The 115,343-nt window shown below is 40.1% G+C and carries 75 protein-coding genes, 4 pseudogenes and 7 CRISPR repeat arrays (1 of these 86 cut by a window edge); of the genes and pseudogenes, 60 read left to right on the forward strand and 19 right to left on the reverse strand.

Annotation, left to right across the window (positions count from 1 at the left end):
• The 5 genes from ACWGXJ_RS26135 to ACWGXJ_RS26155 form a co-directional block, all read left to right on the forward strand.
• Window positions 1-373, forward strand: the final stretch of a protein-coding gene (locus ACWGXJ_RS26135; protein ID WP_452568101.1) for an ankyrin repeat domain-containing protein. 671 nt of this gene lie to the left of the window's left edge; 373 of the gene's 1,044 nt are visible here — the last part of the coding sequence; the start codon falls outside the window, past its left edge; its stop codon occupies window positions 371-373.
• A 364-nt stretch (window positions 374-737) separates the two neighbouring features.
• Window positions 738-1,844, forward strand: a complete 1,107-nt coding sequence (locus tag ACWGXJ_RS26140) for an SDR family oxidoreductase (protein ID WP_452568102.1) — start codon at window positions 738-740, stop codon at window positions 1,842-1,844.
• Window positions 1,845-2,092: 248 nt separating this feature from the next.
• Window positions 2,093-2,752: a hypothetical protein gene (locus ACWGXJ_RS26145; protein WP_254348817.1), complete on the forward strand. Its 660-nt coding sequence runs from the start codon at window positions 2,093-2,095 to the stop codon at window positions 2,750-2,752.
• 1,860 nt (window positions 2,753-4,612) lie between these two features.
• Window positions 4,613-4,846, forward strand: a complete 234-nt coding sequence (locus tag ACWGXJ_RS26150) for a hypothetical protein (RefSeq protein ID WP_452568103.1) — start codon at window positions 4,613-4,615, stop codon at window positions 4,844-4,846.
• Window positions 4,847-4,915: 69 nt separating this feature from the next.
• Window positions 4,916-5,593, forward strand: a complete 678-nt coding sequence (locus ACWGXJ_RS26155) for a hypothetical protein (protein WP_452568104.1) — start codon at window positions 4,916-4,918, stop codon at window positions 5,591-5,593.
• 921 nt (window positions 5,594-6,514) lie between these two features.
• On the opposite strand, the gene ACWGXJ_RS26160 is transcribed toward ACWGXJ_RS26155, so the two are convergent.
• The gene (locus ACWGXJ_RS26160; protein WP_452568105.1) at window positions 6,515-7,762 is read right to left on the reverse strand and encodes a hypothetical protein; all 1,248 of its coding nucleotides are present in this window, start codon (window positions 7,760-7,762) and stop codon (window positions 6,515-6,517) included.
• Between the two features lie 2,377 nt (window positions 7,763-10,139).
• Here ACWGXJ_RS26160 and ACWGXJ_RS26165 point away from each other — a divergent pair.
• The 5 genes from ACWGXJ_RS26165 (at window position 10,140) to ACWGXJ_RS26185 (ending at window position 12,401) form a co-directional block, all read left to right on the forward strand.
• Window positions 10,140-10,865 (forward strand): stalk domain-containing protein, encoded by a 726-nt coding sequence (locus tag ACWGXJ_RS26165; RefSeq protein WP_031463671.1) that lies wholly within the window; start codon window positions 10,140-10,142, stop codon window positions 10,863-10,865.
• Window positions 10,866-10,984: 119 nt separating this feature from the next.
• Window positions 10,985-11,206 (forward strand): hypothetical protein, encoded by a 222-nt coding sequence (locus tag ACWGXJ_RS26170; RefSeq protein ID WP_452568106.1) that lies wholly within the window; start codon window positions 10,985-10,987, stop codon window positions 11,204-11,206.
• A gap of 424 nt (window positions 11,207-11,630) precedes the next feature.
• Window positions 11,631-11,846, forward strand: coding sequence for a hypothetical protein (locus ACWGXJ_RS26175; RefSeq protein WP_452568107.1), 216 nt, complete (start codon window positions 11,631-11,633; stop codon window positions 11,844-11,846).
• A gap of 31 nt (window positions 11,847-11,877) precedes the next feature.
• Window positions 11,878-12,267 (forward strand): phage terminase small subunit-related protein, encoded by a 390-nt coding sequence (locus ACWGXJ_RS26180; protein ID WP_452568108.1) that lies wholly within the window; start codon window positions 11,878-11,880, stop codon window positions 12,265-12,267.
• Window positions 12,264-12,401, forward strand: a complete 138-nt coding sequence (locus ACWGXJ_RS26185; protein ID WP_452568109.1) for a hypothetical protein — start codon at window positions 12,264-12,266, stop codon at window positions 12,399-12,401. The genes ACWGXJ_RS26180 and ACWGXJ_RS26185 overlap by 4 nt, the downstream gene beginning before the upstream one ends.
• Before the next feature lie 1,198 nt (window positions 12,402-13,599).
• A CRISPR array of direct repeats spans window positions 13,600-14,302; the repeat unit is 32 nt; unit sequence ATTTCAATCCACGCACTCACATGGAGTGCGAC.
• A gap of 1,246 nt (window positions 14,303-15,548) precedes the next feature.
• On the opposite strand, the gene ACWGXJ_RS26190 is transcribed toward ACWGXJ_RS26185, so the two are convergent.
• Window positions 15,549-16,232 carry a hypothetical protein gene (locus ACWGXJ_RS26190; protein ID WP_452568110.1) on the reverse strand — a complete coding sequence of 228 codons (684 nt, stop codon included), beginning with the start codon at window positions 16,230-16,232 and terminating at the stop codon, window positions 15,549-15,551.
• 2 nt (window positions 16,233-16,234) lie between these two features.
• On the reverse strand, window positions 16,235-16,393 hold the full coding sequence (locus tag ACWGXJ_RS26195; protein WP_452568111.1) for a hypothetical protein: 159 nt from the start codon (window positions 16,391-16,393) through the stop codon (window positions 16,235-16,237).
• A gap of 319 nt (window positions 16,394-16,712) precedes the next feature.
• On the opposite strand from ACWGXJ_RS26195, the gene ACWGXJ_RS26200 reads away from it, so the two are divergent.
• From ACWGXJ_RS26200 to ACWGXJ_RS26225, 6 genes are all read left to right on the forward strand, one after another.
• Entirely contained in the window at window positions 16,713-17,225 is a 513-nt protein-coding gene (locus tag ACWGXJ_RS26200; RefSeq protein ID WP_452568112.1) for a hypothetical protein, read from the forward strand.
• Between the two features lie 741 nt (window positions 17,226-17,966).
• Window positions 17,967-18,434 (forward strand): peptidoglycan-binding domain-containing protein, encoded by a 468-nt coding sequence (locus ACWGXJ_RS26205; RefSeq protein WP_452568113.1) that lies wholly within the window; start codon window positions 17,967-17,969, stop codon window positions 18,432-18,434.
• Window positions 18,435-18,451: 17 nt separating this feature from the next.
• The gene (locus tag ACWGXJ_RS26210; protein ID WP_452568114.1) at window positions 18,452-19,081 is read left to right on the forward strand and encodes a DUF4367 domain-containing protein; all 630 of its coding nucleotides are present in this window, start codon (window positions 18,452-18,454) and stop codon (window positions 19,079-19,081) included.
• Window positions 19,082-19,187: 106 nt separating this feature from the next.
• Window positions 19,188-19,373, forward strand: coding sequence for a hypothetical protein (locus tag ACWGXJ_RS26215; RefSeq protein ID WP_452568115.1), 186 nt, complete (start codon window positions 19,188-19,190; stop codon window positions 19,371-19,373).
• Window positions 19,374-19,516: 143 nt separating this feature from the next.
• Entirely contained in the window at window positions 19,517-19,930 is a 414-nt protein-coding gene (locus tag ACWGXJ_RS26220) for a nuclear transport factor 2 family protein (RefSeq protein WP_452568116.1), read from the forward strand.
• A gap of 71 nt (window positions 19,931-20,001) precedes the next feature.
• On the forward strand, window positions 20,002-20,301 hold the full coding sequence (locus tag ACWGXJ_RS26225; protein ID WP_452568117.1) for a hypothetical protein: 300 nt from the start codon (window positions 20,002-20,004) through the stop codon (window positions 20,299-20,301).
• A 43-nt stretch (window positions 20,302-20,344) separates the two neighbouring features.
• Here ACWGXJ_RS26225 and ACWGXJ_RS26230 read toward each other — a convergent pair whose 3' ends face one another.
• From ACWGXJ_RS26230 to ACWGXJ_RS26240, 3 genes are all read right to left on the reverse strand, one after another.
• On the reverse strand, window positions 20,345-20,797 hold the full coding sequence (locus tag ACWGXJ_RS26230; protein ID WP_452568118.1) for a DUF5301 domain-containing protein: 453 nt from the start codon (window positions 20,795-20,797) through the stop codon (window positions 20,345-20,347).
• A 341-nt stretch (window positions 20,798-21,138) separates the two neighbouring features.
• Entirely contained in the window at window positions 21,139-21,360 is a 222-nt protein-coding gene (locus ACWGXJ_RS26235; protein ID WP_452568119.1) for a hypothetical protein, read from the reverse strand.
• 278 nt (window positions 21,361-21,638) lie between these two features.
• A complete protein-coding gene (locus ACWGXJ_RS26240) occupies window positions 21,639-21,860 on the reverse strand; it encodes a hypothetical protein (protein ID WP_452568120.1) in 222 nt (73 codons plus the stop codon).
• On the opposite strand from ACWGXJ_RS26240, the gene mobQ reads away from it, so the two are divergent.
• Both mobQ and ACWGXJ_RS26250 read left to right on the forward strand, forming a co-directional pair.
• Window positions 21,839-22,441 carry a MobQ family relaxase gene (mobQ, locus tag ACWGXJ_RS26245; RefSeq protein WP_452568121.1) on the forward strand — a complete coding sequence of 201 codons (603 nt, stop codon included), beginning with the start codon at window positions 21,839-21,841 and terminating at the stop codon, window positions 22,439-22,441. The genes ACWGXJ_RS26240 and mobQ overlap by 22 nt on opposite strands.
• A 98-nt stretch (window positions 22,442-22,539) precedes the next feature.
• Window positions 22,540-22,779 carry a hypothetical protein gene (locus ACWGXJ_RS26250; protein ID WP_452568122.1) on the forward strand — a complete coding sequence of 80 codons (240 nt, stop codon included), beginning with the start codon at window positions 22,540-22,542 and terminating at the stop codon, window positions 22,777-22,779.
• 319 nt (window positions 22,780-23,098) lie between these two features.
• Here ACWGXJ_RS26250 and ACWGXJ_RS26255 read toward each other — a convergent pair whose 3' ends face one another.
• Window positions 23,099-23,248 carry a hypothetical protein gene (locus ACWGXJ_RS26255; RefSeq protein ID WP_452568123.1) on the reverse strand — a complete coding sequence of 50 codons (150 nt, stop codon included), beginning with the start codon at window positions 23,246-23,248 and terminating at the stop codon, window positions 23,099-23,101.
• A 36-nt stretch (window positions 23,249-23,284) separates the two neighbouring features.
• On the opposite strand from ACWGXJ_RS26255, the gene ACWGXJ_RS26260 reads away from it, so the two are divergent.
• The 21 genes and pseudogenes from ACWGXJ_RS26260 to ACWGXJ_RS26360 all read left to right on the forward strand — a co-directional run bounded on the left by ACWGXJ_RS26260 (window position 23,285) and on the right by ACWGXJ_RS26360 (window position 86,529).
• Window positions 23,285-23,557 (forward strand): hypothetical protein, encoded by a 273-nt coding sequence (locus tag ACWGXJ_RS26260; protein ID WP_452568124.1) that lies wholly within the window; start codon window positions 23,285-23,287, stop codon window positions 23,555-23,557.
• Entirely contained in the window at window positions 23,554-23,781 is a 228-nt protein-coding gene (locus tag ACWGXJ_RS26265; protein ID WP_452568125.1) for a hypothetical protein, read from the forward strand. The genes ACWGXJ_RS26260 and ACWGXJ_RS26265 overlap by 4 nt, the downstream gene beginning before the upstream one ends.
• 651 nt (window positions 23,782-24,432) lie before the next feature.
• Window positions 24,433-24,798: a CRISPR direct-repeat array (repeat unit 32 nt).
• Window positions 24,799-25,260: 462 nt separating this feature from the next.
• Window positions 25,261-25,888: a CRISPR direct-repeat array (repeat unit 32 nt; unit sequence ATTTCAATCCACGCACTCACGTGGAGTGCGAC).
• Between the two features lie 466 nt (window positions 25,889-26,354).
• Window positions 26,355-26,718: direct repeats of the CRISPR family, unit length 32 nt.
• 187 nt (window positions 26,719-26,905) lie between these two features.
• A pseudogene (locus ACWGXJ_RS26270) lies at window positions 26,906-28,342 on the forward strand (MFS transporter).
• Between the two features lie 491 nt (window positions 28,343-28,833).
• Window positions 28,834-29,742, forward strand: a pseudogene (locus tag ACWGXJ_RS26275) (aminotransferase class III-fold pyridoxal phosphate-dependent enzyme); the annotation flags it as partial.
• A complete protein-coding gene (locus ACWGXJ_RS26280) occupies window positions 29,735-38,374 on the forward strand; it encodes an amino acid adenylation domain-containing protein (protein WP_452568126.1) in 8,640 nt (2,879 codons plus the stop codon). The pseudogene ACWGXJ_RS26275 and the gene ACWGXJ_RS26280, both read left to right, overlap by 8 nt.
• 42 nt (window positions 38,375-38,416) lie before the next feature.
• Window positions 38,417-55,735: a non-ribosomal peptide synthase/polyketide synthase gene (locus ACWGXJ_RS26285; protein WP_452568127.1), complete on the forward strand. Its 17,319-nt coding sequence runs from the start codon at window positions 38,417-38,419 to the stop codon at window positions 55,733-55,735.
• Window positions 55,736-55,764: 29 nt separating this feature from the next.
• Window positions 55,765-65,874 carry an amino acid adenylation domain-containing protein gene (locus ACWGXJ_RS26290; protein WP_452568128.1) on the forward strand — a complete coding sequence of 3,370 codons (10,110 nt, stop codon included), beginning with the start codon at window positions 55,765-55,767 and terminating at the stop codon, window positions 65,872-65,874.
• 23 nt (window positions 65,875-65,897) lie between these two features.
• A complete protein-coding gene (locus ACWGXJ_RS26295) occupies window positions 65,898-66,620 on the forward strand; it encodes a thioesterase II family protein (RefSeq protein WP_025721395.1) in 723 nt (240 codons plus the stop codon).
• A gap of 304 nt (window positions 66,621-66,924) precedes the next feature.
• Window positions 66,925-67,677 carry a carbohydrate-binding protein gene (locus ACWGXJ_RS26300; protein ID WP_452568129.1) on the forward strand — a complete coding sequence of 251 codons (753 nt, stop codon included), beginning with the start codon at window positions 66,925-66,927 and terminating at the stop codon, window positions 67,675-67,677.
• Between the two features lie 118 nt (window positions 67,678-67,795).
• Window positions 67,796-68,559 (forward strand): annotated as a pseudogene (locus tag ACWGXJ_RS26305) (IS5 family transposase).
• 165 nt (window positions 68,560-68,724) lie between these two features.
• The gene (locus ACWGXJ_RS26310) at window positions 68,725-68,907 is read left to right on the forward strand and encodes a hypothetical protein (protein WP_452568130.1); all 183 of its coding nucleotides are present in this window, start codon (window positions 68,725-68,727) and stop codon (window positions 68,905-68,907) included.
• Window positions 68,908-69,057: 150 nt separating this feature from the next.
• A complete protein-coding gene (locus ACWGXJ_RS26315) occupies window positions 69,058-70,185 on the forward strand; it encodes a hypothetical protein (RefSeq protein WP_452568131.1) in 1,128 nt (375 codons plus the stop codon).
• A 301-nt stretch (window positions 70,186-70,486) separates the two neighbouring features.
• Window positions 70,487-70,852, forward strand: coding sequence for a hypothetical protein (locus tag ACWGXJ_RS26320; protein ID WP_452568132.1), 366 nt, complete (start codon window positions 70,487-70,489; stop codon window positions 70,850-70,852).
• Between the two features lie 388 nt (window positions 70,853-71,240).
• Window positions 71,241-73,667, forward strand: coding sequence for an S-layer homology domain-containing protein (locus tag ACWGXJ_RS26325; protein ID WP_452568133.1), 2,427 nt, complete (start codon window positions 71,241-71,243; stop codon window positions 73,665-73,667).
• Window positions 73,668-74,831: 1,164 nt separating this feature from the next.
• The gene (locus tag ACWGXJ_RS26330; RefSeq protein ID WP_452568134.1) at window positions 74,832-75,830 is read left to right on the forward strand and encodes a hypothetical protein; all 999 of its coding nucleotides are present in this window, start codon (window positions 74,832-74,834) and stop codon (window positions 75,828-75,830) included.
• Between the two features lie 266 nt (window positions 75,831-76,096).
• Window positions 76,097-76,458: a CRISPR direct-repeat array (repeat unit 32 nt; unit sequence ATTTCAATCCACGCACTCACATGGAGTGCGAC).
• 786 nt (window positions 76,459-77,244) lie between these two features.
• On the forward strand, window positions 77,245-77,373 hold the full coding sequence (locus tag ACWGXJ_RS26335) for a hypothetical protein (protein ID WP_258297711.1): 129 nt from the start codon (window positions 77,245-77,247) through the stop codon (window positions 77,371-77,373).
• Window positions 77,374-77,625: 252 nt separating this feature from the next.
• Window positions 77,626-77,997 (forward strand): hypothetical protein, encoded by a 372-nt coding sequence (locus ACWGXJ_RS26340; RefSeq protein WP_452568135.1) that lies wholly within the window; start codon window positions 77,626-77,628, stop codon window positions 77,995-77,997.
• A gap of 56 nt (window positions 77,998-78,053) precedes the next feature.
• Window positions 78,054-78,323 (forward strand): TetR-like C-terminal domain-containing protein, encoded by a 270-nt coding sequence (locus tag ACWGXJ_RS26345; protein ID WP_452568136.1) that lies wholly within the window; start codon window positions 78,054-78,056, stop codon window positions 78,321-78,323.
• A gap of 288 nt (window positions 78,324-78,611) precedes the next feature.
• On the forward strand, window positions 78,612-79,151 hold the full coding sequence (locus tag ACWGXJ_RS26350; RefSeq protein WP_452568137.1) for a hypothetical protein: 540 nt from the start codon (window positions 78,612-78,614) through the stop codon (window positions 79,149-79,151).
• A gap of 738 nt (window positions 79,152-79,889) precedes the next feature.
• Window positions 79,890-80,321: direct repeats of the CRISPR family, unit length 32 nt; unit sequence ATTTCAATCCACGCACTCACATGGAGTGCGAC.
• Between the two features lie 1,379 nt (window positions 80,322-81,700).
• Window positions 81,701-82,272: a CRISPR direct-repeat array (repeat unit 32 nt).
• 1,545 nt (window positions 82,273-83,817) lie between these two features.
• Entirely contained in the window at window positions 83,818-84,456 is a 639-nt protein-coding gene (locus tag ACWGXJ_RS26355; protein ID WP_123797541.1) for a hypothetical protein, read from the forward strand.
• Between the two features lie 1,173 nt (window positions 84,457-85,629).
• The gene (locus ACWGXJ_RS26360) at window positions 85,630-86,529 is read left to right on the forward strand and encodes a copper amine oxidase N-terminal domain-containing protein (protein WP_235209160.1); all 900 of its coding nucleotides are present in this window, start codon (window positions 85,630-85,632) and stop codon (window positions 86,527-86,529) included.
• A gap of 512 nt (window positions 86,530-87,041) precedes the next feature.
• Here ACWGXJ_RS26360 and ACWGXJ_RS26365 read toward each other — a convergent pair.
• Entirely contained in the window at window positions 87,042-87,446 is a 405-nt protein-coding gene (locus ACWGXJ_RS26365) for a hypothetical protein (protein ID WP_452568138.1), read from the reverse strand.
• Window positions 87,447-87,480: 34 nt separating this feature from the next.
• Entirely contained in the window at window positions 87,481-87,924 is a 444-nt protein-coding gene (locus ACWGXJ_RS26370) for an AbrB/MazE/SpoVT family DNA-binding domain-containing protein (RefSeq protein ID WP_452568139.1), read from the reverse strand.
• Window positions 87,925-88,531: 607 nt separating this feature from the next.
• Between ACWGXJ_RS26370 and ACWGXJ_RS26375 the strand changes: the two are divergent.
• Both ACWGXJ_RS26375 and ACWGXJ_RS26380 read left to right on the forward strand, forming a co-directional pair.
• A pseudogene (locus ACWGXJ_RS26375) lies at window positions 88,532-89,910 on the forward strand (helix-turn-helix domain-containing protein).
• A 226-nt stretch (window positions 89,911-90,136) separates the two neighbouring features.
• Entirely contained in the window at window positions 90,137-90,301 is a 165-nt protein-coding gene (locus ACWGXJ_RS26380) for an aspartyl-phosphate phosphatase Spo0E family protein (RefSeq protein ID WP_080902372.1), read from the forward strand.
• 415 nt (window positions 90,302-90,716) lie between these two features.
• Here the strand turns inward: ACWGXJ_RS26380 and ACWGXJ_RS26385 are convergent, their stop codons facing one another.
• From ACWGXJ_RS26385 to ACWGXJ_RS26395, 3 genes are all read right to left on the reverse strand, one after another.
• Window positions 90,717-91,046 carry a DUF4181 domain-containing protein gene (locus ACWGXJ_RS26385; protein WP_452568181.1) on the reverse strand — a complete coding sequence of 110 codons (330 nt, stop codon included), beginning with the start codon at window positions 91,044-91,046 and terminating at the stop codon, window positions 90,717-90,719.
• Between the two features lie 183 nt (window positions 91,047-91,229).
• Complete coding sequence (locus ACWGXJ_RS26390) at window positions 91,230-91,403, reverse strand: hypothetical protein (protein WP_452568140.1); 174 nt, start codon at window positions 91,401-91,403, stop codon at window positions 91,230-91,232.
• Between the two features lie 654 nt (window positions 91,404-92,057).
• Window positions 92,058-92,330, reverse strand: coding sequence for a hypothetical protein (locus ACWGXJ_RS26395; RefSeq protein ID WP_452568141.1), 273 nt, complete (start codon window positions 92,328-92,330; stop codon window positions 92,058-92,060).
• Between the two features lie 226 nt (window positions 92,331-92,556).
• On the opposite strand from ACWGXJ_RS26395, the gene ACWGXJ_RS26400 reads away from it, so the two are divergent.
• The 5 genes from ACWGXJ_RS26400 (at window position 92,557) to ACWGXJ_RS26420 (ending at window position 97,826) form a co-directional block, all read left to right on the forward strand.
• The gene (locus ACWGXJ_RS26400; RefSeq protein WP_452568142.1) at window positions 92,557-93,447 is read left to right on the forward strand and encodes a copper amine oxidase N-terminal domain-containing protein; all 891 of its coding nucleotides are present in this window, start codon (window positions 92,557-92,559) and stop codon (window positions 93,445-93,447) included.
• A 122-nt stretch (window positions 93,448-93,569) separates the two neighbouring features.
• Window positions 93,570-94,451: a copper amine oxidase N-terminal domain-containing protein gene (locus ACWGXJ_RS26405; protein ID WP_452568143.1), complete on the forward strand. Its 882-nt coding sequence runs from the start codon at window positions 93,570-93,572 to the stop codon at window positions 94,449-94,451.
• A gap of 548 nt (window positions 94,452-94,999) precedes the next feature.
• A complete protein-coding gene (locus ACWGXJ_RS26410) occupies window positions 95,000-95,911 on the forward strand; it encodes a protein tolB (RefSeq protein WP_452568144.1) in 912 nt (303 codons plus the stop codon).
• Between the two features lie 189 nt (window positions 95,912-96,100).
• Complete coding sequence (locus ACWGXJ_RS26415; RefSeq protein WP_452568145.1) at window positions 96,101-96,982, forward strand: copper amine oxidase N-terminal domain-containing protein; 882 nt, start codon at window positions 96,101-96,103, stop codon at window positions 96,980-96,982.
• Window positions 96,983-97,463: 481 nt separating this feature from the next.
• A complete protein-coding gene (locus ACWGXJ_RS26420; protein ID WP_452568146.1) occupies window positions 97,464-97,826 on the forward strand; it encodes a hypothetical protein in 363 nt (120 codons plus the stop codon).
• On the opposite strand, the gene ACWGXJ_RS26425 is transcribed toward ACWGXJ_RS26420, so the two are convergent.
• The 3 genes from ACWGXJ_RS26425 to ACWGXJ_RS26435 form a co-directional block, all read right to left on the reverse strand.
• Window positions 97,755-98,108 (reverse strand): hypothetical protein, encoded by a 354-nt coding sequence (locus ACWGXJ_RS26425; protein WP_452568147.1) that lies wholly within the window; start codon window positions 98,106-98,108, stop codon window positions 97,755-97,757. The two genes, ACWGXJ_RS26420 and ACWGXJ_RS26425, sit on opposite strands and share 72 nt — an antisense overlap.
• Before the next feature lie 994 nt (window positions 98,109-99,102).
• Window positions 99,103-99,345 (reverse strand): hypothetical protein, encoded by a 243-nt coding sequence (locus ACWGXJ_RS26430; RefSeq protein ID WP_452568148.1) that lies wholly within the window; start codon window positions 99,343-99,345, stop codon window positions 99,103-99,105.
• An 812-nt stretch (window positions 99,346-100,157) separates the two neighbouring features.
• Window positions 100,158-100,583, reverse strand: a complete 426-nt coding sequence (locus ACWGXJ_RS26435; RefSeq protein ID WP_452568149.1) for a hypothetical protein — start codon at window positions 100,581-100,583, stop codon at window positions 100,158-100,160.
• Window positions 100,584-101,206: 623 nt separating this feature from the next.
• On the opposite strand from ACWGXJ_RS26435, the gene ACWGXJ_RS26440 reads away from it, so the two are divergent.
• From ACWGXJ_RS26440 to ACWGXJ_RS26455, 4 genes are all read left to right on the forward strand, one after another.
• Entirely contained in the window at window positions 101,207-102,121 is a 915-nt protein-coding gene (locus ACWGXJ_RS26440) for a copper amine oxidase N-terminal domain-containing protein (protein ID WP_452568150.1), read from the forward strand.
• A 278-nt stretch (window positions 102,122-102,399) separates the two neighbouring features.
• Window positions 102,400-102,627 (forward strand): ATP-binding cassette domain-containing protein, encoded by a 228-nt coding sequence (locus ACWGXJ_RS26445; protein ID WP_258297688.1) that lies wholly within the window; start codon window positions 102,400-102,402, stop codon window positions 102,625-102,627.
• 101 nt (window positions 102,628-102,728) lie between these two features.
• Entirely contained in the window at window positions 102,729-103,019 is a 291-nt protein-coding gene (locus tag ACWGXJ_RS26450; protein WP_452568151.1) for a DUF1648 domain-containing protein, read from the forward strand.
• Window positions 103,020-103,549: 530 nt separating this feature from the next.
• Window positions 103,550-104,008, forward strand: coding sequence for a hypothetical protein (locus tag ACWGXJ_RS26455; RefSeq protein WP_452568152.1), 459 nt, complete (start codon window positions 103,550-103,552; stop codon window positions 104,006-104,008).
• 128 nt (window positions 104,009-104,136) lie between these two features.
• On the opposite strand, the gene ACWGXJ_RS26460 is transcribed toward ACWGXJ_RS26455, so the two are convergent.
• Window positions 104,137-105,114, reverse strand: a complete 978-nt coding sequence (locus ACWGXJ_RS26460; protein ID WP_452568153.1) for a DnaA N-terminal domain-containing protein — start codon at window positions 105,112-105,114, stop codon at window positions 104,137-104,139.
• Window positions 105,115-105,661: 547 nt separating this feature from the next.
• On the opposite strand from ACWGXJ_RS26460, the gene ACWGXJ_RS26465 reads away from it, so the two are divergent.
• The 3 genes from ACWGXJ_RS26465 to ACWGXJ_RS26475 all read left to right on the forward strand — a co-directional run bounded on the left by ACWGXJ_RS26465 (window position 105,662) and on the right by ACWGXJ_RS26475 (window position 108,166).
• A complete protein-coding gene (locus ACWGXJ_RS26465; RefSeq protein WP_452568154.1) occupies window positions 105,662-106,909 on the forward strand; it encodes a toprim domain-containing protein in 1,248 nt (415 codons plus the stop codon).
• A 79-nt stretch (window positions 106,910-106,988) separates the two neighbouring features.
• Window positions 106,989-107,261, forward strand: a complete 273-nt coding sequence (locus ACWGXJ_RS26470; RefSeq protein WP_452568155.1) for a hypothetical protein — start codon at window positions 106,989-106,991, stop codon at window positions 107,259-107,261.
• 146 nt (window positions 107,262-107,407) lie between these two features.
• Entirely contained in the window at window positions 107,408-108,166 is a 759-nt protein-coding gene (locus tag ACWGXJ_RS26475; protein ID WP_452568156.1) for a hypothetical protein, read from the forward strand.
• 254 nt (window positions 108,167-108,420) lie between these two features.
• Here the strand turns inward: ACWGXJ_RS26475 and ACWGXJ_RS26480 are convergent, their stop codons facing one another.
• Window positions 108,421-108,900: a cell wall hydrolase gene (locus ACWGXJ_RS26480; RefSeq protein ID WP_452568157.1), complete on the reverse strand. Its 480-nt coding sequence runs from the start codon at window positions 108,898-108,900 to the stop codon at window positions 108,421-108,423.
• Between the two features lie 930 nt (window positions 108,901-109,830).
• Between ACWGXJ_RS26480 and ACWGXJ_RS26485 the strand changes: the two genes are divergently transcribed.
• The 3 genes from ACWGXJ_RS26485 to ACWGXJ_RS26495 all read left to right on the forward strand — a co-directional run bounded on the left by ACWGXJ_RS26485 (window position 109,831) and on the right by ACWGXJ_RS26495 (window position 111,365).
• Complete coding sequence (locus ACWGXJ_RS26485; RefSeq protein WP_044788241.1) at window positions 109,831-110,241, forward strand: PadR family transcriptional regulator; 411 nt, start codon at window positions 109,831-109,833, stop codon at window positions 110,239-110,241.
• A 29-nt stretch (window positions 110,242-110,270) separates the two neighbouring features.
• On the forward strand, window positions 110,271-110,894 hold the full coding sequence (locus ACWGXJ_RS26490) for a hypothetical protein (RefSeq protein WP_452568158.1): 624 nt from the start codon (window positions 110,271-110,273) through the stop codon (window positions 110,892-110,894).
• A gap of 108 nt (window positions 110,895-111,002) precedes the next feature.
• Window positions 111,003-111,365: a hypothetical protein gene (locus ACWGXJ_RS26495; protein ID WP_452568159.1), complete on the forward strand. Its 363-nt coding sequence runs from the start codon at window positions 111,003-111,005 to the stop codon at window positions 111,363-111,365.
• A 486-nt stretch (window positions 111,366-111,851) separates the two neighbouring features.
• Here ACWGXJ_RS26495 and ACWGXJ_RS26500 read toward each other — a convergent pair whose 3' ends face one another.
• Window positions 111,852-112,223 carry a type II toxin-antitoxin system PemK/MazF family toxin gene (locus ACWGXJ_RS26500; RefSeq protein ID WP_258297676.1) on the reverse strand — a complete coding sequence of 124 codons (372 nt, stop codon included), beginning with the start codon at window positions 112,221-112,223 and terminating at the stop codon, window positions 111,852-111,854.
• Window positions 112,224-112,360: 137 nt separating this feature from the next.
• Complete coding sequence (locus ACWGXJ_RS26505; protein ID WP_452568160.1) at window positions 112,361-113,167, reverse strand: class I SAM-dependent methyltransferase; 807 nt, start codon at window positions 113,165-113,167, stop codon at window positions 112,361-112,363.
• Window positions 113,168-113,642: 475 nt separating this feature from the next.
• Here ACWGXJ_RS26505 and ACWGXJ_RS26510 point away from each other — a divergent pair, with 475 nt between their 5' ends.
• The 4 genes from ACWGXJ_RS26510 to ACWGXJ_RS26525 all read left to right on the forward strand — a co-directional run bounded on the left by ACWGXJ_RS26510 (window position 113,643) and on the right by ACWGXJ_RS26525 (window position 115,008).
• Window positions 113,643-113,969: a hypothetical protein gene (locus tag ACWGXJ_RS26510; RefSeq protein ID WP_452568161.1), complete on the forward strand. Its 327-nt coding sequence runs from the start codon at window positions 113,643-113,645 to the stop codon at window positions 113,967-113,969.
• Window positions 113,960-114,106 carry a hypothetical protein gene (locus tag ACWGXJ_RS26515; RefSeq protein ID WP_452568162.1) on the forward strand — a complete coding sequence of 49 codons (147 nt, stop codon included), beginning with the start codon at window positions 113,960-113,962 and terminating at the stop codon, window positions 114,104-114,106. The genes ACWGXJ_RS26510 and ACWGXJ_RS26515 overlap by 10 nt, the downstream gene beginning before the upstream one ends.
• A 108-nt stretch (window positions 114,107-114,214) precedes the next feature.
• Window positions 114,215-114,496, forward strand: coding sequence for a hypothetical protein (locus ACWGXJ_RS26520; protein WP_452568163.1), 282 nt, complete (start codon window positions 114,215-114,217; stop codon window positions 114,494-114,496).
• A 2-nt stretch (window positions 114,497-114,498) separates the two neighbouring features.
• Window positions 114,499-115,008 (forward strand): hypothetical protein, encoded by a 510-nt coding sequence (locus tag ACWGXJ_RS26525; protein ID WP_452568164.1) that lies wholly within the window; start codon window positions 114,499-114,501, stop codon window positions 115,006-115,008.
• Window positions 115,009-115,343 lie beyond the last annotated feature (335 nt).

The following is a 115,343-nucleotide window of genomic DNA, read 5'->3' on the forward strand; positions in this document are numbered from 1 at the left end:
TCAAAAAGAGGTAGAAAAGAAGGGGTTCGGGATCGCTCTTCATTGTAAAGATGAAGCTCTGTTGAATGATATATTAGAGCTGGGCTGTGATGTGAATTGCGAAAAGAAACCGTTTCCCCCTTTACATAATTTTGCGGATTGTAATAACGTTTTGGGTATTCAATTCCTGTTGGATCATGGGGCTAATATTGAATGTAGGAACCAGTATAAACAATCAGCCTTGCATAGAGCTGTCAGTAAGGGAAATGCAGCAGCAGTAGAAGTCCTATTAAAATATGGGGCTGACATTAAGGCTAAAGATGATAATGGAAAAACACCTTTGGAATTGGCTTGGGCACGTGAAGACAAAACAACATTTAATATGATGGAATGATTAAGGAATTTCTTTGTTAGCAGATCTAGTATGAAGCCGACTTTATTAGGTCAGCTATACGTTTCATATCAATTTGCTACGATAAGTTAGAATTGAGCTTATATAAAATTGAGAACAAAAAAAGCCCCTAACCCTCAAGAAAACAAGAATTAAGGACCATCCTATTTTAATTTTAAAGGTGAGGAGGAGTTAGACCTCCATCTCCTTCTTGACGGGAAGGTATTTTCATTAAACTATCACCATACACAGAAAGGATTGAGACCTTCATTCTCCCGCGTGAAAGGCGGGCACTTTAATTAAGCTACTGTGTAAGAAAATTGTACCATATGTTATTATATGTGTAAATAATATTTAAGGTGATAAAATGAGAAAATATGAAAAATTAAACGATAATGGCAGACAGTATAGATGCTATGTTTGTAAAGAATCAAATATTGTATTTCATGAACACTATGTAAAGCTGTGCCAATCATGTGGCGAATACAATGAAAAAAAACGTCTAGCCAAGCATCATTTAGAATCTTACATCGCATTGATTACAGGTGGACGAACAAAAATAGGATATCATACTGCATTACGTCTATTACGAGACGGATCACGAGTCATTTTGACAACCCGTTTTCCGTATGATGCATTACAGCGTTATATCCAAGAGCCTGATTTTGAAAATTGGAAAGATCGCATCCATATCTACGAATTAGATTTTCGCCAAATTGAAAGGGTAGAAATGTTTGCCCGTTTCATAGATAAAGAGTTTCCCTACATAGACATCATTATAAATAATGCTGCTCAGACGGTAAGAATGTCGCAAGAGGAATATAAGGAATTAAAATTAAATGAAGTGGAACTCCAAAAACAAATAATGGACAACCAACGTCTACTTGCTAACAGCACGACTATCTCTTACTTTGATAAATCTACGAATGAAACAAAAGATATTCAAAATTTACAGCTTTTTAATCAAGAAATGGGAGTAGTAAGTCACAATCATTCGTTTCAAAATTCATGGACAGCTCAATCCCATCAAATTTCCATGGTTGAAATGCTCGAAGTTCAGCTAATCAACGTGACCGCTCCATTTTTGCTCAATACAAAGTTGAAGGATACTATGATGAGGAGTCCTAATCAAAATCGATTTATTGTTAATGTATCTGCGGCAGAAGGCCGATTTCAGATGAAAAGAAAAGGTGGATATCATGTCCACACCAACATGGCAAAAGCCTCGCTTAATATGATGACCCTAACCTTGTCTAAAGAGTATAAAAAGCATCGAATATTTGTAACTAGCGTAGATCCTGGCTGGGTATCAAATCAGTTTCCAGAACAGGTAAAGGGTAGTCGAGAGATAAATCTACCATTGGATTTTAATGATGCTGCAGCTAGAATTTGCGATCCAATCTATGAAGGAAAAGACGCAGAGAGACCACTCACGGGTGTATTTTTAAAGGATTATAAACAAGTGGATTGGTAAAAGGTATTCATATTATTATAAGAGGGTAGCCAGAGGCTCTCCCTGTATATCTATGTATAGAGGAGTTTAGATTGTTGTCAGGGTAAGCTAATACATATGGGGGATGGTCGATAATTGGCTGTTCCCTTTTTTCGTGCTGGCCATATAGCTACTACTTATAGGGAAAAGAAGGGATTACATTCAAATTAGTTGAATTAATCCTGATAAGACAAATCAACATGTTCAACAGCATGAAAAGGGGAGGCTATATGATCTGGAATATAAGACATCTTGTCGTACTTGTATTTGTCATTGTCATGTGGATGATTGTGGATCATTTACATATCAATAATGTGTTAGCTTTTATAATCATTTTTATCCTGATGTTTCTCGTACTATATGTTCCTATTCTTTTTACTGTATTATGGGATTCTAATTTGAAGAGAATAGAGAAGTTTTTAATGTCGCGTAAGAATAAACCAGAATACCATCTATTTTATGCTCTAGCCAATGAAACCGATGAAGAAGTAGAAGACTCAATTCGCCTATTGCTCCAAAAGTATAAAGGAATTCACAAACAAGCGTTATATAAAACCGTTTTTGCTTTCTATAAAAGAGAAATTTTGACGGTTAAAGAAGAAATCGAATTCATCAAACCACTGGCATATAAAAATTACTATCGAGCTATCGTGTGTATGGAAGAAGGAAATAATGCGGAAGCTCACAAAATCATTCACGAGATTCCAACACCTTGGATGAAAAACGCGCTTCTTTCCGAATTGGAGTTGAAATCAAATCATCATGCAGCAGCAACTGAACTGGCACAACAAGCCTTGCATCAATCCAAAGGTTTACAAAAGTATGTACTGTTCAAAACATATCAACGGAAATTCCCTGAGATGCAATCTGTAAATGGAACACAACTTTAAAAACGAACGTCTATGCACATTCGCATAGGCTTTTTTTCGTGATGGAAGTGAGCAGAATGAGTAAAAACAATAACATTCCCAAAAGAAATAAACCGAAGATACTGACAAAGTATGATCAATTTGTTGTGCCAAGACTAAGGGATATTCCCGTTTGGGTACGTGAAGGAGCAACAGATAAGGAGATAGCGAAACGACTAAATATTCATATTTAGACATTAGATGACTATAGAAGGAAACATCCCAAATTTGCTGAAGCATTAGAACGTCCGACTAAGTGGGAAACACATATCAAAGGAAAACGGAATATGGACTGGATCAGTGGATTGAACTGGATGACGTGGAGTACAAGAAATATCTGCAAAGCATTAAGCAAGCGATACTCACTATAACCGTAAGATGCCAGTATCAACGTGTTTGCAAAGTGGATGTATCAACAAGGCTATTTTAAGGAAGAGATACATATCGAAGTAGTTAAGAACAAGGTTGTTCGCCAACACAAAGGGTTAACGGAAAAAGGATTTATGGAAGCTACGGAATGAAATTCACCGGATGGGCAACTGGATGCATATCTGTATGATTGAATTGTTGCTGGGAACAGGGATACGGGTAAGCGAATTGGTTGGTATCAAGCTGAGTAATCAGTGAATGCAAAGGATTATTGAAGGTATTTGAAAAGTGAATTCCTCTCGTACTATTCCATTAAATAAGGAAGTAAGAAAAGCCATTACCCGATATCTTGAAGTCAGGGCACAAGTGGAATCAGGATATTTATGTATTGGGCAGCGAGGGTCATTGGAGCGAAATGCGATTAACCTGATTCTGAACAAATACGGGGATCAGATCAATATAAAGGTCTGTAAAGAGTTTGAAATTTTACGAGCGAAGCTTATTATTTTGAGGTTTATGTCAAAACTTAAATCTTTATTTGATCCAATCTTGTTAAGGAAATGGGCAGGATACTGCAGGAAAATGTTGAATCACTAATTATGTCTGCATATGCTTTTATAACTCTAAGGGGTGTATTAAACTAGAAACAAAAGGTTAGCATATCGAATATTTCCTGAACCATTAGGAACACTTTACCAGGATTGACTTATTGAGTAAATTTGACTTTGAAAATTTATTTAATTACTGTAAATATTGGATACTCCGATATCAAGACAGGGGTGGCAATTTTCAATAAATCATTATAGCTATCCAGTATTGTTTGAGATAAATGAAGGAAGTGGATGGTTTGATTGCAAAAGCCTTGAAGAATTTATTTTTGAAGTCGAAGCTCATATTGATTCGTTGCCTATTTAAGCTCCCTCGAAGTAGCAAAAGGGAACTATAGCAGAAATGTGTAAGGTGGAACTATGTGCGATCATATAAAGTATTCATTTGGATAAGTACATGTCCCAAATTTAATCGGAGGTTGTGGAGCAATTATTAACCTCTGTTTTGGGATTCACAAAAGGTAGTCACCTAACATTTCATAAAGAAGTCAATGGGGAGATTGTTAGAGTAACTGGTATTTTTACCAATCCAGATGGGAACTATGCTTTTGACACACTTGATATACTGAAGAAGAAGTAAATTTAATTGAAATTGATGTACCAATATACTCTGATGACATCTTAGAAATAATATTATCTAGCATTGCAACTTCGATTACGAAGAATTTTCGGGGGGGGGGGGAATTGACGACGACCATGGATTGAACTAACAGGTAATAGTTAAGGTTGTGGCAACCATACTAATCAAGACAACAACAGTTACAGAACTCATAATGCCTAAATTATTGGAACTTTTTTAGACAAGTAATCGTATGTATGATGATACATAAAGGAAAATTATAGGAATCTATGAGGGGAGATTTTATTGAAGAAGGGCTTAAAGTGGACGCTGTGTATCGTATTGCTGCTGGTTTTAGGTGGTATTGTTTTAAACTTTTATTTGAATTATTTCACATTCGCCTATGCCTTGATGGGGGTACTCTTGCTTGTATTCTCGGGTTGGGGAGCTGTGGCCAAATTAAATAACGACGTACATGAATATAAGGACCAGATGAGGAGAAATTCAAATATAGAAGACATTGAGCGATACACCAGATAGCGAGTTTATTTTTTTATATTATTAAATGTAAGCTAGAATTAAATAATCATATACATAAGGGGGAGAAGTATGGAGTTTCACAAGAAGAGATTGCTTATTATGGCTGGATGTATTGCTCTATCTGTAACGTTAACCAGTTGCGCAGAATCAACCAAAGAAAACAAAGACAGCGATGTTGTAGAGAAAATAAGCACGGTTGGATCAACTCCAGCGGACGAAGCTGCGACGGATACAGAAAGCGGTAAGGCTACTGAGCCAGTTAAAAATAAAGGCACCACTATAGAACCTCTGATCACCAAGACAGGAGGACTTGGGGATACGAAGGAGGCTATCGAACAGCTCCGCGGGGCAGATGAGAATGGGCAGGATGTCGGCATTAGTTCTTATCAGAACAATAGTTTTCTGGCTATCTATGCTCAAGATGAAGTTACTAAGAAAAACACGGCTTTGAATGTAATCCTGTCATTTGAAGCTACGGATACGCCAAGGCGCTCTGAAAAGGAAGCTATGCGTGAGGCTTCTTCTGTAATTCCAAGTGATGCTGTTAAGATCAAGGAGTATAAGATAGATGAGGGGCGAGAAGTTATCCAGTATGAGAGCAAGCTCCTTTCAGAACGGTTGAGGGGTTGGTACGATCTGGATGCAGCTAGCAATCCTAAATCTAAGTCTGGGGCCTTTATCGTCATCTTGAAGCACGATGAAGAGGGAATTTTCTCAGTCGTGGTTGGTGCTGGTAATAATCCGTAAATAAGGCCAACCTATAGTCTTAGGGAGTGTCAAAAGTCTATACGAAGCCACTCGAAGAGAGATTTGCAATAATTATAGAAAGACTATATTAAATGATAAAGCGTCCTCCTCTATTATGTTATCTTGGCTATGGGTTCTTAGCAAAAATGAGTTGGTTTGAGAACAAAAGCCCATTGGATCACTAGAAGTAGCTTCTAGTGATCCAATGGGCTTTTCTGTGCATTGGTAACGTTATTCTCTGTTCGTTTGAAAGAATTGTGTGTTCCTTATGGTATATAACCCTTCTGTTTGCCCCGGAAGGGGCTGCCTATTGGCACTTGATGTTGTTGCTGTTAAAAGAAAATAAAGTATTAGACCGGAAAAGTAAAGTCTTAGACTAACGATGCGTCATTAAGCTAACCGTAGCATAGTTAAACAGATGGAGTGCATTTGTGTCTATTTATGTCTTTAATAATAAGACGATAGCTGTCCAAAACGGTCATAGTCAACCCAAGCAGGTACCTATGAATAGACGCGCACACGGCGTTGTAGAGGGTATATTTCATTCCCCGCATTCATGTAGAGTACGACAAGATTTTTGTTTTTTTGATTTGTTGGACCCGAAAAATTCTAATACACGCACTCACATGGAGTGCGACAATGATGCTCATTCTGTTGCTATGACGGTTGGCCAATTTCAATCCACGCACTCATATAGAGTGCGACAGCAAAAAACTACGTATCCAAGAGCCTTTTATCTCTATTGTAGCGTACAACAGTAAATATGGTAACTAGATTATACTAAAATCAAAGTTCAGGTGTTGTTCACATTCAATGCGATTTCGACAAAATCTGAGGTGCGAATAGCTCGGGGAAATCATGTGAGCTTGGCATTCGCACCAGGTATAGCTGCTAATTCTTTTATATTTTACAAAAAACAATTTAGATCAAATACTCAATGGACAAGATTTTATTTTTGGTGTCCCAGGAAGTTTTTGCGCCCGGAAGTACCACTGGAATGTCACGGGCTTTGATGTAAGAAGCCCCTGCGAAGACTTTAAATTGCGATACGGCCCTGCCAGCTAGTGTGGGGAATTTTTTAGACGAATCGTAGCCCACTGGGAGCATGAGCAGCCTTCCAACAGAGGAAAGAGGCACATACATACTGCCATCGACTAGAAGTCCCTCTTCGGCTGACTTACCATTGACGATTACGGGAAACCTCGGAGCTTTCTGGCTTATGTCGGAGGAAGGGACGTATGTAACCGATACATTGAAATCAGGCTGGGCATACTTCTCCTTCTCTGTCCTTGAGCCAACCACCACCTCGTGTGATCCAACAAGAGAGCCCACAGTAGCAGTAAGGATAGCCTTTCCATAGCTGACACCACTGATGCTGCCATAAGCTTTTACGGCAACAACGTCAGGATTAGAGGATTCCCACTTCGCAAATTCAGTTACGTAAGTGGTATCTCCGTTGGCGAAAAGAGCTAATGCGTTCACTTCCATACCTTGGTTCTGTTCCATAGAGATAGCTTGACTGCTTGGCGGTAGTGTGCCCCGAACAATATCGATCTTTCTAGGAAGACCTACATAGATTTTAGCGCTTGTACTCGTATAATTTTTATAATCATTGCCGTCCTGATCCTGAAGTTCAGTATTTTCCATGCGGACAGTAATAGATGTATTTGAATCGCTCACAGTTTCTTTGGCGTTCAGGAACAGGTGTACAAATGGAACACCTGAATCTGATGACAGCCATTTGTCTTTCTTCCCAGATACATAGATGACAATTTCCTTCTTGTTATCGCTTGGATTAAGGTCAGTAGGATAAGGATTTTCGATCCGGTAATTTCCGTTATCATAGGGTCTGATGAGGGTGAAGCAGTCGTCTCGCCAAATATATTTACCTAGTGCATCGTCATAACGCAGAAGTCCATCTGTCGTAAACACATTTTCGTCGTAGCTAAGTGTGATTTTGGCTGCCTGAATGCCTTTTGTATCCGGAAGTGCAGCAGACGGAATTCCGACTTCAAGTGAGGCGCTCTGACCTGGAATCACGCTGGTTGAGCTGTTGCTCAGATCCACATATACTGTGTTCGGTTCTGATGCGACTACGGTTCCGACTGCGGACACTGTGCTCATCAGGATAAATAGCACTGCTATTATTGTTTTTTTGAGTGTTAACATCTTGCTGCCTCCAGAATAGAATTAAAAGCTTCAAAATAAATGAGCATCAGTATGATGCTAATGATATATATCGACAAAATGCTTGGCGAATTTACGATTAATTCTAAATGTATCTATTTTTACAGGCATGTTGATGACCAGTAAATGGTAGGAAAAGAGTCGTCAACCCGGTAAAATGTTTGTACCCGTACAAACCAACCGAAAGGTGGACGGTTTTCTTTAGGATTATTCGAAACAGACATGGACAAAGAACGCCATAGTCTTGTGGGAGTAAAGCTACTTGAAAAGAGATCCGCAATAATTATAGAAAGACTATATTAAATGATAAAGCGTCCTCCTCTGATATGTTATTTTGGCTATGGGTCCTTAGCGAAATCTATTGTTTTCCAGAAGCAGGGTTCTTTTGATCGGGGTGGAGAGTGCATAGCTAAATATGCAGATTTGAGTTGGAATGAGAACAAAAGCCCAATGGACTCGCTTCTGGTGGTCCATTGGGCTTTTCTGTGCATTGGTAACGTTATTCTCTGTTCGTTTGAAAGAATTGTGGGTTCCTTATGGTATATAATATTCTGCCAGCCAGTTGGGTGTTTACTTCTCTCTACAGCAATTTCAATCCATGCGCTTATGTAGAATGCGACTCCACCGCTGCTGTCGCCGCCGTAGGAGCCGCTCAATCCACGCACCACCTAGAGTGCGACATGGCAGATGTGGAAGTAACATATTTAGAGCAAGAAATATTTCAACCCACGTACTCACATGGAGTACGACGTAAAAATCGCATAAAAATTAAGCGGATAACAACGTTTCAATCGACGCACTCATACGGAGTGCGACCCGAATGGGTGAGCGGTATTAGCCAACAGTACGAATTTCAATCCACGCACTCACATGGAGTGCGACGCAAGATGATAACGTAGCCTTTTAAAAATTCGAAAGAATTTCAATCCACGCACTCAGATGGAGTGCGACTTGGCGTAATGGCTACCCTATTTATTGTTGTAGGATTTCAATCCACGCACCCACATGGAGTGCGACATAACGATTCTTGTGGTGTTAGACCTACTCGATTTCAATCCACGCACTCATATAGAGTGCGACTGTATGTGATTATGTAATGACAGACGTACACATAATTTCAATCCACGCACTCATATAGAGTGCGACGATACACCTCGTATTTGTTTACACCTCGGGTAGCGATTTCAATCCACGCACTCATATAGAGTGCGACAGCAAAAAACTACGTATCCAAGAGCCTTTATCTCTATTGTAGCGTACAACAGTATACATGATAACTAGATTATACTAAAATCACTGTTTAAAGTTCTGGTGTTGTTCACATTCAATGCGATTTCGACAAAAACTGAGGTGCGAATAACTCGGGGAATCATGTAAGCTTGGCATTCGCACCAGGTATAGCTGCTAATCTATAATCAAGAAAAAAACAGCTTACCGAGTGAATGCAGAAGGGACAATAAGATGTAATGCATGATAAGTATAAGTCTATAAAATCCAGCAATCCATCCAACGCAAAATAGTTGGGTATCCTATTGATAGGTTACCCTAAGGAAGCAAGCGAACGTCTTGATGTTTAATGGTGAGAAAGGAATAATTTATCTAATAGCTACAAGGAGGAGGCGATATTTCCTAATGCATCCCAGCATTAGAATATCGCCTCTCTACGTAACGCAATATAATATTTTTATTATTTTGGAGCTACAATATAAAAAAATAAGGGTTAAAACTATTGTAAGGATTTCAAAAAGCATCTAAGTAGACTAAACCGGGGGGAAGTAGCCTTGGCCCAGTACTAGCCTCGTAATAACGAAAAGCTGTGGACCAGAATTGATGAAGGTAAGCCGCATCATGAATCGGTACACTAATGTCATTTTTCCGGATGGAAGGATGCCTGTCTAGGGGAAAAAACATAGACAAAGTTATGCATATTTGGACAAAGAGGTTATCTTACATATGCATCCACTGGACACGAAGCGCAGAAACACCGGAAGTACGTTGAAACCAACTTGGATTATGACGATAGCGGATTCCCGATCATTGGCGAAGAAGGCGTAATCTATTATCCCAATGATGGTACTGCCTACATCAAAGTCAACAAAGCTAAAGGCCAGAGTATTGCGGTACCAAACGTACTCAAGCAGCTTGCTTATCAACTTAAGTAACACCTTTTCCCGATTTAGTCCGGGATATACGACACATACAGGATTATAGCGGTTCGATTCCGCTGTGCTGTCATTCGCCTACTGTGAAGGGTTATTAGAAAATGATGTTAAAATATTCCTGTACAGAGAGAGAGGGAAACCTATATTATGACTTTAAGACTAGGTCTAACTAACTATATAAGGGACGGGATATTTAGATGAAAGATAAATTAAAAGGACTTGTATTAGGACTTGTGGCTGGCTCATTAATGACTGGTGTTACAGCTTTTGCTGCTAGTGGATCAATGATTGAGGTCTTCTACAATGTCAAAGATATTAAGATTAATAATGTTTCAAAAATGCCAACTGATGACAGCAGACCATTCGTGTATAACGGGACAACTTATGTTCCTTTAGGTTTCATTTCAAATGCTCTTGGTCAAAGTGCGAAATGGGATGGAAAATCTAAAACTATTTATATTGGTGAAACAGGAGAAAGTAAAACGCTGTATTTAGAAAAAGATCTAAAACACATGAATAGCCAATACGGTGCGGGCGCTTATATAAATGCTGAATATAACAGTAGTGAAAAAGTTACTGATAATGTGGGAAATGAACATTCAAGCTATTTGCTTATGACATTAATCGCGTTATCTATTCAAGAAAATTCTTGGGGGTATGTGGAGTACCCCTTAAATGGAAAAATGAAAATGTTCAAAGCGAAACTCGGAGTAACAGAGAAATATAAAGATAATGGCGGTATTGCGAAAGTAACTATATCTGCTGATGGAAAGGAAATATACTCTAAAGAAGTCACTGCAGGTAATCTTCCAGAAGACTTAAATTTAGATGTTAGTAATGCACTAAAATTGCAAATTAAAATTCAGAGAGAAGGTTCTGATTCGGTTCAAGTGGGCTTATTTGATCCTATGTTGACGCAATAATAAATTATTGAACAAACCCACTGAAAAGTGGTTTTGTTTATATGTGACAGCTAAGTAGGATACACGGGTCTATTTGTCGTGGTAATGACTGTGACAAATTAAAAAGCTTATGTAAATCTATGATAGAAAATGATTATGATGAGGATCTAAGTAATTATTCATTTTTAAGGAATATTTCTTTTAAAAATGAAAATGGGGATGTTCTAAAACAAGTTTCATTGGGCGGAGGAAGTGTCCAAGAAAACATAACTGTTAATTTAACAGGGGTTCAAAAACTTGTCATTGAAATAACAGGGGACGGTTATGGCGTCGTAGATTTTATTAACCCTACTATTAAATAGCATGAACAATATCTTAAGCCACCCGATGCAGGTGGTTTTTTGTTACTCAAAGTTCACCAAATAATTGGTGATAAACGAACAGAAAGAGGGGGGGATATGAATCTAAGTTGGTTATCACGTTGAGCGATTTTTGATGGACTTGCAATTGTTTCGGTTATTTACAATGAATGGAGTCCTGCGGCTTACGAGGGGGTTAAAATATACGCATAATGGCACAGAGGAAATTATTAATTAAGGGAACTTTATGAATGATTGGATAGAAGTCCAGCAAGATACAAAGACTTTTGCAGATCAAGTGCAGTCGATAAATTTACTTATGATATGTTTAGAGATACGGGTCGCCAATAGGCGGCTTTTTTATTGAATTAATAACCAACTAATGAATTATTACTCTCCTGACGAAATAAAGAACAGGAGGGATAAAATGATGACTTGGACAGGAATATGGGACAATGCAGGCCCATTCATTATCGGAGCGATTACAGCGGTAGTGATTTATATTCTAGGTGAAATTTTGTGTACATTCATACCGAGGGGTCTAACAAGAGAATTATATAGGATTTTGTTAATAGTTGCGGTAGTGATCGGTACAGTAGCTGCGATTTATATTAGCAGTCGAATATGGTGGGGTATCAGTTAAGTCGAAGTCGCCAATAGGCGGCTTCTTTTGTATGTCAGGAAACTTTTCCTTAGCTTCAGATACATTATCAAAAGGGGTGAATAATAAGATTATGGGACGAAAGAGAGATCCGAAACGGGACGAAGCATTTGATTTATACAAAGCCAGTTCCGGCAATATACGTCTCACAGAAATAGCCTCTCAACTTAGTGTATCTGAAGGTACGGTAAGAGGATGGAAGGCAAAAGATAAGTGGGAGAGTTTAATTGCTGGAGAAGTGAAACATACGGAACATTCCGATGAAGGTGAAACTGATCAAAAAAAGGAACCTCCAAAGGAAGATGAAGATACAACATCATATCCTGACGATCTTTTTCTAAAAGCTGTCCAAATTGTAGCCGAGGCCAAACAAGCCTCGGTTTCTTTATTACAAGAAGGATGAGGATACGCTATAGCATAGCAATCAAACTGATTGATGAACTGGAGCGGTGCAGACTCATTGGTACATATGGAGATGATAAGCCGAGAGAGGTATATCTACCCCACTTACAGTTGATGCGCTCTCTAAAGAGCTAAAAGTTGCTGCTCCAGAAATACGGAACGTTCCAAAAAAGTCCGGAACGTTCTAATAATATGGAGCGTACCAAAACAAAGAAGAGCGTTCCAGTAATCGAACATTATCTCAACGGTGGGTGTTTATGGCATCCATGGAAGCAGAATACATCCTTTTGCTACAAGATCAGCTCATCCCAAACGGAAGTGTACTAAATCGTCACCTATCCTCCAAATCGCATAAAATATCCGTTCCTCCACTTATCGGACCTTTTGATTTCGGATAAAGCGGCCCTCTCCAATCGTACGACCAGGTGACGACTGCTCCATCATGGTCCACGCACTCACATAGAGTGCGACCTCATAAATGTATCCAAAGTAGCCGGCTTTATAATTTCAATCCACGCACTCACATGGAGTGCGACTGATATGATTGATTGGTTGTCTGATGCAAAACAATTTCAATCCACGCACCCACATGGAGTGCGACGGAGTAACCACCAATACAATACGCTCTGAGCGTTGATTTCAATCCACGCACTCACGTGGAGTGCGACGGAAACAAGCGCGGCGATCCTTGAGGGTCACGAATTTCAATCCACGCACTCACGTGGAGTGCGACGACGATACTCCCGATAAGCAACATCACTATTGAATCTATTTCAATCCACGCACTCACGTGGAGTGCGACGACTTATCCATAGGCTTTTGCTTTGTAACTTCCTATTTCAATCCACGCACTCACGTGGAGTGCGACAGCGAAAATATAGTAATTCATACCCTAATGATATCAATTTCTTACATTGTCGCAAAAACTAATGCCAAAAAGGCCTGGATCAACCCTTGATTTTTACTGAAGGTAACTGATTCAGTTGCTTTTCGACAAATTTCGAGGTGCGAAGGACCCGGGGTTTTTATGTAAGCTTCACATTCGCACCATAATAGAACATTCACATTATCTAACAGCGGGTGTTTATGGCATCCATGGAAGTGAAAATCATCTTTTTGCTGAAAGATCAGCTCATCCCACACGGAAGTGTACTAAACCGTCGATACCCTCCAAATCGCATAAAATATCGGTTCCTCCACTTATCGGACCTCTTTATTTCGGATAAAGCGGCGCTCTCCAATCGTACGACCAGGTGACGGCGTTCCATTATGGTCCACGCACTCATATAGAGTACGACTTAAGGAGTTGAAATATGGTTAATAGTAAAATCAAATTTCAATTCACGCACTCATATAGAGTACGACTAAAAAATAAATTTTCACAGGTTGGCCATTCAGGATATTTGAATCCACGCACTCACATGGAGTGCGACTAACACGGTGAGGGGAATGCGATAATGGGGAAGAATTTCAATCCACGCACTCACATGGAGTGCGACGCAGTATGCAAGGTTGGGTATAGATGCCCAGATCATTTCAATCCACGCACTCACATGGAGTGCGACATGAACTGAAAGCATATTTTTCGAAAGGGGATGAAATTTCAATCCACGCACTCACATGGAGTGCGACTTTGCTAGGCGAAAAGCACGACAACGTACGGACGATTTCAATCCACGCACTCACATGGAGTGCGACCAACACCGCTGCACTCGCTAAAGTTGATAGATACGAATTTCAATCCACGCACTCACATGGAGTGCGACTTACGATCTGCATACCCACTACGGTGTATCCCTGATGATTTCAATCCACGCACTCACATGGAGTGCGACAAGCAAAATCGAAGACTGCACGTATTCAGTATGAGATTTCAATCCACGCACTCACATGGAGTGCGACAAGAGCAACAGTGGAGCTGTCATGGACCGCTTGAAAATTTCAATCCACGCACTCACATGGAGTGCGACTACGTCAGGTAGAAGCTCAGATTACCAGTATGGAATTTCAATCCACGCACTCACATGGAGTGCGACAGCGAAAATGCAGTAATTCATACCCTAATGATATCAATTCCTTACATTATCGCAAAAACTGATGCCAAAAAGGCTTGGATCAACCATTGACTTTAACTGAGGGTAACTAATTTAGTTCCTTTTCGACAAATTTCGAGGTGCGAAAGACCCAGGGTTTTTATGTGAGCTTCACATTCGCACCAGAAATATCTATTAGTTTTACAAGATACTAAAACAGCGTGACATTAGCTTCTACACGTACAGATGCCGAATCTAAAAATGGAATGGGATAATAAAACCAAGACGTTTGCAGTTCCGTCTCCAAGAATTTCCCGTGCTCCTCTCAGTGAGCTATGCGTCAATCCATGTGCTCATACTGCGACAAAATAAAAAAGGAGCGACAGCCTGATGACAGCAATTATTTTAATCCACGCACTCACATAGAGTGCGACAGAAAAAAACAACGTATCCAAGGGACTTCTAATCTCCATTGTAGCGCACAACAGTAAGTATGGTAACTAGATTGTACTAAATTCTCTGATTAAACTTCACGTTTTGTACACATTTAGTGTGTACCAATCCATCACGCAAACGCTGTAAGGTGAGGAATGACACGGGCGAAGCAACCGGAAGGCTCTATATTTTCTTTTTGTGGTTATCTCCTAAGTTGTAGTGAGGAATGACACGGGCGAAGCAACCGGAAGGAGCGAAAATACAGTAATTCATACCCTAACGATATCAATTCCTCACATTATCGCAAAAACTGATGCCAAAAAGGCTTAGGTCAACCATTGACTTTAACTGAGGGTAACTGATCAGTTGCTTTTCGACAAATTTCGAGGTGCGAAAGACCCGGGTTTTTTATGTGAGCTTCACATTCGCACCAGAAATATCTATTAGTTTTACAAGATCCTAAACAGTGTGGAATTAGCTTCTACACGTACAGATGCCAAATCTAAAAATGGAATGGGACAATAAAACCAAGACGGATACAGTTCTGTCTCTAAGAATTTCCTGTGTTCCTCTCAGTGAGCTGTGCGTCAATCCATGTGGCTCATACTGCGACAAAACAAAAAAAGGAGCGACAGCCTGATGACAGAAATTATTTTAATCCACGCACTTACATAGAGTGCGACAGAAAAAAACAACGTATCCAAAGGTCTTCTAATCTACATTGTAGCGCACAACAGTATGTTATGAATTATTTTAGTAAGAAAAGCGCTCCCCGTTTTAATGAGGAACACCTTTTCAAAATACTGTATGATCTTTATCTCTTTATTTGGGGCTCTTCCAAACCGTTATTATCTACTCTGGATGGTTCAGCAGTAATTCCTTTTTGAAGTGTTGCCTCTACTTTGTCTTTACTGTTAGTAGACTTCTCACTTTCAGGTCCGGAGTTCGTCCAAGTTTCACCGCCTAAAGCATCTGATTGCCACCAATAAAAATCACGATATACTAAATCTGCTGTCAAATAGAATAATACTTCATTATCTTTACCATTGATAGTCAGATCGTATTGAGAAATACCACTGCTGTCTTTAGCGTCATTTAACGCCATTATCCATTGTTCAATTTTAGGAACCAGGCTATTGATCTCGGAGACATCCGCTGCAATCACAATCTTTGTCAGCTTTCCACCAATAACGCTATTTGTAATATCTACCGATTTTACATCCATACCGTTTCCTTGAAGTTCTCCATATACAGCTTCCAGGACCTTTACCGACTCCAGGGAACCTTGGATTTTTTTCGAAAAGTCTGGGATATGAGTAACATCATTAGAAACAGCATCATAAATCGTTTTTCCATTTGCACCTTTAATAGCTAAATCAATATTTTTGATTTCATTGATTCCGTTGACTCCACTCCGTACTTCATTTCGAACCGCGCGAATCGCTTTAATGTCATCAATTGTGGCTTTCCCAGAACTAGAAACTGATTTCGTTTCCACTTTTAAGTCCTCCTGTTGAGCACTAATGCTTGAAATCCTTGCTGAGAAAGCTTGGTTTGGATAAGCTCAGTAGGAATCTCGGCAGAAATGGAATTTATATAAAAAGCCCCACTAAAAATACCCAGTGCAGCCCCAACGATCAGCAACTTTTTATGTTTCATTACATTCAACTTCCTTTAAAATTATTGGTTAATAGACTTTGTAATTTAGTTTAGCAATATCCAGAGTCACTCCCCGGATTATTCCGGCGCATGCAGGCCGCAAGGAATCAGAAACATGAATAGCTTGGTCAGAACCCTTGCGAGGTTCAGTTCTGCAGTGTGCTATTCTAGAGGGAAAGCCTTTCAGTGAGAGGCCACGGCATCTAGAAGAGGATCTAAGCTAAGGGGATTGCCAATCCTTCTTGGAAAATTACAAAATGAACCTTATAATAGTATTATATGAAATAATTTTTGTAATTGAAAAAAGTAGGTTTATAATATGGGAAATAGTAGAATGACTCCTTTCTTCGCTGTCTTGCCTTTAGCTGCTGTATTATCGTTAACTGGTTGTACTTCTTCAGCTATCAGTAGTATAAATTCAGCTACTGTGGACCCAGCGCCAGTAGTTCAAGCTGCAAACACATCGACCGATGTGAATACACCAAAAGCGGGAGATCGAGTTATTAGTCCTTATGCCACTAAATCGGTGGTTAATAGAACTCTCCGCAACACAGAACTTACAGAAAATTTCGACATACCCGCAGGTTATGGCTATGTTAAAGTATGGATACGTAATGACGGTAAGCAGCCAATTAATTTTTCGGTAAACAAAGGCGCAGAAACAGGTAAACAAATGATGTCTGGGACTGTAGAACCTGGTCGCACTTATAGTGAAATTAGTTCAAACGCTTGGCCTGGTGCTAATAAGTATTATGTAGCTCTTACCTCGGGTAAAGCATACATGAAGGGCGATCTTTTCGTCCGTATAGGCAGTTCACGAGGAGAACTGTAATTAATCACGCTATTGTTATTTAAATGCAGTAAGGAGGTCGGCCATCGTGTCGGCCTTTTTGAGTTTCTTCTACAGTTTTGAATGTGGTGGCGGGAAAGAGTCGCTACAATGTAGAATGACACCTGCAGATGATAGTTGATAGCCTCAATGACTCCTGCAAGGGGATAGAGGGACATACTACTCAGTGGCATTGACCAGTGCGCGCAAGGGAAGGCCCGATTATGTATCCGCGAACAAGGATAAATCCTTGCATCCCTTAGGGCCACCCGTAACGCACAGCGGTAGATCGGTAGCGGTATGCAGGTCGGTTAAACGGTAGTCATTCCATGCGGGGGAGAGTGGCCCCCGCCCACATTATTCATGACACGTGCAGGCGGCAAGGCACCATTTAACCAGCGGAAACGTGAAACAGCCTGGTAGAACCCTTGCGCGGTTCAATTCCGCAGCGTGTCTCATAATAGGCTGGTAGGATTGTCCATATTTTTGTTTAAAAATTACAATAAGAAACTTATAATGTAATAGAATACAAACAAATGGGAAAAACATCTATTTAATTTATAATAGCTGTTTTTGAACATGCTTTATTAGTCACAAGTACATAAACCGTAGTCTTAAATAATCAGCTTGATTAATGAAGTCACTCTTGTCTCGGGAAGAAGGGATTTATTTCTATCTATTCAGAACAAAAAGCTAAATGAGACGGACTAAAAATCGTAGAATTTAAAAATGGAGGGAATTGCATTGAAAAGAAACCTGAAATCTGTAATGTCTCTAGCTGTTGCATCTGTGGCGTTAGTAGGTAGTCTCGGACTTGCAAGTATAGCAAGTGCCGCCATTGATTTTAGTGGTTTCCCTACTCTACGACAAGGTGACAGCGGGGGATACGTTAGAGCACTGCAAGCAAATTTATGGGCGTATGGACATCAGGGCAGCGTAGGAACAATTGATGGAAGTTTTGGCAGCGGTGTGAAATCAGAACTCGAATCTTTTCAAAGGGATAAAGGACTAACAGCAGATGGAGTAGCTGGCTCGGGAACTTGGAACAGAATGAATTATAATGTCACTGTTGAAGTACCAGGCAAATCTTTCTTCTTATCTACCCCTGATAGTTCGACTTATTGGGTGTTTTATAGTGGAAGTTCAGACTTGAGATATAGCGTTATGTACAAGAGCAACAATAAAACTGTTACTTCAGGTGCAGTATATTAATTTAGGAGGGGTTTAAATTGAAAAAACAATTAGTTGCGGTGGCTTTAGGTGGCGCACTCGTAATAGGTAGCGGTGCATTTGTATATAATTCTTATGCTGCTGAATCAGAAACGCCAACACCGATTCCTGTGGAGACGAAAGCAGAAGCAATAGATACTTCATCAGCACAAGCGCCAACTGAAACACCAGCAGAGACAGTGGTTGAAAGCTCTGGTGATATCGAGGGTCTTATAAACATATCTGATGTACCAGCAGAAGACATCCATATTCCTAATCTAGCACAGGGAGCCTCGCTTAAAACGGCAGCGGCTGACAAACACAGTTTGAAACCATTAAACACAACAGCTTTAAAAGGCGAGAATGGACTGGTCATTAGACAGTCATATCGTGGAACTGATGGTACTGAAATTATGGTCATTCAAACCGAATCCCAAATGGGCGAACAGGCTACTATTGATAGTTTGAAAGAATCGTATAAAGAAGAAAAGGTCGAGTCGACTAAAATCAACGACCATACTGCTATTTATGTTGACGGACAAGCTAGAAAAGTTGTTCATTTGATTACGAAAGATCACTTCTATACCGTTTCTTCTTCTAACGGAAACCTTGACGAATTGATGGGAATTGCAAAAAAAATTCAAGAGTAACAAGATAAGCTACAAAAAAAGCACAGGCATATTTGCTTGTGTTTTTTTGTTACATCTTACAAGTCATCCTCGCAGACTATCATTATCAGTTAAGGAGGGATCGTCCTTGTTTCATGATGTGGAGACAGGAAAAGTAAAGCGTCCTGTAAAAGGACAGTGTTTAATATGCAATAATCCGAATCCAGAAGTTCACACTACGCTTGGCGCTTCATTTTGCGGTGTGTGTTGGGAAATCATGAAGTCTGGTGATGATGATCAACTGGGTGAAAGAATTGCTGGGACGAGTGTTTGATGGAAATAAAGTGTTAGACCGTGAAAATATAGTTCTAGACTGGCAGCGGCGGCGTTAAGCCAACGGGCAGGATGGTAGATAAAATATGTTATTATTGGATTGTGCAAAGCTTATTCCGCCTATTCGAAGGGAGATTAGTAGAAATGCAAAGTGCTCAACAGGTGCTAACAAATTATTTTCAAGCATTAGGAAGCAAACAGATTGATAAAGTGATCGAATTGATTCATGATGAAGCGAAATTTATTATTCTTAAAAAAGAGCCTTCTAATAAAATTCCTTTATACGGCACATTTCATGGAAAAGAAGGTGTTAGAAATTATTTAAACTTATTAGAAGAAGCAGAACAAATAGAGAGTTTTGTCCTTCACAAACTCATCGGTAATCAGGAAGCAGCGTGTGCATGGGGGAATTTCCGCATCAAGGTCAATGTAACCGGGAAAGTGTTCGAGAGTGATTGGGCAATTATTTGCGAAGTAGAACAGGAGAAGATAAGGTTTTTTCAAATCTTCGAAGATACTGCCGCACTAGAAGAAGCTTTTGATTTAAGAGACTGTTGATATGTTAGTGCACCTACACATCACTATGCTGAATCCAAGTGGAAACCAGTTGTCAGGAGCACTGTCCGGGTTTGCAAGTGTTTTTGAGCCTTATATTTGCAGCTAGCACACCAGCCAGTTTAGCAGCAGGCGTTACGTCCCTCTTGCTGGGCATGGTCCCAAGTGAGAAAGATGCACTGGAGCATATGGTGAAAGATGGATACTGGGCACTTGGCTACCTAGAGGACTTCTTTTCTGACAGTCCGGATTACGACATGATTGAAGTAAAAGTACCATTTATCGAATATGAAACGGCTAATGTACGTTTCGTGACAGGTAATTGTGTAATTAAACGGGTTCATAAAAAAGGTGGACCATGGATCCAATATTAAAATAAAAGTAAAGTAAAGAAGCGCCACACGGCGCTTCTTTACTTTACTTAAAGATATCTCGAATTACTTTTAAGTCAAAGTCATTTGAAATTTCATAGGACAAGGACTTATTCTTTTTAGTAGGATACGCTTCATAATCGTGAACATCGATATACTTAGTATCATATAAGGTCATTCCGAATGTTCGTGTATTATCTACTTTAACTATGATCGTATAAAATTCATTATATCCTCGATTAGAACTGGAAGTTTGTTTCATTTCAATGTCGGACAAACTATTTATTACTTTATCAATCTCATCTTTGTCTGTAAGGGTTAATACTTTACCTTCCTCATGTTCTTTTATAATATTTATTGAGCTTATATTATCCTTGTTAATCTTTTTCCAAACTACTTCGTCTAATGATGTTTTTGCTGAATTTATTGTAAATATCCATACGCCTACTCCTAAAAGGATAATAATGGATGCTAAAATATAGTAGGTGCGTTTTTTCATATGAAATCTCCTTTTTATTAGCGTCTGCTTCTCTCAACCTTTCAAGGACAACCTTCGTATTAACTTCTCCCCTCACTGTATTTAGAATTATTATACAGTATTGTTTTGGAAATTTCATAAAATAAACATACTTCGCAAAAGAAGGCAATCTACCTTGGGAAAGATCATTTTTGGCCCAGTACCAGCGAAGCTGATATGGACCGTAAAGTAAGATACCAATCCAAATTTTTCATGCATCAATAAACATATGTATCAAAAGTACAATCGTATGTATCAGACTAAGAAGTTACATCATCACTATGTTCAGTCAGCCCACCAATCCTTTTTATTGTCTGCAGGAGCTACTTTTTTGCTGAGATTAATTTCGTGCGAATTTTTAAGGACTCTCGGATCATATTCCGCTCCACGATCTTAGCTGTCTCTTCCGGATCTCCAGAAAACCCTAAGTAATCAGAAACCGAAACCCCAAGCCTTTTTTCCATTTCAGCAAGAGCTTTCTCAAATGGATCAATTGTTTTAGACTGCTTGTTACGTAGTGGAAAAGGTATGATGTGCGCTGACATTTCTTTCAGTTCCTATGTTTTTTTGATAGGTTTTGCATTCACAAAATAAAATGATCATTAACACCGTTAAATATTAACGTACTAATTCATCACTTCGACCTAGATCCATCGGGCTGACGGCCGTCTGATCGTTGCTTGTCTTCAGCCAGCAACCGTTTAGCCTGGTCGCGTAATTCTCGGGCCAGGTACTCGGCTTCAGCCGTGGACGAAATTTCAAAACCTGTTTCGAAAATCGCGCCGATCTGAATGAGTCGCCGCGTCCGCGCTTTGCGTTCTTGTTAATTCAGTTCAGCTTTGATGCGCTGTTCCCGTGCTTTGAGTTGAGATATTTGCTTCGCACTGATACATTGCTTCGAAATGTGTGCGGCAGGACTTTCGCCCTGCACCCATCCGATCCCGCTGGGATCGGCAAGCGTAAAATGGCGATTCTCGCATTTTCGATTGGTCAAAACACTTTTACAGAAAGGAGCATTTGCCGATGGCAATCTACCATTACTCAACGCAGGTCGCTTCCCGGTCTGCCGGGAAATCGGCCGTAGCGATGGCAGCCTACCGCAGCGGTGACCAGCTGGAGGACGAACGTACCGGTGAACTGAAGTTCTACCGTCGTTCTACACCACCGGAAACCATCATTCTCGCGCCGGCAAATGCTCCAGAGTGGGTGCAGAATCGTAATCGTTTGTGGAACGAAGTGGAGAAGGCCGAGAAGCGCAAGGACGCGCAGCTCTGCCGCGAAATCAATGTCGCGCTGCCGCGTGAGCTGAGCGCTGACGATCAGCGTGAGCTGCTGCTGAATTATTGCCAAGAACAATTCGCGGATCGCGGCATGGTCGCGGACGTGGCGATTCACCGCGACAATCCGGAGAATCCGCACGCGCATATCATGCTGACCATGCGCCATATCGGGCCTGATGGCTTTGGCCAGAAGAACCGGGAATGGAATCCGTCCTTTGCCTTCGGCAAGGTGCAAAATGCGGAAAAGTACATAGACTGGCGCGCAGCTTGGGTCGATCATGCGAATCGTGCCCTGGAACGTGCCGGGGAAACCGACCGGATTGATCACCGCAGTACCGGATCATGATGGCCCGTGACGTGCTGTTGCAGACCAAAGATGCCCTGGAGAAAGTCGAGATCCAGCGCACCCAGGACGGCTACCCGGCATGGGCCGGGGGCAAGCATTTGTATTACCCGGAAGCCAAGCAGATCAACGAGGTCAACCATCTGGCCGGGCGTGTACTGCAACCGGACGAAATAGCTTCTCTTGCGCAGAAGGCTTCAGCTTCTGCATCGCATGATCCTGTACTCAAGGTGCTGGACAATGCGCTGAAGGCATTTGACGAAGCCAGCCGTAGAGCTGAACAGCATGAACAGCAGAAGGAATGGAGCCGCCGCAAGGAGCGGAAAGACCGGGAACGTTAGAGTTGACGACGACAACGGGGCGAATTGACCATACCTGATCGTATACCCAATAACATACCGGATAGTATCCCTATTCGTATGCTAATTCGTATACCCGTGGATTTCTGCTAAACCTAAGTAAATAAAGGGATAAGAAAAGGACTTGGGCGTATAGCGCCCTAAGTTTTTTTAAAGTTCCCACTTCTGGTTCCCACGAAAGGGGGGGCAGCATTTTTTCTATGAATGGCTCAACCATGCGGATTTTTTTAAAAGAGCCCTCTTCTTTTTCCTGGGAACCAGAAATGGAAACTAAAAAAACATGACAAAGGGATCAAATGTCTTAATTCTTGGCGAGCTTATCCAGGGTGCGTCTGTATTTATCTTTGCCCTTCTGTGCGATCCGCATCACCTGTTCGTTGCCGGCAGGCTGGATCTGGTCTTTAGGACAATGCTGCACGCTGGCTGTTTGATCTTTAGTTGAATATTTCATAGGGTGAACCTCCTTTAAGATAGGTATGTAAGAAAAATGCAGAATTACAACGAATCCCTGATGGATGGGGTTGGTTTAAATGCTCAGCGCGTACTGGTGGAGTACATGAAAATTGCTTTTGCAGACATAACGGACTACGTAGAATTCGGTCAAAAGGAAGAGGATGTTCTTGGCTTAGAAGGAGACCCCGTATTTGATCCTGACACTGTGTCTAAGAGTTGGGGTGCGGTTCAAATTGGTCGGCGGGGATTTTGTATTGAAGGAATTATTACACCGTTCAGCGAAAGAATTATCGAGGTGATCGCATGAATCATACATATAAAGTGTTAAAGTCTGATATAGAACTATTTGCAGCTGCATTAAGGCAAGCAAGAGTGTACGTTGTTCAGTCGTTGAGTGAGGATATAGTGTCGGTTGTAGACTATGGTGGCACTATAGAAAAGTTCTCGCCTGATTCGGTCAAGATTGCCGGAGCTTATTACATACGGAACCAGTTTGAATTTAGAGTAGATGTAAAAGATTCTGCTGGGTAAGGGGGGACTGACCCCCGTTTGTGAGACAGGGATCAAAACACCTTTCAAGTTTAAGCAGCCAGTCATCGGAAATACGATTATTCGATCATACAGCTTAATTCAAGTAGTGAAGAGGTTAAAAGTTGGCCAAACATCAGCGATAATTTAAATGTATATATGGGTTCACGATTAGAAACTGCAGCCCCCTTTACGATAGGCCTTCCAAGCAGCAAGTGATTTATGCCATAGGAACCCCTAATCCGTATTTAGTGATTCATGGGGATATGGTTTTTCGACGATACAATTCGATTTCTGAAGCAAGATTCTTTTGATCAGGCTAGAGAGTACATAGCTAAATATGAGATTTGAGTGGGTATGAGAAGAAAAGCCTAATGGACCACTAGAAGTCGCTTCTAGTGGTCCATTAGGCTTTTCTGTGCATTGGTAACGTTACTCTCTGTTCGTTTGAGTAAAAAAGAGAGTTGTGGGTTCCTTATGGTATGAACCCCTTCTGATTGCCGCAAGGGGCTGCTTATTGGTACTTAATGTTGTTGCTGTTATAAGACAATAAAGTATTAGACTAATGATGCGTCATTAAGCTAACCAGTAGCATAGTTAAACAGAGGGAATGCAACTGAAGCCATCTGTTTAGCAACTCTAATAGCTACCCAAATTTCAATCCACGCACTCACATGGAGTGCGACGCTATCCCGCTGCTTGATGGATGGCTGGAGCAAAAATTTCAATCCACGCACTCACATGGAGTGCGACAGCTTTCTTTATGTGGACGAATCTACTCATCGAGAATTTCAATCCACGCACTCACATGGAGTGCGACAAAAAGAGTTCCTGGACGCAGCGGACTGCCTTTATATTTCAATCCACGCACTCATATGGAGTGCGACTGCAGCCGTCACCGCATAGCGGCCGGAACGGAGTATTTCAATCCACGCACCCACATGGAGTGCGACGTGTAGGATATATGCCCAACTCTCCACCATCGGTATTTCAATCCACGCACCCACATGGAGTGCGACAGCGAAAATGCAGTAATTCATACCCTAATGATATTAATTCCTCACATGGTCACAAAAACTTATGTCAAAAAGGCTTGGATCAACCATTGACTTTTACTGAAAGTAACTGATTCAGTTGATTTTGGACAAATTTCGAGGTGCGAAGGACCCAAGGTTTTTATGTGAGCTTCACATTCGCACCATAATAGAACATTCACATTAAACGGCGGGTGTTTATGGCATCCATGGAAGTAAAAATCATTTTTTTGCTACAAGATCAGCTCACCCACACGGAAGTGTACTAAACCGTCGCCACCTTCCAAATCGTATAAAATATCCGTTCCTCCACTTATCGGACCTCTTTATTTCGAATAAAGCGGCGGTCTCCAATCGTACGACCAGGTAACGGCTGCTTCATCATGGTCCACGCACTCATATAGAGCGCGACGGAGCTGAAGCCCGAGGAACAGCTGCCTGAAGGCGTATTTCAATCCACGCACCCACATGGAGTGCGACTGAGTGTGCCTAAAGTAAGGGTGCAGGAGCATTTATTTCAATCCACGCACTCACGTGGAGTGCGACGCCGTATTCATCTTTCATTCTCAGACGGATATTTCAATCCACGCACTCACGTGGAGTGCGACACAGTTCCCCAACGTGTGTTTCCACGGATAAATCGATTTCAATCCACGCACTCACGTGGAGTGCGACGAAGAGGCAACATTGAACGTGGCAAATCATTTAAATTTCAATCCACGCACTCACGTGGAGTGCGACGAAGAGGCAACATTGAACGTGGCAAATCATTTAAATTTCAATCCACGCACTCACGTGGAGTGCGACTTATTCTTAATGCTTCAATTATCGCTAAACTGCATATTTCAATCCACGCACTCACGTGGAGTGCGACAGCCATAAGCGATTACTTGAGGCTTCTGGCTGAAATTTCAATCCACGCACTCACGTGGAGTGCGACTGGAACAACTGAAAAATAGCCCACCGATTGTAGTTATTTCAATCCACGCACTCACGTGGAGTGCGACACGTATTGGGTTCAAATGAAGTACGGCGATATTAGGATTTCAATCCACGCACTCACGTGGAGTGCGACAGCGAAAATATAGTAATTCATACCCTAATGATATCAATTTCTTACATTGTCGCAAAAACTAATGCCAAAAAGGCCTGGATCAACCCTTGATTTTTACTGAAGGCAACTGATTCAGTTGCTTTTCGACAAATTTCGAGGTGCGAAGGACCCGGGTTTTTTATGTGAGCTTCACATTCGCACCATAATAGAACATTCACATTATCTAACAGCGGGTGTTTATGGCATCCATGGAAGTAAAAATTATCTTTTTGCTACAAGATCAGCTCATCCCACACGGAAGTGTACTAAACCGTCGCCCATCCTCCAAATCACATAAAATATCCGTTCCTCTACTATCGGACCTCTTTATCTCGGATAAAGCGGCGCTCTCCAATCGTACGACCAAGTGACGGCTGCTCCATCATGGTCCACGCATTCATATAGAGGGCGACCGGGAATAGAATCTTCAAAAGAGGGACGAGCTTATTACTTCAACCCACGCACTCACATGGAGTGCGACATCAACATCTTGTGTATATCGGTCCAAGATTGATTTCAATCCACGCACTCACATGGAGTGCGACTTGCATTGTATTTCTGTATACTTCCGATAATTTTATTTCAATCCACGCACTCACATGGAGTGCGACTTTTTATACAACTGATCAGCAACATCGTACATAATTATTTCAATCCACACACTCATATAGAGTGCGACTTAGCTCCAATCCGTACTATGGCAACGGTGGCGTATTTCAATCCACACACTCATATAGAGTGCGACCAAAAAACTAAAACTCTAGGAGGCCATTATGTCGAAATTTCAATCCACACACTCATATAGAGTGCGACAGCAAAAAACTACGTATCCAAGAGCTTTTATCTCTATTGTAGCGTACAACAGGAAATCATTTCTGCCTTTGCTGAAGTTTGAACCCAAAGGAGATGTGCCCTTGGATTTATCAGGTTCCAGGGGTCGTTTTTTTATTTCAGGAGGTTGGTCTCTATGACCCAAAAGAGAAGTCCCAAGTCCGATAGGATGTACCCCTGGTATGTCTTATCTGTAACCAGTCTCGGAGCGTTCCTGGTTCTGGTCAATATCGGAACGCTTAATGTCGCATTGCCGGAATTAAGCCAGCAATTTCATGCGAATGCGGCTGCTTCCAGCTGGATTTTACTTTCCTATATGCTGGTAAACACTATCCTGATTTTAATCTTCGGACAAATTTCGGATATTTTCGGAAGAAGCCGAATGTATTTAATAGGAATGGCCATCTTTACCGTATCCAGTTTACTACTCGGTTATGCTTTTAATGTAGAGGTACTAATCCTTCTTCGGATCGTACAGGCTGCCGGAGGAGCGCTCGTAGTGACGAACACAACACCGCTGATTACCGATGCGTTTCCCCAATCGCAGCTGGGCACCGGTCTCGGTCTGAATTTATTGTCCGCTTCCGTCGCGCAGGTGCTTGGCCCGGTCGTCGGCGGCGTGGTCACGACCGCCTGAGGCTGGAGGTGGGTGTTCTGGTCTAATGTTCCCTTCGGGATCATTGCTCTCATCTGGGGGCTCTGGATTCTAAGGGTGAAGCCCCTAGCGCAGCTCCATAAAAAAGTGGACGGATATGGAGGCATCATGATCTTTGTCGCTTTAGCGGGTCTAATCATTGCTTTATCCAAGGGGGGAGAACTGGGCTGGGGAGACAAGCAGGTGATCGGAGGTTTTGCGATATTCGCCATATTTACTACTATATTTTTATGGCATGAGCATCGTTCAGCATCACCTCTACTAGATTTAAGCCTTTTTGAAAGCTGGACGTTCAGTATGGGGAACATCGCTACATTCTTTAATTCTTTTGCCCGTACGGCGGTTGCTCTGCTCTTCGCTCTCTATTACCAATTTGCCTTCCACCAAAACGCGCTTAATGCCGGTCTAAGGATCCTTCCAATTACGATAGGGATGTTGGTCATTTCTCCGATTGCTGGCATGTTGACTAAGAAGGCGGCCATTCGAGTTCTGGCCTCACTTGGAATTCTTATTTCTATAGCAGGACTACTACTACTCCTATTCGTGGTCGGTGGAAATTTCTCTTACGGGGTCACCGCTTGCGGCATGTTGTTAATCGGGGTCGGGACCGGTTTATTCCTTACCCCCAATACGACGGAGATCATGTCAAGCGTTCCGGAGCAAAGCCGCGGGGTGGCGAATGGACTGCGGTCCATGCTATATAACTTGGGTCAAGTGCTGAGTACGGCTCTTTCTTTAACCATCGTCGGCGCAGCGCTGCCAGCCCACCTGAAGAACGTGCTGTATTCCGGAAAGAACAATGTGATTTCTGCCGTTGATTTTGCTTTCGTCATTCACGGTTACCGCTGGGTCATCATCGCACTAATAGGGACTTCTCTACTCGCTCTTGCTGCCTCGTGGTTCCGTCCGCAACAGAAAAAAGCTTACGAAAGCTCTTCAGCGGCCTCTTGACTTTGACGCATTGATGCCGCGTCAATCCGTCCGATCCTCATCGATCGGTCCTGCGGCTGCCGCCATAACCCCAGCGCGTCCGGTAAGCCCAAACTTCTGGAGCTAGCGATATATATCCGGCGGGTAGTGGAGCGTTGACGATAATATTGCTTACCAACCTGTAACTAAAGAAGTTTTTATTAGAAGGATACCTTTTTACTTCTACAAACCCGATACACGCTCAAAAAATGTAGGTGGCTTCCTTGCTATAATACGTTGCTCTCATTTTAAGATTTCCAGCCTGATAAAAATTTCAAGTAAAGTAGAACTTATGACCTATTGGAATTATTTTCATATTACTGTATTATCACTGAGTGTAAACATGATCGATCAGGACTTTTTAAAAGAACACATAAAGGATAAATACGGATACGAAAGACTCATCACTTATTTCTCAAGACATGAAGTAATTGGGGAAGAAATTTTTCCGTATCTTGGTACTGCCATTCACTAAACGGACTGGTATATTTGCGTTTATGGGAGGATTTCACGGAATGTCGCTGGGGAGTCTGGCTGTTACCAGCAACATTCAGAAAAGATCTTCCTCCGGCATAGCATTATCCGATGTTACCTTTTTCCCATACTCCGAGAGTCCAATTGACTCATTCGATACTATTGAATACATGGAAGCCGTTCTAAACGACGGTCACTCGGGAATCGAAAAACCGGCGGCTATTATATTTGAAACCATTCAGGCGGAAGGCGGCGTAAATATAGCTTCACCCGAATGGATGCTCAGGCTGAGGGAACTTAGCGACAGACACGGTATTCTACTGATTTGCGATGACATTCAGGTTGGCTGCGGACGCACCGGACCGTTCTTTTCATTTGAACGTGCCGGGATGATCCCTGATATTGTACTGCTTTCCAAGTCAATCAGCGGGTATGGCCTTCCCATGTCTATTCTGCTGATGAAACCGGAACTTGATGTCTGGAAGCCTGGTGAGCATAACGGTACGTTCCGGGGAAACCAGCTTGCTTTCATTGGAGCTACAGCTGCGTTGGAATATTGGGAAATGAATAATTTGGAACAGTCTGTGAAATATAAGGAAGCATTTGTAAGAGAATATTTAACCAAGCAGATTTTGTCATTACATAAGGGCCTGACCATTCGGGGTGCAGGTTTGATTTGGGGTATTGATTTTTCCAATGTGGAGGATGAGCGAATCACGCAAAAAGTAGTAGAGGAATGTTACCAAAACGGTTTAATCATCGAAAGCGCAGGAAGAAAAGACAGTGTTATAAAACTTATGCCTCCGTTAACCATCGAGCTTGAACTTTTGCAGCAGGGTTGTTCAATTATCAGACAAGCTATTCAAGAGAATATAAATAAAGTATTGGAGGTCGAAAGTTATGGATAAAATCGCCATTATAGGAATAGGATGCCGTTTGCCAGGAGGAATAAGGGGGCCTGAGGAGTTCTGGGAAGCATTGACTGCGGGAAAAGATATGACTTCCGATTTACCCGAAGGCCGCTGGGATTTAGAAAAGTTTTATGATCCTGACAAATCAAAGCCAGGCAAGCATTACACCTGTCATGGTGGATTTTTAGATAAAATAGATGAGTTTGACCCTTTGTTTTTTGGTATTTCTCCAAGGGAAGCGGCCTTTCTTGATCCACAGCAAAGACTGATGCTGGAGACATCATGGGAAGCAATGGAAGATGGAGGCTTGGATCCGGCCAAGCTAGCAGGAACCAATACCGGTGTCTTTGTAGCGGGCTTCACCCTTGACTATCAAGCAATACAATTTAAAAACGAATCGGTTGAAAGTTTAGATACACATTCGGCAACGGGTATGATGATGACAATGTTGTCCAACAGGATTTCATATATATATGATTTCAGAGGTCCAAGTTTGTCTGTAGATACAGCGTGTTCGGGCTCTTTGGTTGCAACACACCTTGCATGCGGGAGTTTATTGAATAATGAATGTAATCTCGCAATAGCAGGCGGAGTAAGTGTTATAGCTACACCTGAGTATACCATAGCGGAAAGTAAGGGTGGTTTTTTATCTCCCGATGGACGGTGCAAAACTTTCGATTCCAGTGCAAACGGTTATGCAAGAGGAGAAGGAGCCGGCGTTGTGGTTTTAAAACGCCTGTCAGATGCTATCGAAGACGGAGATAGGATTTATGCCGTAATAAGTGGATCGGGTGTAAACCAGGACGGCCACACAGACGGGATTACTGTTCCAAACGGGCAGGCTCAGGAAAACTTAATGAAGGAGGTATACAAAAAGGCAGGAATATCACCTTCAGATATAACATATATTGAAGCTCACGGCACCGGCACTCCGGTTGGAGACCCTATTGAGGCTAATGCAATAGCACGAGTGGTTTCAACAGACAGGCCAAAAGATAAAAAGTGTATTGTCGGATCTGTTAAGACAAACATTGCCCACCTTGAGGCCGCTGCAGGAGTTGCCGCACTGATAAAAGCTTCACTAATCATAAAGCATAAGCAAATACCTCCACATCTGCACTTTAAGAATCCAAACCCTAAAATTCCCTTTGACGATTTATATATACGAATTCCTCAGACCCTGGAGCCTTTGCCGCAACCCGCATTGGTTGGCATAAATTCATTCGGTTTTGGAGGAACAAATGCCCATATCCTCTTGGAGGAAGCTACAGATCTCCAAAAAGAGGGTACTCCTGAAGTTAATGTAAATACCGGATGGCCATATATGATTCCCATATCTGCGCGCTCAGAAAAGGCGCTAAAAAACTATGCGCAAAAGTATGTTGATTTTATTAATGGAAGTGGAGAAAGTATTTCTTTATATGATATTGGAAGCATGATGAGCAAAAAGCGCACCCATCATGACTATAGACTAGCGGTTTCGGCATCTTCAAAGGAAGAACTTGCAGGAAACCTGGAAGCGTATATTAAAGGACAAGCACGCCAGGGGATGTCTGCGGGAAATGTTGAGGCAGGAAAGTACAATAAAGCTGTTTTTGTATATACAGGTATGGGGCCCATATGGTGGGCTATGGGCAGACAGCTCCTTGAAAAAGACCCTGTGTTTAGAAATATGATAGAAAAATGCGATAAACTTACACGTCAGTATGCTGGATGGTCTCTACTGGAGGAACTTCTCGCCGATGAGGAGAATTCACGTTTGGACCAGCCCCAGTTTGCTCAACCTGCCAATTTTGCTGTTCAGGTGGGTTTGACTGAAGTATGGAAATCCTTGGGTATTATACCCCATGCGGTGGTAGGACACAGTGTTGGAGAAGTGGCTTCTACATATGTTGCAGGAATTTACAGCCTTGAAGATGCCATGTTGGTAAGTATTCACAGAAGCCGTGCACAGCAAAAAGCAGTAAACAAGGGCACAATGCTGGCGGTAGGTTTACCAGAAAAAGAAGTTGTGGCCCTGCTGGATGAGAACATAAAAGGTGTTTCAATGGCAGCAATCAATAGCCCAAATTCGGTAACTTTGTCAGGTGATCCTGATGCCCTTGAGCAGATCCAAAAACAGTTGCAGGATAAGGGGGTTTTTGCGCGGCTTTTAAAGGTCAATGTAGCGTATCACAGTTACCAAATGGAACCATATGAGCAGGAGCTATTGGAGGCATTAAAAGGAATAAAGTCCCAGCCTGCCGGGATACCGATATATTCCACGGTTACAGGGAAAATGCTGACGGGTACAGAGTGTGATGGACATTACTGGTATAAAAATGTAAGAGAGCCGGTACGTTTTGAAGCAGCAATGTATGAAATGATTTCGTTGAATTATAACTTATTTATTGAGGTGGGCCCTCACCCTGTTTTAGCAGCTTCTATTTCTGATTGTCTGTCAGCTAAAAACGTTGAAGGTAAGAAGTTGTTCTCTATAAAAAGAAATGAAAACGAACAGGTTTCAATACTGGAGAACTTAGGGAATCTATATGCACTGGGATACCCTATAGATTGGAACAAGATTTACCGGTACCAAGGTGAGTTTGTAAGTCTCCCTCTTTATCCATGGCAATGGGATAAATACTGGATGGAAACGCAGGAATCAAGTGAATTTAGGCAGGGAAAAAATAAGCACAAGTTTTTAGGACGCCGTTTGAAAACTTCCAGCCCTATATGGGAGATTGAACTTAATACTACCTATATGACGTATCTTTCTGATCATAAAATACAAGGTATAGAAGTTTTCCCCGGAGCAGGGTATGTAGAGCTGGGAATGGCTTGTGCCAGAAGCTATTTTGGAGAGGGTTTTTATACAGTTGAAGATATAAAGTTTGAAAATGCTTTATTTTTAAATCAAGGAGTATCACCTGTGGTGCAGGTGGTTTTGGATCCAAAAACCGCAAAATTCGAGATTTCAAGCAGGATACCGGGACAAGATAAGACTTGGACATGCAATGCATCCGGCACAATAAGAAAACGGCAAAACATAAAGATCACTGCTAAAGATGAGTTGATTCAAATACTTGGCAATTGTACCAAAGAATACGGAAAAGAAGTATGTTATAAAACCTTCTATCAAATGGGTTTCCATTATGGTCCTTATTTCCAAGGTATAGACAAGATATGGAAAGGTGATAACGAAGCTCTTGGCAGGATCGAGATCCCTAAAATACTGGAGATTGATAGCTCTATCTACGGTCTTCACCCGGCGGTATTGGACGCCTGTTTCCAGGTTACCATTGCGGCAGTTGCACCACTTAATGAAGATGAAAATAACGAAGGCCAATCATTCCTACCTGTAGGAATAGACAGGGTGCAGCTTTATGGAAGGCCGGAGCCTGTCATGCTTTGTCATACGCAGATGGTAGATAGGAAAGATAATAATTTGAACGCCAACATCCGTCTATATAGTGAGGACGGAAATCTAATCGCCGAAATACTGGGCATAAGAACTAAGGAACTTGGAAATAGTGGAGGGTCTGATGCTGGAAGAGTTAAGGATTATCTTTATGAGATAAACTGGGAGCTTCTAAAAAGTGAAGAAGTTGATACCCGCACAGCTGCTGCTAACTCTGGAGCATGGCTTATTTTTGTGGATCATAAAGCAGCAGGAAAAGAACTGGCAAATCTCCTTGAAAAAAGGGGAGAAGAATGCTTTATGGTATATCCTGGTGAGAATTTTGGTTGGCAGTATGAAGAGCGTGAGATATATATAAACCCTCGAAGCATTGAGGATCTTAGAGCGTTGTTTGATGAATTCTCAAAAATTAAAACGAAGCTAACAGGTATTGTATATATGTGGAGCCTCAATATCCTTGAGATCCAGGAAGTTAGCAATACAGCTATAGAAAAAGCTTGTTTTGAAAACCTGTTTGTATTAAAACACCTGGTACAAGCAACCACAAATCTGGGATTAAATTTTAAGCTGTGGGTTATTACAAGAGGAGCCCAAATGATCAACAGGGCTACTCCAAATTCTGCATTCTTACAGTCGTTGGTATGGGGCCTTGGCACCGTCATAGGTTACCATGAGTTGCCTTCAAATTGGGGAGGCCTTGTAGACCTTGACATAGAGGCCAATGCGGGTGAAATGGAAATGCTGTTAAAAGAAGTCTTAGGTAATGGAGAGAACCAAATTGCTTTCCGTAATGGGAATAGACTTGCAGCAAGAATCGATAAACTGCGGATTGATATGCAGCATCAAGTACCCGTACATCTTCGCCCCGATGGAAGTTATGTTATTACAGGTGCTTTTGGTGGCATAGGTATGATTACAGCCCAGTGGATGGTTGCCAAGGGAGCAAGACATCTGGTACTGCTTGGACGCGGAGAATTTCCAAAACGTTCTGAATGGAACAATGTAGAGCCAGGCAGCAGCCTTGCAGAGAGGATTGAGTTTGTTCGTAAGCTGGAGTCCCAGGGGGCAACAGTATATATTGGATCAGTGGATGTAACTGATGAGGAAAAGCTTGCTGGATTTTTTAAAGATTTTGATAAGGAAGAAAGGCCTCCTATTCGAGGTGTTGTACATTCTGCTGGTATTACGGATGATCAATTTCTTGAGGTTAGTAAAGATGAGACTTTTTATAGGGTCCTTTCGCCTAAGGTAAATGGTGCATGGAACCTTCACCGTATGACAGAGGGACGGCCTATTGACTTCTTTATTTTATTTTCTTCAGTTGCTTCTGTATTTGGTTCACCAGGCCAGGGAGCATATGCAACTGGGAATGCCTTTTTGGACTCACTTGCACATTACCGTTTATCGAGAGGACTTCCTGCACTGAGTATCAATTGGGGACCATGGTCAGAGGTTGGAATGGCTGCAAGGTTTATGGAACGTGATCCGGAGTATTATATACAAAAATCCATAGAATCTGTAACGGTAGAAAAGGGAATTAGGGCTATGGAGCACCTTGTTGGAGAAGCTGTTGCACAGTCTGTGGTTCTACCTATACTCTCGTGGCAAACGTTTGGGGAAAAATGGTTCTCACCCATGAGTTCTCCACATGTGCTTAAAACTCTTTTGCAAGATGAGTCAGGACAACAAGAGAATATAAATAAATCAAAGGTGGATGTTGATATCCTGGAGGATATTATTTCATCTCCAATACAGAGCAGGCAGAATATCGTTGAAATGCATATTAAAACAATAGTAGCGAAGGTTTTGCGTTATAATCCTGAGGATCTAAGTACCAAACAACCACTAACTGTTTTTGGGATGGATTCATTAATGGCCACCGAAATAAAAAACAGGATGGAGGTTGCCTTTAAAACACCTGTTTCCATAGTAGAACTTCTTAAGGGTTCCAGCATATACGATCTTTCCGAGCAAATGATATCAAAGCTATACGAATCGGGAAAGATTTCAGAACAGGATTCCCTAAATATGGGTAAGGCTGAGCTTGAAAGAATACCTAAAGTTTCTGAAAAAGAGTACTATGAAACCTCATCTGCACAAAAGATGATGTATATCATTAATAATCTTGAGGGTAACAACATTGGGTATAACATACCTGTGGGAATTTTATTTGAAGGTGGGATTGAAAGGGTTGCCCTTGGGGGAGCATTAAAAACATTGATACAAAGGCATGAAGCATTTAGGACATCCTTTAAGATGATTGATGGGGAGCTTGTGCAAAGGATACAAGATGAAGTTGATTTTACTATAGAATATTTTGAGTCTGAGGAAGACGGAGTAGAGAAAATAATCGATGAATTTGTAAGACCGTTCGATTTAAGCAAAGCACCCTTAATAAGAGTAGGTCTTATAGAAATCCATGCTAGCAGGCAAATACTTTTGCTTGATGTACATCATATAGTCTCGGATGGAACTTCAATAATCAGGACTTTTGATGAAATAGTTTCTATATTAAGTGGTGAAAGCCTTCCGGCAATGGAGGTGCAATATAAGGATTTTGCCCAGTGGCAGAATGGCTTGTTTAGCACTGAGGTTTACAAAAAGCAGGAAGAATACTGGCTTAATAGGTTCAAGGGTGAAATTCCTATCCTTGATATGCCTACAGATTATCCTAGGCCTGTCCTTCAAAGCTTTGAAGGAAATAGGTTGCTATTTGATTTAGACAGTCATTTGATGGATAAATTAAATGTACTTTCCTCCCAAACAGGAGCCACCGTGTATATGATACTTCTTGCGGCATTAAATACACTAATGTATAAATACTCAGGACAGGAAGACATAATTATTGGTACTCCTATAGCGGCAAGAACTCATTTTGATACTGAAAGAATACTGGGGATGTTTATAAATACCCTGGCATTAAGGAATTTCCCAGAGGGAAATAAGGCCTTTACTGAGTTCTTGGAAGAAGTAAAAGAAAGCTCCTTAGAAGCATATGAAAATCAGGAATACAGGTTTGATCAGTTTGTGACAAAACTTAACGTAAAGAGAGATTCAAGCAGAAATCCTTTATTTACTGTTATGTTTAATATTGTTCCTTCTGATGAGCATATTATGGAACATCGTGGTGAATTAAAGTATTCCAAATATCCGGTTGAAAGTAAAACATCAAAATTTGACCTAACATTCCAGTTGATACCAGATGGTCATAATATAATATTATGGATGGAATATGCTACACGTCTGTTTAAGAAGGAGACGGTAGAAAGGCTTGTTCAGCATTACTTTAATATCCTTGAAGAGATAACCTCAAACCCTGAAAAAAAACTATCAGAAATCAATATGTTATCCCAAGAAGAAAAGGAGCGAATAATATACGGCTTTAACGATACGAAGGTTGAATTTGAACATCACCTGACGGTACACCACCTGTTTGAGCAGCAGACGAAAGTACGTCCAGACAATATAGCAGTAGCGTATGAAGGCCGTAGATTTACATATGGCCAGATCAACCAAAGGGCAAACAGGATAGCAAGGTACATGCTAAAGGCTGGCACTGGTAGAGAAGAAGCCGTAGTTGTCATGCTGGAGAGGGGACCCTTATTTGTAGAATCGGTACTTGGTATATGGAAAGCAGGGGGGGCTTACATACCTGTAAATCCAAAATACCCTACACAAAGGGTGCTTGATATATTTAAGGAATCTAAAGCTGCCTATGTGTTGACCTTATCAGATTATGTGACCCAGCAGCTTAGTGAGAACTATAAAGGCCGAATTATATACCTTGACCAGTGTGAAAAAGAGATTGAGGCTGAAAGTGGCGAAAACCTAGATCTAGATATAGACATAAATAGTTTGGCCTATGTTATATATACATCTGGTTCAACTGGTGTACCAAAGGGAGCTATGATAGAGCATCTTGGCATGATAAACCACATCCATGCGGAAATAAAGGAACTTTGTATAACTAACAACAGCATAATATCCCAGAACTCGCCTCAATACTTTGATGTATCTGTATGGCAGTTCTTTGCAGCCCTAACCATAGGAGCTCAAATTATCATCTATCCAGATGAAATAGTAAAGGATGTTGCAAGGTTTACGAATCGGATCATAGAAGATGGCATAACGGTCCTTGAGGTGGTACCTTCATACCTTGCTTTAATGCTTGAGTATGTGGAAAATACAGGGAATAAACCGGAAAAACTTCATTACTTGCTGATAACGGGAGAAACCGTAAAATCCGGCATAGTAAGGAAATGGTTTGACCTATGTCCAAATACTAAAGTAGTTAATGCCTACGGACCTGCAGAGGCAGCGGACGATATTACTCTATATACTATGGAAGCTGCTCATGAAGGAGAGAACATTCCTGTAGGCAAGCCTATACAAAATATGAATCTATATATAACAGATAAAAACATGAACCTGTGCCCTATCGGAGTAAAAGGAGAGATCTGCGTCTCTGGAACAGGTGTAGGAAGGGGTTATTTAAATGACCCTGAAAAAACAGCCCATGTATTCCTTGAAGATCCTTTCAGAGAAGAAAAGGGGATAAGGCTGTACAAAACAGGAGACCTGGGAAGATGGCTGCCTGACGGGAATATCGAATTCCTGGGCAGAATAGACCATCAGGTTAAGATCCGCGGATACCGAATAGAGCTTGGAGAAATAGAAGCTCAGCTTCTAAAACATTCTTCAATAAAAGAAGTTGTGGCAGCAACAAGGGAAGACCCCCAAGGGAACAAGTACATCTGTGCATATATAGTTGGAGAAAGTGAATTGACAATACCGGAATTAAGGGAGTATCTCTCCAAAGATCTGCCAGACTACATGATCCCTTCATATTTTGTACAGTTGGAAAAACTGCCTTTATCAGCGAATGGCAAGGTAGATAGAAATGCCCTGCCTGCCCCTGATGGAAATATTAATACAGGGGTAGACTATGCTGCACCATTCGGTGAAATTGAGGAGAAGCTTGTACTGATATGGAGCCAAATCCTTGGAGTCCAGAAGATTGGAGTAAATGATAACTTCTTTGAATTAGGAGGAGACTCATTAAAGGCAACCAATCTTGTATCAAGGGTTCATAAAGAATTTGACATAGAATTTGCATTAAAAGAAGTATTTATGGGTCCTACAATTTCGGCAATAGCAAAAAGTATTAAAAATAGACTTAACGATACAGTGGAAATCGAAGAAATTTTAAGCATGATTGAAAATCTATAAATAGGAATTAAAAGAGATGAAATAGAGAAGAGGGACGAAGTTATGGATAATTTGATGAAAAGAATAGAATCTCTTTCTCCAGAAAAAAGAAAGCTATTTGAGACGATGCTAAAAGAAAAAGGAAAAGATGTTTCAAAATATACGCCAAATGCCTTTTCTGGAATACCTTCTGCCAGAGAGCAGGAATTTTACCCTATGTCATCTGCCCAGAAAAGGCTGTATATACTAAACGAGCTTGAAGGAGCAGGTACTGCATATAACATGCCAGGCGTCGTACTGCTGGAAGGAAACATTGATGCAGTACGCTTCGAACAGGCATTCAAGGAGCTAGTAAAAAGACATGAGGCTCTGCGCACATCATTTCATATGGTTGAGGGTGAACCAGTACAAAAGGTTCATGATTACGTGGATTTCAGTATTACGTACCTGGAACTGGATGAAGAAAAAGCAGCAGAAATAGTCAAAGAATTCATAACGCCCTTTGATCTTAGCCAAGTTCCATTACTGAGAGTAGGACTTGTAAAAACGAACGAAGACAGGCGTGTTATGATGTTTGACATGCACCACATAGTATCAGATGGTATATCAGTCAATATACTTATGAGTGAGTTTTTGGATTTGTACCAAGGGAAGACCCTTTTGCCACTACGGATACAGTACAAGGATTTTTCTGTATGGCAGAAGGAGATGTTTGCCGGAGACTCAATAAAGAAGCAGGAAGAATACTGGCTCCAGACATTTAAGGGTGATATACCGGTACTGGATATGCCTACTGACTATCCAAGACCGGCGGTACAAAGTTTTGAAGGAGATGCTGTAAGCTTTGAAATAAACCCTGAACTTTCAGTCAAACTAAATAAGCTTGCAACAGATAATGGAGCTACCTTATACATGGTACTGATGGCTGCATATAACGTACTCCTGTCCAGATACACTGGACAGGAAGACATCATAGTTGGAAGTCCTGTAGCCGGAAGGCCCCATGCTGACCTGCAGGGTATCATTGGTATGTTTATAAATACCTTGGCCATAAGGAACTATCCTGAGGGAGAAAAGACCTTCGTCCAATTCTTGCAGGAAGTAAGGGAAAATGCGTTTTTGGCTTTTGAAAATCAGAACTACCAGTTTGAAGAACTTGTAGAAAAACTTAATCTCATGAGGGACATGAGCAGGAATCCTCTTTTTGACACTATGTTTGCACTGCGCACTTCAAACAAGACAGAATTTGCAGCATCGGGTATAAACTTCAAACAATACAACAACTGGCTGGAAGGCAGAAAGGCAAAATTTGACCTTATGCTTGAAGTGGTAGAGGGTCAAGAAGGTATAACATTTAACCTTGAATATTGTACCAGGCTGTTTAAGAAGGAGACAATAAAAAGGTTTGGAACCCATTACATAACCGTTCTTGAAGAGATAACGGTATGCCCTGAAAAAAGGTTGTGGGAAATTGATGTACTGTTACAGGAAGAAAAACAGCAAATCCTATATACCTTTAACGCTACAGAGGCACAGTATCCTAAAAACAAGACTATCCATCAGCTTTTTGAAGAGCAGGCAGAGAAGAACCCTGATCATGTAGCTGTGGTATTTGAGGGTAAAAAGCTTACATATAGTGAACTCAATAAAAAATCAAATGGGTTGGCCCATGTATTAAGGGCTAAAGGAGTCAAACCGGACAGTATCGTAGGTATTCTGGCAGAACGCTCACTTGAGATGATAGTAGCAATCCTAGGGGTATTAAAAGCAGGAGGGGCATATCTTCCCATAGATCCAGATTATCCTGAGGAAAGAATAAGTCATATGCTGGAAGACAGCCGGGCAGTGATCCTGTTGACCCAATCACATTTTATAGACAAATATACATCAATAGGTACAGTAATAAATTTAGAAGATGAGCAGGAATATTCAGATGAACAATATAACTTATCGGAGGTAAATAAACCTTCCGATCTAGCTTACTTAATATATACCTCAGGCTCTACAGGTAAACCCAAAGGGGCAATGATAGAGCATAGAAACATAGTAAGGCTGTTATTTAACAGTAAAATGCAGTTTGATTTTAACGAAAATGATGTATGGACTATGTTTCATTCTATGAGTTTCGATTTTTCCGTATGGGAGATGTACGGGGCGTTGTTATATGGGGGCAGATTGGTGGTAGTTCCTAAAATGACAGCACGCAGCAATGTAGAGTATCTGAGACTTCTAAGGAATGAGAAGGTGACCGTATTAAATCAGACACCTTCAGCCTTCTATAATATAGCCAATGAAGAAGTATCATATGAAGAAAAAGAACTTAAGATAAGATATGTCATATTCGGAGGGGAAGCATTAAAGCCTGCATTGTTGAAGGAATGGAGAAAGAAGTACCCGCAGACTAGACTCATCAATATGTATGGAATAACCGAGACAACAGTGCATGTCACATATAAAGAGATAGAAGAGGAAGAAATTAGATCTAATGTGAGCAGCATAGGAAGGCCTATACCAACCCTTACAACATATGTAATGGATAAGAACATGAAAGTTGTTCCCATTGGAGTAGCCGGAGAGCTTTGTGTAGGAGGAGACGGAGTTTGCAGAGGATATCTTGGAAGACCGGAGCTTACAAAGGAAAAGTTCGTTCAAAATCCGTACAAGCCGGAAGAGAGGTTATATAGATCTGGAGACCTGGTCCGGTTATTATCTGATGGAGAAATGGAATACCTGGGTAGAATAGACCACCAGGTAAAGATAAGAGGCTTTAGGATAGAGCTTGGTGAAATAGAAGCACAACTGCTAAAGCATCCTTCAATTGAGGAATCTTTGGTGATTGCAAAGGAAGACCATCAGGGCAGTAAATACCTGTGTGCATATATAGCGGGAGAAAATGAGCTGACAATATCAGAACTAAGGGAGCATCTCTTAAAAGAACTGCCCGAATACATGGTACCATCATACTTTGTGCAGCTTGAAAAAATGCCATTGACAGCTAATGGCAAGATAGACAGGAAGGCATTGCCTGAACCCGAAGGTAATATAAATACGGGAATAGAGTATGAAGCGCCTATAGGCGAATTTGAAGAGAAGCTTGCACTGATTTGGCAAGACATCCTTGGAATTAAGAAGATAGGAAGAAATGACAACTTCTTTATGTTAGGTGGACACTCTTTAAAGGCTACAAGCCTTGTAGCGAGAATTCACAAAGAGTTCAATATAGACATGCCTCTTAAGGAAATATTTAAGGCTCCAATTATAGCGGAAATAGCAAGGTATATGAAGGAAGCAAAGGAGAGTATATATCAATCCATCCAAACTGCTAAAGAGATGGAATACTACCCTATGTCATCAGCCCAAAGAAGGCTGTATATATTAAATCAGTTTGAAGGAGCAGGGACAGCATACAATATGCCAGGCAGCTTGCTGGTTGAAGGCAGTATTGATCTGGAGCTTTTTCAGAAGACCTTCCAACAGCTTATAAATAGGCATGAGACCCTTCGAACATCTTTCCATTTCATAGAGGGTGAACCCGTCCAGAAGATCAATGATCCTGTGGGTTTTAGTGTAGTGTATCTAGAATCTGACGAAGAAAAAGTGGGGGAAATCGTAAAAGAATTTATAAAGCCGTTTGATCTTGGAATTGCTCCGCTGCTAAGAGTAGGCCTTGTGAAAACGGGAAAAGACAAGCATGTCATGATGTTTGACATGCACCATATCATATCTGACGGTACGTCCATGGATATACTGGTACATGAGTTCATGGATATGTATGGAGGAAATAACCCTTCTTCCCTCCGTATACAGTACAAGGACTATTCTGTTTGGCAGAAGGAACTATTTGCTGGGGACAAAATAAAGAAGCAGGAGGAATACTGGCTCCAGGAATTTAATGGAGAAATTCCTGTGCTGAATATGCCAGTAGATTACCAAAGGCCTTCGGTTCAAAGCTTTGACGGAGGTTTTATCCGTTTTGAAGCAGGCAGTGAGCTTACGGGAAAACTTATTAAGCTTGCAAGGGATAATGGGGCTACTCTTTACATGACATTGCTTGCTTCATACAACATACTGCTGTCTAAGTATACGGGGCAGGAAGATATTATAGTGGGAAGCCCTATAGCTGGAAGACCTCATACAGATTTACAAGACATAATAGGTATGTTTGTAAATACTTTAGCCATGAGGAACTATCCCCAGGGAGAAAAGACCTTTGCTGAGTTTCTAAAGGAAGTAAGGGAAAACTCTATAAGGGCTTATGAAAATCAGGACTACCAGTTTGAAGAACTGGTGGAAAAGCTTAATGTAAAGAGGGATATGAGCAGGAATCCTCTTTTTGATACTATGTTTGTATTGCAAAATACCGGCTCATCAGAATTGAAGATAGATAGGCTTAAGTTTATACCCTATACAAATGAATTTAGAATATCCAAATTTGACTTGACATTAAATGCTCGGGAAACCCAGGAAGGTATTGCATTTGATTTGGAATATGCCACAAGGCTGTTCAAGAAAGAGACTGTAGAAAGGTTTGCAGCCCATTACCTTAATGTTCTGGAAGAGATAACGGTTTATCCTGGAAAAAGGTTGTCAGAAATTGATATGCTTTCACAGGAAGAAAAGCAGAAAATACTATATGACTTTAACGATACAAAGGTCCGGTATCCTAAGGATAAGACTATACATCAACTGTTTGAAGAGCAGGTAGAAAAGACACCCAATAATATTGCTGTAGTGTTTGAAGATAAACAGCTGACTTATAAGGAAGTAAACGAAAAGGCAAACCAACTGGCCAGAAAATTAAGAGAAAAGGGAATAAAACCTGATAGTGTAGTGGGAATTATGGTAGAACGTTCCCCGGAAATGATCATAGGGATCATGGCTGTCCTAAAAGCTGGGGGGGCTTATTTACCCATAGCTCCTGAATACCCTGAAGACAGGATCCAGTTTATGCTTGATGACAGTGGCAGCCAAATTATTCTGATACAGGATAAATTTATAAATGCTAAAGGTAGTTACAGAAATGCTGAATTTATTAGCATAGAAAATCAGGAACTATTTACTGGGGATGTATCAAATCCAAAGTTAATTAGTAAACCTGAAAACTTGGCTTATGTAATATATACATCCGGTTCTACCGGCAAACCCAAAGGGGTAATGATAGAGAACTACTCCGTAATCAACCGGATCAACTGGATGCAGAAGCAATACCCGATAGCTGAAGGTGATGTGATCCTGCAGAAAACTCCCTATACCTTTGACGTATCGGTATGGGAATTATTGTGGTGGAGCTTTACTGGGGCCAAAGTCTGCCTGCTGATACCGGGAGGAGAAAAAAATCCGGAAGAAATCGTGAAGGCAATCGAAAAAAATAAAGTTACCACAATGCACTTTGTACCATCCATGTTGAGTGTATTTTTAGAGTATGTAGAGGAAAAGGGGATAATAGAGGAAATAGCAAGCTTAAAGCAGGTATTTGCCAGTGGAGAAGCACTGAACCTGAAGCAAGTAGAAAAGTTCAACAAGCTGCTGTACAAAGAAAAAGGAACAAGCCTGCATAACCTGTACGGACCAACAGAAGCAACAGTAGATGTATCCTACTTTGGCTGCTCTACGGAAGAAGAATTGGAGCTTGTACCTATAGGAAAGCCCATAGATAACATTAAGTTGTATGTTGTGAGTAAGGAAAAGGGCCTGCAGCCGATAGGAGTAGCGGGAGAACTATGCATAGCAGGGGATGGACTGGCAAGAGGGTACTTGAACAGACCGGAACTTACAGAAGAAAAATTCGCAGCAAACCCATTCGCACCGGGTGAAAGGATGTACAGGACAGGTGACCTGGCAAGGTGGCTGCCTGACGGCAACCTAGAATATCTGGGCAGGATCGACCATCAGGTAAAGATAAGAGGCTACAGGATAGAACTGGGTGAAATAGAGAACCGGTTATTAAAGCATGAAGCAATAAAAGAAGCGGTGGTATTGGACAAAGAAGGAGCTGACGGAAATAAGTATCTTTGTGGATACGTCGTACCGGATCAAGAAATAACCGTACAGGGGATGAGGGAACACTTGTCAAAAGAGCTCCCGGACTACATGATCCCTTCCTACTTTGTGCGGATGGAAAAGCTGCCATTGACCCCTAATGGAAAAATAGACAGGAAAGCATTGCCTGTGCTCGATAGCAATGTTAATACCGGCGTAGAATACGTAGTACCTTCGGGAGAAATAGAGGAGAAACTTGCGCTGTTGTGGCGGGATATCCTTGGAATAGAGAAGGTAGGAAGAAATGATAACTTTTTTATGCTTGGGGGACACTCGTTAAAGGCAACAAGCCTTGTAGCAAGAATTCACAAAGAGTTCAATATAGACATACCTCTTAAGGAAATATTCAAGACACCAACCATCTTAGAAATTGCCAGATATATTAAAGACTCAAAGGAGAGCCTATATCAGTCAATCCAACCGGCAGGAGAAATGGAATACTACCCTATGTCATCTGCACAAAGAAGGCTGTATATACTAAACCAGCTTGAAGGGGCAGGGACAGCATACAACATGCCTGGTATTATGCTGCTGGAAGGAAGCATTGATACAGCGTGTTTCCAGGAAGTCTTCAGGCAGTTGGTAAAAAGGCATGAGACTCTTAGAACATCGTTCCACATGATCGATGGTAACCCGGTCCAGAAGGTTCATGACCATGTGGAATTCAGCGTGATGTACTTTGAAACTAACGAAGAAAAAGCCGCAGAGTATGCTGGGGAATTTGCCAGACCTTTTGATCTTGGCAAGGCTCCTCTGCTAAGGGTAGAGCTTGTAAAAACGGGAGAAGACAGGCATCTTATGATGTTTGATATGCATCACATTATATCCGATGGTGTCTCCATGGACATACTGATTCGTGAGTTTATGGATCTTTATGAAGGAAACAACCCTCCAGCACTTCGGATACAGTACAAGGACTACGCTGTATGGCAGAATAAACTGTTTGATGAGGGCGGAATTAGCAGCCAGGAGGAATACTGGCTCCAAGCATTCCAGGGAGAAATACCTGTACTGAGTATGCCGCTAGACTATCCAAGGCCTGTAATACAAAGCTTTGAAGGGGATTTTTTTAGCTTTGAAGCAGGCAGTGAGCTTACGAATAAATTAAACAAGCTTGCAAGGGATAATGGGGCTACGCTTTACATGACACTGCTCGCGGCATACAACATATTGCTGTCTAAGCACACCGGACAGGAAGACATAATCGTTGGAAGCCCTATAGCCGGAAGGCCACATTCAGACCTGCAGGATATCCTTGGTATGTTTGTAAATACCTTGGCTATGAGAAATTACCCCAAGGGAGATAGTACCTTTGTAGAATTCTTGAATGAAGTAAGAGAAAACGCTCTAAGGGCTTATGACAATCAGGATTACCAATTTGAAGAACTGGTTGAGAAGCTTAACTTGAAGAGGGACATGAGCAGAAACCCACTGTTTGATACTATGTTTACCATGCAAAATGCCTCTAAGGTAGAATTTGCAGTACCTGGTATAAGCTTCAGACCTTTTAATAACGGGCTAGAGTATAGAATATCAAAATTTGACCTATCCATTGATGCAATAGAGCGTGAAGATGGTATGGCTTTTAGCTTTGAATATTGTACTCGGCTTTTCAAAAAAGAGACTATAAAAAGGTTGGCGGCTCATTACCTTAACGTGTTGGAAGAGATAACCGCAAATCCGTTTAAAAGGTTGTCGGAAATAAATATGTTGTCCCAGGAGGAAAAACAGCAAATAATCTATGGCTTCAATGATACAAAAGTAGAATATCCTAAGGATAAGACCATACAAGAGCTATTTGAAGAACAAGTGGAAAAGACGCCTGATAACATAGCAGTAGTATTTGAAGATAAATACTTGACTTACGGAGAACTTAATGAAAAGGCCAATCAACTGGCTTGGATCTTAAGGGACAAGGGATTAAAACCTGACAGTGTAGTAGCTATAATGGTAGACCGGTCCATAGAAATGATAATAGGTGTAATTGCTGTATTTAAAGCAGGAGGCGCGTATTTACCCATAGACACCGAATATCCTGAAGAACGAATCAGATATATGATCGATGACAGCTTGGCTGGAATTATTCTTACGCAAGAACATCATAAAGAAAAAATTAAATTTGATCTTGATATTATAAGCTTTGATGACTGTGTGAATTACAACGGGAGAACAGAAAATCTTCCTGTCATTAATAAATCTTGTAATTTAGCATATGTCATTTATACATCAGGAACCACAGGAAAGCCAAAGGGGATCATGATAGAGCATAGAAGTCTTGTCAACATATCTTACGCATGGAAAAAGGAATATAGGCTTGCGGATATGGATGTAAAGCTGTTGCAAATCGCAAGTTTTTCTTTTGATGTATTTGTGGGAGATGTTTCGAGAACGCTGCTCAACGGAGGCCAAATGGTTATTTGTTCATCCGAGGAGAGATACGATCCTGCACGATTATATTCACTTATTAAAACCCATAAAATAACCATCTTTGAATCCACACCGGCACTGATTATTCCTCTTATGGATTATATCCATGATAATGCTTTGATTATTGATAGCCTCAAGTTGCTTATACTTGGATCAGATACTCTCTCTGTGGAAGATTATGAAAGATTACAATCCTGGTATGGAGAGAAACTGCGGGTTGTTAATAGCTATGGGGTTACTGAGTCCACCATAGATTCCAGTTATTACGAAAAGAGACTGGGAAGCTATTTGGAATCCGGGAGTGTACCTATCGGAAAGCCAATGCAAAATATAAAATACTACGTTGTTGACAAACACTTGAGACCTCAGCCTACAGGGGTTTTGGGTGAGTTGTGCATAGGGGGAGAAGGGCTTGCAAGGGGATATCTAAACCGGCCCGAACTGACAGCTGAAAAATTTGTACCTAACCCGTTTATACCAGGGGAAAGGATGTATCGTACAGGGGATCTGGCCAGATGGCTGTCTGATGGGAATATGGAATTTTTAGGAAGAGTAGATCATCAGGTAAAGATAAGGGGATTTAGAATAGAGCTGGGGGAAATAGAAGCACAACTGCTAAAGCACGTTTCAATAAAGGAAGCAGTGGTTATTGCAAGGGAAGATCAGAAGGGAAACAAGTATCTGTGTGCCTATGTGGCAGGGGAAAATGAATTAACAATAGCAGAACTAAGGGGACATCTCTTAAAGGACCTTCCAGACTATATGATACCATCCTATTTTATGCAGTTAAAAAAGCTGCCGCTGACTCCCAATGGCAAAATAGATAGGAAGGCATTGCCCGAACCTGACGGCAATATCGATGCTGGAATAGAGTATGTCGCACCCTTGGGTGAAGTGGAGGAGAAACTTGCGGGGTTGTGGCAGGATATCCTTAGTATAGAGAAAGTGGGAAGAAACGACAATTTCTTTGAGCTGGGGGGACATTCCTTAAGGGCAGCAAATCTTATTGCCAGGATTCACAAAGAGTTCAATGTAAACATACCGCTTAAAGAAATATTTAAGAGCCCAAATATGTCTGAAGTTGCCGAGTGCATCAAGATTGCAAAGGAGAGTGTATTTCATTCTATTGGGCCGGCTGGGGAGATGGAGTACTATCCAATTTCATCCGCCCAGAAAAGGCTGTATATTCTAAACCAGCTTGACGCAGTTGGGATGGCATACAACATGCCTGGTATTATGCTAATTGAAGGCAAACTCGATAAACTGCGCTTTGAACAGGCTTTTAGGGAGCTTGTTGACAGACATGAGTCTTTCCGTACCTCATTCCATATGATAGATGGTAAACCGGTACAAAAGGTCCATAGCAATGTGGATTTTAGTGTTATGTATATGGAAACCGATGAGGAAAGAGCTGCGAAAATAGCCAGTGAATTTATTAGGACCTTTGACCTTGATGAGGCTCCTTTACTTAGGGTTGGGCTTATAAAAGTTGGAGAAGACAGATATATTATGATGTTTGATAAGCACCATATTATATCTGACGGGGTGTCTGACGACATACTGGTAAGAGAATTTATGAGCCTGTATGAAGGTAAGGAACTTCCGGAACTTAAGATTCAGTACAAGGATTTTTCCGTATGGCAGAACAGGCTGTTTGCTGATGGGACAATTAGTAAGCAGGAAGAATACTGGCTCCAAGTATTCAAAGGAGAAATTCCTTTGCTTAATATGCCGCTAGACTACCCTAGGCCAGCTATACAGAGTTTTGAGGGAGATGTGATCAGTTTCAAAGCAGGCAAGGAGCTTGCTGTTAAACTGAACAAACTTGCAGTGAATAATGGTGCCACGCTCTACATGGTACTTTTAGCTTCATACAATGTCCTTTTATCCAAGTACACCGGACAGGAAGATATTATAGTTGGAAGTCCCGTTGCAGGAAGGCCGCATACTGATCTTCAGGACGTTATTGGTATGTTTGTAAACACGCTAGCCATGAGGAATCACCCTCAAGGTGGAAAGACTTTTGTGGACTTCCTTAATGAAGTAAGAGAAAACTCCTTAAGGGCTTACGAAAACCAAGATTACCAATTTGAAGAACTGGTAGATAAGCTTAACCTGGAAAGGGATCTGGGCAGAAATCCACTTTTCGATACTATGTTTGTACTGCAAAATATCGAGGCATCAGAAGTGAAGATGGATGGGCTAAGGTTTATGCCCTATGACAGTGAAGTAAGAATATCCAAGTTTGACTTGACTTTAAACGCTGAGGAAACAGAGGACGGTATTGCATTTGAATTGGAGTATGCTACCAGGTTGTTTAAGAAAGAGTCAGTTATAAGGCTTATTGCCCATTACCTTAATGTATTGGAAGAGGCAGCAGCCTTTCCTGAAAAAAGGCTATTAGAAATTGATATGCTGTCACAAGACGAAAAACATCAAATATTATATGAATTTAATAATACAAAAGCAGGATACCCTCGGGAAAAGACCATCCATCAGATTTTTGAGGAACAGGTGGAACGGACACCCAATAATATTGCTGTAGTGTTTGAAGATAAACAGCTGACTTATAGGGAGCTAAACGAAAAGGCAAACCAACTGGCCAGAAAATTAAGAGAAAAGGGAATAAAACCTGATAGTGTAGTGGGAATTATGGTAGAACGTTCCCCGGAAATGATCATAGGGATCATGGCTGTCCTAAAAGCTGGGGGGGCTTATTTACCCATAGCTCCTGAATACCCTGAAGACAGGATCCAGTTTATGCTTGATGACAGTGGCAGCCAAATTATTCTGATACAGGATAAATTTATAAATGCTAAAGGTAGTTACAGAAATGCTGAATTTATTAGCATAGAAAATCAGGAACTATTTACTGGGGATGTATCAAATCCAAAGTTAATTAGTAAACCTGAAAACTTGGCTTATGTAATATATACATCCGGTTCTACCGGCAAACCCAAAGGGGTAATGATAGAGAACTACTCCGTAATCAACCGGATCAACTGGATGCAGAAGCAATACCCGATAGCTGAAGGTGATGTGATCCTGCAGAAAACTCCCTATACCTTTGACGTATCGGTATGGGAATTATTGTGGTGGAGCTTTACTGGGGCCAAAGTCTGCCTGCTGATACCGGGAGGAGAAAAAAATCCGGAAGAAATCGTGAAGGCAATCGAAAAAAATAAAGTTACCACAATGCACTTTGTACCATCCATGTTGAGTGTATTTTTAGAGTATGTAGAGGAAAAGGGGATAATAGAGGAAATAGCAAGCTTAAAGCAGGTATTTGCCAGTGGAGAAGCACTGAACCTGAAGCAAGTAGAAAAGTTCAACAAGCTGCTGTACAAAGAAAAAGGAACAAGCCTGCATAACCTGTACGGACCAACAGAAGCAACAGTAGATGTATCCTACTTTGGCTGCTCCACGGAAGAAGAATTGGAGCTTGTACCAATAGGAAAGCCCATAGATAACATTAAGTTATATGTTGTGAGTAAGGAAAAGGGCCTGCAGCCGATAGGAGTAGCGGGAGAACTATGTATAGCAGGGGATGGACTGGCAAGAGGGTACTTGAACAGACCGGAACTTACAGAAGAAAAATTCGCAGCAAACCCATTCGCACCGGGTGAAAGGATGTACAGGACAGGTGACCTGGCAAGGTGGCTGCCTGACGGCAACCTAGAATACCTGGGCAGGATCGACCATCAGGTAAAGATAAGAGGCTACAGGATAGAACTGGGTGAAATAGAGAACCGGTTATTAAAGCATGAAACAATAAAAGAAGCAGTGGTATTGGACAAAGAAGGAGCTGACGGAAATAAGTATCTTTGTGCGTACGTCGTACCGGATCAAGAAATAACCGTACAGGGGATGAGGGAACACTTGTCAAAAGAGCTCCCGGACTACATGATCCCTTCTTACTTTATGCAGATGGAAAAGCTGCCATTGACCCCTAATGGAAAAATAGACAGGAAAGCATTGCCCGAGCCTGACGGAAGTATGAGTACGGGAACAGAATATGTAGCGCCGCGGAATGAAGTGGAAGAGAAACTGGTTGAAATATGGCAGGAAGTGCTTGGAGCAAAACAGGTAGGAATAAGGGACAACTTCTTTAAAATAGGCGGAGATTCTATACGTGCAATATCATTAGTCAGCACAATATGCAAAAAGTTGGATATAAACATCCAAATCAGGGATATATACATGAATCCTGATATTGAGAGATTGTCTGCATTCTTAAAAGTAAAAGATACGGAAGCTTTTAACAGTAAGATGGGTAAAGCAAGGGAAGAACTGGAGTTATTTAAACAGCGAATATTGATGAATGAAACTCTCTCAGAAAAGTTACCTTCGGACATGGAAGATATATATCCGATGAGTCACATAGAGCTGGGTATGATTTATCATTCCAAAAAAGACTATGAAAATGCAGTTTATCATGACCAATTTGCATTTCATCTGAATGACAAAGACTTTGATTTCCCAGCATTTAAAGAAGCGATGCTTCTAATGACGTCAAAACATGATATTTTAAGGACGGTTTTTAATTTAGAGGATTTTGAAACTCCTGTGCAAATTGTTTACAAGGGCAGTAGTCTTGATATTGAGCAGATAGATATCATGAATTTTAGCAGGACAGGGCAGGTTGAGTATATAAACAAATATTTGGAAAATGACAGAGCGAATCCGTTTGATATATCAAAGCCCCTTTGGAGGATAAGAATATTCAAACTTGACGCAAACCATATTTGTCTGGTTCTGATATTCCACCATGCTATCCTGGATGGCTGGAGTGTTGCTTCATTGATTACGGAAGTTTCAAACCTATACTCTAAGCTTAAGCAAGAAAAAGATTATATACCAACACGGCTTAAATGCAGCTATAAAGATTATATAGCAGACCAAATGACAATTAAGGACAACCAGGAAGTAATTAATTATTGGAGAGAGGAATTAAGTGAATATAAAAGGTTGAATATGCCTGCAAATATTCATGGAAAAACAAAAAAATCTTATAAAGTAGACCATGTAACACGCCATTTAAGTCAGGAATTTTTAGGTGATTTAAGAAGTACTGCCAGAAGATATGATGTAAGCTTAAAGACACTTTGCTTTGCTGCATACACTTATATGCTCAATATGCTTTCATACGAGGATGACTTTGTCGTAGGTTTGGTAGAAAATAACAGACCTGTATGCGAAGATGGAGATAAGATGCTGGGGTGCTTCTTAAATACGGTTCCCGTCAAAATGTGTTTTGATAAAATCGATATATGGGAGGAATTGATAAAAGTTGCAGAAAAGAAATTAATAAACTTAAAGCTTTATGGAAGACTGCCTTTATTTGAGATCATAAATATCCTGGGCGGAAAAGAAAACAAAGAGGAAAATCCTTTATTTGATACCATATTCAATTATGTGGATTTTCATATATATAACGAGATAATAAACAAAGAAATCGGTGATGTTAAAGATAGAATTTCAGTTGATGAATATGAAGCAACCAATACAAGTCTTGACTTTACAGTAAGTAATACATTCGATGATCTTAATATAAGCTTGATCTACTCGGACAAAGTATTGGAAAGAAAACAGGCAGAAGAGTGTATAGACTATTTTATTAATATTTTAAATATGTTTATCCATAACCCCAAAGGGTCAGTTGACAAGCTTATTATATTAAGTCATGAAGAAAGAAAGCAGTTGCTGATAGACTTTAATAATACTAAGAAAGACTATCCGCAGGACAAAACCATACATGAGCTGTTTGCTGAGCAGGTGGAAAGGACACCTGACAACATAGCTGTGGTATATGAAGACAAGCACTTGACTTACAGGGAATTGAACGGAAAGGCAAATCATTTGGCCAGAGTATTGAGGAACAAAGGGGTAAAGCCTGACCGTATTGTAGGAATTATGGCCGAACGTTCATTTGAGATGATTGTGGGGATATTTGCCATATTGAAAGCTGGAGGGGCGTATCTGCCGATAGATCCTAATTATCCTGATACAAGGATAAAGTATTTGTTGGACGATAGTGGTTCCCAGATCCTTTTGACCTCCAGGACCTTTATGGAAAATAAGCAGATTGATGCGGATATTATATATCTGGAGGAAGAATATTTAAATGAAGAGAACTCAAAGCTTGAAAATGTAAACAAACCCTCGGACCTTGCGTACGTCATTTATACATCAGGTTCGACAGGGAAGCCCAAAGGTGGAATGATTGAGCATACTAGCGTTGTAAACATAATTACAGCCCTCCAGGCCATGTATCCGCTTAAAGCGGAAGACGCTTTTCTATTTAAAACAACTTATACCTTTGACGTATCCGTAGCTGAGATATTTGGCTGGTTCCTCAACGGAGGAAAGCTTGTAATATCACGCCAAGGTGTGGAAAAGGAAGCTATGGAGTTAGTAGAGGTAATAAACAAGCATAAGATAACCCATGTAAACTTTGTACCATCAATGCTGAATATAATGGTGCATACTTTAAAAGATAATGGTATAAAACTGCCATCAACTCTCAGGTATATTTTTGCTGCTGGAGAAGCGCTGCCCAAAAAGCTTGTCCATGAGCTTTTCGATGTCTCAGAGAACACATCTCTGGAAAATATCTATGGGCCTACAGAGTCCACGATATATGCAGCGGGTTACAGTATAACAAAGAAAATAGCAGAAGAACTTATAACAGTACCTATAGGGAAAGCTTTACAGAATGTATACCTTTATATACTGGACAAGCACAACCAATTAACTCCTGTAGGAGTGGCCGGTGAACTTGTGATAGGTGGAAGCGGTCTTGCAAGGGGCTATTTGAATAGACCTGAACTGACAGCAGAAAAATTTGTACCTAACCCGTTTATTCCCGGCGAAAAAGTGTACCGCACAGGGGACTTAGTAAGGCGGCTTCCTGATGGGAACATCGAATTCATGGGCAGGATCGACCACCAGGTAAAGATAAGAGGCTTTAGAATAGAGCTTGGAGAAATTGAAGCACATCTGGTGAAGCACACTGCTATTAAGGAAGCAGTGGTTATTGCAAAGGAAGAGCAGCAAGGGAAGAAGTACCTGTGTGCATATATTGTAGGGGAAAATGAATTGACCATTTCCGAGCTAAGGGAGCATCTCTTAAACGAACTACCTGACTACATGGTACCAGCATATTTCATGCATCTGGAACAGCTGCCATTTAATGCCAACGGTAAAATTGATCGGAAAGCATTGCCTGAACCACAGGGGAATATTAATACCGGAGTAGAGCATGTAGTTCCTAGAAACGAAAGAGAAGAAATACTGGCCAAAGTATGGGAAGACGTACTAAAAACTGAAAACATCGGGGTAAAAGATAATTTCTTCAGCCTTGGAGGAGACTCAATAAAAGCCATACAGGTAATGTCGCGTCTTAACGTCCATGGGCTAAAGCTTGAAATGCGGGACTTATTCAAACATCCTGTAATTGAGGAACTCGTCGAATATATACAATCTACAAGCCGAAGAATTCATCAAGGCCCGGTAGAAGGCATAGTACCGATAACACCTATACAAAGATGGTTGTATAAACAAGACAGCAAGGATATCCATCATTTTAATCAGGAAATAATGATATATGGGCGTAACGGATTTGAAGAAGCTATTATTCGAAAAGTATTGTCAAAGCTTGTAGAGCACCACGATATTTTTAGAACAGTGGTAAAAATAGAGGATCAAAATATACTCCAATACAACAAAAACCTTGAAGGTGAACATTTTTCATTGGAAATTGTAGACCTTAGGGACAGCTATAATTACCGGGAAAAAATAGAGCTGGAAGCGTCGAGGATTCAGAGGAGCATGGACTTGTATAACGGTCCTTTAGTTAAGGTTGGTCTGTTTAAGACTAAAGAAGGGGACCACCTGCTAATAGCTATTCACCACCTTGTAGTTGATGGGGTATCGTGGAGAATCATACTGGAAGATTTGGACATAGGATACAGACAGGCGCTAAACAATGATGAAATAAAATTCAGCAACAAGACCGACTCTTTCAAAGATTGGGCACAGAGGCTTGATGAGTATGCCAATAGCCCTGAACTATTAAAAGAAATAAATTACTGGACCAATTTGGAAAAAACTGAAACAATACCGCTTCCAAAAGACCGAGAGATTGAAGAAAGAAGGTATATGAATAACAATAGCGTCAAGATCGAGCTGAGTATTGAAGAGACTGAGAAGATGCTAAAGCGGGTAAACCATGCTTATAACACAGAAGTAAACGACATATTGCTTACCGCCTTGGGATTAGCAGTGAGGGAATGGACCGGAAATGATAAGGTTCTGATCAGTCTGGAGGGGCACGGCAGGGAGGAAATCATTAAAGACATTGACATAAGCAGGACCGTGGGATGGTTCACCACCCAGTATCCCGTGGTGTTAGATGTCAGCGGACAACTCGATATTTCCCGCATGATCAAATCGGTAAAAGAAAACATCAGGCAGATACCTAACAAAGGGATAGGTTACGGCATACTAAAATATCTTACCTTGCCGGAAAACAAAGCCGATTTAAATTTTAATCTAAACCCTGAAATAAGCTTCAATTACCTCGGTCAATTCAACCAGGATAATGTAGACAATTTATTTGGAGTGTCTGATATTCCTGCCGGAGAGTCTACAGGACCAAACTATAAAAGTGAGTATTGTATTGATATTAACGGCGGAACTGTAGAAGGCGGGAAGCTGGAATTAAACTTTAGCTACAACCAGGGCGAGTATGAGAAGAGTACTATTGAAGGGGTAGCGGTGAGTTTTAAAAAGCATTTAGTAAACATAATAACCCATTGTGCAGAAATGGACTATTCAGAAGCTACACTCAGTGATTTTACAGTAGACGATCTGAATATGGATGAGTTTGAAGACGTATTGAATAACTTCGAATAAAAAGAGTTTGTATTTAAGGAGGAGTACTTATGAGTGATTTGAAGAAACAAAACATAAAAGATATGTACCGGCTCACTCCTATGCAGCAAGGGATATTGTACCACTATATGATGGATAAAAATTCAGACGCCTACTTTGAGCAGATATCACTTTCTATAAAAGGCATCCTGGACATTGATTGTGTTGAAAAGAGCGTTAATATCATTATTGAAAAGTATGACGCTTTGAGAACAATTTTTTTGTATGAAAATGTAGCCAAGCCCTTACAAGTAGTCATGAAGGAAAGAAAGCTGTCTGTCAGCTATGAGGATATTACCTCCCTTGCCGAAGAACTAAGGGATAGGTATATAGAAGAATACAGGGTTAAAGACAGAAAAAAGGGCTTTGACTTATCAAGGGATACTTTAACAAGAATAAGTGTAATTAAAACAGGCTACCAATCTTATAACATGGTATGGAGCTTTCATCACATCATTATTGATGGGTGGAGTCTCGCAAATATATTTAGAGAATTTATGGAAAACTATGAAGCCCTGATGAATAGCCGGGAGCCGGAGTCAGGAAAGGTATATCCTTACAGCCGCTATATCAAATGGTTGGAAGGCAGAAATCAGAACGAGGCCGCAGATTACTGGGAAACCTATCTTAAAGGTTACGAGCATCAGACAGTCCTTCCCCAAAACGGCAGGTCTGCAAGTGATGATTTCAGGATTGAAGAAACGGAGTTTAAAATATCTGAACAAATAACTAGCGATCTTGAGAAGTTTGCAGCCAAAAACAATACAACCATGAGTACCATTATAAAGACCATATGGGGGATATTATTACAGCGGTATAACAATACCGATGATGTGGTGTTTGGTGAGGTGGTATCGGGAAGGCCTCATGAAATACAGGGAATTGAGAGCATGGTGGGTTTATTTATAAATACCGTTGCAGTAAGGGTGAGTTGTGATGAGGATAAAACTTTTACCGAACTGATCAAAGAGATGCAGCAATCGGTGCTTGAATCTGACCGGTACAGTTTCTATCCTCTGGCGGATGTGCAGTCAAAAACATGCTTGAAAGATGCCTTGATACATCATGTCATGGCTTTTGAAAATTACCCTATGGATGAAGCGGTTAATGCTTCATCCAGTAATGGCATTTTAAATGTAGTTGGAATGGAAATATTCGAGCAGACGAATTATGATTTTGGGATACTCGTTGATGGCGGTAAGGAATTATCTATTAAATTCAGTTACAACTCACTGGTATATGATGATAATTTCATAGAAAAAATCAAGGGACATTTTCAGTCGGTAATAGAAATTGTAACCGATAATCCCGATATGCATATTAGGAATATTGATATACTCACCGAAGTGGAAAAGAAAGAAATAGTACACTGCTTCAATAATACAACGGAGGAATACCACAGGGAAAAGACCATTCACCAACTATTTGAGGAACAAGCGGTGAAGACACCTGACAATGCGGCAGTGGTGTTTGAGGGTAAGCAGCTAACCTATAGGGAACTCAATGAGAAGTCAAATCAGCTTGCAAGAGTGTTGAGGGATAAGGGAGTTAAACCAGACAGCATAGTGGGTATTATGGTAGAACGCTCACTGGAGATGGTCATAGGTATATTTGGCATACTTAAAGCCGGAGGGGCATATATGCCTATAGATCCTGACTACCCTAAGGCAAGAATCGAATATTTACTCGAGGACAGCGAGATAGGGGTGCTGATTTCCCGAAAGCAATTCCTGGAGAAAGTGGAGTTTTACGGGAAGTATATAGACATAGAAGATGAAAGCCTTTATGCCGGAAACCCTATGAACCTGGAAGTGGTATGTTCACCGCAAAATTTGGCATATATCATTTATACATCTGGGTCTACAGGAAAACCTAAAGGGGTTATGGTAGAACATAAAGGGGTAGCAAATCTGGAGGCGTTTTTCAAGACCCGCTTAAATGTAAGTGAAAGCGATAGGATTATTCAATTTGCATCAATTTCATTCGACGCTGCAGTTTGGGAAATATTTATGGGACTATTGGCAGGAGCAACACTATATATATCTTCAAGCGAAATTATCAATGACTATCGAAGATTTGAAGAATACCTAAATGAAAATGAGATAACTATTGCTACTTTACCACCTCCGTATCTGGCAAATCTGGACCCGGAAAAAGTAACTTCCTTAAAGAAGGTAATTGCAGCAGGTTCGGCTTCCACTCCCGAACTTTTAAAGAAATGGAGCAACAGGATTTCATATATAAATGCTTATGGACCTACTGAGACAACCGTATGTGCAACGGTATGGAAAGCAGATGATTGTGAGACGGCCGATAAGTCGGTACCTATTGGTAAACCTATTACCAATACCCGGGTGTTTATAGTTGATGAAAACAATAATCTTAAGCCCATAGGTGTTGAGGGTGAACTCTGTGTTTCCGGGGCAGGATTGGCGAGAGGATACTTGAAAAAACCGGAACTTACCAGGGAAAAGTTTGTACCGAACCCATTTATGCCTGGAGAACTGATGTATAAAACAGGAGATCTTGCAAAGTGGCTTCCTGACGGGAATATTGCATTTGCCGGCAGAAAAGACCACCAGGTTAAAATAAGAGGGTATAGAATCGAGCTTGAGGAAATAGAAGCAGCCCTTTTGAAGCATGCTGATATAAATGAGGCGGTGGTCATTGACCGGGAGGATTCAAGTGTAGGCAGGTATCTTTGCGCTTATATAGTGTCTGACCGAGAAGTGACAGTGACCGAAATAAGGGAGCTTATATCTAAAGAGCTACCCGATTATATGATTCCATCCTATTTTATGAGGATAGCAAAAGTACCGTTAACCATAAATGGAAAATTGGACAGAAAGGCGCTGCCGCTGCCTGATGGAAGAATAAATACAGGAACAGAGTATGCAGCGCCTTCAGGTGAAGTAGAGGAAAGGCTTGCGCTGCTGTGGCAGGACATCCTTGGAATAGAGAAGGTAGGAAGAAATGATAACTTCTTTATGCTCGGAGGACACTCGTTAAAGGCAACAAGCCTTGTAGCAAGAATTCACAAAGAGTTCAATGTAGACATACCTCTTAAGGAAATATTCAAGACACCAACCATCTTAGAAATTGCCAGCTACATTGAAGACTCAAAGGAGAGCCTATATCAGTCCATTCAACGTGCTGGGGATATGGAATATTATCCCATGTCATCCGCCCAGAAAAGACTATATATATTAAACCAGCTTGAAGGAGCTGGAATCGCCTACAATATACCTGGCATAATATTGCTGGAAGGTACTGTTGATAAAGCACGTTTTGAGCAGGCTTTTCATAGTCTGATAGAAAGGCATGAGAGCTTTCGAACCTCCTTCCATATGATCGAGGAAGAGCTGTCTCAGAAAGTCCATGACAAGGCGGACCTAAGTATCATGTACCTGGAAACCAGTGAAGAGAAGGTTCCCGAAATAGTGGAGAAATTCATAAGGCCCTTTGACCTTGGAAAGGCTCCACTATTAAGAGTTGGACTTGTAAAGATTGGAGAAGCCAGACATATTATGGTGTTTGACATGCATCATATCATATCGGATGGAGTGTCCAACGACATACTGGTAAGAGAGTTTATAAGCTTATATGAAGGGAAAATACTTCCTCCACTGCGTATACAGTACAAGGACTACTCAGTTTGGCAGAGGGAATTGTTTGCAGGAGCTGCCATAAGTAAGCAGGAGGAATTCTGGCTCCAGACCTTTCAGGGAGAGATCCCTGTGCTGGATTTATCCACCGACTACCCAAGACCCGCAGTACAAAGCTTTGAAGGAGACTACATCAGCTTTGAAGCTGATAGCGAGCTTGCGGTTAGACTTAACAAGCTTCGATCAGACAATGGAGCTACATTATATATGACGCTTCTTGCTGCATACAATGTGCTGTTATCTAGATACACTGGACAGGAAGATATTATTGTGGGAAGTCCTATAGCTGGAAGGCCTCATGCTGACCTTCAAGACATCATAGGTATGTTTGTAAACACTCTGGCCATGAGAAACCACCCGCAAGGAGAAAAGACTTTTATTGAATTCTTGAAAGAAGTTAAAGAAAATGCTTTGAAAGCATACGACAATCAGGACTATCAGTTTGAAGAATTAGTGGATAAGCTGGACATAAGGAGGGATATGAGCAGGAATCCCCTCTTTGATACCATGTTTGCCATATACAATGTTGGAAAAGCAGAGCTCATAACGTCTGATCTAAGCTTCAAGCCGTACAACAAAGGGATAGAAGGCAGAATATCAAAATTTGACATCACCTTAAATGCATTTGAGACTGAGGATGGTATAGCCTTTGAACTCGAATACTGTACAAGACTGTTTAAGAAAGAAACAGTTGAAAGACTTGGGGCTCATTACATCAATTTGCTGGAAGAAATTGCAGCATACCCCGAAAAAAGGCTTTATGAAATCGAAATGTTATCACAGGAAGAAAAACAGCAAGTATTATACAGCTTTAACGATACTGCTCTCGAATATCCCCTGGATAAAACCATACACCAAATGTTTGAGGAGCAAGTGAAAAAGACTCCTGATCATATTGCAGTGGTTTTTGAAGGTAAACAATTAACCTACCGAGAACTGAATCAAAAGGCAAACCAATTGGCCAGGGCATTAAGAGAAAAGGGAGTAAAGCCTGATGATATTGTAGGCATAATGGTGGACCGCTCGCCTGAAATGGTTATAGGTATAATGTCAGTAATCAAGGCTGGGGGGGCGTACCTTCCTGTAGATCCTAATTATCCATTGGAAAGAAAAAGGTATATGATGGAGGACAGCAAGGCCAAAATTTTACTCACCCAAAATCATCTTATGGATCGTGATGATTTCGATGGTGAGATTATTGATTTATCTGATTATGATTATAATTTTATAAACGATGTGAATATAAAATGTATAAATAAGCCTGGTGATACAGCGTACATCATCTATACCTCTGGCTCAACAGGAAACCCTAAAGGTGTTTGCATTGATAATAAGAGTGTATTAAACCTGGTAGAGGGTCTGTTCCAGAGAATATATAGCAAATATGAATCACCGTTGAATGTTTGCCTCATTGCCCCTTATGTTTTTGATGCTTCGGTGCAGCAGATTTTCGCAGCACTGCTAATGGGGCATGCATTGTACATTGTACCGGAGGAAGCAAGGAAAGACGGTAAAAAGCTGCTGGACTTCTATAGTGAAAATAGGATTGATATTTCGGATGGAACGCCCATACACGTAAATATGATGTTAAATTCTCCTCCTATAGATAATAACCTAAAAGTGAGACATTTTATTATAGGCGGAGATGTTCTTCCATTTGATGCAGTAAAAGACTTCCTAAGCAGATTTGAGGATGTGCAACCTTGCATCACAAATGTTTATGGTCCTACCGAATGCTGTGTGGATTCTACGGAATATTTGATTACTGCGGCGGGGCTTAGTAGATTGGATAATATCCCCATAGGCCGTCCTTTGCCAAACACCAGAGCATTCATACTTGGTAAGAAATTAGAAGTAAATCCTATAGGTATCGCTGGGGAATTATATATATCTGGGGATGGTCTTGCCAAAGGCTATTTAAACAAGACGGGGCTTACTGCAGAAAGATTTGTATCTAACCCGTTTATAAAGGGAGAAAGAATGTATCGTACTGGGGACTTGGCAAGATGGCTGCCTGACGGGAATATAGAATTTTTAGGCAGGATGGACCACCAGGTAAAGATAAGGGGATTTAGAATAGAACTTGGAGAAATAGAGGCTCAGCTATTAAGACATGCTTCAATAAAAGAAGCTGTGGTTATTGTAAAGGAAGACCAACAGAAGAACAAGGATCTGTGTGCATATTTCGTTGGGGAAAATGAACTGACAATAACTGAACTAAGGGAATGCCTTTCAAAAGAATTGCCCGAGTATATGATTCCGGCATACTTCATGCAGCTGGATGAAATGCCTTTGACAGCCAATGGTAAGATAGACCGGAAGAACTTGCCCCACCCTGCTGCTCATTTAAATACTGGAGTAGAGTATGAAGCACCTTCAGGTGAAGTGGAAGAGAAGCTTGTACAATTGTGGCAGGATATCCTGGGGGTTGAGAAAATAGGGAGAAATGATAATTTCTTTGTGCTTGGGGGGCACTCATTAAAAGCAATAAACTTTGCAGCCAAAATTCACAAAGAGTTCAATGTAAATATATCTCTTAAGGAGATATTCAAGCTGCCGACAATTGCAGAAATTGCCAAGTACATCCAGGAAGCCCAAGAGAGTATTTATCAATCTATCCAGCCCACTGGAGAAATGGAATACTATCCTATGTCGTCTTCCCAAAGAAGGCTGTATATATTAAATCAGCTTGAAGGAGCAAGGGTGGCATACAATATGCCAGAGTTTATGTTGTTAGAAGGCAGTATTGATATAGAACGTTTTGAGAAAGCCTTAGATCAGCTGGTAAAAAGGCATGAGGCTTTCCGGACCTCCTTCCATATGGTAGATGGTGAACCGGTGCAGAAGGTCCATGATGAGGTGGAATTTAGTATCATGTACATGGAAACCGGCGAAGAAAAAGCCTCAGAAGCAGCAAATGAATTCATAAGGCCATTTGACCTTGGCAAGGCTCCTTTACTAAGAGCAGGGCTCATAAAAATTAGAGAAGACAGGCATGTCATGATGCTTGATAAACACCATATCATATCTGACGGGGTGTCGGATGAAATACTGGTAAGAGAATTCATAAGCTTGTATGAAGGAATGAATCTTCCAGCACTTCAGATTCAGTACAAGGACTATTCCGTATGGCAGAATAAATTGTTTGCTGACGGCACAATCAGTAAACAAGAAGAATACTGGCTCCAGGCATTTAGGGGAGAAATACCAGTACTTGATATGCCGGTAGACTACCCAAGGCCGGCTATACAGAGTTTTGAAGGCGATATGGTCAGTTTTGAAACAGGCCGGGAACTTGCACATAAACTGAACAAGCTTGCCGTGGATCATGGAGCAACACTGTATATGGTGCTTCTAGCTTCATACAATGTGCTTCTTTTCAAATACACCGGACAGGAAGATGTCGTAATTGGAAGCCCTATAGCAGGAAGGCCACATACAGATTTGCAGGACATCATAGGCATGTTTGTCAATACCCTAGCTATGAGGAATTACCCTCAAGGTAAAAAGAATTTCAGCGAGTTTTTGATGGTAGTAAAAGAAAACGCTCTACTGGCTTATGAAAACCAGGATTACCCATTTGAGGAACTTGTGGAGAAGCTTAGCATTAAGCGGGATTTGAGCAGAAATCCGCTGTTTGATACTATGTTTGTCTTGCAAAATAAAGAGGCATCAGAATTTAAGATGAATGGGCTAAGGTTCATGCCCTATGATAATGAGTTCAGGGCGTCCAAATTTGATTTGACCCTAAACGCCCAAGAGACCCAGAATAATATTGTATTTGGGTTAAAGTATGCTACTCGTCTGTTTAAGAAAGAGACAATAGAAAAACTTGGGGTCCATTTCATCAATGTACTGGAAGAGATCACAGCTTACCCCGAAAAGATGCTGTCCGAAATAAATATACTATCTCAGGATGAAAAACAGCAAATACTAAATAGTTTTAATGATACAAAGGCAGAATACCCTAGGGATAAGACTCTACATGAGCTGTTCCAAGACCAAGTGGAAAGGACACCTGATAATGTAGCTGTAGTGTTTGAGGACAAGCAATTAACCTACAGGCAGCTCAATGAAAAGGCAAATCAGCTTGCCAGAGCACTAAGAAGTAATGGTGTAAAGCAAAACAGCATAGTTGGAATAATGGTAGAAAGATCCGTAGATATGCAGGTTGGAATACTGGGAATTTTAAAAGCAGGAGGTGTCTATTTACCAATTTCAACCAAACTTCCTGAACTAAGAATAAAAAAATTACTGGAAGATAGTAATGCAACTATGCTGTTGACGCAATCACATTTAGCGGATAAAGCAGAGTTTTACGGTAATATATTACTGCTTGATTCCCCTGAAATATACATTGGAAGTGCTGAAAACCTTGATAAAATAAATAAACCAGAGGACTTAGCTTATATCATTTATACATCGGGATCTACTGGAGTTCCGAAGGGTTCAATGATAGAGCATCGAAGTGTAGTTAACTTGGTTTATGGACTAAGAAAGCTTGTCTATGAAAATTATGATAATTATTTAAATGTTGCCCTTGTGTCCCCTTACTTTTTTGACGCATCTGTAAAACAAATATTTGCGGCTTCTCTCCTTGGCCATACGCTGTTTATAGTTCCTGAGGATACAAGGCTAGATGGTGAGGGCCTTCTAAAGTACTATAACAGGAATTCAATTGCTGTTTCAGACGGAACACCAGCACATATAAAGCTTTTAACAGATACTGCCAGGCCTGGCGAAAGTCTTTCAGTTATGCAGTTTATTATCGGAGGGGAAGAACTTTCATGTAAAGGTATACAAGGTTTCTATGATCGGTTTAAAGATAATAACCCTACTATAACAAACGTTTATGGTCCAACAGAATGCTGCGTAGATTCAACTTATTACCATTTAAGCCGTGAGAAGGTGAGAAATCTAACAAGTATACCTATAGGTATGCCATTGCAGAATTATAAGATATATATACTTAATGAAGACATGAATATCTTACCGGTTAATACAACTGGTGAAATATATATATCTGGAGATGGGCTGGCAAAAGGCTATTTGAACAAACTTGAATTGACTACGGAAAAATTTGTAGCTAATCCTTTCAGCTCTGGAGAAAGAATGTATCGTACCGGTGATCTTGGAAGGTGGCTTCCTGACGGAAACATCGAATTTATAGGCAGAGTAGACCATCAGGTAAAGATTAGGGGCTTTAGGATAGAGCTTGGGGAAATAGAAGTGCAGCTATTAAAGCATCCTTCAATAAAAGAAGCTGCGGTAATTGCAAAGACAGACCAGGAGGGCAACAAGTATTTGTGTGCTTATATAGCAGGGGAAAGTGAATCTACAATATCAGATTTAAGGGCGCTTCTCTTAAAAGAACTTCCCGATTACATGATACCACAATACTTTGTTCAGCTGGAAAAGCTGCCTTTGACAGCCAATGGCAAAATAGATCGGAATAATTTACCCCAAAATGACGGTACTTTAGCTACATCAGTAGAGTATGTAGAGCCTTGCGGTGAAGTTGAGGAGAAGCTTGCACTGCTGTGGCATGATGCCCTTGGAGTACAAAAAATTGGTGTGAATGATAACTTCTTTGAACTGGGAGGATACTCACTGAAGGCAATATCCCTTATAAGCAGAATTTATGAACAGTTAAATGTTGAGGTACCACTAAAAGACTTTTATATGGCCCCAACCATAAAGGAAATTGCCCGTTTTATACACAATACGTACGCCAATGATTATATTACACCAAGTCCGGCAATTCATTTTAATTCAGCAATGGAGAGTCTTATGTTTGCATTCCCTCCAGGAGGAGGAAATGGAATAGCTTATGGTAGTTTATCAAAACAAATGAATGCTTATTCCATATATTCCTTTGACTTTATAGAAAATGAGAGCAGGATGGAGGAGTATGTGAAGGCAATTACTTCTGTCAAACCCGAGGGCCCATATATTCTATTTGGTTACTCGGCAGGAGGTAATCTGGCATTTGAAGTTGCTAAAGTATTAATTGAAACTGGACATCATGTATCCGATATAATCTTTCTGGATTCGGCTAAATCATTTGTCCTTATTGAGGAAGAAAGCGAAGATGCTAAGAAACTTGCTGAGCAACAGGATAAAGAATTTATAGAAGAAAATGAGAAACTTATAAAAGGCATGTTTGGAGATAACCAGGCAGTTATTGAAAAGGCCATTGAAAGAATGAGAAATTATCATAAATACACTAGAAGTGTTATAAACTCGGGACAGATAAACTCCAATATCCATCTTATTATATCACAGCAGCAAGACAATGAAGGTGAAGCTGATTTATGTGAAGGATGGAGAGAGGCAACAACGGGAGAGTTCAAAGTATATAACGGATTTGGCAGTCATTTTGATATGTTAAGTACAGGATATATAGATAAAAATGCGGCTATTATTAAAGAAATATTGGAAGAGATCAACCAATAGTTCAGATATAAGGGGTAGATATAATGGATAAGATTAAATTGTTTTGTCTGCCGTATGCAGGAGGTTCTGCAGCAGTATATAAATATTGGGAACAATACTTGCATGATAGGATTGAGCTTTTCCCGATTGAGCTTGCGGGAAGAGGCAGCAGGATTGGTGAACCGTTTTACGGAAGTGTTGAGGAAGCGCTTGAAGATATACACCGTATTATCATAAGCAACCTTGAAGAACAACCTTATGCGTTGTTTGGCCACAGTATGGGCAGTGTACTTGTATATGAACTTGCCTATAGAATAAAGGAGCTCGGACATCCATATCCTGTCCATATGTTTATTTCCGGCAGATATCCTCCGGGTTTTGTAAGTAAGAAGAAGGTACTCTATGATTTGCCGGATAAGGAGTTTGTGGATGAGGTATTTAAGCTGGGAGGCACGCCCAAAGAGGTTCTGAAAAGCAATGAATTAATGGAGTTGTTTTTACCGATACTCAGAGCGGATTTTAGAATTACTGACACATACAGGCACATTGAAAAAAACGCTAAGCTTGACTGCGATATAAGTGTATTGTGGGGAAAAAGAGAAAAGGGAGCCACTATTTTTGACGTTGCAAAATGGCATGATTATACGTCCAAAAGTTGTAAAATTCATATGTTTGACGGGGATCATTTTTTTATACACGATTACAAAAAGGATGTAGCAGCAATAATAAATAGTAGTCTCATCGACTTTGCAGACAATGGTATGTGAAGACTGAAGTTTATTTAAAATTTAATATGAAATCAAGAGGCTAAGTTTTTAGGTTGACTTTAATGACCTGTAGACTTAGCCTCTTTCCAGTCTAATCAAAAATTTCAAGAAAGTAGAACCTACGTCCTATTGGAATTATTTTCATGTTTCTGTATTATCAGAATTGTAATCATTTGTTTAAGCGCTTTAATTATGGAATGAACTTGAAGTATTTGTGAAAACAAAGGGGGGAAATAGTGCTGATAAATGTTGAAAATGAGCAACACAGGAAAATATCAGAAGAAAAATACAAGGAGGTTTGAAAATGACTAGCAAAAAGTTTTCTTTTAAAGCCACATCACTTTTGGTAGTTTTAGCAGTATTCTTATCCACCTTTTGCGCAGTCTTGCCGGTGAGCGCAGCCGATAGGGGAGCATGGGCACCAAATACTGCCTATGCAGTAAATGATACAGTAACATATAGTGGAAGTACTTATACCTGTCGTCAGGCACATACTTCCCTCGTAGGTTGGGAACCACCTATTGTTCCTGCTTTATGGGAGAAAGGCGGCAGCGGAACTACGCCACCTACAACACCGCCAACAACGCCACCAACAGGTCCTTCAGTAACGAAGCCTTCCGAAGTTCCAAGCCACATATGGACATACACAATGAATGCGGGCGATAAATTCGGTAAAGGCGGAGATTCTGCTTTATTGCTGAGTGCTGTGATCAAAAAGGAAAGCAGCTTTGGAGCAGGCTTACCAGGCAGTCCATCAGCCGGCGACGGATTGATGCAGGTAGAACCAAACACACGTAATGCTTATTTATCTCAATTCAGTTCAAAATTTGGCCATGCTTATAATCACGGCAGTGAACAAGATCAGGTATACTTGGGCGCCCTGATTTTAAATGAAAAGATTATTAAATTCGGCAATATATATAACGGCTTATTACACTATAACGGAGGAGATTACTGGTATCCGGGAGCTACAGATTCTTATGGCCGTCCTATTCTGGCCAATCAATATGCAGATGCAGTTTACTCTACTTATAAGGGCTATGGCGGTAAGAACTAAGGTGGATTTTAAAAAAAGATAAGCAAAATCGGGCTGAAAAATGCGTTTTTTCAGCCCGATTTTTTTAGGGCCTGTACGCAAACTGTACAACTCGTAGAAATCTAGTAAAATAAGGCACATGAGACGAAGATACGAGTTAACGGATGAAGAATGGAATATAGTTGACCCCCTGTTGCCCCCAGCCCGAAAAAAACAGGGAGGACGTCCGCCCAAGGATCGGCGCCAGATGCTCAATGCCGTGCTTTGGGTTGCTCGAACGGGCGCGCCATGGCGGGATTTACCGAGTTACTATGGCCCTTGGTCTTCAGCCTACAGCTTTTTCTGGCGGCTACAAAAAGCGAATATTTGGGGTGAAATACTGAAGCATGTCGCCATCGAGCCGGATTGGGAGCAGGTCATGGTCGATGCCACCATCGTCCGCGTCCATCAACATGGAGCGGGCGCAAAAGGGGGCAGGGCCGGCAAGCAATCGGACGTTCGCGCGGAGGATTAACTACCAAAATTCATGCGATGGTGGATGCGCTCGGCTATCCGCTGCGTTTCGAATTGACGCCAGGACAAGACCACGATTCTGTCACCGGCTATCGCCTTCTTCATGAACTGGACTTCTGCCCGGGCGAAGTGTTGGCTGATCGCGCCTACGATACCAATGCCATTCTGGAGCTTTTGCAAAGCCGAGCGATCACTCCGGTTATCCCAAGCAAACGCAATCGGCGGGTAAAGCGCCCGTTAGATTCTGAAACGTATAAAGAGCGACACTTAATTGAATGCTTTTTCAACAAAGTAAAAAACTATCGACGCTTGGCCACTCGCTATGAAAAAACAGCGAACATGTTCATGGCTTTTTTGACGCTGCTTTCAATTCGTTTATGGCTCAAATAGGTTTGCGTACAGGCCCTAAATGAAATCGTAGCTGAAGAGGGGCTACCATATGAAATTATACCAATTAACAATGGCTTTTCTTCATTAGATGAACACTATGGAAATCTAGTTACGGAAATGTGGGCATCTATTAAGGAACAATTAGAACAGAATATGAGCAACTTTATGAATGGAGATCCGAGCGTTCTGCAATTGCCTGATGATGATGTTCTTATAACCCAACTTACAGGACGTAAATGGAACATGACTAGTAAAGGTAAAATGCTGCTTGAAAGTAAGAAGGATATGAAAAAGCGTGGGCTCAAGTCACCAGACCGAGCTGACGCTTTTGTTTTGACATTTGGATAATATTTGATGGAGCCAGATACACATATTATGCTTCCTTCAATAGGTAGTGTGGCAGTAAAAAGATAATCATTTGATAAGAAATATCTTAATGCTGGTTTATGAAAGTGTAATTTGTGGTGGAAAAAGGCGGTTTAGGAATTAGTAAAAATAATGCTTCAATTATTTAAGCTAGTGAATTATTCTTATTTAAAATCCGATAGTTATAACAAAAGGAGAGTGGGAGCTATAGTTGATCTGTTTACGCCAGTAGTTAGTGAGGAATTGTTTCATCCCAATTTTAAAGCTATTCTTAATGAGCCACAAGCCCAAAAGGTTTTAAAAGGCTGGTTATTAGGTTTTAGTGATAGAGATAATAAATTCGTAAAAGAATTCCAAACAACATTTAATTCGAGTTTTTGGGAAATATATTTACATGCGACATTTGGGAATTTTGGTTTTTCTACTGATTATGGTCACTCAGCTCCTGACTTTTTTATTACCAAAAATAAAAAAAGTATAATAGTAGAGGCGGTAACTACACAGCATTCTCAGGATGGTACTCCAGAATATAATGGTGTAAAGACAGTGGAATTATTGAAAAATATAGCAACGTCTCAAGAAGAAGCGGAGAGAGTACACTCAGAAATAGTGCACACAGCTACAGAAAGAATTTCAAACAGTATTACTAATAAATCTAATAAGTATATAAAAAGCTATTCAATGCTAGAGCACGTAAAAGGAAAGCCATTTATACTTGCTCTTGGGGCTTACGAACAACCTCTCTTTTATTATCAAGCATCTGCCCCAATTCAACGTGTCCTATATGGTTTGATGAAGGCAGAATATAGAGGAGATGAACCTCATTACGAGGTATCTGATCATATTATTAAGAAGAGCACTGGTGCCCGCATTCCAATAGGGATATTTAATGATAGTAAATTTAGCCATATAAGTGGAGTTTTGTTTAGTTCGGTTGCTTCTTTTGGTAAGGTGAGAGCAATGCAACCGAATAAGCAAAAAGATATATTTTTTGAAACCTATAAATTTAATAGCTTTGGACCGGAAGGGTTGACGGAAGTTGTTCCTCATACAAAATATAAAGAAAGCCTTATTGATGGATTACACTTATTTTTGAATCCTTTTGCTGCTAATCCGATTGATGATGCGTTGTTTAGCTCTCCGGGGTTAGCGAAATCTTATGATTTATATACAACAGAAATACAACATGGTTTTCTTTTTAAGAGGAGTGTTACAAATTTAAATAGTAGCAAAAGGAGTTCGCACTCGTTTAAGTATTGATCAAAAATGACTGAATATTTGAAATATATCTCGAATTACCTGAAGAACATTCCGACCTGAAAGAGATAGTATGGAATACGCTAAAAGATTACAAAGAGAAACAATACTGAGTCGCTCAAATGAGCGGCTTTTTTATCGAGCCAATCATCACCTCCAGAAAGAAATGGCAGAGGTTTAGTCCCTGCCTAAGGAGTTCAAAAAAATGAAAAGATTGCGTACGGGTAGATGAACTGGGGAAAACAGTTTTGTTATCGACTTACTTGTGCAATAGAGGTAAAGCTATGAGTAAGGGGGAATTACGATGAGTAAGCAAAAAATAGAAACTTGTAAGATGCATATTAAGGACTTAGAGGAGAAATTAAAGAAAATTTATACTGTTGACGTGTTAAAAGCGGGGCAAGCAGAAGATATGCTTAATTGCGATGTACGCGAAGCGCTGGACACGAATAATTTTCTTGAAAGCATCTATTCTAACCTTGAAGCTAAAGGAGTAGCAGAGGGCGATACTTATGATAAATACAACTCGTATTTAATCAACGTGCGGAATGGAAAAACTGAAATTAAGAATGTCATTTCAAGGATCGAACAAGAAAACGCCGCTGAGATTAAAAATATAACTATACTATTGGAAGCATTCAAGTCGGAATTAAGATTATGGGAAACGTAACTTCCAAAGGCACCCATTGCGGTGCTTTTTCTTTTGCCTTCATACGGCAAAACATGAACCGTTTTAAGCATTCTTCCTGTTATACTAGCAAACTGCCAAAATAAGTGTAGAAGAGAGCAGAGAATCATTATGTTCAGTGTCCATGTCAATCTGGCACTCTAATAGTGAAGGATAAATCAAGAGAATACCAATTGTGCAGGATCAAATTTTAATTCCGAGAGGAGCCCTTATTTTAATATTTTTTATAAAGTTAAAAATATCCTATTTTGTATCAAAAAGTAGCGACATCTTCAAATAATCTTGTAATAATAGGTAAGTGATTCTATATACCTAAAATATTAGGTATATAGTTTTGATTTAACACTACATACATGAGAGGACAAAAAAGATGAAGAAGTGGGTTAATGTTTTCACGGCTGGAATTTTAGCGACCTCTGTATGGGCTAGTCCCATATTCGCAGCCGACAGTTCACACCATGTAACAAAGGAAGAAAGTTCTACTGTATCTCAACCATATGGGGATATGGCGAACCATTGGGCAACGGACAACGTTGCAAAATGGAGCCATCGAGGAGTGGTTTCAGGTGTGGCGAACGCACGCTTTGAGCCAAATCGTCCGATTACAAGAAGTGAATGGGCTACTTTGTTAAATCGTGCATTTCAAATACAGCCAGGACAATCAGCATCTTTTACCGATGTAGATAAAGACGATTGGTTTGCCCCAACCGTTACGGATGCAGTTTACGCTGGATATATGAAAGGATTCGAGGATGGCAGCTTTCGCCCTACGCAAGTATTAAGTAGAGAAGAGGCGGCAGTGACCATAAACCAATTGCTTCAAATCCCTTCTTCCGTTTCAAATAAAACCTTTAAAGATGGCGCATCTCTGCACAATTGGTCCCAAAAAGCCGTTAATGCTGTAGTGGCAGCGGGCATTATTGAAGGCTACCAGAACGGTACATTTCAGCCTCAAAAACCGTTGACTCGTGCTGAGGCGGTCACGATTCTGGATCGTGCTGTGAATCATTCTAGTGCTTGGTATGGAGAATCAGGAACATATGGACCTTCAACTGGACTCGCCAAGCAGTCAGGCAATGTTGTCATCAATACAACGGGTGTAACGCTTCAAAATACGGAAATTGGGGGTGATTTAATTATCGGGAAAGCCGTTGGGAACGGCGATGTATTCTTGAAGAATGTCAAAGTCCACGGTCAAACCTACGTTTACGGCGGTGGAGAGCATAGCGTTCATCTGAATAATTCTGTGCTAGTTAGTATCATCGTAAACAAAGTGGATGGAACCGTTCGTTTGGTGGCGGAAGGTGCAACTTCCATAAGTGAAGTGAAAATTAAGACGGGCGCAGCCTTGGATGTCTCACAGGGGGCTAGTGTTGATCGGGTTACTCTAACAAATGAGCTCCCAGCAAAATCGAATGTGAGCCTTACAGGATACTTCCACACGGTGAACGTGGAAGCATTCGCTATTAATGTAAACATTCCAAACGGACAAATTGATACGTTAAACGTAGCTGACAACGCTACGGGTACAACTATAGATATGGCACAAGAATCTTCTATTCTCTCTCTGGTGCTTAATGCTGCTGCCAAGGTAATAGGATTAGGTTCTGTTGATAAGGCCATAGTTAATGCTGAAAATGTTTCTTTTCAAACAAAACCTAAATCTGTGACAAATGGCGACAAGGTAAATAGTGATGTTAAGGTCACGATAGGCAATTCGACAAATACATTAGGATCACAAGGGACAACATCATCAGGCGGCGGTGGGGGTTCTTCTAGTGACTCTAATGAATCCGATAATCCAAAAAAAGATGATCATAAAAAAAATGACGACAAGAAAGATGATACACCTCAAGCACCAGAGCATAATGGAGAAGCTAGCATTTCTGTTCCTAAAAAAATAGTAACAGTCGGAGAGTCCGTTTATTTTACTAGCTCTTATGATGGCACTGCTTACTTTTCAAGTGATTTCATAGATTACCGTAATCTGCAATCCCTTGAGTTGGGTGTCGAAAGCGGCGAGGTGCTGAAAATGGAGGTTCCGGCTAATAATTCCGTCAGTTTCTCGACATATGATATTAATCATTGGGATTATCCTAACAACTTTGAATTTGATCTGACGGTTTATGACAAAAATGGTGCTTATCGCAGTAAGGAAATAACGGTTTTGGATGAGAACGAGCCTCTGGATCAGTCACCGATATATACTCAATATTCTGAAAGAAAGGATAGACTTGATCAATTTTCGTTTAATTATAACCGTTTGTTACAGCTTGCGGATGGGAAGACAACGGAAGATATCGTTCAGTGGTCTGTTGGTGACGGTCCTTTTACGCCTTTCACAAAGGAAGATGGGGCTGTAAGAGTTGAGGACAATAAAGTCTTTATATTGCCTAAACATTTGGAGGATCGGTTGATTTATAAATTCCGTTTAGTCACAGGCTCCGTGGTTACATCAAATGGTGAATTCAATAAAGAATTTCAGACTTGGGGAAATAGAAGAACGGTCAGAATTACAATGATTCAACCTATCGGGGATATATTAAAGGTGAAAAAAGGAGACGCTCTTACATTCTCTCTTTCAGATGTTTCAGATGTATATCTGCTAAATACATTTGTTTTAGGAAGCCAAAGTAACTACGACGATTTGGTTGCAGAAAACTGGGGTAAAAAGATAATTGTTACGGATGATGAAGTGAATAAACCAGTTACTATCTCTACAGGCGATTTGCCGCCAGGAAAGTATCAACTTCTGGTTTGGAATGGACAAGATTTGGATCTGGAAATTATAGAATAAAACTGAATTACTTAGGAAGTGAATTAAACATTACGATATTATAAGTGGTCAGGAAACTTTCCTGACCATTTTTTTGTTCCAATACTTCGTCTTGAAAAGAGGATTTATGGTATGCAATAATGCTGATCCCCTCGAAAATCAGTAGTAAATCCGAATAATGCAGATGTTATTCTGTATTCATAGAAGTTTGCAAGAAAGGCGGTGAAACTTTGAAATGGTATGCAGCGAAGCCAGCTGCTTCGTATAGAGCTGTTAAGCCGCTTGGGCGAGTTGGAGGAATCATTTTGCTTACGCTTGGGAAAAGGAAACATGGGCAGCAGATGCCAAACGCTCCAGCCAGCTTCAAGATCACTTGAGAAGTTGGGAAATCGATAAGTAGCGGGCGCTCACGCTCTCAACGCTATACAGGAAGCTATTATTAGGTACATTTGATGAAGTCAGCCATGCGAACTATGATTTTTAAGAACGGTGAAGCTGTAGACAGTTCACAGGAAGTAGAGGAACAGAAGGAAACTGCCCGTAAGGAAATGCGCCTAATTCGAGCATTTATACGTAAACATACGCGTTCGCGTCTGACTAAGAGGTAGAGAGTATCCTTGGTTGGATGTTCCCCATCTTTAACAATGGAGCGCTCTTTGAATGACAAGTGACTAATTTCCTAATTTATAATATAAAAAGGAGGAAAATTGATCTAATTTGGCGTATTATATAATTGGCATAATTTACATCCTAAGTGAAAGCGGGAAGTTTATCATTTTTTGAAATTGCGTGATATTGATTTTTACATGGAATTGGTACTAAATTTATCGAACAGTTGAAGAAACGATATAAATAGGAGAGAAAACGAGTTTTAGACGATCCCTTATAACGAATATATCGACTTTGTATCTGGACATATATAGGTGAAGAGAGGGGGGAATCCGATTATTATAGAGACGGACAAAAAATTAGCTATTTTGATGTTTATCGTTTCTGTATAATCAGCGTGTTAATTTACTATCTGAGACATTGAATTTCAATTTCAAAACTCCAATTCCAATTCTTTTTACGGATGCGGTGCCAAGTGGTAATTGAAAATGAGATGATGAACTTTTTGTTTTTTTGTGGAGAGGATTAGCCAGGATCAAGTCATATGTGAAATGAAAAAGGGGTTAAATTAAATTTATGAAAAAGATTCTTGTTTTACTAATTTTGCTAATACTATTTGGTGTTACTGCTTGCAGCAATCAAGATCCATCTGAATCTTATAAACAAATAGATTATGATTCAACATCAACAAGTGAAGTTACAAAACAATTTGTTCTAAAAAAAGTAAATTTACAATATGGTAATCAGCAGTACACGAATATACATGATGTTTCCACAGGTAGGTCTGCCTTTGAGCAAGATGACAGATTAACAGTCTCTTCTCAAACCAATCCAAGTAATTATTTCGATACTCCAAAAATATATGTGTCAGTAGGAAAAGATGGAAACTGGGTATCAAAAGATTTAGCATTAGGTCAATTAGAGCAATATGCTGAGGGGGTTCCTGGTGGCTTTATCTTTGCTGATAAGGAATCATATACAGTAAAGTACCTAGACAGCAATAATAAAATTCAAGTACACTCTTTTGTTGATAATGGAATAGACAAATCGTGGAAACTGGATAAAATTGTTTTGACATCCAAGGGGTACGCTTTAAAATTCGACAATGGAGACTCTGTGAAGCTCATATTATGTGGCGATTATCAACATTCTATAGATATTAATATCAAATTTAAGTTTGGTTCGTCAGAAGGTTTTGATTATCAATATATAGACCTGAATTCTGGAGATATTGTAGCAACAGCTTATTCAAAAATTTATATACTTAATCTTAAAACCGGTGAACCACAATTTGACGATCTGGGCCAACCTAAAAAATATCCAAATTTACTTGGAGATTTTGTTGGGAGATCAAAGAGTGGCCAATGGCTTTATGTTGAACATTCAGATGATATAGTAAGAATTGGATACCTAGACGATGAACTTCGCTTCGTGGACTATTCAACTATAGAAGGCATACCTCATCCACATATAGGTGATAAGTATTTTTGGGATGGGAAAGAATTAAGAATGATAGGGACTTACAAGTATAGAGGAAAAGATTCTATTTATGAAGTCCTAATTGATATAAATTAACTGTTAGATAAGCAGTTTTGGTGAAAAAAAACTTGCTGCTTTGTTACGAGAAAGGTGCCTTGAAGAGTTGGTTTAAATATGATGTATAGGAGCGATTAGATCAACTGTGGCTCTGTAGAGGAGCAAAATAAGGATACAGATTAAATTAGAGACAGAATAAGTATAAAAGCCGGTGATTCTACTACAGAGTAGTTCACCGGCTTTCATTTTAATGGCCATCTCATGGAGTGCGACTTTAGAAACTGGTCACAGATGGATTATGTATGATTTCAATCCACGCACCCACATGGAGTGCGACGGAATATGAAAAGTTATTCAACGATGATGTTCGTATTTCAATCCACGCACTCACATGGAGTGCGACAGTAGGGCCAGTTAATTGGACTGGACGTCAGATTATTTCAATCCACGCACTCACATGGAGTGCGACGCTAACGGTCTGGAGTGTAATCGGCAACATGGTTTATTTCAATCCACGCACTCACATGGAGTGCGACTGTAAGGCTACAAATTCACGAAAGGAGAGGAGGTATTTCAATCCACGCACTCACATGGAGTGCGACCAAATTTGCTTGGACGCGGAGATGGGATGTTTAATTTCAATCCACGCACTCACATGGAGTGCGACAGCGAAAATACAGTAATTCATACCCTAATGATATCAATTCCTCACATTATCGCAAAAACTGAAGCCAAAAAGGCTTGGATCAACCATTGACTTTAACTGAGGGGAACTAATTTAGTTACTTTTCGACAAATTTCGAGGTGCGAAAGACCCAGGATTTTTATGTGAGCTTCACATTCGCACCAGAAATATCTATTAGTTTTACAAGCTCCTAAAACAGCGTGACATTAGCTTCTACACGTACAGATGCCGAATCTAAAAATGGAATGGGCAATAAAACCAAGACGGTTGCAGTTCCGTCTCCAAGAATTTCCCGTGCTCCTCTCAGTGAGCTATGCGTCAATCCATGTGCTCATACTGCAACAAAATAAAAAAAGGAGCGACAGCCTGATGACAGCAATTATTTTAATCCACGCCCTCACATAGAGTGCGACAGCAAAAAAACAACGTATCCAAGGATCTTCTAATCACCATTGTAGCGCACAGAAGTAAGTATGGTAACTAGATTATACTAAATTCTCTGATTAAACTTCACGTTTTGTACAATTTAGCGTGTACCAATCCATCACGCAAACGCTGCAAGGCGGGCGATACCACAAGATAAACATTTTCTTTAGTAAGCTGTGTCAGAGGGACTCCTGAATCTTGGAAAATAGCAGAGCGAACCAAATTCGAGGCGCTTCTGCTGTTTCTATTCTATATCCGAGTGTCGCGTTTATGCTATAATTAATAGGACAAGGTAACCGGTGGGGAAAGACACGGCGAAGCTACCCGAAAGGGGGTGCTGCCGTGTCATATCTTGAATTGTGTCTGAAGCTTTTGGATGTTGTACTGAAGTTGGTCGGTATTATGACTGGCCTAATTACGTTAGTCAACGTCTATAAGCAAGGGCGAGACAAGAAAAACCACCGGGAATAGGTTTGGGAGCCTAGCTATCCGGTGGTTTTTCGTATCCGTATGAAATTCTCGCCGTGGTTGCCCACCGGCCTTTGTCGAGTAGCCGTGATGCGCTAACATCGCGGCTACTTTTATTTATATCCATTATACCACAAATTCATGAGGATGAAATGTCTGCTTATTTATGTCAGACATTTTTTTTATACGAACGGGCAGGATAACGCAACAAATTTACTGTTCCTACGTATAGCATATAATTAGGAAATCAACTCGATGAGAATTGTAGCCAAAGGGCAACAATTTGCAGGGGAGCGAAATGAAGTGACAATAAAAAGACCGTTTGGTACTGGGTCATTTGCAATAGTTGTTCTAACTTTAGGGTTTTTATTTAATTTTAAATTTCAAAACGACTTCATGTTGAGCCATTATCTTTTTAAGTTATTCAATTGGGATATTTATACGAATGAAACCGAGGGGTATCACATTCCATTTATGGTTGCTATTGTATTTTGGTTACCAGCAGTGATAATTTCGAAAAAATACTCAAATAATTTTGGAACTTCTTTGTGTTATAGGGTGGGAGGAGTTATGTTGATTCTTAGTATTATAGTGTTTGTAGTTTACTTGTTTGGAACTCTTGTATAGAAACAAGCGATGATTAAGGTTCATCGTTTGGTTAAGCTAACGGGAAAACAGGAAGCTTGCGTGAAGATCTCCTTATATTGTTGAAGCCGCAATCCATCACGGAAGAAGAACGCAAATTCCGAGTCTTAGCGGGACTTGGCTCCTTTTTGCAGCATCCGGCGTTTGCCGAGGCTGAAACAGCCGGGATTTTCGAGCCGTGGATGGTTGTGAACCGCGAGCTCATGAATCGAGCCGTCGCCCGCGGTGAGATTCCTGCTCAGGCAGACATTGAGATGGCCTGCCAGGTTATTACTTCAGTGGCTTCTTTTCGCGGACTCATCCAGTGAAAACCGTTCGATAAGCTTTTCTTCACAGCGCTAATCGACGGCATCCTGCTGCCTGCCCTCAAAAACCCATAAGTGCAAGCCAAGAAGAAATGATTCAACTAAAGGGAAACGATAGCTCAATACAACTAAGAAAGCAGCTGACCAATGTGATCGGCTGCTTTTTTTCATCTAACGGGCAGGACTACTTCCGAAATGTGTTAAGATATAACCGTACTGTTCTTTTAGAAGTAGGGGAACGATGGGGAAGAAAATACGCCTGTTTAATCTCGATAAAAGACCTTCAGGTAGGTGACTAATATTCAAACAATATATGTCCGAGTACGACATTGGTTATTCTGGTATGGGGCTTATGGTTTCTGTAGCAAGAGCCGCAATGATGAAATTATGCTTTATTCTGATCAAGATCAAATAAATTTCTTAGGTTATTTTGAACTTACAACCGTGACAGGTCTAATTAACCTCTTAAAATACGATATGGATATTATTGGTGATGATAAAGAATATTCTGATGAAATTGAAAGTTTTATAAATGGTGATGAAGATATTTATTATCATTACATATACCCAAGAGATTTAGAAGATGTTTCTTGTCAAGTTCCTCATTCTGCTCCGACGAATATAGATGGGTATAAACCTGTCTATATTGATATGTGGTCAAAATCATCCCAATCTTGGGACATTGATGAGATTAAGAAAAGCGTGAGAATAATTGTAAAAGATTTTTTAGGTTTGAATACAGAAAATATTGAATTCATAGATATTCCAACGTTTGAGGAAACAAAATTATCGTACGAACAAGATTATAAATCATACATAAACGAAAATTGATTCAACTAATGGGAAACGTTGGCTCAATAAAATAAGCGAAAGTCAAGGACTCTATTTTCTCGTCCAGGGTTGCCGCTTTTTATATAGTTGGGGCTACTCCATTTACAATAGGATCTTCTATCCAAGATGTAATTGATACCATGGGCACTCCAACGTATATAAATGTAGACTCTTGGGGCTACGAATATTCGATCATACAGCTTAATTCAAGTAGTGAAGAGGTTAAGGTTGGCCAAACATCATATGGGTTCACGATTAGAAACTGCAGCCCCCTTACAATAGGCCTTCCAAGCAGCAAGTGATTTATGCCATAGGAACCCCTAATTCGTATTTAGTGATTCATGGGGATATGGTTTTTCGACGATACAATTCGATTTCTGAAGCAAGATTCTTTTGATCAGGCTAGAGAGTACATAGCTAAATATGAAGATTTGAGTGGGTATGAGAACAAAAGCCTAATGGACCACTAGAAGTCGCTTCTAGTGGTCCATTAGGCTTTTCTGTGCATAGGTAACGTTACTCTCTGTTCGTTTGAGTAAAAAAGAGAATTGTGGGTTCCTTATGGTATGGAACCCTTCTGCTTGCCGCAAGGGGCTGCTTATTGGTACTTAATGTTGTTGCTGTTAAAAGACAATAAAGTATTAGACTAATGATGCGTCATTAAGCTAACCAGTAGCATAGTTAAACAGAGGGAATGCAACTGAAGCCATCTGTTTAGCAACTCTAATAGCTACCCAAATTTCAATCCACGCACTCACGTGGAGTGCGACTGTTACTCCTACTCCTTGGTCAAGGTATAGTGAGATTTCAATCCACGCACTCACATGGAGTGCGACCGGTATTCGCATTGTCAATATGACCAGGTGGGCAATTTCAATCCACGCACTCACATGGAGTGCGACGCAAGAGATACGAAAGGGGATGCGTGCCTATGACGATTTCAATCCACGCACTCACATGGAGTGCGACTAACCCATGGAATGTTTATGGATGCTGGTGTAAAGGGTTTCAATCCACGCACTCACATGGAGTGCGACCGTACAGGCATGTATCAGGTCAAGGGGGAGGCCAAATTTCAATCCACGCACTCACATGGAGTGCGACTATAAGCTGTGCCGTCATTACGAGTGGGGACTTATTTCAATCCACGCACCCACATGGAGTGCGACCATCAAGCTACACAAAAAAAGGCAGGATCATCGAGAGATTTCAATCCTCGCACTCATAGTGCGACGATACTATTTCAAAAGCTGGAAGGGTGGTTATTCATGATTTCAATCCACGTACCCACATGGAGTGCGACTACGGTTATGGGCATCGAGGTCGTACAGGTGAGAATTTCAATCCACGCACCCACATGGAGTGCGACAGCGAAAATGCAGTAATTCATATCCTAATGATATTAATTCCTCACATGGTCACAAAAACTGATGCCAAAAAGGCTTGGATCAACCATTTACTTTTACTGGAAGTAACTGATTCAGTTGATTTTCGGCAAATTTCGAGGTGCGAAGGACCCAAGGTTTTTATGTGAGCTTCACATTCGCACCATAATAGAACATTCACATTATCTAACGGCGGATGTTAATGGCATCCATGAAAGTAAAAATCATCTTTTTGCAGCAAGATCAGCTCATCCCACCCGAAAGTGCACTAAAACGTCGCTCACCCTCCAAATCGCATAAAATATTCGTTCCTCCACTTATCGGACCTTTTTATTTCGGATAAAGCGGCGCTCTCCAATCGTACGACCAGGTGACAACTGCTCCATCATAGTCCACGCACTCACATAGAGTGCGACACCCGAATATGTAGAGTACATTGAGGGCAAAGACATTTCAATCCACGCACTCCCATGGAGTGCGACTTAGATAAAGATGGTCATGGAATTGTTTCTTCTATTTCAATCCACGCACCCACATGGAGTGCGACGCTGATCCCGACGAGCTGCCTACACTGGCAGCGATTTCAATCCACGCACCCACATGGAGTGCGACGCTCCTCTTGATCTAGCTTGTCCGTGTTTCGACGATTTCAATCCACGCACCCACATGGAGTGCGACCCGCCGCGTACTTCATGCCGTTATCCACCTCAATATTTCAATCCACGCACCCACATGGAGTGCGACAGCGAAAATGCAGTAATTCATACCCTAATGATATCAATTTCTTACATTGTCGCAAAAACTGATGCCAAAAAGGCCTGGATCACCCCTTGATTTTTACTGAAGGTAACTGATTCAGTTGCTTTTCGACAAATTTCGAGGTGCGAAGGACTCGGGGTTTTTATGTGAGCTTCACATTCGCACCATAATAAAACATTCATATTATCTAACGACAGGTTTTTATGGCATCCATGGAAGTGAAAATCATCTTTTTGCTACAAGATCAGCTCATCCCACACGAAAGTGTACTAAACCGTCGCCCACCCTCCAAATCGCATAAAATATCCGTTCCTCCACTTACCGGACCTTTTTATTTCGGATAAAGCGGCGCTCTCCAAATCGTACGATCAGGAATGGAAGCTTCAAAAGAGGGACGAGCTTATTACTTCAATCTACGCACTCCCATGGAGTGCGACGAGACAAGACACACCAAGTCGCGAACAAGATGCAATTTCAATCCACGCACTCCCATGGAGTGCGACATCAGGGTGACAAAGTTAGATTTGGATATTACATAGTTTCAATCCACGCACCCACATGGAGTGCGACAAAACGCGGGATTAAGGTTATTGAGCAAAATCAATTATTTCAATCCACGCACCCACATGGAGTGCGACAATACGAAATCTATTAATTTTCTTTGCCTCAGTTATATTTCAATCCACGCACCCACATGGAATGCGACCACAATCTGGCGGTGTGGAAGAGGCAGACATCGTAATTTCAATCCACGCACCCACATGGAATGCGACAAAGTGTTTTAATTGCAACATGTTTCGCCCAAAAAAGATTTCAATCCACGCACCCACATGGAATGCGACAATCAAAACGTATAAAGGCAAATTTGACTTGAAAATTTCAATCCACGCACCCACATGGAATGCGACTTAATTAATCGTCGAATCAAACAGTTTATCGTAGGGATTTCAATCCACGCACCCACATGGAATGCGACAGCGAAAATGCAGTAATTCATACTCTAATGATATCAATTCCTCACATTATCGCAAAAACAGATGCCAAAAAGGCTTGGGTCAACCATTGACATTTATTGAAAGTAACTGATCTAGTTGATTTTCGACAAAATTCGAGGTGCGAAGGACCCGAGGTTTTTATGTGAGCTTCACATTCGCACCTTACAAACCGAGTACGCTTTCCAAGTCGTAAGTTTCTTTAGCCCCTATATGCTCTACTTTCATTTTGTAGTCATCTCCTAAGTTGTAGAAGCGCAAGCTGTCTTCTTTTTGGTATCAACTCCCCGGGTTCATACTTCGAACTTCAAGAAATGGGGTCAAACCCGAAATACATTAATATAGTTCATGACAGCCTCATTTTCTTTTTTGTAAAATCCTTTACTATGAATCAATTTCAATGTAAGGACAAAATGGTCGACATATACTCCTCGAATTTCTTCCAGTGCTGATTCCATATCGTTGGACAGGTGTTTGTAGGTTACAGCATCTAATTTCTAACCACGTACTCACATGGAGTGCGACTTACGCTTGAATTAGCAAAATGGGCCAAAAAGGTTATTTCAATCCACGCACTCACATGGAGTGCGACGGTGATAAATTATTCCGAGACATCGTTTACCACAGGATTTCAATCCACGCACTCACATGGAGTGCGACTTGCTACGTCAGGTAGCAGCGCTGAGGTCGCTACGTTATTTCAATCCACGCACTCACATGGAGTGCGACAGCAAAAAACAACGTATCCAAGAGCCTTTATCTCTATTGTAGCGTACAACAGTATATATGGTAACTAGATTATACTAAAATCACTGATTAAAGTTCTGGTGTTGTTCACATTCAACGCGTTTTCGACAAAATCTGAGGTGCGAATAACTCGGGAAAATCATGTGAGCTTGGCATTCGCACCAGGTATAGCTGCTAATCTACGCTTACCGAGTGGATGCAAAGGGGCGATAAGTTTTAATGCATGATAAGTATAAGTTTATAAAATCCAGTAATAAGTTGGTATCCTATTATAGGTTATCCAAAGTGAAGCAAGCGAAGGTAGTGATGTTTAATGGTGAGAATGGGACATATTAATTAATAGATACAAGGAGGGGGGGGCGATATTTTCTAGTGCATTCTAGCATTAAGATATCGTCTCTCTACGTAACGTAATATAATTTTTTTGGGGCTACAACGTGATTTCAAGAAACGTCTATGTAGACAAGGTCGGAGGAAGTAGCTTCGCCTAGTAGCTCTACACTCCTAGCCTCGTAATAACGAAAAGCTGTAGGCCAGAATTAAAGAAGGCAAGCCGCATCATGAACTGGTACGTTAATGTCATTTTGCGGATGGCAGGATGTCTGTAACCCGAAAAAGGAGTAAGGTCAGTTCATTTTGAATAGATCATGCTGGTGGATACCCGATAACATTTGGCCATTTGTCGGCTTTCGTACGCCAATGGGCGAGTTAGTTTCAATATGTTGTAGTATGCTGGTGTAAAGCTACATCGAATGATTTTCTTAACTCAGGAGGTTATCAAGAATGCCTTATCCGATGGTCCATTTTGCGATAGCTTTAGAACTTTGCTCGCGAACTCCATCTTCTAGTTTCTTAATTGGGAGTATTGCTCCAGATGCTGTCCATGTAAGGGGAGATGTGACAAGAAGCGAAAAGGGTATTACACATTTTGTTTGCGAAGATAGATTTCCTAGTAGAGAAATACTTAAGGAAAGATGCCAATATTATTTAAATCTAAATGTTGATACGAACTGGACAGAGTACATACTAGGGTATTTTGCCCATATCTATGCGGACATAAGATGGACGGAAACAGTCTATTCGAATTTTGAACGTGAGTACAAAGGAGAAAAAGATGAAATAAGGAAAGTCTATAATATGGAGTCAAATCAGGTAGAGTTTAATTTAGTCAAGAGAGAAGAATGGGCAGAAGATGTTCTCAACAAGCTCTGTGTCGGAAATGCCTATAGTATCGAACCATTGTTAACTCAAATTGAAGTAAACCAATACCGAGATATAAAGCTACAATGGCTACGTAATAAGGACAATGAACCCCTGATAAAACCAATTTATTTAAAAGAAAATGTGGTTAAGAATTTTGTTTCAAAAACATCGCATGAACTTAACACTTTATATAAAGAATGGGGAATCGAGTCTTTCTAAGCAAGATATATTTGAGCAACGGAACACGGTGATTGAATAACACGCTTGTTGAGCAGGCGCTACAATGCTCTATTATCAAATTAACAAGCAGCATAGTTAAACAAGATGCTTGTTATAATCCACGGCTTAATCCCATGTATATGAGGAGGTTATTATCCAATGGGTTCTGGAATGAGGGGAAGGATCAGGGACAGAGTGGTATTAATATCGATCAAGTGACTGATGAGATCCATCAGATCTTAACATAAGAGGATTGACAAGCTAGGTGTAGCATACGGCATTGTTAGGGAATTTAGTTATCATCCTGAGGAGACATCGTCCTGGACTATTAGTATCGAAGACTCTAAAACCGTACTTACCTTGGATATCTTGTTCAAATATATGAAACAGCATAGGAATTTGAAGGATACGTTAACTCATTTTATGTGTGATCATTCTCCATACTTCACTTAAGCAGAGCATTAAGGGGGAAGTATACTCAAGAAACAGAATACAAGAGGCTAATAACTGAACCATAACCGGAAAGGAAATAAATGAACAAAATATATCTATATCTCAGTTTTCTTATTCATCTTATATTGGCATTATTGCTACCTTATCAAATTATGATGGTATCTACTTGTCTTTATTATATTGGATTTTTTATGGGCAAATATTCGGCGCCTGATCTTATTGGGGAAGAAAATCTCTTTGCAATAATTTTAATCATAACGCTGTTATTTGTCTCTATGAGTGCTTTTCTGTTAATTTTCAGTTATGGCACATTGTTTAAAAAGGCGGGAGTCAAAAAAAGCACCTTTTGTATAGTTAATTTAACGATTTTTTTATTGGTTTGTTTATATCATTAATCCAGATCTTTCACAGGCAAGCAATTTTTATTCTACTTTGCATAAAGGCTTTATTTGATGAGTTTGAATAAGTATATTTCTCCTTCAAATTGATACTCTAAAAAGAGCATACGTATCTTATGGATGGAGTGAGGTTGGAGAGTGTATTTGTGTCGCGTTCAGAAGTTTTCAAGGAAGGTGTACTCAGGGAGAAAGCTGGTTTCGTATGTCCCGTACGAAGTTTAGGGTCAGCTTGAGAGATAAGTAAAATAAAAAAGGATGATATGTGTAAAGGATACTCTGATGTTAATGAAAAGACGGAAAGGGATGAATCATATTGAAGAAAATGACGCTCTTTTTTAGTGTTTTTGTTCTCCTTATATTTTCAGGAAGTATGGCTAGTGCAAAGGCGAAGCCCCTTAAATTAAACGTAAATGAAAATCTCCTTACTGATATGAAAAGTCCCTTGGTTTTAAATGATACTAGTTTCGTACCTGTACGCGTTATAGAGTCCTTAGGAGGCTACAAAGTTGTTTGGAACAGTAAAAGTAAGACAATAACTGTGATTCATGATGGCGATAGTCTACAGCTAACTGTTGGTAATAACGTTGCCCTCAAGAACCATAAAAAAATAAGTCTCAGCACTCCTCCTGTTATGAAAGACGGCACGACTTATGTTCCTTTGAGATTTATTAGCGAGAATTTTAAGGCTATTGTAGATTGGGACTCCAAGAACAATGGTATTGCTATTATAAACCCTGATCCAAATGCACAAAAGTTGATACAAAGTGGTGATTTGGCAAAAGCTAGATTGGGAGTTATTGGACTGCAAAGAGTTCAGTTCTATGTATCCAAGGATCGACCTGAAGGAGAAAGTTTCAGCTTTATTTTTCCAGAGAATGATTTTTCCAAGATGTATTTTATTTGGAGTGACAGTATTTATTATTACGAGTTGAAAAATGGTTATATGAGCTTAGCTTGGGAGGGGAAAAAGACTTTTTCTAAGCTGGATGGAACACACAGTTCTTTGTCTAAATACTTGGGGGGAAACATAGAAAGTATATGGGGTGAACAACCAGCTGTAACTAAACGACTTGTTTTCTTTAATGATAACTCTGGATCAGTTGGGATGGTCGGTGAATATGGGATTATAGACACAAAGGGGAATGTGGTTGTATCCCATAAAGTACAGGATGCTAAACAGCTTGCAGACTTAATTGTTAACGTGCAAGAGGAAAAGAAATAATTAAGTTTATTTACCCCATTGTCTAATTAAGCAAAATGCTTGCGTGTGATTATGGAGATGCATTTAGTGAACCTGGAGGTCCTGACAGGGAGACAGTTCAGGCGTGTACTGAGATCCATAGCGCAAACGCTGCAAAGCGATACCACAAGCCAAACATTTTCTTTAGTAAGCTACGTCAGAGGGATTTCTGGCTTTGGAAACACAGCCGAAGCATTCCGAATTCGGGGCGCTTCTGTTGTTTCTATTCTATTTCCGAGTATTTCGTTTATGTTACAATTAATAGGACAAGATAACGGTGGGAAATGACACGGCGAAGCTATCCGAAAGGAGGGGCTGCCGCGTTTCTTGGTCTTATTGTGAAGACTCTTGACGCTGTGCTAAAGGTGGTCAGTATTACTACTGGTCTGAAGACTTTGGTTCAGGCATGAAAACAATCACGCAAAGACAAGAACAGGTATGCTGTACTACTCCTACTAAAAAAGAACGCCCATAAAATGAGCGTCCCCAAAAATTTATTTCTTTTCTTCTTTTTTTTCGTAGGTGAAATTTCTTAAAATGACCTGTTTTGTTTTAGGAGTTATTTCTTCCCCCTTATTATCCAAATTTGCAACCTGATCGCTTTGGTACTTGTTTGGAACCTTAACGGGATAAAAATCTCCATGCTCAGTTAACAGGACATGGGGTTGTTTAGATTCAGCTAGATGAGTTAGTTCTTTCTTTCTCTCTGGTGAGAGCCAGTTAGAATCATCGGTTGCTTTAGTCTCAGTTTTGGTGGCACTGGTTTTAGAATCGCCGGTTACCTTAACCTCAGTTTTAATTTTATTAGCAAAGGTCTGGCTTTGAATAATGGTTATAACTCCTCCGATAAGAATCGTTAGACTTAAGACAACAACAACTGTTCTTAGTCGCTTGTTCACATGCACACACCTCCCTTCCCAAACTCAACGACAATTATAATAATTTTTTAAGCTGAGATATTCGGCCCTGTGATACGCCAAGCCACTTGGCATATTCGCTTTGCTTGGCTTCTGGATGCTCACGCATGAGCTGACGCAGATTTTTAAGCAATTGTAACGTAGGCCGATGGACTCTAGATTCTTTAGGTTTCTTCTTAATAGTAGGGATGGGAATGAGAGTAACACCTATGTTCCCTTTCATGTCTAGTATACATTGCCTACACAAAAGAGAGCTTTTGAAATAGCTTAAATCTTGAGCCGAATTGCACAATTTACAGGAAACCCCGTTATACTTCCCTATGCCCAAAATACCTTTTTCATCGTCCATATAAAATTCTAAAGGATCGCCAATCTCAATCCCCGTTGTGTTCCGGATTTCTATGGGAATAACAATCCGACCTAACGTGTCTAAGGGACGTGTCATACCTGTATTCTTCAATTGATATCCTCCTCCAAACTAAATTCATTGAAACCAATTTAAATCTACTAATCTTTCTTTTGTTGGCTAAATATTTTGTATGAACTGGCTTACACGGGACTTTGATATACCCAACATATCAGCATTTCCTGTTGTGTAGCAGTCGGGTACTTTTCATGTAAATCTAAGAGCAGTTGGGCCATAATCTTTTTTGGTTGTAAAAACTGTTTTTTTGTAGAAGAAATCTTGAGCATGCAGGCACAACTTTTACAAACAAGAGAGCCATTAACTCTTCGGTCGATTGACAAGATTTACATGATTTGCAATGCACTTTTTTAGGGGAATTGTACTCGTTTCTTCATCTACAAAAATTCCTACTGAGTCATTCGAATACATGTCACTTGTAATGAATACCTCTTTGGGAATTACGAGTCTACCAGGTTTTCTAAATTCCTTGTCATTTTTGCGTACATCATCCAATGTTTTCCTAATATAAGTATTTATTGTTGTTTCAAAAGATGGTATCATGAAAAAAATACAAACATTTCATTATATAGCTATTTTTCCAATTCTCCTTTTTATTTAAATTTGCACATTCTAAAGTTCATATTGAAAGGGTGGTTTATCTATGGAAATCACACCTATGATACGCACAGAGATTGATAGATATCTAAAACATCAAGGCATAACGATGACTGAGTTTGGTCATATGACTGATTTGAATGTAGGTACAGTGAGCGGTATTGTCACAGGCAATCGTTCTATATCCGTTAATCAATTGGACCGTATTACTGCCGGGATGGGATTACCACCAGACTATTTTTATGAACGTTACGTTGAAGAATGCATCATAGAATCACCCCTGAATTGGCGAAAAATAAGCCCGTTTTTGTTTCGGTGTGCAGAGCTTGGTCGTCTAGATTGCATACAAAGGGTAGTGAGTATATTGCTAGATACTCCTATCTACATCTCATTACTATTTGAACTGGCTGAGGAGCTTTTCCAAAAGGCTTTCAGGACCCGGCTGCTCTCCTTTATGAAAATGTGGCTGAAAGTGAAAAAAAGCAGCATTCAGAGCGATTGGCAGTTTGCCAGTATCGACTGTTTAGTATCCGGATAGGGAAAGATCAGGCTCAAAATCTTCAAAACGCGGCTAAGTTTGAACCTTTTGTTGATCGTCTGGATGAATTTGAACAACTGGATGCTTTGAAAGACTTAGCCAACGTGTACAGATCCTTAAGTATGTGGGACAAAGTGTATAAACTTTCATGTCAAATGTGTAAATTAGGGCAAGTTCAATATGATTTGATTCATAATTCTAAGCGAGAAATGAAACCAGGTAAGAAGCTTAGCAGACCTCTATTTGTATACATAGCTTACGCCGAGCTGCTGTGTGCGAATGCCTGTGACGCAAGAGGAAAACATGAACAGGCATTAGTACATATCCGTCGTTATGCTGACTTAAACTGGGTTAAGGAAACTGATCCTGATACGCTCCATTGGCTAGGGAATTTTAAGCAATGGGCAAAAATTAATACCTATGTTAATAGGCTTATGTCTGGAGATGTTAGCGTATTGCCGGATTACGTGGAATACATAGCTGGTGAAAAAGAAATTTTCGCCGAACTTCTTAACATTATTGAAGCAGCCAACCAATATAATGTGAATGTTGATCATATCCTTCAGCGCTTTGAACCCCAAATTGCAGCGTATCAGGAAGTATCCTCTATGGATATGTATACCAAACAATTTTTACCACAGCAGTATGTCCGTTTTTGGTACAAAGTGGCTAAGTATAGCTTGAATAAAGGTAGATATCCATATGGTTTCAAATGCTTAATAATCGCTTTTGAAAAAGCTGTTACAATTAATCATGGACTACTTATTGCCAATTGTGTTGGCTTGTTTGAACGTTATAAAATGTATGCAACTCCTGAAATACTTGCCCGGAATGACTTGTGGGAAAGAAATGACAGAAAAGATGGCTTTAATCTTAGTGACAGTTAGCTGCATACTGGTGTTCGTAGTACTAGCTCAGAATCCGACTTCGGGCATGTTAACACCACAAGAACACATTGGTGGAATGTGATTCAAGGCATTCAATAAATACCTAATGACCAGCTTTCATGCTGGTCATTTTTTTTGTTATATGTTGTAGCTTTTCGACGAAAAAATGATCATGATGTATTTGTTCATTGCCCCCTAAAATGAGATACATTAGGAGGTTGAAGGCTTGAAAGCAGATGAAACCGTAACGCTAAATCAACAGATGGAAAGTGCACGGGAACGGTTGCATGACCTATACGAACAGTATGGTTTAGGTCATGCTTGCGTACTTGAGCAGTCTGTGATTTTGGACGAACTAATTAATCAGCACAATCGCATGTATCAGAAATAAATAAACATAATTATTTTCTGTCAGAAATCACATCCTTACATCATTTTTATGCAAAACTATTACACATCCCACATAACGATCATAATTATTCTATAAAATGCCTTAGGCGATATTTATATACATTTTCTCATGTCATAAAATGTAAATAAGAAGTTGGAAAAATAAAAGCTGCCTATAAAACAAGTTTCTACGTTTCTCAAGTTTCTCCATGAAAGAGGTGATCGCGTCGAGCTGGGGGCGACAAGAATACGACCAATATTTTGCCCCTGGTGACAGCTACGCTAGTACTAGCAAACCGCTGGGAGAATCCAAAAGATTGCTGGATTTTCCCGGCGCTGGTCCATAATCAGAGACGCAGCCAATGTTTGGTTCAAACAAAAAAACAGCTCCTGCATTTGCAGGAGTTGTTTTTTTGTTAAATTAAAACGTAAACAATTGTACCAACTACAGATATGGCCATCATCAATAGTGATATAATATGTTTTTGTGAAGTGCGAATATATTTCCATTGGAAGATAGATCGAACACCAAACACTAGAATAAGTAATACGCCAATCCAAACATATTTATAAGGTTCTTTAACAAAAAGAACTAACAAAATTACTAGAATAGCCCCAATCACAATGGACCACCTATATGGGATAAAACCGTCCGTGTCTGATATCTTCTCATCTGGTTTGCTGATAATTTTGTCCAGAACAAATTGAATCACAGCAGCAATAAATAATACAAGAGCAAAACTCATTGCTATCACCGTACTTTTCCAATTTTTTTAACTACACTACACCAATACAAATTTTTCGTGTATCAATAAACATATGTATCAAATGCTGGGTTTTATACATATGCCAGCTAAGCAATATGCGATAACGCTGTAGTGTGCGAATGAAAATAAGTTCAGGAGATCCAGACTCATTTTAGAGTGTGTTCATTTTTTACGCACTTTTTTTATTAAAAATACGGCTAGGAAGCCTAGTGCTACTATACCTGCGCTTAAAAAGCAAACTAATAAACCATCTAGTTCTACCTTTCCATTAAGTATATATATAGTCAATACTCCAGTAAAAAATCCAACGACCAAGATTGTTGCGATATTCTTCAAAATTGAAAACTCCTTCTAAAAAAAGTGTGCCAAAAGTGGTATATATGTATTCTATGTATCGTTATTACAATTATATCATATTATTAGGAGGTAGGTGGTAAAAAGAGGAATTTGTATTAGCCTGGATGGCATCCGTTGTGCTAATGCTTATTATCAGCAGTACAGTAGCAACGCTAAATGAAGTACAGTGAGAATTCGCAATATCCGGGGGAACTCTTGCCGGTATTCTTTGGTTTTTGGGTAACCAGGTTGAGTAGTAAGCATTGTAAAGGTGCTACCATTGTTTATGCGAATAATAGTAGAGGGATTTACTTTGATGTATTTTAGTCTATGGACGCTGCTACCAGGCAGTAATCTTAGTCACAGCTAAAGTATATGGAGCTTGATACTGTTAAGTAAAACGCGGTGAACGAAACAAAGAAAGCTTCGGGCTGATTTATCCGGTCTGAAGCTTTCTTTTCATTTGTTAACTCACTATGAAATTTGAGCTTAAATAATCCAAGAGATCTGGAATGATATCATATAATTAACACTAATAATTGGTTTGTAAAGTCGCGTATGCCGGCTTTAATTACTGCAATTTTTATATCTATTGTACGCTCATCGAAACAGCAGATCGTCCATTTTCCAGATCATCGTCAACACCGTTGAAATTTACGGGTGAAGGAGGTGTGATTTGTGAGACAATCTTGCTGTCGCATTTGCTGAATTTACGTCTTTCCAAGCACCTGTTGCCTTTTTAAATCTCATGTCTGAAATTTGAAGTCTGGAGAAGGACAGATTCCATGGCGGAAGACTGGACGGCAGAGTATCCCAACGTGTTATTTCAAATCCAATGATAAAACGAGCGCAAATTTCATCCGTGTATCTTCCTGTATCAGGGTAAATTTTAGCGAATTTAGCATACTCATACGATGGTGTTCCCATGATAGTATTCTTCCTAAAAATTTATATTGGTTAAGGAGTTTGGAGGGGAACTAATCATCATGTAGGCATAGAAAGAACAGCACGATGATGGGGAACAGCAGAATCACCGAGCTTATGGATTTAACTGTTTTGAAAGTAGACCGGGGAAGTTGGTATAGATTAGAAACTTTTGTATATTTGATACGTCTTATGTAAGAGTGTTTATTGAAAAAGGAGGTACTTTATCTTGAAAAAGGTTATTGTGTTTGTGTTTTTCTTCGTACTTACATTTCAATCCTGGGCGAGTGCTGATGCTGCCAATCCTATATCCGTTAATGCGGTGAATGTGAATGGAAAGTTTATAGCAACTGATGTTTCACCTATTATTAAGGGCGGACGTGTTTTGGTTCCTATACGTACGCTTGCTTCTCTTGGGGTAACCTATCAATGGGATAGTAAAAGTCAATCTGCAGTCATTACAAAAGGCACAGATCAAATTAAGCTAATGGCTAACAAAAAAGAAGCATTTAAAAATAACAAAGCAGTCCAGGTTGATGTCCCTGTCCAAGTGTCCCAGGGAAGGATATTGGTACCTATTCGTTTTATTTCGGAGAATTTTGGCTACAAGGCAAGCTATGAGAAGCTTCGGTCTATTTTATTTATTCAAGACTGTAATTATAAAGTGGACCAAGAGAGCTTAAAGGCAGAAGATTTACAAGCAGCGCGTCAGGCTGCTATATCGTTACCGATTCAATTCTCTTACAAATCGCTTTCTTCTCTAGAAAAACCGGGGGCTAATAAAGAATATAATTACGTTTTCCCGAGAGGGGATTCTTCTAGATACATGTATGGAAACAATGTTGGTAATACGGTAGTTGAAGTTAAAGATGGAGTGGCCAAGGCAGTCTGGCAGTTTACTGTATCCACCGGTTTGGAAGATATTGCAACAAGTGCTGGAAAGAGACCTAGCTATAATTACGTCACATGGGTAACTGATATCATGATGTTTAAAGATGAGAATGGAAATATCAAAACTGTATATAAAGATGAAAAAGGTCAACAGAAAGATTTCACTGTAAAATCTCAATCCTATACAGATATTGTCCAACCTATTCCTGATGAGAAAAGAAAGCAATAGCTACACTAAATCAGTCTATTTGGACGTCATTAGCAAGGGACGTTCTTTATTTTGCCTTTGGATTCAAAGTATAAGAATCAATGGTTTTTTAGTGAATTTCAAATGATTGGAGGTTAATTAGTATGAAAAAAATCTTTCTTTCATCTATGCTTACTTTAAGCATGCTCTTAACATTTGCCATCCCGCTTTCTGCTGCACCGTCGATTCATTTGTTGATCAATAGCGAGGTCGTACTTTCAGATGCTCCACCCGTCTCTGTCGCAGGGAGAACTATGGTTTCTTTGGCTTCATTGAAGCCTTTAAAGCTTAATCTGGTCTGGAATGCGGACAAGAAGACGGTGACTGTTAATGCTCCTGGGGCGAAAGAAAAGCTTATGCTTACTATCGGCAAAAAAGAAGCTTCTTATGGAGAAAAAACACTTACTTTGGATGTGCCTGCTCAATTGAATAAGAATCGCGTAGTTGTGCCTTTACGCTTCATCAGCGAAGCCTTTAAAGCAGAGGTGGAGTGGAAAGCGGACAAAAATACTGTCATTATTCGGAGTGCTGATCAAGTAGAAACATATAAGAAGCTGTATCAAGGTACGGATTTGGTGGCGGCACGTAAAATCGCTGTAAACCTTCCTTCGAATAATGAAAATACGCTTCATAATACCGAGGAGAACGTTTATTATCAGTATATTTTCCCTGAAGGAGAGGCTTTAAGGTACTACTCTGTTGTAGGCAACTTACTTACTTATTATGAAATTAAGAATGATGTAAAACATCTAGTTTGGGAAGGTATAGAAGAAGATTCAGGGAAGTATACGAAAGAAAAAGGAAAACGACCACCGGTAGACAAGACGCAATATTTTTTCTTAAAAGAACGTGTGGATAATAGTGTAACATATGGTAAAGTAGGGGCCGAAAAGTCAGTAACACAAACTTTACCTGATAGTGCTTCGGTATTAGCGGATATTATTGTGTCTATTTCTGGTGAAGTAAGGAAAGATCAAATTAAATAGATTATTCACTTCATTTTGGACGTCCCAGTGAACAAGGGGCGTCTTCTTTCGTATATGGTTTTTGAATCTCCGCGTCAGGCTGAAATGCTTCAGATCATAACATGGAAAACGGGCTTACATTTAACCAGCTCTAAAGCGGCAGAGAACGCCATCCAAGACATGATAGAATGCGCTGGATCGCTCGCCCTAGAGCGCTTACTTCGGGAGAAAGCGTCCGCTCAAGGCGCTCTACGTTCCTGATGCTCACCTAATGCAACCCACGGGCGAAAAGCCTTGAAAATAGGAATAGGGAAGAACAAACACCAGAATGCTTTCTTTCGTTGCTTTCGAATATGCTATATTATGTATACTAATTACATAAAAAGGATTATATATGGTAAAATATATAAATGGGTCCAATACCATTCTATTTAGAAAGAAAGGAAAGAGGTGACTGATTTTAAAGTAGATTACTAGATTATGTGTTCGATTATTAGTATTTACCTTTATATGATTACATATACAAGAGAATATAGGAATAACGGACACTATATATTAAGGAGGAAATTATGAAATTCGTGCAGATTATGACCGTAGGTGCGATAGTGGCGTTAGCGATTTCAGGGTGCAGTGATAAGGCAAGTTCAAATTCAAATCAACAACGGCCTCAGAACAAAATGAATAATATTGAGGTCAACAATACAAAGGAAAGTGTAAAAAAAGTTGAAGGAAAAGCAACTATAGAAACATCTATAGCTACTGACAAAAAGATGGATTCTATAAATTATTCACAGTATTATAATAATCAAGATAAATTTAAGGTTGTAGTTTCGGGAAAACAGATTCTATGGAGAAATAAAGATGTTACTTTTACCGCAAAGTTAACTAAGGCTAAGGGGGGAGAAGCCGCCGAAGCCAATAAAGTTGTGGATTCTATGAAAATAAAAAGTAAGCGCGGAGAGCAACTTGTCAAGCTCAACCAACGACCTTTGAGAGTTAATTCACTTTCCTTATCCAAAAACAACCAGGTAGCTCTCCATATAAGCGATCATGAGGGTAGTAGACTTGTTCTAATTAATTTATCTGATGGGGCTCAAACTTTTGTAAACATGTTTGAGATGAATAGTGACGGAGCAGGAAGTGAAAAGATTGATGCATATAACTGGTCACCAGATGGAAAAAAGATTGCGTTTGGAATCGGTGATCTAGGTTCAAGTTATATCGGAGTATACGATGTAGAGTGTAAGGGCTATACGCATGTGTCCGATAAGGATTTTACACTGATCTCCTCTATAGTTTGGCATAAAGAGGGGAAAAGCTTTGACTTTGTGAGTAAAGGTGACGATTCTCCACAAGCAATACTCTATACTTACTCAGAATCAAAAAAATCCATTTTAAAGAAGGGGTCTTTATCTAAGAACGATGAACAGAAGCTAGCTCAATTAACACCGAATTTTAAAAGTGAACCTTATGAAAACTAGCCCACATCAAATAGATGTGGGCTAGTTTGGAATAAAGTATAAAAATCTTAACTTTCACTTATTGTTACTTTACCAGAGCCGCCAGCTGCTTTGATTGCTTTCACCAAAAAACATTATATTTTAATGAACTTTTCTTTGAATTTTTTTAGTGGGTGTAATTATTACAAATTTTTGGAGGTTGGTTAAGGTATGAAGAGAATCTTTCTTACATCTATGCTTAGTTTAGTTATGCTCTTAACATTTGCTGTTCCGCTTTCTGCTGCACCGTCGATTCAATTGGTGATCAATAGCGAGGTAGTTAATTCAGATGCTCCACCTGTTTCCATCGCAGGAAGAACTATGGTTTCTTTAGCTTCGTTGAAGCCGCTTAAGCTCAATTTAGTTTGGAATGCTGGCCAGAAGACGGTGACTGTCAATGCTCCTAGGGTGAAAGAGAAACTTGTATTAACGATCGGTCAAAAAGAAGCTTCTTATGGAGAAAAAACACTTACTTTGGATGTGCCTGCTCAATTGAACAAGAATCGCGTTGTTGTGCCTTTGCGCTTCATCAGCGAAGCCTTTAAAGCAGAGGTAAAATGGAAAGCGGACAAAAATGCGGTCATTATTCGGAGTGCTGACCAAGTAGAAAAATATAAGAAGTTGTATCAAAGTACGGATTTGGTGGCGGCACGTAAAATTGCTGTAAATCTTCCTTCTAAGGATGAAAATACACTTAATAATACCGAGGAGGGTGTTTATTATCAGTATATCTTTCCTGAAGGAGAAGCATTGAGATATTATTATGTTGTTGGGAATTTATATACTTACTATGAAATTAAGGATGATGTTAAACATCTAGTTTGGGAAGGTGTAGAAGAAGATTCGAGGAAGAAAATGAAAGAAAAAGGAAAGCGTCCATCGGAAGACAAAACACAATATTATTTTTTACAAGAACGTGTGGATCATAGTGTCACATATGGTAAAGTGGGGACCGAGAAGCCAGTAACGCAAGCTTTGCCTAAAAATACTACGGGATTAGCGGATATTATTGTACCTATTTCCGGTGAAGTAAGGAAAGATCAAATTAAATAGATTATTCACTTCATTTTGGACGTCCTGAGCAATAAGGACGTCTTAGTTTCCTATCCGTAAGCTTTAGGAAGTTGATAGGGCTGAATAACAATTAGTAGAGGTGTTTCTGGAGGAATCCAGGAGCGCCCCTTTTTTTCATGAGTCGGTTGTAACCCTAAAGGCTGGTTTGAACCAGCCTGGATGCCTGTAGCAAGTGACTGGCTTCCAATCGGTTAGCAGGAAGGAAAGCAGGCTCATTGTTACGGCGGCAAGAGCGTCGTCCTAAAGCCATTTACGCACCCGCTGGCCGCTCTCACGCCGATAACTAGAGCGCAACGCCTAAGCCAGGCAAGAGCACCCTGTGGCTAAGGTTCTCTACGTTTCTGTCGTTCGTTCACACAGCCCACGGATTGTAAGAGAATATGGATATGTACAGGGAGTTTATAACAAACACCGCAATGTACTAGAAGGTACGAAATCATTATAAAAGGAGTGTTAACGGATGAAAAAAGCATTGACAGCTATGTTCTTAGCAATAGCGATTTTTAGCATCATTATTCTAATTTCTTTCCCTTCAAATACGATTGGAACGTTTAATCATTCTGTAGATGGTCTTTTTTGGGTTGCCTTGATAATGAGCGACAGGGGAAAAACTCATGATTCTTGGATTAGGGTATCAGAAGTACTAACCTTTGTGAATGGTTATGTACACCCAAAGTATGCAAGGGGAAATTATTTTAAGAAAACAACAAAAGAAGCAGTTGAAAAGCTAACTGAATCTTATTTAAAATATTTAGATTGGAACGTTAGTAATGAAAAGATTAAATTTAGACATCGGATCGGCGGGGGCATCCTCATGTACTAGACGTGGATCAATGGACATCAGCTTGGCTTCATGGGTAAACTTAAGCATGTTGTCCTCTTTGGCATCGACCTTATTGTTCCGAATTTTTTCGGCTCGTTCAACAAACTCATCCATCAAATGCTCTTGGTAGGGGGAGCTGTCACTGACCACGACACTAGCTTTATCGCCTTCTAGCCGTGGAACGGGGAATTTCAGCATATCGGCAGTTTGAATATCAGCAACGAGACGAAACATGCTCATCAGCTCTGGTAAGTTATGAAACTTGGCAAAACGGGATTTCATACGGTAGCCACCGCTGCTATTTCCTTACATAACGAAGGTATACATTATAAAACTGAACAAGTTCAGGTGGGAAATCTTTGTTAGTTGATTCAACCTAAAAATGGTATAATAGAGAGGACAGAGATACCGGTGGGGACACGGCAAAGCTAACCCGAAAGGGGGTGATGCTGTGTCACTCCTTGATTTGTGTTTGAAACTTCTAGATGTGTTGCTAAAGTTGGTCGGTATAACAACTGGCCTGAATACTTTGCTTAACGCCTGGAAACAAGCGCAAGACAAGAAAAACCACCGGGAGTAGGTGAGCGCCTATACAATCCGGTGATTTTTCGTTTGCGAAAATAACGCCGTGGTTGCCCACCGGCCTTTGTTATAGCTGCAATGCGTCCAACATTGCAGCTACTTTTATTTTACCCTGGACTTCCAATTCATATTACTATTATATCATGTTTTCTGAAAAAGGGTACTGGGATTACCTCTTTTCATCCCATAAAATCCTACGACTATTTATGGAGAGCTGCTAGGCAACTCCTTTTTTTGTTGGGCAAACCAAAGTCCGAAATACATAACTCTGCCGACAGGTATTCACCCAATTAGTGCCTGGTTAAAGGCATAGCCTGAAGGGCGCTAAGTATGAATATGATCTAAAAAAGGATGCCTTGCTTTATCCAAAGGTACAAAAGACCGTTTCATATTCCCGGAGGCAAAGATTTAGCTGCTGATGTAATAGGGACAGCCAGGATAGAATTTACCAGGCATATCACGATTATCACTATCAAATAGAGTAACAAGTTTGTGTCTTCCTTGGATAAAAAAGGTGGAGGGGGCGATATATCAGATTCTTTCAATGGTGGAACATAGACATCCCCGCGTTTAAATCCACTTATAGAGATACTTCAACTACTAGCAATAAAATAAGCCACAACCCGAAAGGTTGTGGCTATGGGCACGTAAAATTTAACGGTTATAGCTAAGATCAGTGAGAATTTTAAAAGTCTCACGGTTCATGTTTCGTTCTATGATTTTTTTTTGTTTCTTCAGGATTTCCCGAAAAGCCTAAATAGTCGGAAACAGAAACACCTAGCCTTTCTTCCATTTCAGCAAGAGCTTCCTCAAACGGGTCAATTTCCTTAGCCGGTTGCTTAGCCGATCTTGGAAAAGGAAAGATGTGTGCTGACATTTTTTTAGCTCCTTTAACAATCGTATTATCATCATATCTTATTTCCAGTTTATTTTGCAATGAAAATGCCAGCTAATCCTTACTACAGTCCTGCTTTTATATGCTATTGATTCATATATAGCAACATTTAGCTAGACTGATTTACATATACCAGCGTTAGTTTCCATTTTTGAATAATGGATTAACGAGGGCTTACTTTTCTATTGTCTTTTTTCTTTCGTGGACAAGAGCGTAAGCCTACCATGAGCCCGTGCAGGCTGTGGAACAGAGACCACGGTAAAAGACCTACCTGGTCTAAGTGGAGGCTATGCTGGTGGATCAGTGTAACGAGGGTTGTCACGTTTTGGGCTTGACCACTTGCGTCCTAACCAGACGCGAAGTGAAGCTTCACTCCTATGCATAGCTAAAAAACGAAGTGGGAGCCGATATGGATGTGACGCCATCCAGGCTCCCACCGTTCCAAACGCCCCGAAAGGGACGTGGGTAGTATGTGATAAAGCGCCTGTAGAACTTTGCTGGAACCCTTCAAAGAAGGCGAGACGACGGTTTAAGAAGTAATATAAAAGAAAATGTTCTCTTCTATCGAACTCCAATTCACCGTTAATGTATGTGCGGGCGTGGGGAGGATGATTTGAATCAAAAAGCTCGCATAAGCGAGGTATTCTTTCTTCGTTTTATTTCGGGTAATGGCGTTATGCAAAAAGCACACTCTGGAAACGGATGAGAAGTTTTCTAAGATTGATTCCTAAATAACTGAGAAAAAGGTCGTTTGAGTTTGACAACTGACCTTTTTTCATTACAAACTAACTACTCCCTTTGGAAAAGTTCATCAATTGAATTTTTGAACGAATGGTAGTCGAATTCGTTTGTTATCATATATTCCTGCCTATAATTTTTTTCCTGATCAAAGATGATACTGACTTATTATTCTTAAATGTAATTTCATACTTCGATGTTGAATCCTGATTGCTTTTCGGGCGGATGATAATAGTATAGTAAAAAGGAACTTTATCCCCGTTATTCATTCCGTTTGTTTTTTTAAGCTCAATGCCAGATAATTGATCTAATATTGCTTTAACTCCAGTCTTTTCCATCACATGCACGTTATAATCGACTGGTTCATTAGTAATTTTAGTGTGCGTTCTTATAATCTGAAGATAGACATTATCCATATCGACCTGATCCAACACAGCTTTTTGAATAGAGGTATTTAAATTCAGAAAATAATAGGTGCCATAAATGCCCCATGCTAGTACGAAAATAATAGCAACAGCAATATTAATAGTTCGATACTTCATCAATTCACCTTATTTTTTTGTAAGATCTCTTTAAATGTTACGCCGCTGTAAATGAGGAAGGTTGATTCACCTACAAGAATAAAAAACAACTTATGCAACCATGTTTCCTGTGACATAAATAGAAATAGGATAATTCCGAATGAGATCATAACCATAATCAATTCTACAATCGTATCAGTTATAACACTAGTCCGATAAGTATCTTGATATTTTTCGTACAGTTTTCGACCAATCAAACGGATGACGCAGGAACCCATCAACCAATCATAAATAAAATGGGGTGGATGATATATAATACGCCAAGTTAAGAAAAATAAAAATATTAGACAAATAAGAAAAATGGGGTTCTGTAGCTTCTTCAGCATTTGTTTTCTCCCCTTATTGTATTTACAACCATAATACAGTATCGGTGTAAAAATTTTATAAAATAAACATACTTCACAAAAGAAGTAATTCATCATGGGAAAGATCATTTTTAGCAAGGGTGTTTCTGGAGTAATATAGCATCAGATGCTTTGTATAAACCCTTGATCGGAATCCCAGGATTGAATTCCTTTTCGATTGCACTTGAACCCTTAAAGGCCATGGTTTAAGTACACAATACTATTAAGGAGACTAAAATTATGAATACCTTTTCCAAAGCGGCTCTTGCATCTGCAATATCTTTTAGTATGCTTGCTAGTGGTGTTTCTGGCGTTTCTGCGGCAGCCACTAAGTCCATTATTGTACAAGTGAATAACGAACCCGTTTCAGGGGATGCAGATCCATATATTGAGAATGGTTCCACGTTGGTGGAATTGAATATGATAAAATCGATTCCTGGCGTAACGATCAGCTGGAACAATGTTTCTAAAACAGTAACTGTAGATAATAAAGGAACAATATCAACACTGGTGGCAGGAAAAAAAGAGACATTGGTAGGTGGTAAGAAAGTAAGGCTATCTACCTCTTCCGTAATGAAAAATGGTCGAGTTATGGTACCGCTGCGTTTCATTGCAGATGCGTCTGGTTCTCAAGTGTACTGGAATGCTCCAGATCGTACAGTTTACGTAGCTAAACCGACAGAAGAGATGCTAAAAGAAATCCAATCTAGCGATATTTCTTTAGCTCGTCATGGTGCATACAGTCTTCCACGTATTGTTAAAGTTAATGTACTGTCAGGTGAAGAAGGGGATAGTATGGCTTATATTCGCCACTTCCCAAAAAACCAATCCAGTGAATTTTTTGAACAACATATTGACATTGTCAATTACTATCGTATCATTGATACACATGTAGAGCTGCTCTGGTCTGCAAGGCTGAATCTGCAACAGGAAGCTAAAAATGCAAACCTGCCGTTCCTCACCAACAAAATTGTTGAACAAAGCGGAAAAATGCCCACGATCCAAAAGGGCGTAGTTTATTATAATTATAGCGTTCCGGGTGACACCACGTTCGGGACTATTGATAAAGCTGGTAAAAAAACTCGTCTGGGTGAAGCGACTGAAGATCAGGCAAAGCAAATGTTTTTCTCTATTCCAGAAGAGGAACAACTATAAAAGATAATTGCAAGAAAGTTCACAAATAGCCGCGACACCTACTCCCTTCGAGATGTGGGTGTCTTTTAGCATCCCTAGTTTTCAGCCACACAGAGTTTCTTCTGACACGGAAAATGTTTTAAAGCTTCAAGCCAATCTACTATCATTATTGATGGTCAGAATATTTATGAAATAGATGTGGAATCTTTTCATCGAAGTGTCATATATCAACCTTAGGATCAGTATTTAATAAGTGGTTCTTTATTGGATAATATTGTGGTGGGGGTGAAGATATAGATATGGACCGAGTTCAAAGTGCTGTAAGCAAAGCTCAAATTGCAGATTTTATTAATACCCTGCCGGAGGGATTAAATACATACATCGGAGAAATTGTTAGTAGTATATCCGGTGGACAAGCCCAAAGAATTGCGATTGCCAAATTGCTTTATAGACAGCCTAAAGTTGTTATTCTAGATGAACCTACTGCATTTATTGATGCGAATGGTAAGGAGATATTTAATGATTAATCTCACATCCCAAAAAAAGTTGCACGATTATCATAGTAACCCATGATGAATATATTAGTAGTCGATTTGGATTTTGAAACAGCTTAAAAGGAGGATTTTCGTTGAAAAAAGACCCGGTTTTGTATATGTGTGCAGGGATTATCGTCATTACTTTATTGATTAATATTTTTGCCTCCCCCTATCTTCCGTCTCAAGTGGGCGCTCATACCAGTGGTGGGCAGATTGATGATTATGTAAGTAAGTTTTCTTTTATTTTCTTACTTCCTGGCTTGCAAGCCATTGGGAGTATTTTGGCGTATTTCTCTAAAAAAAGAACAAAAAATATAGCCTTGATTCTATTAAATGTTATTTGTTTGGGTCTTGATGTGCTTCTTATTTTTTATAATACATAAGACAGTTCTACCGGAGAAGATGGTTTTGATTTGATCGGAGGGTAAGATGAACAAGATTTTTAGTCTAATCCGTATACAATGGTTGAACAGTAACTTGTATGAAAATGTAAATACGAAAGCACAGCATCTTACTTATTCTGCTTCTGGTTGCTATCAGCTTATTTCTGATAGTAAATCTCTCGGGAAACGAGTGGGTAGCTATGTACGATGAAGTAAGCGGGATGGGCCTAGACACACAATTTTTAGAGTTGGCTCTGCTCGGTCTATATAGTATTACCATGGTTTTTGGTTTGTTTCAAATATTGACCTTGTTTTATTTCTCCAGAGATATTCAGTTGTTGTTGTCCTTACCTCTGAAGCCAAGTCAGAATTTATGGTCCAAAATGTGTATGATTCTCGCAGGGCAATACATCTTTTATTTTATCGGCATGGGTGCGATCATAATTTTGCATGGGGTTAGAAACTCCATGAGCCTCTTTTTATGTAAAGGAAAGTGGTTAGAGAAGATATGTTAGGAGGAAGTGATGATAATGAGAAAGCGTACAATTAATATCCTTTCAATAGTTGTAATTGTCTTAGTGATAGGCATTCCGAGTACTATTTACTTATTAGGTTTGAATACATCATTTCAAAAAGTTGTACTGGATCGTATAAATGTTGAGGATATTACTTCGCTTTATATTATTAAGGATACATCAACTGGTGATATTAAAAGTGCTGTTGTTACTGATAAAAAAGAAATTAAGAACATTATGAATGAATTCACCAACTTAAAGTTAAAAAAATCGGATAGTATTACATCTTTAAATGATAATTATACTATTAGAGTTCGAGTAAACGGTGAACCTAGGTTTATGATTACTATCTGGAGTAGCACAGATATAACTATATTTGATAAAGAAGCCAAGGATTCAGCTTATGATTACAAGGTAACTAATAAATTCGACTATGAATCACTCCATAAAAACCTTGAAAAAGTCCTCCATTAAAGATACTTTGCCGGTAATGTTAGCTTCAATGGGTACTACCCGTGTAACTGTAATTTCTTAAACTTTACCCTTGCCATTTTCAAGGCAAAAAATAGCAGCTGAGACATGTGCGCCAAGCTGCTATTCCTTTAAAGATGATCAAATATTATATGCTCAAATTGAGCACCTGCTTCATTAAAAAGCGCATAAATTAAATCTTTGTGTCTGGTTTCTAGCCATTCTTTTGTAAATGAAGTTGGGCTGTAAATAACGTAGTCTGAGCCTGACTTAACGCAAAAACTGTTCTTGAACCAGGTATCGAAAGAAGGTTTACTTAACCTAGGAAGTAAAAGTGTACAGAAATCATCCCAAACCTTTCGATCCTCTTCAGTTATTTGTTCATTCAACAGCTTTTGCTTTGCGATACTTTCCGCAGGCAACTTCTCATTACTTTTAGGTTTTCTGACTACAGTACCTTGTTTCAGGACATTGTCGTAAATAACTGAAAAGTCTAAACTTCGTTCCAGTTCACCAGAAATATTATGAGAGCCGACCAATTTTTGCATGAATTTATCATGCTCAATTTTTAGATCAAGGGGAAGATTCTCGTATAATTCTTGTGGTAAAAAGGGAACCTGTCTTCTAATTTTGAAGAGAGGACTTTCCTCCATGTTATTTTTGTCACTATTCAATACATTAAACATCAGAACAAATCCATACTGCTCCAATATGCTAAGGTATTTTTTAATTGTATTTCTGGATTTTTTTAATTTTGAGCCGATCAAATCCAAGTCTGGCCAGCAGTAATCAATATCACCATAGCAATACCGTTTAAGATGGATATATAGAGCGAATCCTTCAGCATTAAAAAAGTGACCCCAGAAATCCATAAGATAGTTATTTATGATGGTAATATTACCGTCCATATGGGGGAGCGATGACCCATGCTTATCAAGGCTAAACTGGCGAACTTCCTCTTCAGAGAGGAAGATTTTCTCCAGTTCTTTTTTTGTATAAATCTGCTCTTTATCACCGATACGACGCTTCTTAGCTTCAGACTCCCCAGTAGGACGAAGTCGATAATAACTAAGTTTGTAATAGTTACCTTTAAGATTTTTTTCATGCATACCTAGTTCTCCTCGTAAACCTGTAAAAGGCAAAATTTAATAGAGAGGAGTCACTTCACTTTTTAAAAATGGTGTGTTAAAATAACCACATAATGTTTGGAAGTGAGTTCCTAATCTTGTTCATTAGTAGCCCAACGCTTGGAGGCCGCGAGACTCCTAATGAGTGAATGATAGGGGCTTTTTTTATACAAAAAAACACACAATTAAATGTAATTTAATAGATTGCACGTAAGAGGGACATGATAATTACATCATGTCTCTCTTTTTTTATTTACGTATGTTTAATTATATTATATAATCTAATTAATTAATTAGCTAGTAATTTTCTTTGCTGCTCATTGATGCAGTGAAGATAAGAAATGCCTTAATTGGCTAACAAACAAGAGAGTACCCAAGCACATGTTTTATTTGAGCATGTTTTTTGTTGTTACTTTTTATAAAGGACACATTCTTCGATTTTGAAGAGGGTGTCCTTTTTTATTTTATGTACATTTTCTGACAAGGATTATTCGTACAGAGAGTAATTAAAAAAGAGAGGATGGTTGCAATGAAATTACGCCGAACAAGAGATACGGGATGGTATGAAATTGCATCGATATGCCCCATCTGTGGGCATAAAGGTTGGTGCCGTATTAACAAAGATCAAACGGTCGTCCATTGTATGCGTGTTCAATCAGAACATTATTTTGATTCACAAATTGGACGTCAATACATTCACCAGTTAAATGAACAAGAATCGCCAATTACACCTCCCGAGATTGAGGATAATCACGATGTTGAGAAAAAGCCAAATGATTACTTGGATGACGTTTATCAAACATTCTTAGAGGAATCAATCCTTTCAGACTTTCACTTAAGCGCATTACTCAAACGTAAAATGACGAAAAAGCAGATTCAGATAAGAGAATACCGTAGTTTACCGAGTCAGGATCGTCACAAGATAACAAAACGAGTCTCCGATCGGCTAAGTTCTCCAGATGATCTTTCAGGTGTACCAGGTTTTTACGTAAAAGAAGGTAAGTATGGTCCTTATTGGACGATGGCTGGGGCCTCTGGAACGTTGATACCCTTTCGCTCTATTTATAACGAGATCACAGGGTTTCAAACTCGAGTAGATCAACCACCCTTGGAGCTTCGCTTAAAAGGAAGTATAAAAGGTAGAGTTTTAAGGGAAGTAGAGAAAGAGAACGGGCTACGCAGAGCTATCTGTGAACTTATCATAGCTGGAAGGCGTTTGGAAGGGGGACTAATTGAAAAAGATGTTAGGTCCACCAAGGATGCGATGGGTGAATTCCTGTGTTCAGCTGAGTTGGTACAAGGTCAGAAATACTATTGGTGGAGTAGCAGTAACAAGCTAAATGGGTCAAGTATAGGGGCTCCTATTCCGTATCACTTTGCATTACCTAGTGAACTAATGGAGAACTGGAATTATCACAATACACCGGATAAGTTACTGGACTGTTCTGAGATTTGGCTTACTGAAGGGGGATTGAAAGCAGACATAGCATCAGATGCTTTGTATAAACCCTTTATCGGAATCCCAGGATTGAACTCCTTCTCGATTGCACTTGAACCATTAAAAGCCATTGGTTGTAAGCACCTTGTAATAGCAGCAGATGCGGATGTAACAATAACACCAGCTGTTGAACTGGCATTGGGCAACTGTGTGGAGTTTTTTGCCAATCATACAGACATGAAAATCAGTTTGGCGATGTGGGATATCTCTTTAGCTAAAGGAATAGACGATCTCGTGAGCCGACTGTACGTTCCCCAAGTGACTACATTGGTCGGCTAATGTTCTATCCAGTTACTAGTGTCCTATCCGTAAGCTTCAGGAAGTTGATAGGGCTGAAGAACAATTAGTAGGGGTATTTTTGGAGGAATCCAAGAGCGCGGCAAGTGCGTCCGTTTTAGAGCCAGTACGCACCGCTGGCCCACTACCCACGCCGATAACAAGAGCGCTTACGACGGCCAAGGCGCTCTACGTTCCTGTCGTTCATTTCACGCACCCCATGGAGCGTAAGAGGCGTGGACCGAATCAAAGATGGCAGGCACCATCATGTATGCATGCACAGAGCCACACCATGATTCCGCTGCGCTATTTACCATACTTTGAGAGAGCCAGTGCCACCGGGGAACGCCCTTAGCGCTTTCAGGATCTTCGTATTGTTTGAATTGATGCTTGAGGTCTGTTAACATTACTTTAACTTTATTCTTAAATATTGTTAATCTTATGTAAATCATCTTTTTATTTGCTCTGCTATAATTTCGCTAGGAAAGTTGAAAGGGGCATATGGAGTTGAAAAAAGAAATTGGTGTATTGATGCTATTAAGTGTTGTTTTGCTTTCGGGATGTGGTTCAAATAAGCCAGCAACGGTTACGGAAGGGCCAGGCGAGTCTCCCAGTAAACAGGTAACAACGCAGCCGCAACAAGAGACTAATGCAAAGCTGATTGAGGCTTCCAAGAATGAGGAAGTGAAGCTTTATGCTGTCAACAAAATAGACGGGGATGTACACGGAGTCAAGGTAGAGATTAACGGCAACCAGAAAGAATTTGATTGGAACATATTAAATACAGGAACTAAACCGCAGGTATTTTATACTGATCTTACGGGTGATGGCAAGGAAGAAGCCGTGATTATTATCAACACAGGTAGAGGTACAGGATTAGATACTTTTGATATTCATATACTTAATGCAAAGGATTTAAGTGAAATTAAAGTACAAAATTATGAGGAAATTGTTGCCGGTCAGATTGAAACGCATGTTGTTAAAAATGACGATACTCTAGCTATTACAGTTAAGACGAAAGAGAAAGAATATAAATTCGATTCTAATGTTGTACTACCGCCGAATTATAAACAAGACAAGCTCGCTTTTGGCGGTGTAGTTATTTATGAATTGGATAATCAAAAAATAGTCTCCAAAATAGGCGCAAGTGTTGGAGCATCACCCCAATATGTAGGTGATTTCCATATCACTTATAAATTCGATACTGTAAAGAATGAGTTTGTTGCCGATCAAATCAAATTTGTACCTAATGAAAAATAAAAAAGGCTGACCACAATGGTCAGCCTTCAGGCTGTCGAGAAACCCCCTGTTTTTTTGCAGGGGGTTTAAAACTGTCTTAGTGGTCTAAAAACTAGGGTCCTCAGATCGTTTTAAATCGATTTTTGTTTTAAAAGATGCGTCTCCCCATATAAAAATAGAAGTGTCGAAAAGTCCTCTGGACTTTCTCGACACTCTGAAGGCTGACCACAATGGTCAGCCTTTTTTATTTCTTAAGTAATTAAATACTCGTATAATTAGATGTAGTTAAAAAATGTGTGCGCGCCGAGGGCAACTTTAGAGGTTATTTGGACTGTTCTACCACCTGGGAATTTGTAGTAGAGCTTTCCGTTTTCAGTGTAGCTTAGATTGTTAAATAATGATGTTACAGTGTAGAACAACTTATCGCCAATGGGGTTAGAGAAGGTACTCAGGTTTTGAGCAATGTTTACACAGTTTTTCCATACGGCACTGCTAGTGTTAGGGGCAAGACATTTAGCCAAGTTACTATCCCAGAAACAAGAGAATGCATTTTGCTGTAGAACGACTGCTTCAACGGTGTTTAGATTTCTAAACTCTCCTGTTGTAGCATTTTTACGATTCATAACGACATAAGCAACACCTACACGGGATGAAGAATCGTTTTCAGTTTCTCCATAAAGTGTTCTTGCCAACAGATCGGCACTGTCACGTCCATAAAGCTGACTTCTTGAACTTAGTGGTTCACCAATTGCCATTGATATTACCTCCTGTGGATTGTAATCGCCTTTTGGGGCGTTCACTATATAAAGAGAAATGAGGCTATGGTTTTACAACCGCTCTCGGATTTTTATTTCAAAACCTCTATTATTTTTACATAGAGTACCATGACAAAACTGTGGACGAACGTTTTCGAAGACATGAGGAAAGACGATAAAAAGTTTTCGTTCATTAACTAATTAATTAATTGTATAATGATGATGAGCGAAAAATCTCAGCTTGGCGGGCTGTGATTTTCTTTAGAAGAGTATAGGGGCATTCTTTTGAAACAACCATGACAACAATATACTTGTTAGCACGGTTATCCCTCATCCCGCGCAGCCACGTTCGGCGCTCAGTTCGATAAACCCTTCTTCTGTCATTGTATATGTGTTCATTTTTCGATAGATCGATAGGTGAATTTAGATAGGGGATACGTAGTCTACACTTGGATACGTATCTAGCTTCAACAGCACAAAATTCATGCATTAATGTTAGTTTACACAATACAAGTCACTTACTTAATGTTAGTCCTGAGACCTTTTTATACCGGGTTTCCTGTCCCCCGCGCCCCCAAACCCATATCTGCAACTTGATCCGAATTTAGTTGTAGATTTGCTGGCTTCGACTGGGTACGGATACAGCAAAAAATAAGTACGTACATAGTAGAAGATTTGAAATTCTGCAACTAAGGTAGGAGTCAAGATACGTGGGTGCATGCTATGGAAAAAGGGAACAAGAAAATAGAAAAAGTGAGGGTTTCGTTTATTAACAAACCTGCTAACAAGTATATTGTTGTCATGTATAATATGATATAATATAGGTAAAAAAATGACGTTAGTAGTGAGTTAAAAGAATTGGATCCTTACGGTCCACTGTTTTTTGTTTTTATGGACCATAATAAGCCGTAATTATGGAAGGAGATTTATATGCCAAGAAATGAATACCCCTTATCTAAGCAGATCTCGTTACATAACATCGTTAGGGTTCAGCAAGTCATTGATTTTTTCGTGCTGTCAGAGCTTCAACGAGGCCGTTTATATGGGAGTGAATTGGAGCAGCAAATCATTGTTGCTTTAGGGAAGCAGTCTCCTACAAACGTAGGCGTTAATAACGGCTATCTGTCAGCTCGCCTGAAAAAGTTAGCTGAAGAAGGTCATGTAACCCGGGCCTGGGATGGAGATAATCGGTACAACCGATACTATTCCATCACACCCCGAGGTCATGATTATTTTAAGCAGCTCCTAAAGGAGTTGCCGGATCAAGTTGACTTGGCCATCAATACCTATACCAATTTCAAGCATTACATAGATAGGTTTGGACACATTCCTTTGAATTGATGATATCTCGATGAAGGAAGGTTATATTCTTGGACTACGCTAAGGTTGTTGCTTCGCTTAAGAAACGCTTTCCATCTGGAACAGTGGTGAACCAAAATCGTCACTATATTCCGAACCAAGTTTATACGGACCGACTTGAAATGGCCACCGGCAGTGAATGGTCTTACGAGCTTCGTGAGCTAGAGATCAACCCTGGGGCTGGGTACATCAAAGCTGTTGTCCGGATCTATATTGCAGACTACTTTCGTGATGGATATGGTGTAGATACACTAACAGACAGTAGCAAAATACCAACTATAACAGATCAGGTTATTAACCAGGCATTCGTTAATGCGTTGGATTCTTGGCAAATGGGTTGGGCCGATCTGGCTCCACACCGAAAATGGGGAGAGAATCCAGCTCTTGCCCATCTAAAAGACGACAATGTTCCACCGGCAGAGGGAGTACCAACACAAAGTAAGGCCGTTGTAAATAAAGTCTGTGCTATTTGTAGCAAGCAACTGGGACAGAATGAAGTGGCTCTGCTTAAGGCGATACCTGGTTTTAATCTTAGTAAGTTGGCGTATTGTTTTGAACATATACCAGGTCACTTTAAAAAGAAATTACCTCCGGAGATTTTGCAGGGTTATATCGATAATTCGTCGATTAACTAGGCTTTTATGAGATCCTAAATAAACTTATAGGCGTAAGAAGAGTAATTAAAGTCATAGTTTACACCAGAGAAATATCGCATCATATATTCAGTAATGAAAGGAGAATTTATGTATCGACTTTTTGGTCCCGAAGCATATGGGAGATATATAGTTAAACCTATATTATTATCTTTGTTTTTATTTTTTGTGTCATTTTTTCTTATGGGACTTAAATTTAAATTTATTTTCGCTGCTTATATGCTAGGATCGATTCCCAGCGGATATCATCTTATTAATAGATTTTTATACAAATGGTTTTATAGAGAAAAGAGTTTAGAATGGAGAATCGCCGTTGCAATGAGAGGCGGTTCGGTTATAGATTTGTTCTTTTTCTTACTAAAAGTTGCAATAAAGATACCAATCTCATTCTTCATTGGTATATTCTCATTTCCTTATATTTGTTATGAGCTGATTAAAGAAATAAGAAATTAGGATAGTTAGCTTACTAGATAGCCCAGTAGATGCAATCTCCAAACGTAGGAAATATGAGTTGATCTATATAGAGCAGCTTAGTATGAAATCAATAAGTGCTTTAGTTGCAGATTAACTATCTGTAGTTTGGAACTATCCCCTCATGATAGACAGTGGAAAAAAGAGTTCATATTACAATGAATTTAACACTGTAGATCGGAGGGGTTTTCTTATGCAAAAGAACGTACTGAAGGTATATTGAGATTCTTGTACATGTGATTATATGGAGATACTTTGTGTTCAGCGATATGGTCCTGATATTCAAAAGGTTCCTTTAAATCATCCAATAACATCGGATCAATATACATAAAATCACCATAATTAGCGTATCATACGGCCATTTGTTAAGGACACGGGTAGATATTAACTTGAACGAAAAAAGGAGGAGAAAGGTAGACAGTAGAAAAAGCTCCGTTTCCCGAGCTTGCTTTAATCGAATATGATTGCTTACTCAGTGCCGGTTTCCTCAATAACTTGTTCGGCTTCATCTGGCTCCATCAGGCCAAGATCTAGGATGAAGTTCAGACTGCCACTGACGACCGAAAGACGTTCCTCGTCAATCGTTTCATGGACGTCTCGAAGCAGGGAACCTTTATGAATGCTTGTAATCTGTGCAAGTGATATGTACCGCTCATAACCTTCGATGGTTGGGATGTAAATGTTCGTTGGATGCTCATCGCGAATCATTCGCTTGTACCATTTTTTCCCGTGGTCCTTTTCAGGATGGACACTCAAGATCGGAGCGACGTAAATATATTCGTAGCTATTGTTCTGGTTGAAATGGTTATTTGAAAGGACTACAACGCGACGCTGTTTCATGCCTACACAACTTTGTGTTCCGGGGACTTCATGTGCCCATCAACCATGATCGGCTCGAAGTCGCCGGGGTTTGTTACGAGCTTGCCAGTGATAGCCTGCTCGTCTTTCTGATCTTCATCCGGTACATAAATAAAGGGCTATAGCTTTCTTGCTTTGATGACAAAAGTTACAGGAAGCATCGTTGCCTTTCTTGCAAATCCGCTATCTCGTGATTGTATAATTTCATCATCAGATTCCTCAATCATTTGCTCAATGACAAATCCCGCTTTTGCCAACGCATTTACATAAGTTGAAAGTTTACGATCCGATAATGTTAGCTCACCGTCATCAAGAGCCACCGAATACCAAGATTCATCGAAATAACATTTCTTAAAAGCAAGCATATTCTTTTCTGCAACAACACATTTATGTATAGGATGGGACCAACTGAAAATAAATACGCCATCTTTTTTTAAGTAAGAAGCGATTCGGCGAAAAGTACCCTCAAGGTCGGTGGTCCAGCCTATAGCATAAACCGAATAAACAAAGTCAAAATAATCCTTTGGTATGCCACATTCTTCTTCCATGGGGGAACAGATCAATTTAGCTGAAAGACCACATGAGGTCAAATGTTGCATTGCTTTTTCGATTTGTTTTTCTGATATATCCATACCCCACAGTTCAGATGCTTTACGGTCCCCCTGATATTGCAAGGATTGACCGTTTCCACAGCCTATCTCCAGCATCTTTTTTCCTGAAACATCACCAAAAAGTTGGTGTTTTTCTTCTGAGACAAATGCTCCATAAAAAGGAAGCACGATTGCCCCTAAGTAGTCATTTCCCTTTGTATCCCAATAGAAGCTGTTTGTTTTATGTACAACATTCTTATCCATGTTGATCGAGTTGGCGACACCAGCCTCACCAGCACCAATAACGTTTGTTCTATAAATAGAATCTTTGTTCAAGCGGACACCCTCCTAAATGGATAAATCTTCCTAAATCTCTGTTTGATACGAATAAAGAGTCAAAAACTAAGAACATACGTTCCTCTTTTGTGATGGTACCATACATTACCATATATTTCAATGGCTACATCCAGATAATCATGAGATAAAATAAAAGTCCAAAGACGGTTGTTAGTGTTCAAAATTCACCTCAAGTTTGATTGCAATCATTCGTTTGCCCCTTACGATGTTGCGGTGAACCGTATCATAAGTAATAGTAAAGCGGGAAATTGCCTTTTCATATGATTTTAAATTACTAAACAGAGCATATTATTAGATGTTATTTATAACTTATAATAAGAGAATATATGGAATAATAATTGTATTATATGGAATATAAGACTCTAAAAGAGAAGAGAAAACATTTTATGAATACGGATTAATAGGTGACATTACGAAACTAATTCTTAGAGACATCTGATTAGAGGGGATACATATGTTTAATAAAGATTTGCGAGAAGGAGCCATTAGGAATTTGAAGGCAGTACAAGCCAGCTATGAATCTGAGAATCAGATGCTCATCCAGGATGCTGAGCAATTATTTCATAAACGTAGAGTATTAAAGTCGGTTATCGACCAGGCATGGGAGTTCATTAATAGTATGCGTAATAAACCAGTGACGCTGGATACAGAATTAAAGGCAATAAAGATTGAAACCAAGAAGTTCTCAGGCTTGCTTGAAACAATTGAGGGAGAAATAAGTAGAGCCAATTTCACCTCTAAAGGAGCAGCTACAGCAGGGGTAGCTGCAGGGTGGGGGTAGCTGCTTTTGGACCAACAGTGGCACTAGCAATCGCCACTACGTTTGGTACTGCTTCTACAGGTACGGCGATTGCTACGCTCAGCGGTGCAGCTGCCACGAATGCTGCATTGGCTTGGCTGTGGGGGGAGGAGCACTGATTGCTGGTGGTGGTGGAACGGTAGCGGGGACTGCGCTCTTAGGATTGGCCGGTCCCGTAGGTTGGGCAATCGGCGGAGGGGCGCTTCTGACAGCTGGCCTTTTGAAAAGTGGGAAAAATAAAAAAATTGGCTGAACAGGCTAATGCAGAGGCTGCCAAAATACGTAGAAATGTCAGAGTAGTTGAGGCGACACGTAAGGAAATTCAGGAGATTAATATGCTTAGTACCACCACCGCAGCTTCTCTTCTTGGCATGTTATCGAAATGCCGCACCTCACCTACCGATTATACCCTGCTGTCACCGGGAGAAAAGCAGCGGTTAGGGGCATTGGTGAATAATACAAATGCCGGAGCGGAGCTGCTGAACAGAGTAGCTGGAGCGGATGAATAATCATGTCTAGCGATGCTTTCGATATGACCTTACTCGTAGAGGTGGACCTGAAGGAGATCATCTTAAATGAAGGCACCCTACAGAATAGTCATATTAAGAAATTGCTTTTACAGTATAAGGAAACGGTACTGACAACCATTATCAGTCAGTTCGGTTTGGGACCTATCTTTGATAGCTATAAGAACGGCGGAAACGTGACGACGTTGCATAACGCTGAGAAGGGGATATTTGCGAACAAAGCCGATGAAGACCAATATACGGAGGCATTTGACCGTGGCAATTACGAAAAGGATTTTCCGAAGAAGCGAAAGTTAAACTTTCAGACCAGCATAGAGATTACAGATGATTATACAGGGAAGGTCCTCAAGAAAGATGGAACAACCCACCTTGATCATGTAATATCGGCCAAGGCAATTCACAGCAATAACGGAGCACGTTTGTATATGAATGCTGAGCAGCGAGATGAAATGGCAACGTCAGAGAGGATCTGGCCTGGACGGAATCCAGCCTGAACCAATCTAAAAACGATAAAGACCTTGAGCAGTGGATGGATCGGGAGAACAAGCGAAGTCCAGGCAAGACTAACGCCCAGCATTATGAAATTAACCGTGAAGCTGCTGTTAAGAAGAATATTGAAGCATGTAAAGTCGACCGTAAAGAAAGCCGAAACAAAATATTTTGTTTAAGGCTTATGGTACCGTGGCGAGAAGAATAGAAGAGTTCAGAAGTCTTTGTTTGAGGGTACAGGGTAGAGTCATTGCTAAGTCAAAGGATATTGCCAGAGCTTTTGTCGAGGGATTTGTGAGCGGCTTTGTTGCGAACATTATAACCATACTGATCAATACAT

It is taken from the genome of Paenibacillus sp. S33 (assembly GCF_053615415.1).

Bases quoted from the DNA above. Each gene is read 5' to 3' on its own strand.
- ACWGXJ_RS26140 (WP_452568102.1), top strand. From the start codon at position 738: ATGAGAAAATATGAAAAATTAAACGATAATGGCAGACAGTATAGATGC.
- ACWGXJ_RS26145 (WP_254348817.1), top strand. From the start codon at position 2,093: ATGATCTGGAATATAAGACATCTTGTCGTACTTGTATTTGTCATTGTC.
- ACWGXJ_RS26155 (WP_452568104.1), top strand. From the start codon at position 4,916: ATGGAGTTTCACAAGAAGAGATTGCTTATTATGGCTGGATGTATTGCT.
- ACWGXJ_RS26160 (WP_452568105.1), bottom strand. From the start codon at position 7,762: ATGTTAACACTCAAAAAAACAATAATAGCAGTGCTATTTATCCTGATG.
- ACWGXJ_RS26165 (WP_031463671.1), top strand. From the start codon at position 10,140: ATGAAAGATAAATTAAAAGGACTTGTATTAGGACTTGTGGCTGGCTCA.
- ACWGXJ_RS26170 (WP_452568106.1), top strand. From the start codon at position 10,985: ATGATAGAAAATGATTATGATGAGGATCTAAGTAATTATTCATTTTTA.
- ACWGXJ_RS26175 (WP_452568107.1), top strand. From the start codon at position 11,631: ATGATGACTTGGACAGGAATATGGGACAATGCAGGCCCATTCATTATC.
- ACWGXJ_RS26180 (WP_452568108.1), top strand. From the start codon at position 11,878: ATGTCAGGAAACTTTTCCTTAGCTTCAGATACATTATCAAAAGGGGTG.
- ACWGXJ_RS26185 (WP_452568109.1), top strand. From the start codon at position 12,264: ATGAGGATACGCTATAGCATAGCAATCAAACTGATTGATGAACTGGAG.
- ACWGXJ_RS26195 (WP_452568111.1), bottom strand. From the start codon at position 16,393: ATGAAACATAAAAAGTTGCTGATCGTTGGGGCTGCACTGGGTATTTTT.
- ACWGXJ_RS26200 (WP_452568112.1), top strand. From the start codon at position 16,713: ATGGGAAATAGTAGAATGACTCCTTTCTTCGCTGTCTTGCCTTTAGCT.
- ACWGXJ_RS26220 (WP_452568116.1), top strand. From the start codon at position 19,517: ATGCAAAGTGCTCAACAGGTGCTAACAAATTATTTTCAAGCATTAGGA.
- ACWGXJ_RS26230 (WP_452568118.1), bottom strand. From the start codon at position 20,797: ATGAAAAAACGCACCTACTATATTTTAGCATCCATTATTATCCTTTTA.
- ACWGXJ_RS26235 (WP_452568119.1), bottom strand. From the start codon at position 21,360: ATGTCAGCGCACATCATACCTTTTCCACTACGTAACAAGCAGTCTAAA.
- mobQ (WP_452568121.1), top strand. From the start codon at position 21,839: ATGGCAATCTACCATTACTCAACGCAGGTCGCTTCCCGGTCTGCCGGG.
- ACWGXJ_RS26255 (WP_452568123.1), bottom strand. From the start codon at position 23,248: ATGAAATATTCAACTAAAGATCAAACAGCCAGCGTGCAGCATTGTCCT.
- ACWGXJ_RS26260 (WP_452568124.1), top strand. From the start codon at position 23,285: ATGCAGAATTACAACGAATCCCTGATGGATGGGGTTGGTTTAAATGCT.
- ACWGXJ_RS26265 (WP_452568125.1), top strand. From the start codon at position 23,554: ATGAATCATACATATAAAGTGTTAAAGTCTGATATAGAACTATTTGCA.
- ACWGXJ_RS26280 (WP_452568126.1), top strand. From the start codon at position 29,735: ATGGATAAAATCGCCATTATAGGAATAGGATGCCGTTTGCCAGGAGGA.
- ACWGXJ_RS26285 (WP_452568127.1), top strand. From the start codon at position 38,417: ATGGATAATTTGATGAAAAGAATAGAATCTCTTTCTCCAGAAAAAAGA.
- ACWGXJ_RS26290 (WP_452568128.1), top strand. From the start codon at position 55,765: ATGAGTGATTTGAAGAAACAAAACATAAAAGATATGTACCGGCTCACT.
- ACWGXJ_RS26295 (WP_025721395.1), top strand. From the start codon at position 65,898: ATGGATAAGATTAAATTGTTTTGTCTGCCGTATGCAGGAGGTTCTGCA.
- ACWGXJ_RS26300 (WP_452568129.1), top strand. From the start codon at position 66,925: ATGACTAGCAAAAAGTTTTCTTTTAAAGCCACATCACTTTTGGTAGTT.
- ACWGXJ_RS26310 (WP_452568130.1), top strand. From the start codon at position 68,725: ATGAATGGAGATCCGAGCGTTCTGCAATTGCCTGATGATGATGTTCTT.
- ACWGXJ_RS26315 (WP_452568131.1), top strand. From the start codon at position 69,058: ATGCTTCAATTATTTAAGCTAGTGAATTATTCTTATTTAAAATCCGAT.
- ACWGXJ_RS26320 (WP_452568132.1), top strand. From the start codon at position 70,487: ATGAGTAAGCAAAAAATAGAAACTTGTAAGATGCATATTAAGGACTTA.
- ACWGXJ_RS26325 (WP_452568133.1), top strand. From the start codon at position 71,241: ATGAAGAAGTGGGTTAATGTTTTCACGGCTGGAATTTTAGCGACCTCT.
- ACWGXJ_RS26330 (WP_452568134.1), top strand. From the start codon at position 74,832: ATGAAAAAGATTCTTGTTTTACTAATTTTGCTAATACTATTTGGTGTT.
- ACWGXJ_RS26340 (WP_452568135.1), top strand. From the start codon at position 77,626: ATGAGAATTGTAGCCAAAGGGCAACAATTTGCAGGGGAGCGAAATGAA.
- ACWGXJ_RS26355 (WP_123797541.1), top strand. From the start codon at position 83,818: ATGCCTTATCCGATGGTCCATTTTGCGATAGCTTTAGAACTTTGCTCG.
- ACWGXJ_RS26360 (WP_235209160.1), top strand. From the start codon at position 85,630: ATGACGCTCTTTTTTAGTGTTTTTGTTCTCCTTATATTTTCAGGAAGT.
- ACWGXJ_RS26385 (WP_452568181.1), bottom strand. From the start codon at position 91,046: ATGAGTTTTGCTCTTGTATTATTTATTGCTGCTGTGATTCAATTTGTT.
- ACWGXJ_RS26395 (WP_452568141.1), bottom strand. From the start codon at position 92,330: ATGGGAACACCATCGTATGAGTATGCTAAATTCGCTAAAATTTACCCT.
- ACWGXJ_RS26405 (WP_452568143.1), top strand. From the start codon at position 93,570: ATGAAAAAAATCTTTCTTTCATCTATGCTTACTTTAAGCATGCTCTTA.
- ACWGXJ_RS26410 (WP_452568144.1), top strand. From the start codon at position 95,000: ATGAAATTCGTGCAGATTATGACCGTAGGTGCGATAGTGGCGTTAGCG.
- ACWGXJ_RS26415 (WP_452568145.1), top strand. From the start codon at position 96,101: ATGAAGAGAATCTTTCTTACATCTATGCTTAGTTTAGTTATGCTCTTA.
- ACWGXJ_RS26420 (WP_452568146.1), top strand. From the start codon at position 97,464: ATGAAAAAAGCATTGACAGCTATGTTCTTAGCAATAGCGATTTTTAGC.
- ACWGXJ_RS26425 (WP_452568147.1), bottom strand. From the start codon at position 98,108: ATGAAATCCCGTTTTGCCAAGTTTCATAACTTACCAGAGCTGATGAGC.
- ACWGXJ_RS26435 (WP_452568149.1), bottom strand. From the start codon at position 100,583: ATGAAGTATCGAACTATTAATATTGCTGTTGCTATTATTTTCGTACTA.
- ACWGXJ_RS26440 (WP_452568150.1), top strand. From the start codon at position 101,207: ATGAATACCTTTTCCAAAGCGGCTCTTGCATCTGCAATATCTTTTAGT.
- ACWGXJ_RS26445 (WP_258297688.1), top strand. From the start codon at position 102,400: ATGGACCGAGTTCAAAGTGCTGTAAGCAAAGCTCAAATTGCAGATTTT.
- ACWGXJ_RS26455 (WP_452568152.1), top strand. From the start codon at position 103,550: ATGAGAAAGCGTACAATTAATATCCTTTCAATAGTTGTAATTGTCTTA.
- ACWGXJ_RS26460 (WP_452568153.1), bottom strand. From the start codon at position 105,114: ATGCATGAAAAAAATCTTAAAGGTAACTATTACAAACTTAGTTATTAT.
- ACWGXJ_RS26465 (WP_452568154.1), top strand. From the start codon at position 105,662: ATGAAATTACGCCGAACAAGAGATACGGGATGGTATGAAATTGCATCG.
- ACWGXJ_RS26475 (WP_452568156.1), top strand. From the start codon at position 107,408: ATGGAGTTGAAAAAAGAAATTGGTGTATTGATGCTATTAAGTGTTGTT.
- ACWGXJ_RS26480 (WP_452568157.1), bottom strand. From the start codon at position 108,900: ATGGCAATTGGTGAACCACTAAGTTCAAGAAGTCAGCTTTATGGACGT.
- ACWGXJ_RS26485 (WP_044788241.1), top strand. From the start codon at position 109,831: ATGCCAAGAAATGAATACCCCTTATCTAAGCAGATCTCGTTACATAAC.
- ACWGXJ_RS26495 (WP_452568159.1), top strand. From the start codon at position 111,003: ATGTATCGACTTTTTGGTCCCGAAGCATATGGGAGATATATAGTTAAA.
- ACWGXJ_RS26500 (WP_258297676.1), bottom strand. From the start codon at position 112,223: ATGAAACAGCGTCGCGTTGTAGTCCTTTCAAATAACCATTTCAACCAG.
- ACWGXJ_RS26510 (WP_452568161.1), top strand. From the start codon at position 113,643: ATGTTTAATAAAGATTTGCGAGAAGGAGCCATTAGGAATTTGAAGGCA.
- ACWGXJ_RS26525 (WP_452568164.1), top strand. From the start codon at position 114,499: ATGTCTAGCGATGCTTTCGATATGACCTTACTCGTAGAGGTGGACCTG.